Source organism: Labrenzia sp. OB1 (assembly GCF_001624695.1).
Lineage (GTDB): Bacteria > Pseudomonadota > Alphaproteobacteria > Rhizobiales > Stappiaceae > Roseibium.
The window spans coordinates 57,672-170,836 of the sequence record NZ_JSEP01000003.1; the positions used below are offsets into that span (position 1 = coordinate 57,672).

General features: G+C 60.4%; 108 protein-coding genes and 2 tRNA genes (1 of these 110 only partly in view). 64 read left to right on the plus strand and 46 right to left on the minus strand.

Going from position 1 to position 113,165, the window contains the following annotated elements:
• Nucleotides 1-132 precede the first annotated feature (132 nt).
• The 10 genes from OA90_RS04730 (at nt 133) to OA90_RS04775 (ending at nt 7,863) form a co-directional block, all read left to right on the plus strand.
• Nucleotides 133-909: a hypothetical protein gene (locus OA90_RS04730; protein ID WP_068408698.1), complete on the plus strand. Its 777-nt coding sequence runs from the start codon at nt 133-135 to the stop codon at nt 907-909.
• Between the two features lie 192 nt (nt 910-1,101).
• Nucleotides 1,102-1,764, plus strand: coding sequence for a heme ABC exporter ATP-binding protein CcmA (gene ccmA, locus OA90_RS04735; RefSeq protein WP_068408043.1), 663 nt, complete (start codon nt 1,102-1,104; stop codon nt 1,762-1,764).
• On the plus strand, nt 1,761-2,432 hold the full coding sequence (ccmB, locus tag OA90_RS04740) for a heme exporter protein CcmB (protein ID WP_068408045.1): 672 nt from the start codon (nt 1,761-1,763) through the stop codon (nt 2,430-2,432). Before ccmA ends, ccmB begins: the two co-directional genes overlap by 4 nt.
• Before the next feature lie 93 nt (nt 2,433-2,525).
• Nucleotides 2,526-3,293 carry a heme ABC transporter permease gene (locus tag OA90_RS04745; RefSeq protein WP_068408047.1) on the plus strand — a complete coding sequence of 256 codons (768 nt, stop codon included), beginning with the start codon at nt 2,526-2,528 and terminating at the stop codon, nt 3,291-3,293.
• A 4-nt stretch (nt 3,294-3,297) separates the two neighbouring features.
• Nucleotides 3,298-3,471, plus strand: coding sequence for a heme exporter protein CcmD (gene ccmD, locus OA90_RS04750; protein WP_068408049.1), 174 nt, complete (start codon nt 3,298-3,300; stop codon nt 3,469-3,471).
• Nucleotides 3,472-3,476: 5 nt separating this feature from the next.
• Nucleotides 3,477-4,100 carry a DsbE family thiol:disulfide interchange protein gene (locus OA90_RS04755; protein ID WP_082836848.1) on the plus strand — a complete coding sequence of 208 codons (624 nt, stop codon included), beginning with the start codon at nt 3,477-3,479 and terminating at the stop codon, nt 4,098-4,100.
• Between the two features lie 132 nt (nt 4,101-4,232).
• Nucleotides 4,233-5,000, plus strand: a complete 768-nt coding sequence (locus OA90_RS04760; RefSeq protein WP_068408052.1) for a DUF1223 domain-containing protein — start codon at nt 4,233-4,235, stop codon at nt 4,998-5,000.
• Nucleotides 5,001-5,351: 351 nt separating this feature from the next.
• A complete protein-coding gene (locus tag OA90_RS04765) occupies nt 5,352-6,245 on the plus strand; it encodes a cation diffusion facilitator family transporter (RefSeq protein ID WP_068408054.1) in 894 nt (297 codons plus the stop codon).
• An 80-nt stretch (nt 6,246-6,325) separates the two neighbouring features.
• A complete protein-coding gene (locus OA90_RS04770) occupies nt 6,326-7,153 on the plus strand; it encodes an ABC transporter permease subunit (protein ID WP_068408702.1) in 828 nt (275 codons plus the stop codon).
• A gap of 26 nt (nt 7,154-7,179) precedes the next feature.
• Complete coding sequence (locus OA90_RS04775) at nt 7,180-7,863, plus strand: HAD family hydrolase (RefSeq protein ID WP_068408056.1); 684 nt, start codon at nt 7,180-7,182, stop codon at nt 7,861-7,863.
• Between the two features lie 145 nt (nt 7,864-8,008).
• Here OA90_RS04775 and OA90_RS04780 read toward each other — a convergent pair whose 3' ends face one another.
• From OA90_RS04780 to OA90_RS04800, 5 genes are all read right to left on the minus strand, one after another.
• Nucleotides 8,009-9,229, minus strand: a complete 1,221-nt coding sequence (locus tag OA90_RS04780) for an ammonium transporter (RefSeq protein WP_068408058.1) — start codon at nt 9,227-9,229, stop codon at nt 8,009-8,011.
• Nucleotides 9,230-9,637: 408 nt separating this feature from the next.
• Complete coding sequence (locus OA90_RS04785) at nt 9,638-10,966, minus strand: ammonium transporter (RefSeq protein ID WP_068408060.1); 1,329 nt, start codon at nt 10,964-10,966, stop codon at nt 9,638-9,640.
• A gap of 21 nt (nt 10,967-10,987) precedes the next feature.
• Nucleotides 10,988-11,326, minus strand: a complete 339-nt coding sequence (locus tag OA90_RS04790) for a P-II family nitrogen regulator (RefSeq protein WP_082836849.1) — start codon at nt 11,324-11,326, stop codon at nt 10,988-10,990.
• A 425-nt stretch (nt 11,327-11,751) separates the two neighbouring features.
• Nucleotides 11,752-12,303, minus strand: coding sequence for a DUF924 family protein (locus OA90_RS04795; protein ID WP_068408064.1), 552 nt, complete (start codon nt 12,301-12,303; stop codon nt 11,752-11,754).
• A 72-nt stretch (nt 12,304-12,375) separates the two neighbouring features.
• Entirely contained in the window at nt 12,376-13,119 is a 744-nt protein-coding gene (locus OA90_RS04800; RefSeq protein ID WP_199823615.1) for an ABC transporter substrate-binding protein, read from the minus strand.
• A gap of 312 nt (nt 13,120-13,431) precedes the next feature.
• On the opposite strand from OA90_RS04800, the gene OA90_RS04805 reads away from it, so the two are divergent.
• Entirely contained in the window at nt 13,432-13,659 is a 228-nt protein-coding gene (locus tag OA90_RS04805) for a sulfurtransferase TusA family protein (RefSeq protein WP_068408068.1), read from the plus strand.
• A gap of 80 nt (nt 13,660-13,739) precedes the next feature.
• On the opposite strand, the gene OA90_RS04810 is transcribed toward OA90_RS04805, so the two are convergent.
• On the minus strand, nt 13,740-14,036 hold the full coding sequence (locus tag OA90_RS04810) for a 4a-hydroxytetrahydrobiopterin dehydratase (protein WP_068408070.1): 297 nt from the start codon (nt 14,034-14,036) through the stop codon (nt 13,740-13,742).
• Between the two features lie 165 nt (nt 14,037-14,201).
• On the opposite strand from OA90_RS04810, the gene OA90_RS04815 reads away from it, so the two are divergent.
• Nucleotides 14,202-14,666, plus strand: coding sequence for a low molecular weight protein-tyrosine-phosphatase (locus OA90_RS04815; protein ID WP_068408704.1), 465 nt, complete (start codon nt 14,202-14,204; stop codon nt 14,664-14,666).
• Between the two features lie 95 nt (nt 14,667-14,761).
• A complete protein-coding gene (locus tag OA90_RS04820; protein ID WP_068408706.1) occupies nt 14,762-15,022 on the plus strand; it encodes a hypothetical protein in 261 nt (86 codons plus the stop codon).
• Between the two features lie 6 nt (nt 15,023-15,028).
• Here the strand turns inward: OA90_RS04820 and OA90_RS04825 are convergent, their stop codons facing one another.
• Nucleotides 15,029-15,856, minus strand: a complete 828-nt coding sequence (locus OA90_RS04825) for a phosphatase PAP2 family protein (RefSeq protein ID WP_156510393.1) — start codon at nt 15,854-15,856, stop codon at nt 15,029-15,031.
• Nucleotides 15,857-15,999: 143 nt separating this feature from the next.
• A complete protein-coding gene (locus OA90_RS04830) occupies nt 16,000-17,169 on the minus strand; it encodes an ATP-binding protein (RefSeq protein ID WP_068408072.1) in 1,170 nt (389 codons plus the stop codon).
• 359 nt (nt 17,170-17,528) lie between these two features.
• Here OA90_RS04830 and OA90_RS04835 point away from each other — a divergent pair, with 359 nt between their 5' ends.
• Nucleotides 17,529-18,503 (plus strand): AEC family transporter, encoded by a 975-nt coding sequence (locus tag OA90_RS04835; RefSeq protein ID WP_068408088.1) that lies wholly within the window; start codon nt 17,529-17,531, stop codon nt 18,501-18,503.
• Between the two features lie 9 nt (nt 18,504-18,512).
• On the opposite strand, the gene gluQRS is transcribed toward OA90_RS04835, so the two are convergent.
• Complete coding sequence (gene gluQRS, locus OA90_RS04840) at nt 18,513-19,397, minus strand: tRNA glutamyl-Q(34) synthetase GluQRS (protein ID WP_068408090.1); 885 nt, start codon at nt 19,395-19,397, stop codon at nt 18,513-18,515.
• A gap of 106 nt (nt 19,398-19,503) precedes the next feature.
• Between gluQRS and OA90_RS04845 the strand changes: the two genes are divergently transcribed.
• Nucleotides 19,504-20,145, plus strand: coding sequence for a DNA-3-methyladenine glycosylase (locus OA90_RS04845; protein ID WP_068408092.1), 642 nt, complete (start codon nt 19,504-19,506; stop codon nt 20,143-20,145).
• On the opposite strand, the gene OA90_RS04850 is transcribed toward OA90_RS04845, so the two are convergent.
• Nucleotides 20,142-20,921, minus strand: coding sequence for an alpha/beta hydrolase (locus tag OA90_RS04850; protein ID WP_068408094.1), 780 nt, complete (start codon nt 20,919-20,921; stop codon nt 20,142-20,144). The two genes, OA90_RS04845 and OA90_RS04850, sit on opposite strands and share 4 nt — an antisense overlap.
• An 85-nt stretch (nt 20,922-21,006) precedes the next feature.
• Here OA90_RS04850 and OA90_RS04855 point away from each other — a divergent pair, with 85 nt between their 5' ends.
• On the plus strand, nt 21,007-22,179 hold the full coding sequence (locus OA90_RS04855) for a glycosyltransferase family 4 protein (RefSeq protein ID WP_244274540.1): 1,173 nt from the start codon (nt 21,007-21,009) through the stop codon (nt 22,177-22,179).
• Here OA90_RS04855 and thpR read toward each other — a convergent pair.
• From thpR to OA90_RS04870, 3 genes are all read right to left on the minus strand, one after another.
• The gene (gene thpR / locus OA90_RS04860; RefSeq protein WP_082836852.1) at nt 22,176-22,712 is read right to left on the minus strand and encodes an RNA 2',3'-cyclic phosphodiesterase; all 537 of its coding nucleotides are present in this window, start codon (nt 22,710-22,712) and stop codon (nt 22,176-22,178) included. The two genes, OA90_RS04855 and thpR, sit on opposite strands and share 4 nt — an antisense overlap.
• Before the next feature lie 203 nt (nt 22,713-22,915).
• Complete coding sequence (locus OA90_RS04865) at nt 22,916-23,968, minus strand: NADP(H)-dependent aldo-keto reductase (protein WP_068408098.1); 1,053 nt, start codon at nt 23,966-23,968, stop codon at nt 22,916-22,918.
• Between the two features lie 68 nt (nt 23,969-24,036).
• Entirely contained in the window at nt 24,037-24,666 is a 630-nt protein-coding gene (locus OA90_RS04870) for an arylesterase (RefSeq protein ID WP_068408100.1), read from the minus strand.
• 123 nt (nt 24,667-24,789) lie between these two features.
• Between OA90_RS04870 and OA90_RS04875 the strand changes: the two genes are divergently transcribed.
• The 4 genes from OA90_RS04875 (at nt 24,790) to OA90_RS04890 (ending at nt 29,917) form a co-directional block, all read left to right on the plus strand.
• Nucleotides 24,790-25,506, plus strand: a complete 717-nt coding sequence (locus OA90_RS04875) for an ABC transporter ATP-binding protein (RefSeq protein WP_068408712.1) — start codon at nt 24,790-24,792, stop codon at nt 25,504-25,506.
• Nucleotides 25,503-28,085, plus strand: coding sequence for an ABC transporter permease (locus OA90_RS04880; protein ID WP_068408105.1), 2,583 nt, complete (start codon nt 25,503-25,505; stop codon nt 28,083-28,085). Before OA90_RS04875 ends, OA90_RS04880 begins: the two co-directional genes overlap by 4 nt.
• A 174-nt stretch (nt 28,086-28,259) precedes the next feature.
• A complete protein-coding gene (locus OA90_RS04885; RefSeq protein ID WP_068408107.1) occupies nt 28,260-29,042 on the plus strand; it encodes a Bax inhibitor-1/YccA family protein in 783 nt (260 codons plus the stop codon).
• Between the two features lie 218 nt (nt 29,043-29,260).
• Nucleotides 29,261-29,917 carry an NB-ARC domain-containing protein gene (locus tag OA90_RS04890; protein WP_068408109.1) on the plus strand — a complete coding sequence of 219 codons (657 nt, stop codon included), beginning with the start codon at nt 29,261-29,263 and terminating at the stop codon, nt 29,915-29,917.
• Nucleotides 29,918-29,927: 10 nt separating this feature from the next.
• Here the strand turns inward: OA90_RS04890 and OA90_RS04895 are convergent, their stop codons facing one another.
• Nucleotides 29,928-30,317, minus strand: a complete 390-nt coding sequence (locus tag OA90_RS04895; protein WP_068408111.1) for a DUF2794 domain-containing protein — start codon at nt 30,315-30,317, stop codon at nt 29,928-29,930.
• Between the two features lie 500 nt (nt 30,318-30,817).
• Nucleotides 30,818-32,230 carry a PLP-dependent aminotransferase family protein gene (locus tag OA90_RS04900; RefSeq protein ID WP_068408113.1) on the minus strand — a complete coding sequence of 471 codons (1,413 nt, stop codon included), beginning with the start codon at nt 32,228-32,230 and terminating at the stop codon, nt 30,818-30,820.
• A gap of 133 nt (nt 32,231-32,363) precedes the next feature.
• Between OA90_RS04900 and dctP the strand changes: the two genes are divergently transcribed.
• From dctP to OA90_RS04925, 5 genes are all read left to right on the plus strand, one after another.
• A complete protein-coding gene (dctP, locus tag OA90_RS04905) occupies nt 32,364-33,404 on the plus strand; it encodes a TRAP transporter substrate-binding protein DctP (protein WP_068408115.1) in 1,041 nt (346 codons plus the stop codon).
• An 80-nt stretch (nt 33,405-33,484) separates the two neighbouring features.
• On the plus strand, nt 33,485-33,991 hold the full coding sequence (locus tag OA90_RS04910) for a TRAP transporter small permease subunit (protein ID WP_068408120.1): 507 nt from the start codon (nt 33,485-33,487) through the stop codon (nt 33,989-33,991).
• Entirely contained in the window at nt 33,988-35,301 is a 1,314-nt protein-coding gene (locus tag OA90_RS04915; protein WP_068408122.1) for a TRAP transporter large permease subunit, read from the plus strand. The genes OA90_RS04910 and OA90_RS04915 overlap by 4 nt, the downstream gene beginning before the upstream one ends.
• A 15-nt stretch (nt 35,302-35,316) precedes the next feature.
• Entirely contained in the window at nt 35,317-36,594 is a 1,278-nt protein-coding gene (locus OA90_RS04920; RefSeq protein WP_068408124.1) for a hydroxymethylglutaryl-CoA reductase, degradative, read from the plus strand.
• A 152-nt stretch (nt 36,595-36,746) separates the two neighbouring features.
• Nucleotides 36,747-37,265 carry a GNAT family N-acetyltransferase gene (locus tag OA90_RS04925; RefSeq protein WP_068408126.1) on the plus strand — a complete coding sequence of 173 codons (519 nt, stop codon included), beginning with the start codon at nt 36,747-36,749 and terminating at the stop codon, nt 37,263-37,265.
• A gap of 52 nt (nt 37,266-37,317) precedes the next feature.
• Here the strand turns inward: OA90_RS04925 and OA90_RS04930 are convergent, their stop codons facing one another.
• Complete coding sequence (locus OA90_RS04930; RefSeq protein WP_082836853.1) at nt 37,318-37,902, minus strand: hypothetical protein; 585 nt, start codon at nt 37,900-37,902, stop codon at nt 37,318-37,320.
• A 131-nt stretch (nt 37,903-38,033) separates the two neighbouring features.
• On the opposite strand from OA90_RS04930, the gene ppa reads away from it, so the two are divergent.
• Nucleotides 38,034-38,573: an inorganic diphosphatase gene (gene ppa / locus OA90_RS04935; protein ID WP_068408128.1), complete on the plus strand. Its 540-nt coding sequence runs from the start codon at nt 38,034-38,036 to the stop codon at nt 38,571-38,573.
• Between the two features lie 19 nt (nt 38,574-38,592).
• On the opposite strand, the gene OA90_RS04940 is transcribed toward ppa, so the two are convergent.
• From OA90_RS04940 to OA90_RS04980, 9 genes are all read right to left on the minus strand, one after another.
• The gene (locus OA90_RS04940; protein ID WP_068408129.1) at nt 38,593-39,036 is read right to left on the minus strand and encodes a metallopeptidase family protein; all 444 of its coding nucleotides are present in this window, start codon (nt 39,034-39,036) and stop codon (nt 38,593-38,595) included.
• Between the two features lie 30 nt (nt 39,037-39,066).
• Nucleotides 39,067-39,375 carry a hypothetical protein gene (locus OA90_RS04945; protein ID WP_244274542.1) on the minus strand — a complete coding sequence of 103 codons (309 nt, stop codon included), beginning with the start codon at nt 39,373-39,375 and terminating at the stop codon, nt 39,067-39,069.
• Nucleotides 39,372-39,896, minus strand: a complete 525-nt coding sequence (locus OA90_RS04950) for a disulfide bond formation protein B (protein ID WP_068408130.1) — start codon at nt 39,894-39,896, stop codon at nt 39,372-39,374. Before OA90_RS04950 ends, OA90_RS04945 begins: the two co-directional genes overlap by 4 nt.
• Nucleotides 39,897-39,911: 15 nt before the next feature.
• Nucleotides 39,912-40,490, minus strand: a complete 579-nt coding sequence (locus tag OA90_RS04955; RefSeq protein ID WP_068408718.1) for a YqaA family protein — start codon at nt 40,488-40,490, stop codon at nt 39,912-39,914.
• A 250-nt stretch (nt 40,491-40,740) separates the two neighbouring features.
• Nucleotides 40,741-41,640, minus strand: coding sequence for a LysR family transcriptional regulator (locus tag OA90_RS04960; protein WP_068408134.1), 900 nt, complete (start codon nt 41,638-41,640; stop codon nt 40,741-40,743).
• Between the two features lie 89 nt (nt 41,641-41,729).
• Entirely contained in the window at nt 41,730-43,451 is a 1,722-nt protein-coding gene (locus OA90_RS04965) for an OFA family MFS transporter (protein ID WP_068408136.1), read from the minus strand.
• A 208-nt stretch (nt 43,452-43,659) separates the two neighbouring features.
• A complete protein-coding gene (locus tag OA90_RS04970) occupies nt 43,660-45,642 on the minus strand; it encodes a cache domain-containing protein (protein ID WP_068408138.1) in 1,983 nt (660 codons plus the stop codon).
• A 3-nt stretch (nt 45,643-45,645) separates the two neighbouring features.
• Nucleotides 45,646-46,998, minus strand: a complete 1,353-nt coding sequence (locus tag OA90_RS04975; protein ID WP_068408141.1) for a sigma-54 dependent transcriptional regulator — start codon at nt 46,996-46,998, stop codon at nt 45,646-45,648.
• A 126-nt stretch (nt 46,999-47,124) separates the two neighbouring features.
• Nucleotides 47,125-47,209, minus strand: a tRNA-Leu gene (locus OA90_RS04980).
• A gap of 291 nt (nt 47,210-47,500) precedes the next feature.
• On the opposite strand from OA90_RS04980, the gene OA90_RS04985 reads away from it, so the two are divergent.
• Both OA90_RS04985 and OA90_RS04990 read left to right on the plus strand, forming a co-directional pair.
• Nucleotides 47,501-47,995: a cupin domain-containing protein gene (locus OA90_RS04985; RefSeq protein ID WP_068408143.1), complete on the plus strand. Its 495-nt coding sequence runs from the start codon at nt 47,501-47,503 to the stop codon at nt 47,993-47,995.
• Between the two features lie 122 nt (nt 47,996-48,117).
• The gene (locus OA90_RS04990) at nt 48,118-49,683 is read left to right on the plus strand and encodes a CYTH and CHAD domain-containing protein (protein ID WP_068408145.1); all 1,566 of its coding nucleotides are present in this window, start codon (nt 48,118-48,120) and stop codon (nt 49,681-49,683) included.
• A 120-nt stretch (nt 49,684-49,803) separates the two neighbouring features.
• On the opposite strand, the gene OA90_RS04995 is transcribed toward OA90_RS04990, so the two are convergent.
• The 3 genes from OA90_RS04995 to phnF all read right to left on the minus strand — a co-directional run bounded on the left by OA90_RS04995 (nt 49,804) and on the right by phnF (nt 54,988).
• The gene (locus OA90_RS04995) at nt 49,804-51,582 is read right to left on the minus strand and encodes a hypothetical protein (RefSeq protein ID WP_068408147.1); all 1,779 of its coding nucleotides are present in this window, start codon (nt 51,580-51,582) and stop codon (nt 49,804-49,806) included.
• Between the two features lie 15 nt (nt 51,583-51,597).
• Nucleotides 51,598-53,466: a hypothetical protein gene (locus OA90_RS05000; protein WP_068408149.1), complete on the minus strand. Its 1,869-nt coding sequence runs from the start codon at nt 53,464-53,466 to the stop codon at nt 51,598-51,600.
• 781 nt (nt 53,467-54,247) lie between these two features.
• Nucleotides 54,248-54,988, minus strand: a complete 741-nt coding sequence (gene phnF, locus OA90_RS05005) for a phosphonate metabolism transcriptional regulator PhnF (RefSeq protein WP_068408151.1) — start codon at nt 54,986-54,988, stop codon at nt 54,248-54,250.
• 165 nt (nt 54,989-55,153) lie between these two features.
• On the opposite strand from phnF, the gene phnG reads away from it, so the two are divergent.
• From phnG to OA90_RS05055, 10 genes are all read left to right on the plus strand, one after another.
• Nucleotides 55,154-55,651, plus strand: a complete 498-nt coding sequence (gene phnG, locus OA90_RS05010) for a phosphonate C-P lyase system protein PhnG (protein ID WP_082836880.1) — start codon at nt 55,154-55,156, stop codon at nt 55,649-55,651.
• Entirely contained in the window at nt 55,651-56,301 is a 651-nt protein-coding gene (gene phnH, locus OA90_RS05015; protein ID WP_068408153.1) for a phosphonate C-P lyase system protein PhnH, read from the plus strand. Before phnG ends, phnH begins: the two co-directional genes overlap by 1 nt.
• 4 nt (nt 56,302-56,305) lie before the next feature.
• The gene (locus tag OA90_RS05020) at nt 56,306-57,427 is read left to right on the plus strand and encodes a carbon-phosphorus lyase complex subunit PhnI (protein ID WP_068408155.1); all 1,122 of its coding nucleotides are present in this window, start codon (nt 56,306-56,308) and stop codon (nt 57,425-57,427) included.
• Nucleotides 57,424-58,365, plus strand: a complete 942-nt coding sequence (locus tag OA90_RS05025) for an alpha-D-ribose 1-methylphosphonate 5-phosphate C-P-lyase PhnJ (RefSeq protein WP_068408157.1) — start codon at nt 57,424-57,426, stop codon at nt 58,363-58,365. The genes OA90_RS05020 and OA90_RS05025 overlap by 4 nt, the downstream gene beginning before the upstream one ends.
• A complete protein-coding gene (phnK, locus tag OA90_RS05030; protein WP_068408159.1) occupies nt 58,362-59,150 on the plus strand; it encodes a phosphonate C-P lyase system protein PhnK in 789 nt (262 codons plus the stop codon). Before OA90_RS05025 ends, phnK begins: the two co-directional genes overlap by 4 nt.
• A 12-nt stretch (nt 59,151-59,162) precedes the next feature.
• The gene (gene phnL / locus OA90_RS05035) at nt 59,163-59,867 is read left to right on the plus strand and encodes a phosphonate C-P lyase system protein PhnL (protein ID WP_068408160.1); all 705 of its coding nucleotides are present in this window, start codon (nt 59,163-59,165) and stop codon (nt 59,865-59,867) included.
• Nucleotides 59,868-59,994: 127 nt separating this feature from the next.
• On the plus strand, nt 59,995-60,744 hold the full coding sequence (locus tag OA90_RS05040; RefSeq protein WP_068408722.1) for a DUF1045 domain-containing protein: 750 nt from the start codon (nt 59,995-59,997) through the stop codon (nt 60,742-60,744).
• Nucleotides 60,741-61,886, plus strand: a complete 1,146-nt coding sequence (locus tag OA90_RS05045) for an alpha-D-ribose 1-methylphosphonate 5-triphosphate diphosphatase (protein WP_068408162.1) — start codon at nt 60,741-60,743, stop codon at nt 61,884-61,886. Before OA90_RS05040 ends, OA90_RS05045 begins: the two co-directional genes overlap by 4 nt.
• Nucleotides 61,879-62,457: a phosphonate metabolism protein/1,5-bisphosphokinase (PRPP-forming) PhnN gene (phnN, locus tag OA90_RS05050; protein ID WP_244274544.1), complete on the plus strand. Its 579-nt coding sequence runs from the start codon at nt 61,879-61,881 to the stop codon at nt 62,455-62,457. Before OA90_RS05045 ends, phnN begins: the two co-directional genes overlap by 8 nt.
• Before the next feature lie 257 nt (nt 62,458-62,714).
• A complete protein-coding gene (locus tag OA90_RS05055; RefSeq protein ID WP_199823617.1) occupies nt 62,715-63,542 on the plus strand; it encodes a PIG-L family deacetylase in 828 nt (275 codons plus the stop codon).
• Between the two features lie 115 nt (nt 63,543-63,657).
• On the opposite strand, the gene OA90_RS05060 is transcribed toward OA90_RS05055, so the two are convergent.
• The 5 genes from OA90_RS05060 to OA90_RS05080 form a co-directional block, all read right to left on the minus strand.
• A complete protein-coding gene (locus OA90_RS05060) occupies nt 63,658-66,546 on the minus strand; it encodes an AsmA family protein (RefSeq protein WP_068408168.1) in 2,889 nt (962 codons plus the stop codon).
• A 111-nt stretch (nt 66,547-66,657) separates the two neighbouring features.
• Nucleotides 66,658-67,809 carry a DUF1513 domain-containing protein gene (locus OA90_RS05065; protein WP_068408170.1) on the minus strand — a complete coding sequence of 384 codons (1,152 nt, stop codon included), beginning with the start codon at nt 67,807-67,809 and terminating at the stop codon, nt 66,658-66,660.
• Nucleotides 67,810-67,824: 15 nt separating this feature from the next.
• Nucleotides 67,825-68,898 (minus strand): imelysin family protein, encoded by a 1,074-nt coding sequence (locus tag OA90_RS05070; protein ID WP_068408723.1) that lies wholly within the window; start codon nt 68,896-68,898, stop codon nt 67,825-67,827.
• Nucleotides 68,898-70,421, minus strand: a complete 1,524-nt coding sequence (locus OA90_RS05075; protein ID WP_068408172.1) for a di-heme oxidoredictase family protein — start codon at nt 70,419-70,421, stop codon at nt 68,898-68,900. Before OA90_RS05075 ends, OA90_RS05070 begins: the two co-directional genes overlap by 1 nt.
• A gap of 87 nt (nt 70,422-70,508) precedes the next feature.
• A complete protein-coding gene (locus OA90_RS05080; RefSeq protein ID WP_068408174.1) occupies nt 70,509-71,771 on the minus strand; it encodes an imelysin family protein in 1,263 nt (420 codons plus the stop codon).
• 410 nt (nt 71,772-72,181) lie between these two features.
• Between OA90_RS05080 and OA90_RS05085 the strand changes: the two genes are divergently transcribed.
• Nucleotides 72,182-72,658: a TerB family tellurite resistance protein gene (locus OA90_RS05085; RefSeq protein ID WP_068408725.1), complete on the plus strand. Its 477-nt coding sequence runs from the start codon at nt 72,182-72,184 to the stop codon at nt 72,656-72,658.
• 94 nt (nt 72,659-72,752) lie between these two features.
• A complete protein-coding gene (locus OA90_RS05090) occupies nt 72,753-73,508 on the plus strand; it encodes a glutamine amidotransferase (protein WP_068408176.1) in 756 nt (251 codons plus the stop codon).
• 460 nt (nt 73,509-73,968) lie between these two features.
• Here OA90_RS05090 and pyc read toward each other — a convergent pair whose 3' ends face one another.
• Nucleotides 73,969-77,412, minus strand: coding sequence for a pyruvate carboxylase (pyc, locus tag OA90_RS05095; RefSeq protein WP_068408178.1), 3,444 nt, complete (start codon nt 77,410-77,412; stop codon nt 73,969-73,971).
• 811 nt (nt 77,413-78,223) lie between these two features.
• Here pyc and OA90_RS05100 point away from each other — a divergent pair.
• The 5 genes from OA90_RS05100 (at nt 78,224) to OA90_RS05120 (ending at nt 84,551) form a co-directional block, all read left to right on the plus strand.
• A complete protein-coding gene (locus OA90_RS05100) occupies nt 78,224-81,478 on the plus strand; it encodes a helicase-related protein (protein WP_068408180.1) in 3,255 nt (1,084 codons plus the stop codon).
• Nucleotides 81,478-81,879, plus strand: coding sequence for an RNA-binding S4 domain-containing protein (locus OA90_RS05105; protein ID WP_068408183.1), 402 nt, complete (start codon nt 81,478-81,480; stop codon nt 81,877-81,879). Before OA90_RS05100 ends, OA90_RS05105 begins: the two co-directional genes overlap by 1 nt.
• Nucleotides 81,880-82,097: 218 nt before the next feature.
• Nucleotides 82,098-82,430 carry a ferredoxin FdxA gene (fdxA, locus tag OA90_RS05110; protein ID WP_068408184.1) on the plus strand — a complete coding sequence of 111 codons (333 nt, stop codon included), beginning with the start codon at nt 82,098-82,100 and terminating at the stop codon, nt 82,428-82,430.
• Between the two features lie 457 nt (nt 82,431-82,887).
• Nucleotides 82,888-83,487, plus strand: a complete 600-nt coding sequence (locus tag OA90_RS05115; RefSeq protein ID WP_068408186.1) for a CarD family transcriptional regulator — start codon at nt 82,888-82,890, stop codon at nt 83,485-83,487.
• A gap of 200 nt (nt 83,488-83,687) precedes the next feature.
• The gene (locus OA90_RS05120) at nt 83,688-84,551 is read left to right on the plus strand and encodes an RNA polymerase factor sigma-32 (protein ID WP_068408201.1); all 864 of its coding nucleotides are present in this window, start codon (nt 83,688-83,690) and stop codon (nt 84,549-84,551) included.
• Between the two features lie 30 nt (nt 84,552-84,581).
• Here OA90_RS05120 and OA90_RS05125 read toward each other — a convergent pair whose 3' ends face one another.
• Genes OA90_RS05125 through OA90_RS05140 form a run of 4 tightly spaced genes read right to left on the minus strand, consistent with a single transcriptional unit; the run spans nt 84,582 to nt 88,545 of the window.
• The gene (locus tag OA90_RS05125) at nt 84,582-85,715 is read right to left on the minus strand and encodes an ROK family protein (protein ID WP_068408203.1); all 1,134 of its coding nucleotides are present in this window, start codon (nt 85,713-85,715) and stop codon (nt 84,582-84,584) included.
• A gap of 36 nt (nt 85,716-85,751) precedes the next feature.
• The gene (locus OA90_RS05130; RefSeq protein WP_068408205.1) at nt 85,752-87,044 is read right to left on the minus strand and encodes a TRAP transporter large permease; all 1,293 of its coding nucleotides are present in this window, start codon (nt 87,042-87,044) and stop codon (nt 85,752-85,754) included.
• Nucleotides 87,034-87,552, minus strand: a complete 519-nt coding sequence (locus OA90_RS05135) for a TRAP transporter small permease (protein WP_068408207.1) — start codon at nt 87,550-87,552, stop codon at nt 87,034-87,036. Before OA90_RS05135 ends, OA90_RS05130 begins: the two co-directional genes overlap by 11 nt.
• An 18-nt stretch (nt 87,553-87,570) precedes the next feature.
• Nucleotides 87,571-88,545, minus strand: a complete 975-nt coding sequence (locus OA90_RS05140; protein ID WP_068408209.1) for a TRAP transporter substrate-binding protein — start codon at nt 88,543-88,545, stop codon at nt 87,571-87,573.
• A 171-nt stretch (nt 88,546-88,716) separates the two neighbouring features.
• Here OA90_RS05140 and OA90_RS05145 point away from each other — a divergent pair, with 171 nt between their 5' ends.
• Together OA90_RS05145 and OA90_RS05150 are read left to right on the plus strand one after the other, a co-directional pair.
• Entirely contained in the window at nt 88,717-89,457 is a 741-nt protein-coding gene (locus tag OA90_RS05145; protein WP_068408211.1) for a glucosamine-6-phosphate deaminase, read from the plus strand.
• A gap of 13 nt (nt 89,458-89,470) precedes the next feature.
• Entirely contained in the window at nt 89,471-90,487 is a 1,017-nt protein-coding gene (locus OA90_RS05150; RefSeq protein WP_082836856.1) for an N-acetylglucosamine-6-phosphate deacetylase, read from the plus strand.
• 290 nt (nt 90,488-90,777) lie between these two features.
• Here OA90_RS05150 and OA90_RS05155 read toward each other — a convergent pair whose 3' ends face one another.
• Together OA90_RS05155 and OA90_RS05160 are read right to left on the minus strand one after the other, a co-directional pair.
• On the minus strand, nt 90,778-92,199 hold the full coding sequence (locus OA90_RS05155; protein ID WP_068408730.1) for a M48 family metalloprotease: 1,422 nt from the start codon (nt 92,197-92,199) through the stop codon (nt 90,778-90,780).
• A gap of 200 nt (nt 92,200-92,399) precedes the next feature.
• A complete protein-coding gene (locus OA90_RS05160) occupies nt 92,400-93,320 on the minus strand; it encodes a hypothetical protein (RefSeq protein ID WP_156510394.1) in 921 nt (306 codons plus the stop codon).
• 314 nt (nt 93,321-93,634) lie between these two features.
• On the opposite strand from OA90_RS05160, the gene OA90_RS05165 reads away from it, so the two are divergent.
• The 4 genes from OA90_RS05165 (at nt 93,635) to OA90_RS05180 (ending at nt 97,493) form a co-directional block, all read left to right on the plus strand.
• Nucleotides 93,635-93,711, plus strand: a tRNA-Arg gene (locus OA90_RS05165).
• 416 nt (nt 93,712-94,127) lie between these two features.
• On the plus strand, nt 94,128-95,777 hold the full coding sequence (locus tag OA90_RS05170; RefSeq protein ID WP_208985973.1) for an alpha/beta-hydrolase family protein: 1,650 nt from the start codon (nt 94,128-94,130) through the stop codon (nt 95,775-95,777).
• Between the two features lie 12 nt (nt 95,778-95,789).
• On the plus strand, nt 95,790-96,650 hold the full coding sequence (locus tag OA90_RS05175; RefSeq protein ID WP_068408217.1) for a dienelactone hydrolase family protein: 861 nt from the start codon (nt 95,790-95,792) through the stop codon (nt 96,648-96,650).
• A gap of 309 nt (nt 96,651-96,959) precedes the next feature.
• Nucleotides 96,960-97,493, plus strand: coding sequence for a 2,4'-dihydroxyacetophenone dioxygenase family protein (locus OA90_RS05180; protein WP_068408219.1), 534 nt, complete (start codon nt 96,960-96,962; stop codon nt 97,491-97,493).
• Nucleotides 97,494-97,631: 138 nt separating this feature from the next.
• Here OA90_RS05180 and OA90_RS28475 read toward each other — a convergent pair whose 3' ends face one another.
• Nucleotides 97,632-97,778, minus strand: coding sequence for a hypothetical protein (locus OA90_RS28475; RefSeq protein ID WP_156510395.1), 147 nt, complete (start codon nt 97,776-97,778; stop codon nt 97,632-97,634).
• Nucleotides 97,779-98,045: 267 nt separating this feature from the next.
• A complete protein-coding gene (locus OA90_RS05185) occupies nt 98,046-98,804 on the minus strand; it encodes an SDR family oxidoreductase (RefSeq protein WP_068408221.1) in 759 nt (252 codons plus the stop codon).
• 100 nt (nt 98,805-98,904) lie between these two features.
• On the opposite strand from OA90_RS05185, the gene OA90_RS05190 reads away from it, so the two are divergent.
• Nucleotides 98,905-99,801, plus strand: a complete 897-nt coding sequence (locus tag OA90_RS05190) for a LysR family transcriptional regulator (RefSeq protein ID WP_068408223.1) — start codon at nt 98,905-98,907, stop codon at nt 99,799-99,801.
• A 70-nt stretch (nt 99,802-99,871) separates the two neighbouring features.
• Here OA90_RS05190 and OA90_RS05195 read toward each other — a convergent pair whose 3' ends face one another.
• Together OA90_RS05195 and OA90_RS05200 are read right to left on the minus strand one after the other, a co-directional pair.
• On the minus strand, nt 99,872-100,411 hold the full coding sequence (locus tag OA90_RS05195; protein ID WP_068408225.1) for a hypothetical protein: 540 nt from the start codon (nt 100,409-100,411) through the stop codon (nt 99,872-99,874).
• Between the two features lie 159 nt (nt 100,412-100,570).
• Nucleotides 100,571-101,302, minus strand: a complete 732-nt coding sequence (locus tag OA90_RS05200; RefSeq protein ID WP_082836857.1) for a GntR family transcriptional regulator — start codon at nt 101,300-101,302, stop codon at nt 100,571-100,573.
• 301 nt (nt 101,303-101,603) lie between these two features.
• Between OA90_RS05200 and OA90_RS05205 the strand changes: the two genes are divergently transcribed.
• From OA90_RS05205 to OA90_RS05225, 5 genes are read left to right on the plus strand one after another with little or no spacing between them, the layout of a single operon-like run.
• Nucleotides 101,604-102,392: a DUF2182 domain-containing protein gene (locus OA90_RS05205; RefSeq protein ID WP_068408734.1), complete on the plus strand. Its 789-nt coding sequence runs from the start codon at nt 101,604-101,606 to the stop codon at nt 102,390-102,392.
• 16 nt (nt 102,393-102,408) lie between these two features.
• Nucleotides 102,409-103,035: a DUF1326 domain-containing protein gene (locus OA90_RS05210; RefSeq protein WP_068408227.1), complete on the plus strand. Its 627-nt coding sequence runs from the start codon at nt 102,409-102,411 to the stop codon at nt 103,033-103,035.
• Between the two features lie 12 nt (nt 103,036-103,047).
• The gene (locus tag OA90_RS05215) at nt 103,048-104,169 is read left to right on the plus strand and encodes a dimethylsulfoniopropionate demethylase (protein ID WP_068408229.1); all 1,122 of its coding nucleotides are present in this window, start codon (nt 103,048-103,050) and stop codon (nt 104,167-104,169) included.
• Between the two features lie 2 nt (nt 104,170-104,171).
• The gene (locus OA90_RS05220; protein WP_068408231.1) at nt 104,172-105,824 is read left to right on the plus strand and encodes an AMP-binding protein; all 1,653 of its coding nucleotides are present in this window, start codon (nt 104,172-104,174) and stop codon (nt 105,822-105,824) included.
• The gene (locus OA90_RS05225; protein WP_068408233.1) at nt 105,821-106,813 is read left to right on the plus strand and encodes an MDR family oxidoreductase; all 993 of its coding nucleotides are present in this window, start codon (nt 105,821-105,823) and stop codon (nt 106,811-106,813) included. Before OA90_RS05220 ends, OA90_RS05225 begins: the two co-directional genes overlap by 4 nt.
• A gap of 14 nt (nt 106,814-106,827) precedes the next feature.
• On the opposite strand, the gene OA90_RS05230 is transcribed toward OA90_RS05225, so the two are convergent.
• Nucleotides 106,828-107,712, minus strand: a complete 885-nt coding sequence (locus OA90_RS05230) for a LysR family transcriptional regulator (protein WP_208985974.1) — start codon at nt 107,710-107,712, stop codon at nt 106,828-106,830.
• A 351-nt stretch (nt 107,713-108,063) separates the two neighbouring features.
• Here OA90_RS05230 and rpmI point away from each other — a divergent pair, with 351 nt between their 5' ends.
• The 7 genes from rpmI (at nt 108,064) to OA90_RS05265 (ending at nt 112,833) form a co-directional block, all read left to right on the plus strand.
• A complete protein-coding gene (gene rpmI, locus OA90_RS05235; protein ID WP_068408237.1) occupies nt 108,064-108,261 on the plus strand; it encodes a 50S ribosomal protein L35 in 198 nt (65 codons plus the stop codon).
• A 24-nt stretch (nt 108,262-108,285) separates the two neighbouring features.
• Nucleotides 108,286-108,645, plus strand: a complete 360-nt coding sequence (rplT, locus tag OA90_RS05240) for a 50S ribosomal protein L20 (protein WP_068408239.1) — start codon at nt 108,286-108,288, stop codon at nt 108,643-108,645.
• A 349-nt stretch (nt 108,646-108,994) separates the two neighbouring features.
• On the plus strand, nt 108,995-110,425 hold the full coding sequence (locus tag OA90_RS05245; protein WP_068408736.1) for an alanine/glycine:cation symporter family protein: 1,431 nt from the start codon (nt 108,995-108,997) through the stop codon (nt 110,423-110,425).
• Between the two features lie 89 nt (nt 110,426-110,514).
• Nucleotides 110,515-111,069 carry an MAPEG family protein gene (locus OA90_RS05250; protein WP_208985975.1) on the plus strand — a complete coding sequence of 185 codons (555 nt, stop codon included), beginning with the start codon at nt 110,515-110,517 and terminating at the stop codon, nt 111,067-111,069.
• Between the two features lie 5 nt (nt 111,070-111,074).
• Nucleotides 111,075-111,731 (plus strand): 3'-5' exonuclease, encoded by a 657-nt coding sequence (locus OA90_RS05255; RefSeq protein WP_068408738.1) that lies wholly within the window; start codon nt 111,075-111,077, stop codon nt 111,729-111,731.
• A gap of 247 nt (nt 111,732-111,978) precedes the next feature.
• Nucleotides 111,979-112,314: a hypothetical protein gene (locus OA90_RS05260; protein WP_208985976.1), complete on the plus strand. Its 336-nt coding sequence runs from the start codon at nt 111,979-111,981 to the stop codon at nt 112,312-112,314.
• A 207-nt stretch (nt 112,315-112,521) separates the two neighbouring features.
• On the plus strand, nt 112,522-112,833 hold the full coding sequence (locus OA90_RS05265) for a hypothetical protein (RefSeq protein ID WP_068408243.1): 312 nt from the start codon (nt 112,522-112,524) through the stop codon (nt 112,831-112,833).
• A gap of 37 nt (nt 112,834-112,870) precedes the next feature.
• On the opposite strand, the gene OA90_RS05270 is transcribed toward OA90_RS05265, so the two are convergent.
• Nucleotides 112,871-113,165 carry the 3' end of a multicopper oxidase family protein gene (locus OA90_RS05270; protein ID WP_068408245.1) on the minus strand. It continues 1,091 nt past the right edge of the window, so only the last 295 of its 1,386 coding nucleotides appear in the window; its start codon lies beyond the right edge, outside the window; the stop codon is at nt 112,871-112,873.

Sequence of the window (113,165 nt, forward strand, 5' to 3'; positions counted from 1 at the left end):
CTGGCGTCAACGCCTTGCTTGTTGCCATTCGCCAATGGTGAGAGGATAAATACGTAGTGTCTTTGTGTACTGCTGAAAAAAGGCATTCAGACATCCTTTTTGAGATTTATTTAAAACGATATGGAGCATTTCATGACTGACACCCCCCTCGATCAGCCCAAGGTTCCGCTCGGCGTCGGCGCCCTGATTGGCGAGAGCTTCTCGATCCTTTTCGGAAATTTTCTCAAGGTGATCCTCGTCGCCTTCGTGCCCGTCCTGGTGGGTCTCGTGTTGTCGGGCGGACTGATTGGCTTCGATGTCGCGCTCGGCGTGGAAGATCCCACATTCAATGACGCCGGCGGCACCGCCGCGTTCGGTTTGGCATTCGTTGTGGAAATGGTGATCTACTCCCTGACCACAGCTCTTCTGGTGCAGCTTGCCTATGATGCAAAGCTGAAGCGGCCGGTGCAGCCCGGACGCTATATCGGACCGGCGCTGAGCGCCTTGCTTCCCGTTGCGATCCTGAGCCTGGTCGCCGGCCTGCTGGCCGGCTTCGCAACTCTTCTGTTTATCATCCCGGGACTTTGGGTCTATGCGGTGTTCTCGGTAATGGTCCCGGCAATCGTCATCGAACGTGTCGGATTTGGCGGTCTCGGCCGCAGTGCCCGGCTCACCAAACAATATCGCTGGCCGATCGCCGGCGCGCTTGTCCTCGGCCTGATCCTCATCGTGGTCATTAACTTCGTGGTTGGCCTGGTCATCGGACTTGTGGCGTACATCGGCGGCACCATCCTTGCCACCATCCTGTTCTCGGCACTTTCCGCCATCGGAGTGGGTTACATCAGTATCCTGGTGGCACTGATCTACGCCCGGCTGCGCGAGATCAAGGAAGGCATCAGCGTCGACCAGATCGCGTCCGTATTCGACTGATACGATCCGGCTGACATGAGGGGCTGCGGTGGTCACAACCGCGGTCCCGGACGGCACAAAGGCTTCACCGGCGGGATCAGCGGCTGCACCTGGTCGCCTATCCCCCGGGCCCTGGGCGTATTTGCCCACTTGCCACTGCCCCATGCGGCCCTCTAACAAGGGAGACTCAATAAATCCGCGCCGGAGTCGACCCTGAAACTCATCGCCGAAAACCTGACCATCGACCGCGGCGGACGCCGGGTGTTCGAGGATCTGTCGTTCTCGCTGGAAGGCGGGAGCGCCCTGGTGGTGACCGGGGCCAACGGTATCGGCAAGTCGTCGCTACTGCGCACGCTGGCGGGGCTGGTTCCGCTCGCACAGGGATCGATCCGGCTGGAGGGCGGCGCACCGGACACACCGCCGCAAGAGCACATCCACTATTTCGGCCATCAGGACGCTGTCAAGCCGGCCCTTTCGGCACTTGAAAATCTGCAATTCTGGCGGAATTTTTGCGCCGCCGCTCACGGTTCAGGCTTTTCCGGCGATCCGATGGAGCCTCTCAAAGCGTTTGATATTCTCGGCATCGAACATACCGCACAACTGCCTGCGGCATTCCTGTCAGCCGGTCAAAAACGCAGATTGTCGCTTTGCCGGCTTCTTGTGACGCCAAGACCGGTCTGGCTGATGGACGAACCGACCGCAGCGCTCGACAGGGTGTCGGAATCGCAGCTCCTGGACCTGATGAACGCGCATCTCGCGGCCGGCGGCCTGATCGTGACGGCGACGCATTCGGATCTCGCGCTTGAAAAAACGCTGAACCTGCACTTGCAGACCGGCGATGCGGCCGATCTGCCGCTTGAGGACGCCCCGCAATGAGCACCTGGGCCATCGTTCTTTTCCAGCGTGACCTGCGGCTGTCCGTCCGGGTGGGTGGAAGCGCGCTGGTGGGGGTACTGTTTTTCCTGGCCGTCGTGACCGTCATTCCCTTCGGCGTCGGCCCGGATCTCAACCTGCTGTCGCGCATCGGGCCGGCGATCCTTTGGATCGGTGCCCTGCTCGCCACGCTGCTGGGGCTTGACCGGCTGTTCCAGGCCGACCGGGACGACGGAACGATCGACCTGATGCTGATGGCCGGCCGGCCGCTGGAACTGGTGGTCCTGATCAAGTGTCTGGCTCACTGGGTGGCGACCGGCCTGCCCCTCGTCGTCGCCGCACCCCTCCTGGGGGTTTTCCTCAATCTCGAACCGGCCGCGATGGCCGCCGTCACACTGACTCTGCTGGTCGGAACACCGGCCCTCACGCTGATCGGAGCAATCGGTGCAGCGCTGACCGTGACCCTGCGCCGGGGTGGACTTCTGTTGGCCGTTCTTGTGGTTCCGCTGGCAATACCGGTGCTGATTTTCGGCGTCAGCTCCGCAGATGCCGCCATTCACGATCCTGTGCCGTTTCTGACGCCGTTCCTGATCCTGTGCGCCCTCTCGCTGATCGCCGCGGTCATCGGTCCGATCGCCTCGGCCGCCGCCCTGCGCTTCGCAGCCGACTAGGGGCCGGCCCATGAAATGGTTTGAGCGAACGCAATGCGCCTCTGCGACCGTTCGATACATTGATGGCAACGAAAGACTGCAGTAAAAGCAAGCATGGCATTTTGGGATTACGCAAATCCGACGCGGTTTTTGAAGCTGGTCCAGGTGGTTCTCCCCTGGCTGACCGGCCTCTGCGTGGTGGCCTTCGCGGCCGGTCTCTACATGAGTTTCTTCGTCGCCCCGGAAGACTACCAGCAGGGTCAGACGGTCCGCATCATGTATATCCATGTGCCCGCCGCCTGGCTGTCGATGATGTGCTATTCGATCATGGCCGTCTCGTCGCTCGGCACGCTGGTCTGGAAACATCCGCTCGCAGATGTGTCCGCCAAGACCGCCGCGCCGATCGGCGCGGCCTTTACCTTCATGGCGCTGGTTACCGGCTCGCTCTGGGGCAAGCCCATGTGGGGCACTTATTGGGTCTGGGATGCAAGGCTGACGTCCGTACTCGTGCTGCTGATCATGTATCTCGGACTGATGACCCTGTGGCGCACGATGGACGATCCGATCAAGGCCGGCAAGGCGGCTGCCGTTCTCACGCTCGCCGGCGCTCTCAATCTGCCGGTCATCAAATTTTCGGTCGACTGGTGGAACACGCTGCATCAGCCCGCAAGTGTCATGCGCTTGGACGGCCCGACCATTCACCCGGATATCCTCTGGCCCTTGCTTGTCATGGCGGTTGCCTTCACGCTGCTGTTTTTCGTGCTGCACCTGATGGCGATGCGCAACGAGATCCTGCGCCGCCGCGTCCGCACCCTGCGCCTGCGGGCCGCCAGTGCCGCCCACCCCCGTTCCGCGGTCGCAACCGCACAGCCTGCGGAGTAAGATCATGGACCTTGGGCCCCACGCCGGCTTTATCCTTGCCTCCTACGGCCTTTGTCTCCTCACCGTGCTCGTTCTGATCGCCTGGATAAGGATCGACAAGGCCGGCCAGGAAAAGGCGCTGAGGGAGCTTGCGGAGCAGGGCGTCTCCCGCCGGCGGCCTGAAGACGGCGGTCGTTAACCCGGATGAATGCCCAGGACACAAATGCGGGTTCCGGCAAGGATCCCGGCTCCAAAACACCTAAACGCGGCTTCCCCGTGCTCGTTCTGCTGCCCCTGGTGGTGTTCGCCGCGCTCGCCGGGTTGTTCCTGTTCCAGCTTACGCTTGGCAACGATCCGCAGAAGATCCCCTCCGCGCTGCTGAACAAACCGGCGCCCGACTTCACTCTTGCGACCGTACCCGGCTTGCTCAAGGACGCCGCACCCGTACCCGGTTTCTCCCGGGCCGACCTTCTGGGCAAAGTGTCCGTCGTCAACATCTTTGCCTCCTGGTGTGTGCCCTGCCGTCAGGAACACCCTCTCCTTGAGGAACTGTCAACGGTGGAGGGCATCCAGCTTCTGGGCATCAACTACAAGGACAAACCGGAAAACGCGCGCCGTTTTCTCGGAAGTCTCGGCAATCCCTATTCGCGTATCGGGGCGGATGATGCCGGTCGGGCAGCCATTGAATGGGGCGTCTACGGCGTACCGGAAACTTTCATCGTCGATGCCCGCGGCATGATCCGGTACAAATTCATCGGTCCGCTCAGCCCTCAGTCCTACCGGGACGTTTTCCTGCCGGAACTTCGCAAAATCCAGCAAGGCGGCTGACACGCCCGGTTTTGGCAACCGTCGTCACATTTGCGCGATATCCGGGAAAACCCGCCATGGTCACCGCCTCGTGACTCGCGCTTGACAGCGCGATTGCCTAATTTAAAGCCATCCAGAAGAGGAATTGACCAGATGGTGGGTGCACAGCGCCGGAGAGCCGTGAGAGCTTTCCGGAAGGTTTTTATCGTCCTTGCCGGAATAGTCGCGCTGACGGCTGCCGTGGATCGCGTCGAGGCTGAGCCTCAAAAGGTCGTTGAACTGTTCACAAGCCAGGGCTGCTCGTCCTGTCCTCCGGCCGACCATCTCGCGGAACGGCTGGTCGAAGAGGAAAGCGATCTGCTGACACTCGTCATGCCGGTGGATTACTGGGACTATCTTGGCTGGAAGGACACGCTCGCAAGCCCGGTCCATTCCCAGCGCCAGCGTGCTTATTCGGCCCGTCGTGGTGACCGTTCGGTCTATACTCCGCAGATGGTCATCAATGGCAACGAACACGTTGTCGGCAGCCGCGAAAGGGATGTCCGCGCCGCCCTTTCCCGCACCGACCCGTTCACCGCGACCGTCGATCTGAAAATCTCCAACATGGTCGTCAAGGCCACGGTGGACGGAACACTGCCCGGGAACGCGTCGATGGCGACGGTCTATTTCGTTCAGATCGAGGGTGAGGCGGAGGTTGATATCGGCCGCGGCGAAAACGCCGGCCGCAAGATCCGGTATGTCAACGTCGTCCGCAATCTCCAACCCATCGGCATGTGGTCGGGTGGCGCGGAAACCTTCCGCATGCCGAAGTCCAAGCTTATGCTGAAAGGCGACGCCCGCTGCGCGATCTTGATCCAGGTGGAAGACCAGGATGGACCGGGAGCCATAATCGGCGCCACGGTTATGGACTGGAAAGGCTGATCTTCACGCGTGTTGCACCTGAAGATCGCCAGCACGCTTTCAAATGCCATTCCCCTGCCCAGCGAATGCCGCGCATTTTCCAGGCATTCAGCTGATTTCGCGGGAATAATGGCGCCATGTGCCTTGTAACCCGCCCAAAAACTGCTACCCCTTGCCCCGGTTTGATCGTCTCATCAGATCGTCAGACCCTTGGCCGGAACCGGCTGAAGGTCTGAAAAGTTGATTTGTTGAAAGTGTTGAGGCTTCTGTCGGCGTTGCATTGAACGCAGGACATGATGGAGCAGCTGGAGTTCGATCGGCATATCCGCTCTCACGCGTGTTGTTCGGAGCGGATTGACCCGGGGGTATGACATGGACCTGAAGCGCAGGCTACGGATTGCCTTTTCAAGCATAGTGATCGGCATCGTCGTGCTCGGCCTCAAATTCGCCGCCTATTGGCTGACCGGATCTGTCGCCCTGTTTTCCGACGCCCTGGAAACCACCGTCAATATCGCGGCCTCGATCGCAACCCTGGCAGCCGTCTGGTTCGCGGCCAAACCCGCCGACAGCAATCATCCCTACGGTCATGACAAGGCCGAATACTTCGCGGCCGTTCTGGTCGGGGTGATGATCGTCCTGGCAGCGATTTCCATTTTCTATGCGTCCTGGATCGGCTTCACCAGAGGCCACAGTCCGCATTATTCCCCGTTGGGGATCGCCATGAACCTGAGCGCCGCGATCATCAATGCGCTCTGGGCGCGCTATCTGATCCACTACGGCAGCAAGACACGGTCACCGGCGCTGCTGGCGGACGGCAGACATCTGATGGCGGACGTCATAACGTCGGCCGGTGTGCTGACCGGCGTCGTTCTTGTGCTGATCACGGGCTGGAGGATCCTCGATCCTGCCCTCGCAGCTCTCGTCGGCTTCGCCGTGCTCTGGTCCGGCTGGGGACTGGTCAAGGAGTCTGTCGGAGGCCTCATGGACGAAGCCGCCTCAGCCGACGTCCTCGACAAGATCCGCCTGCAGATTTCCGAACATGGCGAGGGCGCCCTGGAAGCCCATGACCTTCGGTCCCGAATTGCCGGCAAGTCGACCTTCGTCGATTTTCACCTGGTCGTTCCCGGAGAAATGTCGGTTGAAGCCGCTCACGATATCTGCGACAGGATCGAGGTCGCCATCGCGGAAGACGTTCCGGGCGCCCGTGTCACCATTCATGTGGAGCCCGAACACAAGGCGAAACATTCCGGTATTGTGGTTCTCTAGGCGTGGTTTCCAATGAGGCTGTTCATTGGAAACCACATTTGGCCCGCAAGACCGAATTCTTGAAACAGGACGATCCCAAGATGCCTTCCTGGCGGCGGTTTCACGCCCAGCTTGCCGATCACATCATTCTGATCGTCGGATCGCTCTTCATGGCGATGCCGGTCTATTCCCTGTTCGCCGCGACAACCCACGGGGCCGGTGTCCCCATGATGCCGAGGCTGGACATGGGAGGAAACGCGCTCGAAAACTACGGCCGTTTTCTGACCTCGGACTATGGCTTCTCCGGCGAGGTGACGGCGCTCACCATGCTGTGGAATTCCTTCCTGCTCGGCGCGGGATTCGCCTCGCTGAAACTGGTCCTCTCGCTCATCACCGCCTATGCGCTGATCTACTTCCGCGTCAGATTCGCAAGTCTTGTCTTCGCCATTCTTCTGCTCACGCTCCTGCTGCCGCTGGAGTCCCGCTTTCTGCCCACATATGAAGTGGTTGCGGGCCTTGGCATGGTGAATACGCGCGCCGGGCTCATATTTCCGCTTGTCGCCTCCGGGCTTGGAACGCTGTTCTTTCGCCAATTCCTGCTGACAGTGCCGGACACACTGATGGAATCCGCACGCCTCGACGGGGCCGGCCCCTTCAGGTTCTTCAGGGACATTCTGCTGCCGATTTCCCTGCCGACTGCCGGAGCGCTGTTCCTGGTATTGTTCGTCACCGGCTGGAACCAGTATCTGTGGCCCGTCATCGTGACATCCGAGGAGAGTGCCTACACGCTGGTCCGAGGCATGCAGTTCTTCGGCCGCGCCAGCCCGCACGGATTGATGCTCGCGGTTCTGGCGGTGCTCCCGCCGGCCCTGCTTGTCATCTTGTTTCAAAGACAGGTTGTTAAAGGTCTGTTCGACGGCTCACACTAGGTACCGACCCATACAATGAGGATGACATGGCATTTGAGGCGATCCTTTTCGATTGCGACGGCGTTCTGGTCGATTCCGAAAAGATCTATGTGGAAGTGGAACGCGAGCATCTGGCCAGGATCGGTCTTCATTACGACCTGAATGTCTATATGGACCGCTTCCAGGGCCTCGGTGGCGCGGACTTCTGGGCCGCTTTGCAAAGCGATCATCAGGCACTCGGCAAGGGTCCCCTGCCGGAGACCTTTGGTCCGGATCTTGACGCAGCCACCTTGGCGCGGATCGACGCCGAACTCACCGACATAGCCGGCATCAAGGAACTGCTGGAGGCACACAGGGGAGCACGTGCGGTCGCGTCCTCGTCCCGCCTGCAGCGGCTGCACCACAAGCTGCGCCACACCGGTCTTCACGCCTATTTCGAGCCGCACATCTATTCAGGCGAACAGGTTGAGAACGGCAAACCGGCGCCGGATCTCTTTCTCTTCGCTGCCGGCAAGCTGGGTGTGCAGCCGGCGTCGACGCTTGTCATCGAAGACAGCGCCAACGGGGTCAAGGCCGGGCTGGCTGCCGGCATGACCGTCTGGGGGTTTGTCGGCGGCGGTCACAGCCATGACGGCCATGCAGGACAGCTTTCGGCCGCAGGGGCTCACAGGGTTGTCGACAGCCATGACGATCTGGCGGCCATGCTGTCGGACGCAGGACCGGTGGCTTGAAGCAGACGGCAGTCTGCCAATCCCCTCCGTCCCTGCCTTGAGCCGGGGCCTTCAGAGACGGTGGCAGGTCCCGGCCCAAGGCCGGGACAGCGCCGCGTGAGTTTGACGCTGCATCAACCGCAAACCGGACCCTGCCTCCGGGCTTTTACCTGCCCAGATCGCTTTCGGGATTTGCGCTGATCTTGTGAATGGAGAGATCGGCACCAAGATGCTCTTCTTCCGCCGTCAGCCGCAGACCCGTTACAACTTTCAGAACACCATAGACGGCAAAGCCGGCGCCAAGCGCATAAACCGCACCGATGAGTGTGCCCGCGATCTGCGCCAGCGGCGACACGCCACCGAGGCCGCCCAACGCCTCCAGCCCGAAGAAACCGGCGGCAATTCCGCCCCAGGCACCGCAGATGCCGTGCAGCGGCCAGACACCGAGCACATCATCGACTTTCAGCTTGTTCTGGCAGATCTCGAAGCCGATCACGAAGATACCGCCTGCGATACCGCCAACAATCAGACAGCCCGCGGGATGCATGATGTCTGACCCGGCGCAGACCGCGACGAGGCCGGCCAGCGCACCGTTATGGACAAACCCCGGATCGTTCTTCCCGACCACGAGCGCGGCCAGGATGCCGCCTGCCATGGCCATCAGCGAGTTGATCGCGACGAGGCCGGAAGCTCCCTCCAGCGACCCGGCCGTCATTACGTTGAAGCCGAACCAGCCCACACACAGCATCCAGGATCCCATGGCGAGCCAGGGCAGCGACGACGGCGGAATGCCGACCGGTCGACCGTTGCGGTCGTAGCGGCCGATACGCGGGCCGAGAAGCAGCACGGCCGCCAACGCGATCCAGCCTCCGACGGCATGGACCACCACAGACCCCGCGAAATCGTGGAAGGGCGCGCCGAAGGAGGCTTCGATCCAGGCCTGGATGCCGAAATTGCCGTTCCAGACAACGCCTTCGAAAAGCGGATAGACAATGCCGACAAGCACGACGGTCGCAAGACATTGCGGCCAGAATTTCATTCGCTCGGCGATACCGCCTGAGATGATCGCCGGAATGGCGGCTGCGAAAGTGGTCAGAAAGAAGAACTTGACCAGCGTCAGGCCCTGCAGCTCGAACCCCTCTCCGCCGCCGGACAAGGCCGCGGCATTCACCAGGAAGGTCGTGCCATAGGCAACCGCATAGCCGACGAAGAAATAGGTGACGGTCGACAATGCGAAGTCAACGAGAATTTTAACCAGAGCGTTGACTTGGTTCTTTTGCCGCACGGTCCCCACTTCGAGAAACGCGAACCCTCCATGCATGGCAAAAACGAGGATTGCCCCGACCAGAACAAAAAAGACGTCCCCACCAACCCCTGCTGCACTCATTTCCGACCCCCGATTAGGCAAATTGCCGCTTGTTTATGCTTTTGGAGCCACAAGCTATACAAACCGCATGCCAATCGGGCAGAAGACTAGAAAATACGCAGTAATCAGCCGATCTATTGAGCATGTTCGAAAAGATGCTGCGTTTCGGCATGCCTAATTCTGCTTATTCGATAATCAATTGCCTAATTTTTAGGTCCATCTAATCACCTTGAGCGAAATCGATTGAATGTCGCTGGATCTTTTCGGAGCTGTCCGAAGATCCAGGGTATCCGTCCAGATGCAGAACGTCCGGGACGCTCCATCCGAAGAGAGCGTCAGGCAAAAAAAAGCCCGGAGCGAACTCCGGGCTTCCAAGTTTGCGGTCTGAGCCAAAAGACCGCCTGGGAGATATTAGGTCAGCGCATCTTGTTAGAGGCGCTGGGACCCCATGCCGAATTCCGGATAGGCTTCCACGCCGACTTCGACCTTGTCGAGCCCGAGCGCTTCTTCTTCTTCCGAGACCCGGATACCCATGGTGGCTTTCAGGATGAACCAGACGATTGCCGAAGCGACCAGCGTGAACACGCCGTAGGCAACGATACCGGTGATCTGAACGCCCCAGGAGGCATCGGCGTTGGAGAGCGGCACGATCAGCGTGCCCCAGATACCTGCGAGCAGGTGAACCGGGATGGCGCCGACCACGTCGTCGATCTTCAGCTTGTCGAGCATCGGCACGGCGAAGACGACGATCGCACCACCGACAGCACCGATGAACACGGTCTGCCAGACACTCGGAGCCAGAGGCTCGGCGGTGATGGAAACAAGACCGGCAAGAGCGCCGTTCAGAGCCATCGTCACGTCAACCTTCTTGTAAAGGATCTGGGTGAGGATGACCGCCGCGACCACACCGGCGGCAGCCGCCATGTTGGTGTTGGCGAAGATGCGGGAGACGTCGGAGACATCGCTGATGGTGCCCATCGCGAGCTGCGACGCGCCGTTAAAGCCGAACCATCCGAGCCACAGGATGAAGGTACCCAAGGTCGCAAGCGGCATGGAGGAACCCGGGAACGGGTGAACCGATCCATCGGCTCCGTATTTGCCTTTACGGGCACCCAGGATGATCGCACCGGCAAGAGCGGCCCAGCCACCGACGGAGTGAACCAGCGTAGAACCGGCGAAGTCGGAGAAGCCCATTTCATAGAGCCAGCCCGTGCCCCACTGCCAGGAACCGGCGATCGGGTAGATGAAACCGGTCAGAACGACCGTGAACACCAGGAACGGCCAAAGCTTGATACGCTCGGCCAGGGTGCCGGAGACGATCGACGCGGTCGTGGCGCAGAACACCATCTGGAAGAACCAGTCGGACGCCGTGGAATAACCGGTGTCGAGTGCATCGCCACCGACAGCGTCGAAGGCATAAGGACCGAAGGAGCCCATGAACCCGCCGTCAACACCAGTGTACATGAGGTTGTACCCGGTAATCCAGTACATCAGGCCTGCAATGGAGTAGAGCGTGATGTTCTTCAGGCACTGCATCGAGACGTTCTTGGAGCGGACCAGACCGGCTTCCAGCATCGCAAAGCCGGCAGCCATCCACATCACGAGGAAACCACCGATCAGGAACAGCAGCGTGTTCAGGATATAAGCGACCTCAGGGGACACGGCCGGAATGGCAGCAGCGTCCTGGGCGAGGGCCGGCACTGCCGAGAGACTCAGCAAGGCCAGCGACGTCGCGCCCTTAGCGACAAGTTTTTTCATGATACGTTTCCTTACCTAAAATCAAAGAGCTTCGGCGTCGGTTTCGCCGGTACGAATGCGGACAACCTGGTCGATGGAGTGGACGAAGATTTTTCCGTCGCCGATCTGACCGGTTTTCGCAGCACCTGAAATCACCTCGACAACCTTGTCGACAGACGCGCTGTCGACAGCGACCTCGATCTTCAGCTTCGGCAGGAAGCTGACGGCGTATTCGGTGCCGCGGTAAATTTCGGTGTGACCTTTCTGGCGGCCATAGCCTTTGACTTCAGTCACCGTCAGCCCCTGGATGCCGATGCTCGTCAGGGCATCACGCACTTCGTCGAGCTTGAACGGCTTGATGATGGCCATCACTATTTTCATTGCTCGTTCCATTCCCCTTGCTTAGCGCCCCTTCCCATCGAAGAAGCTCCGCCGACCGGTCCGGAAATCGCGCCTGTTTCACATCCCCTCTGGAAGGATCTTCTCAGGTCTTTGCGTGCGCCACGTTGCGTGGCCCGGACCAGTGTCGGCCATTGCTAATCAAGGACCGTGCCAACTTGCGAATTACGGGGATTTTTCCGCAGAATTCCGCGCGTTAACAGCTGTTAAGGAATGGAGGAAGGAAAGGGCAGAAACTCAAATGGCCACTTTTAAGGCAGAATTTTTGCCTAAGTAATAATCAGACAAAGTGCTTCAGGTTAAAAATTGAGCAGAAGAATCACATTCGGCCTACCGCATAAAAATGCGGCAGACCGAACGTGCAAATCATCGAACCAACTAGGGTACGGACCCGTAAAATGGTACTTTCAGGCGGAAAACCCGCCGTCTTCCATATAGGCCTGCTCTTTCGACGTTGTGTCCCGCCCGAGTGAACTGTTGCGGTGGGGAAAGCGGCCGAACCGCCGGATGACATCCATGTGGAGAAGCGCGTAGTAATACAGGTCCTTGTCACCAAGCACCCGAAACAGATCCACGGACCGTTCCTGATGCGCAATGTCCTCCGAATGTTCGAAAGGCAGATAGAAAAATCCGCGAACAGTTTTCGGAAAGGCACGATCGAACCCGCTCGCAAGCGCTTGCTCGGCGACGCTCAGGGCCTTCGCATCCGCCTTGAAGGCGTCTGCCGTTCCCCGGAACACGTTTCTGGGCATCTGGTCCAGCAACAGAAGAAGCGCGAGCGATCCGTCCGCAGTCTCCATCCACGGATCCAGACCGCCTGAAAGCGCTCCTTCGATTGCCGGCAGGAACCCCTCCCGGCACTCACGGTCGAACTCTTTGTCGCTTGCGAACCATTTTCCGGGGCCGGCCTGCCACCAGAAATCGAGCACATCCAGCGGCGTAATCTGCTGATCGGTCATGAGAAGTCTTTCGCGGTTGCGTTGAAACCAGCCGCCCAAAGCGGCAATCCATCGGTCGGTTATAGCAAACCGCTATTGGTCACAGGCAAGTTTCTGCCAGCTTTCGACGTGCTCGGCATAGTGTTTTTCAAAAAAACCGTTTTCCCTCAAGTCGGCCATTTCCTCCCGGAAGGCTTCGACCAGTTCGGGGTCGCTGCCCTTGCTGAAGACGGCCCACAGCGGCTGCGCCAGCGCCTCTATGAAGACCACCGGTTTCAGAAGCGACCCGTCATAGCCCTCCCGGCAGACGGAGGCTTCGGCCAGAAACCCCGTCAGCGGAAGAAGATCGAGCCGGTCGAGATAGAGCATCTCGATACCCTGGCGGTAATCGGTTATCGGCACCAGGTTACGGCCTTCGTCAAACCCCAACTGTTTCAGATAACTATGCAGATTGCCGCCATTCTGAACACCGATCCGCAAATTGAGCGACATGAGGTCTTCAATCCGGTCAACTGCGATCTCCGGCCGGGTATCGAGCTGATAGAAATACTGACCATAGGGAGACACTTCGCCAAGCCACTCGAACCAGCCTTCACGCTCTTGCGTCCGCGAGAGCGAAAAGAACAGGACGTTCGGTTCCTGGCGCGCCGTCAGAATTGCCCTTTTCCAGGGCAGAAAGTCGAATGACCCGACCGAGACCGGCAGCCGCTCGCTGACCCGGTCAATCACGGCAAGCATGAAATCGGCGACGTAGCCGTCGGGCTCTCCGTCATTATCCCATTGCAGCGGCGCGAAATACTGCGTCACGATGCGGATCTGTCCGGACGCGGCCTTCACCAGCTGGCTGTGCCACAAGCAAGCTGAAATCAAAACGCCCACAAAGATATAAAATGCGGATTTCAAGTGCTTAACACCAATGCACGTTGATCATGATCCTCATGACCAATCCTCCTGGCGGAAACAGCAAAACCTGCGAGATTTTTAGAGACCTTTGCCGCAAGTCGCACATCTTGACGTTTCCCGGAACATCCCGATCATATATTCAGTCTAAATTCGAACTGCTAATCGCATGTAAAGACATGTAGATTCTTACAATACAAAAACAATCCGCGCTATTTTTAAATAGCGTAGCGTCAGGAACTGCAACCATTGAGTGAAATCACACTGGACTTGAAAGGCTTGAAATGCCCGCTGCCGGTTCTCAAGACGCGCAAGGCCTTGACCCGACTTGCCACGGGTGACCGAATGACGGTGCTGACCACGGACCCGATGGCTGAAATCGACATCCCGCATCTTTGCAGCCAGGACGGTCATACCTTGCTGTCAGCGGAAAAAACCGCAACTGGACACAGTTTCCTGCTCTCCAAGGGCGATTAAAGCATCCGCATTCGGTCAACCTGGACGAGTTCCTCAGCAATTTCGAATTCGATTTGAGGTGTATCTATCCGGCCGCCTCGTCAGGAGCGGTTCGCGATCCTGTCAATCTCGGCCGCCAGTTCCAGATCCAGCGCGCTCAACCCGCCGACATCATGGGTCGCCAGCGTGATATCGACACTGCGGTAGACATTGAACCACTCCGGATGGTGATCCATCTTTTCCGCCACCAGCGCCACTTCCGTCATGAACCCGAAGGCATGCCGGAAATTCTTGAACCTGAAGGATTTGGAAATGGCTTCTCGCTCTTCGCAAAGGTGCCAGTCCGCCAGTGCCTTCAGTCCCGCCGCACGGTCTTCCGGTTTCAGCCGTTCTGCCATTTGATCCTCCTTCAGGTCGGGGCCACCCGATCATGAGCCCATACCCTAGCCTAACCCGATGACAAGGCGAAGGCGATGAGGCATACCGTGATAACAAAGCTTCGCGTTGCCTTGCCGGAGGCACAGGTTTGCCTCGTGATCGTGGCCGCTGCATCGGAGACTGCCGTGCCTCACTCTGTCCTGTTCGTATGCCTTGGCAACATCTGCCGGTCCCCGCTCGCCGAAGGCATCTTCCGAACCCTCGTCGACGAAAGCGGACAGGGCGACCTGTTCACAATCGACTCTGCCGGAACCGGCGCCTGGCACATAGGCAATCCGCCGGACCCGCGCTCGATCGATATCGCCGCGAAACACGGGATCGACCTGTCCGCGCAGCGCGCCCGGCAGGTCGTCTCCGCGGACTTCACACGTTTCGATACGATCCTTGCCATGGATGCCGCCAACCTCGCGGCGCTCGGCTCGGAAGAAAGCTCCCGCACGGCCCACATTCGTCTGTTACTCAACGATCCGCCCAAGGATGTTCCCGATCCCTATTTCGGCGGGCCGGACGGATTCGAACATGTCTACCGCCTCGTGCGCTCAGGCTGCGAGAAATTTCTCGATACGCTAGATCGGCCCGAACACGTCTGAACCCGGTTCAGGCACTCTCTGCGGACAGGGTTCACAAATACGTCTTGCGGGCCGTTGTATGGATTTCACTCCCAGAGATGGTCCCGGGCTCGAACATGAAACTTCTGTGGTGGTGTATTGCTGCGGTCCTCATTCTGCTCGGACTGGCAACCGTGTGGATGCCGGTTCCAACCGGAATTCCGCTGCTTGCCCTTGGCCTGATCTTGATTATCGCAACAAGCAGAAGCGCGGCGCGGCAGTTGCGCAGCCACCGGCGCACGACCCCGCACCTCAATCATGCACTCACATGGGTTGAGGACAGATCTCCCTTGCGCTTTGCCCGGATACTCAAACGCACCCGGCCGCGCAAGAAGTAGGTCCGGTCAGCTTTCCGAAATTTTGCCGAGCGCGTTCTGAAGGGCTCTTCTGGCCGTTACCAGGAATCTCCCCCCTGTCCGCTGCAAACTGCGGCCGGTCACCGTGAACCATTCATCCAGCCGGGTGTCGCTCACAAGCGGCGGCTGTTTGACATAGAGCAGCCGGTGGATGAGCAGAATGACCAGCAGGGTCACCCCCCAGGAAATCAGCGTGTCGGACAGGAAATGCCCTCCGAACGCGACCCTGTTGACGGAGAGGATGAGACAGAGCGGCAGGATGAACGCCAGGGCCGGCTTGCGCCAGCTGGCGGGGACCAGGAACACAATCGAGACCAGCCACATGCCCGCTGACGCCTCTCCCGAAACGAAAGAACAATTTCTGTCGCAACTGTCGGTGATTTTCCAGACCGGCTGAAACGGCAGATCGCCTCCGAACTCCTCGACCGACCGCGGACGCGGGCGTCCCCAATTGTTCTTCAGGATCAGGTTCACCAGAACACCAGGCCCCATGATCAGCGTGCTGAGAAGAAAAACCGGCATGCGCAGCGGCAGCAGAGGTGGCCGTCCCGGCGCCAGCAGCTTGATAAGAAGCACCGCCAGGCAGACAATTGCAATCAGACGGACGAGAAACGGGCCCAGGTGCCTTACATCCCGCAGGAACGGATCATTCTGGGCGGAAAACCCGGAAGTCGCGGAATAGAACAGACCGCTGGCCAGAAAATCGACCCCGGGGAAAATCAGGAAGAACAGCGAGACGATAACCACATAAAGGCTCACCGCGGCCATCGGATGCCGAAAGCACCACGCGGACGCATTGCGCGGGAATGACGTCATTTTGTTTTTGCTGGAACCGACATGCTTCATGGTGCCATCATCTAGATCACCCCGCCCTCATATGGAACCATGTGAAAGCAAAAAGTTGATCGCCCTGCGGATCGAGGCGCCCTGAGGACTTCGGGATCCAACCGGGACCCCGTTCACTTTTCCTGTGGGCCTGGCTTGCTCCCCAGCGCACGCACCATGGCCTCATACAGCGCAAGGGGAGACAGGGGCTTGGTAAGCGTTTCCTGAAAACCTGCCTGCTGCAGCCGGTCGTCATCGGCCGATTCCAGCGCCGCGGTGACCGCGATCAGCGGCAGCTCGAACTCCGGCCGCAGATGTCTCAGCTCCTCGGCGGTTTCCACGCCGCTCATTCCCGGCATGTGCAGGTCCAGAAGCACGGCATCGAAGGTGCTCTTGCCAACCAGGCCGATGGCCTGCTCGCCCGACCTGGCGATTTCCGAGGAGATGCCGAAGGATTCCAGCAAGGCCTCCAGCAACCGGCAATTCGTATCGTTGTCGTCGACAATAAGCACATGAGCGGAAAGCCCGCTCGCGGTTGGAGCTTGTCCGCGCACAGTCGCCGAAGAAGAGGAAATGTCCACCTTCCCGTCCCTGTCTCCGGCCCCTGCCGTCCCCCCTTCCGCAGGGATGCGCACTTCGAATCGGCTACCGCCGGCCTCCCCGCGGGTTAACTGCAATTGGCCACCCAAGCCCTGCAGCAACTGTTGCGTTCCCCATAAACCCAGCCCCGTCCCAGGCCCTGTCTCGCGACCATGACGGCCTCGAACAAACGGCCGGAAAAGCCGTGCCTGTTCCTCCGAGTCGATACCCGGACCGCTGTCTTCAACGCACAGAGACAGCATTTCATGCTCTGCGGTCCCTTCCGCAGGCAAAAGATGCACCCTCACCGCGATACCCCCCTTGGGCGTATATTTGACCGCATTGTCGAGGAGCGTCGTCAACACCCGGCGCAGTGCACCGCTATGCCGGGTGACGATCTGTTTCACCGGTTCCTCGAGTGAAAGCTGGAAGGACAGGCCCTTTTGCTCAGCGGCGATCCGGAAGAGTTCTGCGACATCGGAAACGACATCGGCTACCCGTATCGAGGCGCTGCCGGTTCCAGAACCGGTGGAGGGAATGAGATCGCCGGTAAGCTGTGTCAGCGCATCGATGGACCGGATGAGAATGGACAGGTGCTCTGTTTGAGTGTCGTCAAGCGGACGATTGCCCATGAGTTCGGCGGTCAGCCGCATCGCCGCCAGCGGCGTTCTCAGATCGTGGGCAAGCAACGCAATCTTGATGCTGTCGTCGTCCTGACCTGCCATTCGGCCCAGGCTCCTTCGCGTGGGTGGACGTCAACGGGGCTTGCCAGACGGATGTCAAAAAGCCAAGTTAACCAATACCGTGCTTACCCTGATGACCGGCCTCTGTCCATCCGGTCGCTTTCCGGTTGCCAGAACCACCAGTCCCATGTCCCGAACCTGCCTGCCGTCTGATTTCAACATGTGCGTCTCCATGCGGCAGCTCCGGCTGCAAAATATTGAAATCTCTAAAACCACTCGATAAATATCTGTTTCCAATCGGTCTTTTGAATTTGGCATTTGAACGCGAACCGGCCGCACACGGCTATCCAGCATAAAATGCCATCCATCATATCCGAATCAGCCAGAGGCCGACGCTTCCTATGCTTGGACAAACCCTTACCATCGTCGCCCCGGTCTTCATTTTGATCGGCATCGGCTATGCGCTGGCAAAGTTTCAGGTGCTCAGGCAGAGCGCCAGTGAAGCCCTCGGACAATTCGTCTTCGTCGTTGCCATTCCCGTCCTGCTGTTCCGCACCCTGATCGGAGCAGATCTCAGTTCCGGCGTGCCATTTTCCCTGTGGGCGAGTTATTTCCTCGGGGTCGGCGTCGCCTGGACACTCGGGGCGCTGGTCATCCGTAAGGGCTTCGCACGCGATGCCCGCGCCGGAGCCATCGGCGGCATCTCTGCGGCGTTCGCCAACACCATCATGGTCGGTTTGCCCCTGGTCTTCGCCGTCTACGGCGAAGACGGCCTGGTTCCCCTGCTCCTGATAATCTCCATACATCTGGCTGTGATGACAATCCTGATGGCGGTCGCCATGGAACGCGCAGCCGCGCTCGACAGCGGCACAGCCTCGCCGCCACTTGCAGATCTTCTCAAGGGCGCCGCCAGGAACCTGGTCAGGAACCCTCTCATCCTTGCCATCGTCATCGCCTTTGCCTGGCGCCAGACCGGCCTCGAAATTCCCGAGATCGGTATGGACGTCTTGAACCGCATCGCCGCGACGGCCCTGCCCCTGGCGCTGTTGTCACTCGGCATGAGCCTGGTGCAATATGGAATACGCGGCAACGTGCTGCCGGGTTTCCTGCTCGCTGCGGTCAAAATCCTGATCATGCCCGTCGTGGTCTTCGTCGCCGGGGCCTTCGTCTTTCAACTTCCGCCGCTCTGGACCTCCGTCGCAACCCTGACGGCCAGCTGCCCGACCGGAGCCAACGCCTATATCTTCGCCAATCGCTACGGCACCGGCCACGCCATGTCCGCCAATGCGATCACCGTGACGACCTTGAGCGCCATCGTCACCACAAGCCTGTGGATCTGGTTTCTGGACATGTGGTTCGGGGCGGGTCTGCGCTGAGCGAAAGCCTCAAAGACCGATCCGCTTGCGCAACTGCGCATGGGTCATGCCAGCCTCGCGCAAAGATCTGAGGCTGGTGTCACTGTTGGATTTCGACAATTTGCGGCCGTCTTCACCCAGAACCAGCCGGTGATGCCGGTAAACCGGTTGCGGCAGTCCGAGCAGTTCCTGAAGCACCCGATGAACACTGGTGGCGTGATGGAGATCCTGCCCGCGCAGCACATCGGTGACACCCTGACGCGCGTCATCGACCACCACAGACAGGTGATAGCTGGTCGGCGTGTCCTTGCGCGCAAGCACCACGTCCCCCCAGGCCGCCGCATCGGCCGCGACAGTGACCGCCGGATCGAACAGACAAGCGCCCTCGGCTCCGGCCTCCTGCCAGCCCGGCGAGGCTCCGATCCGTTGAAGAGCCCCTTTCATGTCGAGACGCAGGGCAAAGGGAGCGTCGCTGGCGGCTCGCTGACGCAGTTCTGCTTCGGACAACACCTCTCCGTCGCCGGGATAGAGCGGTGCCCCGTCCGGATCGCGCGGCCACGTGTGACCGCTCGCGTCCCGCTGATTGACGAATGTCTTGATCTCCGCCCGTGTCAGATAGGACGGATAGACCAGTCCCGTATCCTGCAACCGTTCCAGAGCTTCCCGGTAGAACGCAAAGCAGTCCGACTGACAGACGACCGGCTGTTCCCACTGAAGCCCCAGCCAGGACAGGTCCTCGAACATGTCCCGTTCCAGTTCCGGCGTACAGCGGGTCTGGTCGATATCCTCCACCCGCACCAGAAGACGGCCGCGAAGCGCAACGGCCGCGCGGGCGTTGAGCAGCGCCGACAGCGCATGACCGAGATGCAGATGCCCGTTGGGAGAGGGCGCGAAACGGAAGACGGGTTCGGTCATCGGAACCAGGGCAACAGGGTTGACGGGACGGTGGGCCTGAACTCAAGTCCAGGGTACGGACCCATAACACCCCCAATGCCGGGTGCAAACAACGAGATCGCTTCGCATGAAACCGATAAACACGGAAGCCGATATTCACGCCGGGCTTTCAGAATTGATCAGATCGGATCCGCGTCTTGCCCCCATCGCCCGGATTGCCGGACCCATACCCCTGCGGCGCAGGGCAGCGGACTTCGAGGGACTTGCCCAGATCGTCACCGGTCAGCAGGTGTCTGTGGCCAGTGCCTCCGCGATTTTTCAACGGCTTCAGACGCTGGTAACGCCTCTCACCGCCGACCGGCTTGAAGACTTCACCGACGACGATCTCGCCGGTGCGGGTCTCTCCCGCCCCAAGATCCGGACATTGCGCGCAATCGCAACCGCCTGCCGTGAAGGCCTCGATCTGGCGCATCTGGCCGAAGCACCGCCACAAGAGGCCCATGCGCGCCTGTGCGCCATCAAGGGTATCGGCCGCTGGACGGCGGATATCTTCCTGTTGTTTTGCGCGGGCCATCCCGACGTCTTTCCGAGCGGCGATCTCGCCCTGCAGATCGCCGTCCGCGACGCGCTGCAGCTGAGCGAAAAACCGGCCCCGGCGACCCTGGATGACATCGCGGCCTCCTGGTCACCGCACCGGGCCGTCGCCGCGCGTCTCTTCTGGTCCTGGTACCGGGAGCAGAAACAGGGGCGCGACACGATGCCTGTCTAGGCGTGCTTTCCAACGAGGTTGTTCACCGCCCGCAGAAGCAGCTCGATGTCCTGCGGCCGCGACAGGCGATGATCGCCATCCGGCACGAGAGAGAACGTGACATCGTCGAGCGGCAGGGCCTCGACCAGACGCCGGGCGTGGCTCGCAGGCACATCCGGATCCTGCGCCCCTTGCAGGATCGTGACCGGCGCACCGACATGCAGCGGATCGTCCAGCAACAGATGCCTGCGGCCGTCCTCGATCAGCTTGCGCGTGATCACATAAGGCTCATCGCCATAGGCCGAAGGCTGCGCCCAGCGCCCTTCGGAAAGAATCGTCTGGCGGATTTCCTCCGTGAAGCGCTGCGTCCACATCAGTTCCTCGGTGAAGTCCACCGCCGGAGCGATCAGCACAAGCCCCTTTATCTTGCCGGTCGCCCTGCGGCTCAACGCCAGCAGCAACGCAATCCACCCTCCCATGGAGGACCCGACCAGGATGGTTTCACCCGGACAGAACCTGTCGACCACGGCTTCCGCCTCCTCCAGCCAGTCGGAAACGCAGCCGTCCTCGAAATCGCCGCCAGATTGGCCGTGGCCGGAGTAATCGAACCGGACAACCGCCTGCCCGCGCGCCGCGCCATATTCGGCAAGCGCTACGGCCTTGGTGCCGGACATGTCCGACTTGAAGCCCGACAGCCACAGAAGAGCCGGCGCCTTGCCGGGTGTTTCCAGGACAGCTATCCGACGCTCCCGGGCGTTTTTTCCGGCCTTGATGAATTGCGGTTCGCACGCACCCATATTATGGCTCTCGTTCTGCTATCTTCATCTTTGCATATTCAGCTGATACCGGCCTTGCATCCAAAAGGCTACCCGGAGGGAAGACTTGGACCGATTGCCCCCTGCCACGACAGTTCTTCAAGTCATCCCGGACCTGAATTCCGGCGGCGCGGAACAGACGACGCTGGATGTGGCGCGGGCCATCGTGAAGGCTGGTGGAACCGCACTGGTGGTCAGCCAGGGCGGTCAGATGGAAAGCGGTCTCACGGAGGCGGGCGCGGAACATATCCTCATGCCGGTCAAATCCAAGAACCCGCTGACGCTCCGGAAAAACGCCGGGCGGCTCGCCGCCCTGATTGCCGAGCGCAATGTCAGCATCGTGCATGCCCGAAGCCGTGCTCCGGCGTGGTCGGCCCTGTGGGCTGCCCGCCGCGCGAAGATCCCCTTCGTGACGACCTACCACGGCACCTATAATCAGTCGAACGCGCTGAAAGCATTCTACAACTCCGTCATGGCACGCGGCGATACGGTCATCGCCAACTCCCACTTCATTGCCCGGCTGATTGCCGAAAGACATCCGTTTGCCGAGGACCGGATCACCGTAATCCAGCGTGGTTCGGACCTGAACGGTCTGGACCCGGCCAATGTCAGCGCACTTCGACAGCAGGCGCTGAAAGACCAATGGGGAATTCCGGCGGGACATCCCATTATTGTGAACATTGCCCGGCTGACCGCCTGGAAGGGCCAGAAGATCGTCATTGAGGCGATGGCACGGCTGAAGGACACCAACGGCGGCGATCCAATTGCGATATTGGCCGGCGATCACCAGGGTCGCGAGAGCTATGTCGCCGAATTGAAGAAACTGATTGCCGACAACGATCTGCATGACCGCGTGCGGCTGGTCGGGCACTGCGCGGATGTGCCCGCGGCCATGGCGCTGGCGGACCTGGCGATCGTCGCCTCGACAGAACCGGAAGCCTTCGGCCGGGCTGCGGTCGAAGCTCAGGCCGCATCGGTTCCCGTCATCGTCTCGGACCTTGGAGCGGTTCCGGAAACCGTACTGGCCCCGCCCGAGGTTGCCGAAAATCAGCGGACCGGCTGGCGTGTCCCACCGGCCGACCCGGTCGCGCTGGCCGATGCGATCCAGATGGCGTTGCGTCAGGGTCCGGAAAACCGCGAGCAACTGACGGAACGGGCGCTGACCCATGTCCGGCAGAACTTTTCCGTCGAGACAATGTGCGCGAAAACGCTGGCCGTTTATGCCGGGCTCATGCCCTAGGCGGCCAGCGGATAGGCCTCTTCGACAAGATAGGGCCCGCCGCCGACGCTGGCTTTGGCGGAGAACAGCACGAAGCGGCCGGCAACGAACGGCGGCGCCTGAAAATTCCCCCGTTCGCTCAGCCATTTCGCCACATCCTCGTTGGTTGAGGTTTTGCAGCGCGCCACGGTTACATGCGGGATGTATTTGCGCCGTTCCGGCGGCAGATGAATCCGCTGAAGGATACGCTCCTGCTCAGCCTGCAGCTCGGCCAGCTGCGCGGTCGGCTCGACGCGGGCCCACACCGCATGCGGCCTGCCATTTCCGAAAGAGCCCAGCCCGTTCAGCCGAATCTCGATGGGGTCCCGGCGGATCCGGTCAAGCGCCGCCACGACCTCATCGGCCGTGCGATCGTCTATGTCGCCAATGAAACGCAAGGTGAGGTGATAGTTTTCCGGGTCGATCCAGCGGGCGCCCCGAAGGCCCCCCCGGAGCATCGAAAGCATGAGTGCCGTCTGGGACGGAATCTCAAGGCCTGTAAAAAGGCGCGGCATGGGTTTTCCCTCCGCTGTCGCTGATGAAACCCATGAGGAATCAACTTCATGAAATTCGCAAGACAAAATTGCAAGTTTCTGAATTCGCGCCCAATTTCCGTTTGCAGAGACAAAAATACCGGATCGGCGAAAAGCCGATCCGGTATTTTTGTGCAAATTGATTCTCGTCTGAACCGGTTTTCCTTCAGCTCCGGATTGGAGCTTTATGGAGCCGGATTGCCAAACTCCTGATGCAGTGCATCGATTTTTTCCAGGACATCTTCGCTCAGCTTCAGTTCGGCTGCCGCGATATCCGTCTCGAGCTGATCCATGCGGGTGGCCCCGAGGATCACCGAGGTCATGAAGCTGCGCGACATCGCGAAGGCGAGCGCCATCTGCGAAGGGTCCAGCCCTGCTTCCTTCGCAAGGTTCACATAGGCATCGAACGCCTGGATCGCGCGCGGGTCTTCGTAGCGCTGAAGTCGGTTGAAAAGGGCTTTCCTGGACCCGGCCGGCAGCGCTCCGTCACGATATTTGCCGGTGAGATATCCCTGCGCCAGCGCCGAATAGGCCAGAAGGCCGACATCCTCCCTGCGCGCGACTTCGGCCAGGTTGGTCTCGAAGGTCCGGTTGACCAGCGAATAGGCGTTCTGAATCGAGACGATGCGCGGCAAACCGTAACGCTCCGCGGCAGCAACATACTGCATGGTGCCCCAGGAACTTTCGTTGGAAATGCCGATGTGCCGGATCTTGCCCGCCTTCACCAGGTCGGCCAGAACTTCCAGCGTGGAATCGATGCTGTTTTCATCTTCCGCCGGCTCCACGTCACTCCAGCGTGTCGGGTTAGATCCGAACCCTGAGGTGCGCCGGTCCGGCCAGTGGATCTGGTAGAGGTCGATATGGTCGGTCTGGAGATTTTTCAGGCTCCGGTCGACCGCGAATTCGATCTGCGGCCGGGTGAGCCGGCCGTGCTCTCCGTTTTCCCGAAACCAGTCCATGTCGGTGCGGCCGACAATCTTGGTCGCGACAACCACCTTGTCGCGGTTGCCGGTTTTCGCGAGCCAGGTCCCGATGATGCGCTCCGTGCGCCCCTGGGTCTCCCTGTTCGGCGGGATCGGATAGAGTTCGGCGGCGTCGAAAAAGTTGATGCCCTTGTCCAGGGCGTAATCCATCTGCGCGTGACCTTCGGCTTCCGAGTTCTGTTCTCCGAAGGTCATGGTTCCAAGGCACAGGGCGCTTACCTGCACATCCGTGCGGCCGAGACGGCGTTGTTCCATCATGATTTCCTTTGCATTGAAAAGGGCGGTGCGGAAGCGGAAAGGCCGTTGGCCTCAGCTTTCCCCCCTCAAGACGACTTGGCTTTGGCCAAAAGTTCTTCCACTTTCAGCAAAATGTTTTCGACGATGACGGCCACCCCCTCCGCATTGGGGTGCATACCGTCGGAAAGATTGAGATCCGGATCGAGAGCCACCCCGTCCAGAAAGAAGGGATAAAGCAGAGTATGCTGTGCAGACGCAATATCCGCATAGATCGGATCGAAGGCATCCGCGTATTCCGGCCCCAGATTGCGGGGCGCCAGCATGCCTGCAAGCAACACTTCTATACCCCGCTCTTTCAGGCGTCGGGTGATTTCTTCAAGATTTTTTTTGGTAATTTCAGGCGAAATACCCCTGAGCGCATCATTCGCTCCCAGTTCAACGATCACGGCGTCCGTATCGGGACCGACCGACCAGTCGAGTCGCGAAAGACCGCCGGACGTCGTATCTCCGGACACGCCCGCATTGACGACCTCCACCGAATGACCGCGCGCATCCAGTACTTTCTGAAGCTGTTCGGGAAACCCTTCTTCGGGTGCGAGCTGGTATCCGGCTGACAGGCTGTCGCCCAGAACCACCAGTTTCAGATCCGCTGAATGAGCCGCAACGGGGACCAGAAAAAAAGCCACCGCACATAGAAGGGGAATTAACCGGTTCACACTAACCCTCTTTCAGGACTGGAAGACGCGTCACATCAGGCCCATATGGTCGCAAAGCTTCCCATTGTCGAGGGCACGCATCTGTCAGGAAGACGATCGCACGCCTGTTGTAAAGGTCAGATGATGACAAATTCGCCCGCGATCGCCTTGAAAAACGTCCACCTGACCCTCGGAGACGGAGCCGGTCGGGTACATATCCTCAAGGGGATCGACCTGCGGATCGAAAAGGGATCGTCCGTTGGCCTCGTCGGTCCCTCCGGCTCGGGCAAGTCGACTCTCCTGATGGTAATGGCCGGTCTGGAGCGGGCCGATGAAGGCACCGTTCAGGTCGCCGGCTCCGAACTCGGACCGCTTTCCGAAGACAGGCTGGCGCAGTTCAGGGGCCGCAATGTCGGCATTATATTTCAGTCCTTCCATCTTGTTCCCAACATGACCGCCCTGGAAAACGTTGCCGTGCCGCTGGAGCTCGCCGGAGATCCGCAGGCCTTCGACAAGGCCAAATCCGAACTCGACGCGGTCGGGCTCGGTCACCGGATGCATCATTATCCCGCGCAGATGTCAGGTGGCGAGCAGCAGCGTGTCGCGGTTGCCCGTGCCCTGGTGGTGGAACCGGAAATCCTCATCGCCGACGAGCCGACGGGCAATCTGGACGACTCGACGGGCAGTCAGATCGTGGACCTCATGTTCACGGCCCAGCGCGAACGCAAGACAACGCTCGTTCTGGTGACCCATGACCCGGCCCTGGCAACGAGATGCGACCGCGTGATCCGCGTCCGCTCCGGCGAAATCGACGAGGCCGGGACCACCGGGGCCGACGCGCAGCAAGAGGTTTCCGCATGAGCGGCTTCGTTCCAGGGCATGCCCGTACCGGCAACCAGACCTTCGCCCTGGAGACCCGCTTCGCCCTTCGCGAACTGCGCGGCGGCCTCAAGGGATTCTACATATTCATCGCCTGCATCGCCCTCGGTGTAGCCGCCATCGCCGGGGTTACCTCGGTGTCCCGCGCCCTCACCGAAGGAATATCAAGGGAAGGCCAGTCAATTCTGGGCGGCGACCTCTCTTTCTCCCTGATACACCGCGAAGCCGAACCGGAGCAGGTCGATTTTCTGAAAACCCTGGGAACCGTATCGCGCGCAGCCACCTTGCGGGCGATGTCGCGCAAGACCGACAGCAGCGATCAGGCGCTGGTGGAACTGAAAGCCGTCGACGGCGTTTATCCGCTCTACGGCTCTCTCGACCTCGCCTCCGGCCAGCCGCTGGCGGCAGCGCTGTCCAAGCAGGACGGCGTCTGGGGCGCCGCCGCGGATCTGGCGCTGCTTGCACGCCTCGATGTCGCCGTCGGCGACACCCTGGCCCTCGGCCGGACAACGGTGCGTATCACTGACGTTATCGAAGCCGAACCCGACAAGCTGTCAGGCGGGCTGGAATTCGGTCCGCGTCTGATGATTTCCGACGCGGCAATTGCCGACACCGGGCTCATCCAGCCCGGCAGCCTGGTGCGCTGGCATTATCGTGTCCGCATGAACCCGGCTCCGGATATTCAGGACCTCGACGCGATCGTGGAAGACTCCGAGCGCGCACATCCTGACGCGGGCTGGCGGGTGCGCTCGCGCGCCAACGCCTCGCCCGGTCTGCAGCGCAGCATCGGACGTTTCGCGCAGTTCCTGACCCTCGTCGGCCTCACAGCGCTGGTCGTTGGCGGCCTCGGCGTTGCCAATGCCATCCGCGCCTATCTGGAAACCAAACGCGAGGTCATCGCCAGTTTCAAATGTCTCGGCGCCACCGGCGGCTTCGTCTTCCAGATTTACCTGGTGCAGATGCTGATCCTGGCCCTGATCGGCATAGGCATCGGTCTTGTCGTTGGCGCAATTCTTCCATTCGCGGCGGCGGCCGCCTTGTCCGGTGTCCTGCCGATACAGCTTGCGGCGAACATTTATCCGGCGGAATTGGGTCTTGGCCTTGCCTATGGTCTGTTGACGGCGCTCGCCTTCGCGCTCTGGCCCCTTGGCCGGGCACATGACGTCCCGCCAACTGCATTGTTCCGCGATATCGTTTCCGGTGGACCGAAGTTTCCACGCAAGCGCTACCTCGCCGCGACCCTGGTCACCGTCCTCGTCCTTGCGGCTATTGCCATCGGGCTGTCTCACGACCAGCGCATGGCGGGCATCTATATCGCCGCCACGGGCGGGGCCTTCGTCCTCCTGGTCGTTGTTGCCCGCATGATCATGTCCACCGCCCGGCGGCTGCCAACCGTCCGCTCGACGGAACTGCGGCTGGCCATCGCCAACATCCACCGGCCCGGGGCGCTGACGCCTTCGGTGGTACTGTCCCTCGGCCTCGGCCTGTCTCTGCTGGTGGCCCTTGCGCTGATCGACGGCAACCTGCGCCGCGAACTGACCGCGACCATTGCCGACGAGGCCCCAAGCTTCTTCTTCGTCGATATTCAAAGTCACGAGCGCGATGCCTTCGAGGCGCTCCTGAGGCAGGACGCCCCGGATGCTGCCTTGCAGAGCGTTCCCATGCTGCGCGGACGGATCGTCAACCTGAACGGCGTTCCCTCTGACGAGTTCACCCCTGCAAGGGACGGTTCCGGCTGGGTCTTGCGCGGAGATCGCGGCATCACCTATCAGGCGGAAATACCGGAGAATTCAAAACTGGCGGAAGGGTCCTGGTGGCCGCAGGATTATGCCGGGCCTCCGCTGTTGTCCTTCGACGCGGAAGCCGCCGCAGATCTCGGCATCGGCATCGGCGACAAGATCACGGTCAATGTGCTCGGGCGCGAACTGACCGCCGAGATCGCCAATCTCCGGGACGTGGAATGGCAGTCGCTGGCGATCAATTTCGTCATGGTGTTCTCGCCCAACACCTTCGCAGGCGCTCCGCATGCCCATCTGATGACCCTCGGCTGGGACGACGACGTTCCACAGGAGACGGAACTGGACCTGCTGAAGGCCGTGTCCAGCGTTTTCCCGACGGTCACCGCCATTCGCGTCAAGGATGCGATTTCCCAGGTGAACGATCTGGTGGCTCAACTGGCCTGGGCCATTCGCGGCGCAAGCTCGATCACCCTGATCGCAAGCGTGCTGGTGCTGGCTGGAGCGCTTGCCGCCGGCCATCGCAGCCGCATCTACGACGCGGTTATCCTGAAAACCCTCGGGGCGACCAGAACCCGGCTGATCGTTGCCTATGGTCTGGAATACGCTATCTTGGGGCTGGTGACCGCAGTGTTCGCGCTGGTCGCGGGCGGCATCGCCGCCTGGTATGTGATCACGCAGATCATGGGCGGATCCTTTGTGCTGATGCCGGTGACAGCCGCGGGCGCGGCCCTGATTGCACTGATCCTGACGGTCGGTTTCGGCCTTGTCGGGACCTGGCGGATACTCGGCGAAAAACCGGCTCCGGTCCTCCGGAATCTGTGAAATTGGAGCGAGAATCTTAAGTATATTGGTAATTCTTGCGGTAAGCGGGCCAGAATAACGAAAATTTCAGAATTCCCGGCTTGTGCTCGGCTCCGCAATTTCCCATATGTTGAGAGAGTTGTGTTGCCTGCGATGTCGCATGCAATGTCTATCTAAGAGGGGATCTTAACGACCATGTCGACCTTTGACCGTCAACCTCAAGGCGCCTACCAGGTCGCCGGCACACGCGCAGAGGCCGGCATCGACCAGGGCCTGCGGACCTATATGCTGGGCGTCTACAACTACATGACCATCGGCCTCGCGCTGACCGGCTTCCTGGCGTTGCTGACCGCAACGATGGCCACGACCACCGATCAGAGCGCAGCCGTCGCCAGCCTCGGCAACGGACGCATGCTGACGCAGCTTGGTGTCGCCATCTATGGCAGCCCGCTGAAATGGCTCGTGATGCTGGCACCGCTTGGTATGGTGATGTGGTTGTCTTTCCGGATTCAGTCCATGAGCGCCTCTGCCGCACGGACCATGTTCCTGGTCTATTCCGCAGTGATGGGTATTTCCCTGTCCTCGATTTTCCTGGTCTACACGCCGGGCTCGATCGCACAGGTATTCTTCATCACCGCCGCATCTTTCGGCGCGCTGAGCCTTTATGGCTACACCACGAAGAAGGACCTGTCCGCCATGGGCAAGTTCCTTTTCATGGGCCTGATCGGCATTCTCATCGCAATGGTCGTCAACTGGTTCATGGCGTCCGCCGCCCTCCAGTTCGCGATCTCGGTGATCGGCGTTCTGGTTTTCGCCGGCCTGACTGCCTATGACACGCAGCAGATCAAGGAAATGTACTACGAAGGTGACAGCAGCGAAGTTGCCACCAAGAAGTCCGTGATGGGCGCCCTGCGTCTCTACCTCGACTTCATCAACATGTTCCTGTTCATGCTGCAGCTGTTCGGAAACCGGAACTGATCCGGCAGACGCATCACTCAAGATATCGTGGAAAGGCCCGGCATTTGCCGGGCCTTTTTCGTTCCATGCAAAAGCTGCTTTGACTAAAAGAACACTGTCTGGCCAGCATTTTCTGCTAGTCTTTGATCCTGCCAGTTTGTTCGCGACAGCAGCCGGTTGGGTGTCGCCGCTCCGGAGCAGCTCCCGTCCTCTTTTCCGCAAGCGACAATCAGAGCCTGATGCACGATACCCGGAAGCAGACTACAGACCTCGACACATTGACGGCGCGGCTGCGCGAAAAGATGCGGCACAACGGCATCACGATAGCAGCTGTCAGCGGCTTTGCCGGGGCTGGAAAAACCACGCTGTGCCGGTCAATCCTGAAAGCGCTTCCCGACACGGCATATCACTTCGAATGCGACCGGTTTTCCCGCTACAGCTTCAAGGAACGTGAAAAACGCATCGCGGAGCAAATGGCCGGCAGCGACAAGTCCGCCGCCGATGAGCAAAACCCTCTGCACTGGTACGACTGGAGCGAAATCGAAAAGGCACTCAGCGCTCTGCGCAAGGGACGGCGTTTCGATTTCAGCCGTGCCTGGAATCCGGCATCCGGGGAGTTGGATGCACATTACGCATTGCATCTCGGGGAGGATGAACCGGTCCTTGTGCTGTGCGACGGCATCTTCCTGTTGCACGAGCCCGTCAGAGACTGGTTCGATGCAACCATATTCGTCGACTGTCCCGCGCCGCTTCGGAAGTTCCGTGGCCGGCGCCGGACAAAGGATCCGGAGCGGCATGCCTATATGATGCACCTGGAACGGACGTTTGGTGAGCCCTACTTCCGGGATTTCTCATCCTGCGCGGACAACCTCTACAGAGTTGACGCTTCACCTTGAGACGCGGCCATCAGGCCCGCACGACCCGCAAGTGTTTCTTTTTCTCCAGAACCCTGAGAACCTGCGCCAGGTCCTGGCCGCGCTTGAGGATCACGCCTCCCGTAGCGACAACAGAATAGGCCCCCTGACGCTTGGCCAGCTTCGGATCTTTTTCGATCCGGTAAAGCGGCATTTCCGAAGTCCGCCGGAACACCGAGAAAACAGCCTTGTCTTTCAGAAGGTCGATGGCATAGTCCCGCCACTCGCCATCCGCGACCATGCGGCCGTACAGCCTGAGGATCGTATCGAGTTCGCGCCGGTTGAAGGCGACGATGGGTTTTGGAGGGGGAGCCGGTTGGCTTTGCGGCAACGGGTTGACACCCGCACCGCGATGAAACGCGCTATCATCGGCTTCGCTCATTCCGCCTCCATTCCGTTTGCGGTTTCGCAATGATCAGGAACATCCCGCCAAAAGGATTTTCTGTCACCTGGCTGTTATGATGCGTCGGCTTTTGCCCCAATGGCAAGTCTGCAAATCCGAAACGACCCTTTCCGTCGCCGATATCGGTAAACTTGTCATGAATTTTCCTGCGGACAACGTCAAAAAGGACGTAACGGAACTTTGCCCAGAAAGAATGCCGATATTTCCTTGATTTTGCCGCAATCCAGCCCTTGGCGAGCCATTTTGACTTACCATATTAGCTTCATACCCTGATGGGTGTGGTCAGTGGAAGCTGCGGAATGCATTAGCCCCCCAGCCCCCCGTGGTTTCTTACCGGCCAGCCAGATTTTATGAGTCAAACATCAGGGCAACTGAAGGGCCGGCGCCATGCCGGCCCTTTTCATTTGTGCGGCTTGTTCCAACAGATATCGGCCATGCTATCCACGCCAACAATATAGCGGCCCGCACGCCCCCACGGTTTAAACGTTCTCGCATATCGGCCTGCCCAGAAATTCCTGCAGAAAATTTATGAACCTCGGATCCGTTCCATGGGCCACGTTAACGCGCATGGCTGCCCGCCCGCGGCTTTGGCGGTTCGGATAAAAGACGGATCCGGGGGCAATGAAAATGCTTTGCTTGCTTGCCTGCGCGCACAGCTCCTGCTCGTCGACGTCCTCGGGAAACTCGACCCACAGATAAAACCCGGGGATGGAGCTTTCCATGAGCGAAAGCCCGAGCCTTTCCATCTCTTCGAAAGTCGCCTTGCAGGCCTCCTCGACCCGTCCTCTCAATCGTCTGAGGTGACGCAGGTAATGTCCGGCCTGAATGAGATTGAAGACGAACCGTTCGACATGTTCGGAGGAATTGACCAGCGTGACCATCTTGATATCCGCCAGCCGGCGGACAATCTCGGGTGCCCCGGCGACATAGCCGCACCGAAGACTTGCCGAAAGCGTTTTGGAAAAGGAGCCGAGATAAAGCACACGGTTCAACTGGTCGAGCGCGGCAAGCCGTGGCAGCGTGGAGGGCAGGATATCGGCCAGCGCATCGTTTTCCACCAGAAGAAAGCCCCAGCGTTCAGCGAGCTGCATCAGCCCGAAGGACCGGGACGGTGACAGGGATCCGCCCGTCGGATTGTGTCCATGCGACTGGGTGACGAACATCTTCGGACGGTGCAGCGCGAGCTTTGCCGTCAGGTCTTCCAGGTCCGTCCCGTCCCGGTCCCGGCGAATGCCGACGATCTGGACCTTGGCGAATGTCAGTTTGGAGAACAGCGGGTAGTATCCGGGTTCGTCGACGAAGACTGTATCGCCCGGCTCGGTCAGATGCCGGATGATCAGGTCCAGCCCGTGATTGACCCCATGGGTCAGCAGCAGCCCGTCCGGCTGAACGGGAATGGAACGTTCGAGCAGTTGAATCCTCAGGCGCTCCCGCAGCGGACCATAGCCCCAGCAACTGCCGTAACCGAACTGAATGGATTCCGGATAGGGGGACTTGGCATTGGCGAAATGGCGCCTGAGTTCCGAGCCTTCCATCCACAACGGTGGCGGCCGCCCGTCTCCCGGCCGTACCTCGTAGTGTTTTTCCAGCTGTTCGCGCAGCAGCGATACGCCATCAACCGCGGCAGCGACATGCGGCGCCGGCGTCAAGGGCGGAGAGAGCCTCACCTGGGCCATGTAGTAACCCGACCCGGCACGGGCTTCGAGAAGCCCACGGGCCACAAGCCGGTCATAGGCTTCGGCCATTGTGTTCTTCGAAACACCGTTATCGCGCGCAGCCTGACGGATGGAGGGCAACCGCTCAAAGGTCTTGTAGGCGCCGGCCTCAACCATTAGAGCAACCTTTTCAACGATCTGGTCGACACGGGAAAGACGTCGGCTGCCATCGCTCATCGTGATTGTCCCTGTTTTCTGACTGGGACAGTGACCTCACTATTGCCGCTATCCGTCCCTTGATTGTCCCAAAATTTTTTATGACAGTCACGACCATTAAACCAGAAAGCGAGAGCTTCCTAGGGAGGAAAACATGACCAGATTGAATAGACGCGGACTTATTGCGGGCGCTGCCTTGGGTGCGGCTGCACTGGCCGCATTGGCAGGACAGGGAACAGCACAGGCTCAGGACGCCGTCGAATGGCGCATGCAGGCCCTTTGGGACGCAGGCACGACCCCGTACGAATATGAAAAGAAATTCGTTGAGCGCGTCAGCGAGCTGACCGACGGCAAATTCTCCATCAAGCTGTTCTCGGCCGGACAGCTCGTCCCGGCGAACCAGGCATTTGACGCCGTTCGCGCCGGCGCCTTCGAATTGATGAAAACCTATGACGGTTACGAAGCAGGCAAGATCCCGGCCTTCGCCTTCACATCGTCCATCCCCTTCGGCTTTCCGCAATCCGACCAGTACGAAGCCTGGTTCTATGAGCTGGGTGGGCTGGAACTTGCGCGCGAAGCCTACGACAGGGCGGGCCTGTTCTATATCGCCCCCACCGTCTACGGCGAAGAGCCGATCCATTCCACTGTTAGGATGGAAACCATTGCCGACATGGCTGACAAGAAAGGCCGGTTCGTCGGCCTTGCCTCGGCTGTGATGGGAGACATGGATGTCGCGGTCACGCCGATGGCGACGGGCGAGATCTATACGGCGCTCGAAAAAGGCCTCATCGACTTTGCCGACCGGGGCGACCTGACGGCCAACTACGAGGCAGGTCTGGCGGAAGTCGCCAAGTTCATCATCCTTCCGGGCGTACACCAGCCGACAACGGCCACGAGCTATGTCGCCAACAAGGCGGCCTATGAAGCCCTGCCCGACTCCTACAAGGCCGCTCTTGCGGTGGCTGCGCGTGAAATCTCCGGCTCCCTGCGCCAGCACATCATGACGCAGAACGCCGAGGTTCTCGAAAAGTACAAGGAAAAGGGCGTTGAGGTGATCTACCTGGACGAAGCCGACGTTGCCAGCCATCGCGCCAGTGCCGTCGAATCCTGGAAAAAAGCCACCAAGGATGACGATCTGGCCAACCGTGTCCTTGAAAGTCAGGTTAACTTCATGACTGCTCTGGGTCTGCTTTAAGACCTTCCTCCCGCAGAGCGGCGATCGGGGCTTCGGCACCGGTCGCCGTTCGGCAGCTTTTATCCTGGCTCCACAGCTTCATGAAACAGATCTGTTCACTCATCACCGGTATCAACCGGGTGCTTTTCCTCGCAGCAGCCGCGCTGATTTTCGCCGTGGTGCCCATGCTGCTTTTCGAGGTCGTCGCCCGCTACGCGTTCGATTCCCCCACGGTCTGGGCGATGGAGGCCAGCACGCTTGTCTTCGGTCCCCACTTCCTGTTTGCGGGCCCCTACCTGCTGCATCTCAAGGGCCATGTCGCCGTCGACATTTTCAGCGAGAAGCTGCACGGCAGGGCGAAAATCGCCTCGGAGGTGTTTTCCTATCTTGTCGTTGCCATCTTCGCAGGCGTCTTCGCCGTGGTGAGCTGGCCGCTGGCCATGAATTCCTTCGGCATGGCCGAAACGAGCTTTTCCGCCTGGAACCCGCCGATCTGGTGGCTGAAATTCGTCGTGCCGCTGTCTTTCGCCATGCTTTTCACCCAGGCGGTCGCAGAAATCCTCCAGGCAGTGTTTTTCTCCGAAAATGAGATCGGAGCGGACGCATGAGCTCCGAATTCGTCCTTGCCATCATGTTCGCAAGCCTCATCGGCCTGCTTCTGACCGGTGTGCCGCTGGCCTTCACGCTCGGCGCTCTGGCCCTGCTTTTCACTTTGCTCTTGTGGGGCTCCGCCGCCCTGTCGGTGACGATCCTCAATCTCTATTCCACCATGACGTCGGAAGCGCTGCTTGCCATTCCGCTCTATGTCATGATGGCCAGCACGCTGCAGCGCTCCGGCGTGATTGAAAGCCTTTACCGCGCAATGGAACTGTGGTCGCGCCGCCTTCCGGGCGGACTGGCGGTCGGCACCATTGTCATCTGCACCATCATCGCCGCCATGACCGGCATCGTGGGCGCCGCCGTTGCGGCGATGGGCATGCTTGCGCTGCCTTCCATGCTGAAGCGCAAATACAGTCCCGAACTGGCGATCGGCACGATCTGCGCCGGCGGAACCCTGGGCATTCTCATTCCCCCGTCGGTCATCACCATCGTTTATGCGGTCACAGCACAGGCTTCCATCGGCCAGATGTTCATCGCCGGCGTCGTTCCCGGCCTGCTGCTGGCTTCGCTCTATATCGGCTACATCGTCCTGCGCGCCACGTTCAATCCTTCCGTCGCGCCGCGTCCGGACGCCGACGAGCCCACCACTTGGGACGAACGGATTGCCTCGCTGAAATCCCTGGTTCTGCCGCTGCTGATCATCGTCGGCGTTCTCGGCACCATCTACATGGGCATCGCCACGCCGACGGAAGCCGCCGCTGTCGGCGTGTTTCTAGCCTTCATCTCTGCCCTGATCGAGCGGCGTCTCGGCTGGGAACTTGTCTACGGCGTCGCGCTCGACGTGGTGAAGGTCACGGCGATGATCCTCTGGATCACTATCGGTGCAAGGGCATTCGTGGCGATTTTCACCGGAACCGGTGGCGCCGACTTCCTGCTGGACTTCATTCAGAACCTGGACGCCAACCGCTGGGTCGTGCTGGCGGTAATGCTGGGAATTCTCTTCCTGCTCGGCATGTTCCTGGACGAAATCGGCATCATTCTTCTGTGCGTGCCGGTCTTTCTTCCGGTGATCGACTTCCTCGGTTTCGATCGGCTCTGGTTCGGCATCCTCTTCCTGGTCTCCGCCCAGATGGCCTATATCTCGCCACCCTTTGGCTACACGCTTTTCTACATGAAAGGCGTTCTCCCGGCCGGGATCGGCATGGGGACCGTCTACCGCGCCATCATTCCCTTCATTCTTCTCCAGGCCCTCGGTATCTTCATCTGCGCTCTCTTCCCGGAGCTGGTGCTGTGGCTTCCCAATTCAATGATCAACTAACATGCAGGACATCCGATGAGCGACGACACATCGTCCCGAATTGAAGGCTTTCACAAAATGGAGCCGGATGCCCGGCTCCAGGCCGTGGCGCGCCAGGCAAAGCTCGGCAACGAAGCCGTCGCCACTCTAGCGGATGCCGCCTCCGGCCAGATAGAGCTGGCCGACCGCCTTGTCGAAAATGCCATCACCAGCATGGCCATTCCGGTCGGGATCGCCACCAACGTCACCGTCGACGGACGGGACGTGCTGGTGCCGATGGCTACGGAGGAATCCTCCGTCATTGCCGCTGTCTGCAACTCCGCCAAGCGCTGCCGGTCCACCGGCGGTTTCAGGACCTCCACAAGCGGCCCGGTCATGGCTGCCCAGATTCAGCTTCTGGGCGCCAGCGATCCGGAAAACGTCCGCCTGAAGGTTCTGGAACGCATCGGCGAAATCAAGGCGATCTGCGACGAGACCGATCCGCTCCTGCTGAAATTCGGCGGCGGGTTCCAGGATCTCGACATTCGCGTGATCGACACGGCCGAAGGCCCGATGACCGTGGTGCACATCATTGTCGACACCCGCGACGCCATGGGCGCCAACGCCGTCAACAGCATGGCGGAGGCCCTGGCCCCGAAGCTGGAGGAATGGACCGGAGCCCGCAGCCTGCTGCGCATCCTGACCAATCTGGCCGACCGCCGTCTCGCCCGCGTGCGCGCTGTCTGGCCGGCCGAGGAGATCGGCGGCGAGCAGGTGCGTGATGACATGCTGTCGGCCTATCATTTCGCCGATGCCGACCCCTATCGGGCCGCCACCCACAACAAGGGCATCATGAACGGCATCAGCGCGGTGGTGCTGGCGACGGGCAACGACACCCGCGCCATCGAGGCCGGCGCCCACGCCTACGCGGCAAAGGACGGCTGGTACCGCTCCATGACCCGTTGGGAAAAGGACGGCGACGGCAATCTCGTCGGCATTCTTGAAATGCCGCTGGCGGTCGGGCTGATCGGCGGCGCCACGAAGATCCACCCGACGGCGCAGGCCAACCTGAAGATCCTTGGCGTCAAGACCGCCGACGAACTGGCACGCATCATCGTTTCCGTCGGCCTTGCCCAGAACTTCGGAGCCATGCGCGCGCTGGCGACCACCGGCATCCAGAAAGGCCACATGGCCCTGCATGCCCAGAACGTCGCCCTGATGGTCGGGGCCGTCGGCACGGAAATCGACAAGGTGGCGGAGGAACTTAAAACGCTCGGCAAGGTACGTCAGGACCTCGCTGAAGGCATCCTGGCGCGTCTGCGCGGCGAAGCCTGACGAAGAGGACAAACTCTTCCGTAAAATTGCCCAGCCTGCGACCCTAAGCGGGCATTTCAGAACTGTGCCCGACCCGGCAGCAGCCGATTTTCTCTGCTTTGGATGAGATTGCCTCTTTTCCAATCGATTGCTTGTTGTATCCTTTTTGCAGGATGACAACGGACCTGATCGATCTGCGCGCGGCCCGAACCGCGGATTGCGACGCGCTAGCCGGGATTCACAGCGAAGCCTGGCTCGGCGCCTACAGGGGCGTGCTGCACGGCGTCGACCTGCAGAAGATGGTCTCCCGGCGGGGCACTAGCTGGTGGCGGGGTGCCCTTGCGCGCGGTGTGGACATCAAGATCCTCAGCATTGCCGACGTCCCGGCCGGCTACGCGACTTACGGCCCTTGCCGCCTGCGCGATACCGGCATGGAGGGTGAGATATACGAACTCTATCTGAAGCCTGAATATCAGGGTCTGGGCTTCGGCCGAACCCTGTTCGGGAATGTCAGGGAAACGCTGTCTTCAAAGAACCTCTCGGGCCTTGCGGTTCAGGTGCTCAGCGACAACCGGCCCGCGCGTGCCTTCTACAATGCACTCGGCGGAAGACTGGCAGCGAAATCATGGTACCGCCTGGGCGGCAAACGCATGGAACTGTCCATCTACGCCTGGCCAGAGAAGAAAACCTGAAACCAACGGTTTCCGGAGCCACGCCTCGTTTCGGCATTGCTCCGCGCGGGCGTCAGTACAGAATCCCCGGGGCTCCGATGATAGCCGGCGGATTGGAACAATCGAAGGATCCGGCCATGCTGTCCGCCGCCTGACGGGCCAGGACATTGGCGTTCTTGTTGGCCTGCGCGTCGATCCGCGCGATCTGGCAGGTGCCTCCGCCGGGCAGAAGCTGGGTGACGATCAGCACGCTGCCGGTCTTGCCGCTGTCGTCCACACTTGGAAACCACCGCAGGATGGTCGCGAAAGGCACACCGTCGCGCAACCGCCACTCGAGCGTCTCGTTGACGGTGTTGAAATTCGGCAGTGTCTGTCCGGCCGCCGGCTCGTCCGCCGCGGCCGGCCCGAAGGAGACGAACATGCGCAGGTCGCCTTCTGCGACATAGACCGGCTGGCCCTTGTATCCGGGGCATTGCCAGGCGCCGCCGAAAGTGCCCTCTTCCGTATCGGCCGCGGCGATTTGCCTGCAGGCCTCAAGCCGGACCTTGGTATAGTCGCTGGCGACACTTTCCGCAGCGGCTTCAGGCACAAGGGGAAAGGCCATGGCAAGAACGACGAGAGCCAAAGCCCCCACCAGCTTAAAGGCGAACTGCAGCATCTGAACTCCTCCGGAGGAATTGACTAGCCGGAGAGAGCCAAGATCATCCTTTGGGTGCAATGCAAAATAAAGGACTTGAACTTCTCCTGCGGGATTGCGATAGACCCTGCAACGAAAAACAGGAGTGTGCAATGCGTATCGACGCCGTGCCGATTGGCAAGAACCCGCCGGAAGACGTCAACGTCATCATCGAGGTGTCCGTTGGTGGCGAACCGATCAAATACGAAATGGATAAGGAAGCCGGGGCGATGTATGTCGACCGCTTTCTCTATACCCCGATGCGCTATCCGGGCAATTACGGCTTCGTACCGCACACCCTTTGCGGCGATGGCGACCCGATCGACGTGATCGTCGTCAACCAGCGGCCTATCGTGCCGGGTGCGATCATGAACTGCCGCCCGATCGGTGTGCTTCTGATGGAAGACGAATCCGGCAAGGACGAGAAGATCATCGCCGTACCGACCCACAAGCTGAGCAAGCGCTACGACAACATCAACGACATTTCCGACCTGCCGGACATCACCATGGCCCAGGTCAGGCACTTCTTCGAGCACTACAAAGATCTCGAGCCCGGCAAATGGGTGAAGATCACCGGTGTCGAGGGAACCGAAGCGGCCAAGCGGATGATCAGCGAATCGATCGAACGCGCCCGCATGGAAGGCGCCGAATAAAGCGCTCTTTTTCGAGAGTTCAGTCGAGGCCGCAATCCGCAGCGGCCTCGATGCGTTCCATGTCCTGATCCGAAAGCCCGAAATGGTGACCGATCTCATGGATCAACACATGGGCGACGACATCTCCCAATGTCTCGTCCATGGCTGCCCAGTAGTCCAGGATGGGTCTTCTGAAAAGCCAGATCCGGTTGGGCAGTTGGCCGGTTCCGGCCGCGTCATCGCCGTCGATCAGGCCGTTTCCTTCAAACAGTCCCAGAAGCTCATGCGGATCCTCGATGGACAGCGCATCGAGAACGTCATCCGGCGCATATTCGGCCATGTTGATCTGGACATGCCCGCAGCGCAGCAAGAGGTCGTCCGGGAGGCCAGCAAGCGTTTCACTCGCCATGGCCTCGAAATCGCCAAGGTCGGGAGCCTTCAGCTCTGACCAGTCACTCCGGCTGACCGGACGGATCGACGCCATACTCATTCCTCTGGCCGCTCAAAATTGTCTTTATCGGCCTAATACGTAAGTAACAAAAAGATAAACGGCCAGTCCTATCGCAAAAACAAGTCCCAGGCCGCGCCCGACCCGCGTCGCCCAGACCTCGACCTGGTCGTCCGCGTCCTTGTCGGCGGCGCTCATGTGATTCCTGGCCCGGTCGGCCATGCGCACGAACGTCGACCCGCCGATGGTCTCGCTTTCCGCCTCGACCCGGTCGAGCACCCGCAGCGCTTCCTCGCGCTGTTTTTCTTTCGGGTGCTTTTCTTTCATATGCCCATCCTTCATGTGCACGCCGTTTTCATGCTCTGAACCGCTCATGCTCCTACACTTACCCTGTTCGGGCGCTGTTTCAACAGCACGGCCGAAATCAGCGCAAGCAGGGCGATGCCGGCGGAGGCGACGGCATTCCAGCCCGCGAAGGACAGACCGAACATCCGCCAACTGGCTTCCGTGCAACTGACCACCCGTGTGGACTGCAGCGCCTGCAGCATGTCGGCGGCCTTCGCCGGAGCCGCGCTGCCGCCGCCGCAATCGCTGGGCCCCGCCCAGAACTGCCACTCCGCCCCGGCCTGATAGACCCCGAGCCCAGCGCCATAGGCGAACACCGCCGTAGCCACCAGCAGGAGCAGCATCGCGAGCCCCCGCCTTTCCCGGCCCATCAGCATCAAAGCCACGGCCATAAGCGGCAGGCCGGCATAAAAGGGAAACCGCTGTTCCAGGCAGAGCTTGCAGGGCACATAGCCACCGATCAGCTGAAAGCCCCAGGCCGTCGAAATAACGGCCAGTCCGCCGATCAGCGCCAGTACCGTCAAGTTTCTCGCCAGTCGCTCTGCGGACATCGTGCCCTCCTGAATTCAGATATATCGAAGCAGTATGAACCCGCCGACCAGCAGCACCACAAACAAGGTGAACATGAGACCGAGGCGCTTTTCGATGAAGGTCTTGATGGGCGGTCCGAACAGATACAACAACCCGGCGACGGCGAAAAACCGCAATCCCCGCGAGACGATGCTGGCGAAGATGAACACCGGCAGGCTGAGCCCGGCGACCCCGGAGGCGATGGTAATCACCTTGTAGGGAAACGGTGTCAGCCCGGCGATGAACACGAACCACCAGCCATACTGGTTGAAGACATCCGTGAATTCCGTCAGCCAGCCCATCTTGCCGTAGAAAGTCAGCACCGGCACGGCGACCTGCTCGAACAGGAACATACCGATCAAATACCCCAGAATGCCGCCCAGAACCGACGTCAGGGTGCACAATGCGGCATACCACCAGGCCCGCTCCCGCCGCGCTATCACCATCGGGATCAGCAGGATATCCGGCGGGATCGGAAACACCGAGCTTTCGATAAAGGAAACCGACCCCAGCGCAACAGGCGCACGCGGTCCGGCGGCAAGGGACAGGGTCCAGTCATAAAGACGTCTGATCATGGCGCTTCCCATAGCGGGCGCGGCGGAAAAAGTCACCTGACGATTTTCTGAATGGAGCAAGTACCCGGAATTGAGACGGGTTTGATAGATCTCGCCCCCAAGAAAACTTCATTTGCTTCGATCCGTGACGAACTGGGTGGCCTTTTGACCATCTTTCTATCCTTCCGAAGCAAACGGTCTCTCTGCCAAGCCGCGGTGTCGGCAGTCATCTGAGGCGGGGCTGCAATCCTTATCTGCGCCTGTCGACGGATTATGAGTCCGTACCCCACGCAAGGCTGCCGCTGCGTGCCTCTTTCAGCAGCGCGGACAGAACGGGTGTGCGGGGGACACGATGCGGCATGATCAGACCAACCGTCTGCTGCTGCGCCGGGCTTTCAAGCGGAATCAGGGCGAGGTCTTTCCCGACGCAAAGAAACTTTGCGATATCTGCGGGCAGAACCGTAATGCAATGTCCCGAGGCCACGCTGGAGACAAGTGCGATGATCGAATTGGACTCGATACAGGTAGCGAGGGGCACCCCGAATTCTTCGAATAGCTGATTGATGATCCGGCGGTTCTGCATATCCGGCGTCAAGAGGGCTAGCGGCTGATCTTCCAGATCAGACCACGCAATGCTCGCCTTTTTCGCGAATGGAGAGGTGCCCGCACAGACAAGGAGATAGCTTTCCTCATAAAGCTCGGCCGTTTCGACACGACCCAACGGTTCGTTTGCGAGGTAGGAAATCCCCGCGTCGGCCTCGAAATCTTCGAGCATTTGCAGAATTTCGCGCGAGTTTCGCGACAGGATCGTAAAGCGGACGTTGGGGTGACGTTTCGCAAACACGGAGCAAAACCGGCCCGCCCATGTCTGCGCGGTGGGGATTACGGCCAGACGAACCTCTCCGGAAAGCCCCTGGTGGCTCGACCGCATTTCGTCCCGAAGTTGCCGCGCATCGCAGGTGATGCGCTTGGCCCAGACGAGCGTTGTCTGCCCCTCGGGCGTCAGCCCCCCGAACCGCGAGCCCCGATGCACGAGTTGAACACCAAGCTGTTCCTCAAGGTGTTTGATACCGGCGGACAAGGTAGGTTGTGCGATGTTCAAACGTTCGGCGGCGCGCCCGAAATGGCTCTCCTTGGCAAGCGCGATGAACATCTCCAGTTTGTCCAGCATGATCGAATTCCCCTGTCGTGAGAGCGGATTTAAGTCGACCAATCAGAAATGGGGTAAAGGGGCACCTGCGACGGCGCCCCTCCAAATCGTTACTCTACGGGAACGGCCCGCAGCTCCGCTTCATCGTGATGATGATGCTCCTTCACGGGGCTCATCATCAGGTTGGCGAAGAACGCGACCACCAGCAGCGCCGCCATGCAGTACATGGTGGTGTTGTAGAGGCTTGGCGTCGGGTCGATGGTACCCTCCGGTGCAATCTCCATCAGCTTGGCGATGGTCACCGTCTTCGCCGCCACCAGTTGTTGAAGCTGGGCGAGCGGCGCGCCGAACTTCTCTGCGAAGGCGGCCGGATCGACCCGGGCCGCCAGATCGCTGATCGCATTGTTCACCGAAAGCTGCCGGAGCGAGGTGATGGCCAGCGGCCCCAGCACCCCGGCGGTCGCCCAGGCGGTCAGCAGCCGGCCGTGGATACCACCCACGTGCATGGTGCCGAACATATCCGCCAGATAGGCCGGTATGGTCGCAAAGCCCCCGCCGTACATCGAGAAGATGATCATCGTCGCCGCATAAAAGCCGATCAGATAGATCAACGCAGGATTGGTTGCCACCGCCGACGCAAAATAGGGGATCGACAGGTACAGGGCCGTGCCCAGCACGAAGAAGCACATATAGGTGGCCTTGCGTCCGATATAGTCGGAGGTCGAGGCCCAGAAGAATCGGCCCACCATGTTGAAGACAGAGATCATCAGAACATAGGTCGAGGCGAAGCTTGCTGTGACCACCAGCGGCAGACCGGTGCCGAAGATCTCCGACATCATGGTCTTGGCAACACCGATCACACCGATCCCGGCGGTCACGTTGAAGCACAGCATGATCCAGAGCTGCCAGAATTGCGGCGTCTTCAACGCCTGATCGATATGCACGTTCTGCTGCGTGACAAGGCCCGAGGCCACCGGCTTCGGCTCCCAGCCCGCGGGTTTCCAGCCCACGGCCGGCACGCGATACAAAAAGGAAGCCAGGATCATCACCACAAAATAGACTATGCCCAGCGTCAGGAAGGTCTGCGCCGCGCCGGTATTGCCGGTGCCGACCACATAGACCCCGGCATCGCCGCCGAAGGGCGCTGCCTGCGCGGCAGTGGCGAGCACCACCTCGACCTTGCCGGCCGCGGTTTCGGCGAACACCCGGCCACCTTCAACCACGGTTGCGACAGCATCATGCGCACCGAGGTATTCCGGTGCCTTCTGGTAGAGGTTCAGCAGCCAGCCCTTGACCGGGGCCGCGATCATCGCGCCGCCGCCGAAACCCATGATTGCCATACCGGTCGCCATTCCCCGGCGGTCAGGGAACCATCGGATCAATGTCGAGACGGGGGAAACATAACCAAGCCCCAGTCCGCAGCCGCCGATCACCCCGTAGCCGAGATAGATCAGCCAGAGTTGATGCGTTGCAATGCCCAAGGAGCCGATCATGAAACCGCCGCCCCAGCAGCACGCAGCGACCACACCCACCATGCGCGGACCGACGTCTTCCAGCCATTTACCGGCGAAGGCGGCCGAAAGGCCAAGGAACACGATCGCCACCGAAAAGATCCAGACGACGGAACTGAGGCTCCAGTCGTCGGCGGCGGGCGCCACCACGCCAAGCTGGCGGGTCAGCGGCGGGTTGAACACCGACCAGGCATAGACCGAGCCGATGCACAGATGGATGGCGATGGATGCCGGCGGAACACGCCAACGGTTGAAACCGGGTTCGGCGACGATGTGGCTCTTGTACAAGAACCCCAGCGCACCGCTTGCAGCGTTGCTCATTGTTTCTCCTCCCTTAGATGCTCTCGGGAAAGCCCCCTCCATGGGCCTGACCCAAGCATGCAAAGCAAGAAAAGCCCGTGCAGACCTTGTGCTGTCAAGAAAAAATTATTATTTATATCAAATACTTAGAGGCAATCTTGTCTCGCTCGGCGCAGAATTTCCAGGCAGATTGCGCCATTCTATTCAGCAGCCGCACAATCGGCGCGCCTTATTGGGACAATTTGTCCAATTCGGGCTCTTGCGATTTTTTTACGGCGGGCAGCCCCACGCGGAAGCTGCTCCCCTTGCCGATGGTGGAGGTCGCGGAAATATGCCCTCCTACCCGACTCACGATCTGCTGACTGATCGAAAGGCCCAAACCCGTACCCTGCGCCTGCTTGGTCGTGAAGAAGGGATCGAAGATGCGCGACAGAATATCCGGGGCGATGCCAACCCCGGTGTCCTCGACAATCAGGACGACCTCTCCGGCATCGTCATGGGACTCGATCCGCAAGTCGCCACCTTCAGGCATGGCCTGAATCGCATTCAGGATGAGATTGACGAAAACCTGTTGCAACTCGGTTCGCGACATGTGGATTTTTGCCCGGCTGTTCAGGTTCACCTCGCAAGAGATCTCCGCAATCTCGATCTGGTGGTGGGTCAGAACAAGGCAGTCCCGCGCGACTTCGGTCGGGTCAATGTGGTTGTCGGCGCCCGAATATTCCTCGGGCCGGGCAAATTGCAGCAGTTTCGACACGATCACACTGATACGATAGACTTGATCGTCGATCAGGCGGAACTCCTCTTGCGCATGTTGCATCGCCTCTCCCAGATTGCTGCGCGCCAGATCCAGATTGCCCTGGATCACAGCCACAGGGTTGTTGATCTCATGCGCGACGGAGGCGGTGATTTCGCCCACCGCGGCCAGTTTTTCCGAGATGATCAGCCGCTCGGTGGTCTTTTCCAGGCGCTGTTTGGCGGCCTGCAATTCGCTGGTGCGCTCCTCGACCCGGTGCTCAAGCGCCTCGCCCCATTCCCGCAATTCCCGGTCGCGTTCCTCAAGGAGGCCAAGCAAGCTGTCGAAATGCCGCGCGACCTGTGTGATCTCACCGTCATCTTCGAACAGCATGTTGCGGGCGGTCATGTCGCCGCTTTCGACCCTTCGGATGGTGCGCATCATGCCTTCGAGCGGACGAAAGATATGCCCCGCCCACCGCAGAAAAACCGGAACCGAGGCCAGCGCTATCAACAGGAAGGCCACGGTGAGGGTTATGACGGAATTGCGCTTTGCTGCGCTGAAGGGCGTTTCAAGAAAGCCGACATAGAGCATTCCGACCGGCGCGCCAAAGCTGTCGATGATTGGCTCATACGCCGAGATATACCAATCATTCACGACAAAGGCGCGGTCCAGCCAGATCTCGCCTTCCTGCAACACCTGGGCGCGCACCTCTGCGGACACCCGCGTTCCAAGCGCCCGGACATTTTCGAACAGACGCACGTTGGTCGAGACACGCACATCTTCGAGAAACAGGGTCGCTGTGCCTTGGCTGCCCTCCGGCAGGCTCTGCTCGCGGTAGACCAGATCGTTGATCGTGTCGATGAAGTCGAGGTTCCGGTTCAGTAACACGCCCCCAACCAATGCCGCCCGCGTGCCGTCCGGCATGATCACGGAGGCTGCGGAATGGATCACCATACCCCGTGTCTCGACAGTGCGTTCCGTCGGCACGGCACCCTGCGTTGGAACGAGAGGGATTTCGGCCCGCGCGACAAGGTCGGGCGAGAGTGAGGCGAGGTCATCGCGCACAAAGATATCGATCGCACTTTGCCAGCGCCCAGCCAGGGCACTGCTGATGACCGGCCACTTTTCAGCCTCTGGCCCGTCGGACACGATACGAAGAAAATCCAACCCGAGCCGTTCTTCTTCTCCTGCAAGAAAATCAGCCCCGGCATCCACCTCAAGCGCCAGGCGTAACTCAAGAGAACGGGCGATCGCGTCAATCTGCTCACCGGAACTCTCGATCAACTTCGCCAAATACTGATCGGCGATAGTCAGGTCCCCGGTGACCTTGTTCACCAGCAGGGCATCAACCTTGCCCGACCAGCGCCAAATCGTGCCGCCCAGCAGAACCGGCAACAGGACCAGCATCGGCAGCAAGGCGATGACCAGCAGGCGCACTCGGACCGAGCGCATGATGGTTAGAAGACGCGACATGAGTTACAGACCCCAGACCGCGCATTTCCGATCAATAGTCTTGCGCGACAAGCCCAGACGCCTCGCGGCTTCCGAGCGATTTCCATCCAGCGCCTCGAGAGCAAGCAGGATCTCGCGTTTTTCCGTATCTTTCAGCGGCGCGATTTCGTCGGCCAATGCCACCTTGCCCAGGGTTTCCAGGGGAAAGCGTCCGAAGATCAACGCCCGCTCGACGAAATTGTGCAATTCCCGGATATTCCCCGGCCAGTCATAGCGCAGCATTGCAGACCTCGCGGCCGCGGACATCTCGACTTTCGGCAGGTTCAATGCCACCGAGATTTCGGTCTGGAACAGGTCCGCCAGCTCCAGAACATCGGTGCCGCGATCTTTCAAAGGCGGCATCTCGAGCTCGACAACGTTGGTCCGAAACAGCAGGTCTTCGCGGAACCGGCCCGCTTCGACCTCAACTTGCAACGGTTTCGTCGACGCAATGACGAACCGAAGGTCGAGCTGCACGTCACGCCCCGTCCCCATTGGCCGGATCACGCCGTCTTCCAGCACGCGTAGAAACGCTGTCTGCGCGCTTGCATTCAACTCACTCACATCATCGAGAAAGACGGTGCCGCCGGAAGCTTGAGTCAGCAGCCCTTCACGCCCTGACTGTGCCCCCGGAAAGGCGCCCGCGCCATGGCCGAACAACTCATACTGGATCATGTCCGCTTGAATCGCGCCGCATTGTATCGGCACGAAGGGAGCCTCGCCGCGCCCGGAATGACCGTGGATATGCCGTGCTGCCACTTCTTTTCCTGATCCGGACGGCCCGGTGATCAAGACAGGCGTGGTCAGCGGCGCGACTCGTTCCAGCAAATTCCGCACATCGGCAATTGCGCTGGACCTGCCGATCAGTTCCCGGCGGCGATTCCCGCTCGCCACAGTATCCAACTCACGCCTCAGAAGAGAATTCTCGCGTTTCAGCCGGGAAAGCTCGAGGCATTTTCGTATCGCGTTCAGAATCTGGTTGGACCGGAAAGGCTTGATCAGAAAATCAGACGCCCCGGCCCGCATTGCGTCTATAGCGGTCTGAAGATCGGCGTAGGCAGTAATCAGGATCGTGTCGGTGAACCCGCCATTCTCACGCTGATCCTGCAGCCATTCCAGGCCCTTCTGCCCAGGCATGATGTTGTCGAGTATCATCACGTCGTACTGGTGGGACGACAAGAGAGCTTCGGCGGAACGGGCGTCCTGCGCCTCGTCCACATGCCGGCATATCGGTTGCAGCGTCTTGACCAGGAAATGGCGCATGCCGGGTTCGTCATCAACGACAAGAATTCTCGCGCTGGCAAGCGGATTGCTTCGTTCGCTTGATCCAGCCTGCATCTGCCACCGCTTGTCCTATGACCCCACTATCGGGAAAGCCTAGCAAGAATATGCAAAAAGTTGCAAGGCTGGACTTGCAACGGAAAAATATACGCCTTTTGCAGGAAAACGGTGCAAGGTGAAAACTGGTGCCCCCCGCCGGAATCGAACCGGCACTTCCGAAGAAACGGGATTTTGAATCCCGCGCGTCTACCAATTCCGCCAGAGGGGCAACCGGCACCGGGAAGGGTGCCTATCATGGGCATTTGAGCGATGCAAGCGGTTCCATCGGAAACGGGACCCGGCAATACGGCAGAGCCGCTTTTCCGGTCGGTTCACAATCGGTAATTTCGACAATTTTAGTTTTCGAGAAAACCAAGTTTTTACCATGAATCAAGACAAATCGCAGTTTCCACCAATGGTCGAGGAGGATTCCGGATGGTTTAAGACTCCGTCAAAGGCCGTTTCATAGATTGATCGCTGATGGAGGAAGAGATGAACTATGGTATTCCGCGAGGATAGGATGACCGCCCAGACGGCCAACGCAGCGCGCATAACGGAGTTGAGAACGACGGGACAGCCGGTCCGCGCTGTTGCACCGGACAACTCCCTGTTCGCCTTTTCGTTTCTAAACAAGGACGCACTCAAACTGTCTCCGATCGAGCAGAGCTGGATTCTGGAAGGTAATCCCCAGGCACGTTGCGCCAACCTTTCCAGCTTCGGAGACGACTGGACTTTTGTTGATCACTGGTCCTGCACCTCGGGAAAGTTTCGCTGGCAGTATTTTTATGACGAAACCATTCTCATCATTGAAGGCGAGGCGTTCATCACGGACGACAACGGTGTGACTTATCACGTGGTGCCGGGCACAACGCTTTCATTCCCGGACGGCTCCGCCGCAATCTGGGAAGTCCCGTCCTATGTCCGCAAGGTCGCCTTCAACCAGAAGTCCGTGCCGTCTTATCTTCACAAGCTCTGCCGGTTGATCAACAAGATCCATCGCAACATCTTCACCTGAGTCTCCGGCCCCCCGTAAGCACGGAGGCGGAAGCTTCGGCCAGAAACGCTTAGGCGGCTCACAAAAGCGCAAATTGTGCGCTTTTTCTGGACAAGTTCATTTGGCTTGTCTAGAAATTTTGCATGAGCAAATCAGGACGTGAAATCGAGCTCAAGCTCGAACTGGATCCGACGGAGCAGGACGCGCTGAAAAGCGCCGGCACCATTGAAGGCTTCACCGCCGGACGCGCGGTCACCAGGACCTTGCAGTCGATCTATTTCGACACGCCGGACCAGGCGCTTCGCAAGGCGAAGATCTCCCTGCGGGTGCGCAAGACCGGCCGGAGCTGGGTGCAGACGGCCAAGATCGGCACCGGCGTCATGGCCGGATTGTCCACCGCGGTGGAAGCAGAACATCCCGTCAGCACCCGCGCGCTGGATTTTTCCGTCATCGAGGATGCGAACGTCCGGAAAATACTGGCGGAAACCATTGGCGACGCGCCTCTGGGCGAGTGTTTCGAGACGGTGATGAAGCGGACCACCCGTCAGCTCACCCGCGACATCGACGGCGCGCAGATCGAACTGGCGCTCGACACCGGTAACATCCTCGCCGGCAGCGGCAGCCAGCCGTTGACGGAACTGGAGATGGAGCTGAAATCGGGCCCGGGCCTTGCGGTCTTCGAGGCGGCCAAAGCGCTTCTCAAGGACACGCCTTTCCGGTTTTCCCCCTTCAGCAAGGCCGAACGAGGCTACCGCTTCGCCGAAGGCATCACCACAGCGGAGAGCGCACCCTATTTCGCCGGGCCGGTCGAATTCGCCTCCGGGATCAGCGCCGAGCTTGCCTTCCGGGACGTCTTGCGCTCCTGCCTCACCCAGATTGCCGAAAACCGGCTGGTGGTTCTGTCTTCCGATAACCCGGAGGGACCACACCAGCTTCGCGTCGGGCTGCGCCGGTTGCGCAGCGCCTTCCGGCTGTTCAGGCCGATCCTCAATCCGGTGACACTGATCCCTCTGGACGAAATGGCGCGTAAGATCGCCACCGAGGCGGGCGCCTTGCGGGATCTCGACGTGCTGATTGAAGAGATCGTCGCGCCGCTGGCCACCAGGGCGCCGGAAAGCCTGTCCTTCGATGCCCTGCTGGAGAATCTGAACGCCACACGGGGCCGTGACACCCGCCATACGCTGGAAGTGCACCTTGAGTCAGCCGAGGTGAACGGCTTCCTCCTCGACCTTGCCGCCTATACGGAAGGCCGGGGCTGGCTGGACCCCGAGAATTTCACACAGACCGAAAAACTGGCGCAGCCGGTTGAAGATTTCGCGGACAAGGCCCTCGCCAGGCAGTGGAAGAAAGTACTCACATACGGCAAGCGGCTGGAAGACCTCTCCATTCCCGAGCGCCATGAAATGCGCAAGGTCATGAAGAAGATGCGCTACGGCATCGAATTCTTCGGCTGCCTTTATCCCAAGGACAAGGTCAAGCCGTTCCTCAAGCGCATGAAGAAGCTGCAGGATATTTTCGGGTATCTGAATGATGTCGCCATGGCCGAAAGGCTGCCGCAGGCTTACACCGCCTCCGGTCCGCAGGCCGAGGCGGCACGGCAGGCTATCGGCTTCGTGATCGGCTGGCACGAGTGCCGCTGCCAGACCATGTGGCAGCACGCCAGGGGCTATTGGAACGCCACGAGAGAAACCCCTAAATTCTGGACCTGAAACTCGGCAGCTTGCCTCATCAGGGTCGGTCGATTCTCCGGCATTCATGTGAACGCCGGAGAATCCATGCGAGAATCGGTTGCGTCCCGGTCGAACGGTTCAAACCAAGCGCAAGGCGCGTCAGATCACGTCGAAGACATGGTCCAGCAACATGATGCCCAGACATCCTGACGGACTGAGCGTATGGGCGCTCAGGAGGTGTCCACCGATCGTCGCTGCGGCCACTTCCGGTTTTGTGCCTTCCGGAACGTTGTTGATGTTTTGAACCGTCAGATAAACATCCCACTTGCCGGGTTTCGACGTTGCGGGAATACGCACCGAGCCTCTGAAGCAGCATTGCCGGGCCTTTGCGGCATTCACCTTTATCCGCGCTTCCTGCGCATCCTTGAGGATCGCCTCAAGCTGCTCCTTGGGAAGATCGATCCGGAACTCACCTTCCCGGTCCAGGCCCTCCACGCAATATTCGAGAAGAACCGCCTCCCCGCCGCCACCGAGGACTTGCGTTGAGGAAATGCCATTGCCCTTGACGGTCAGCGTGTGAACGACTCCTTGCGTTCCGTCCGTCGCATCCTCGCCCACAAGAACGCCGCCGGCGAAGGCCCGCAGCCTGACCGGTTGACTGGTGTACTGAACGACTTTGATCCGCACCTCGGAGACAGGCTGGTGGCTGAACTGGATGCCGCGGGACGGCAGCAGCAAACCCTTTGCGGGTTCGCCCCAGGACACGATCGACATGTTCTGCTGCTGGGGCTGCAGATATCCGAGCCAATCGAAACTTCCCTTGTAGACGACTTCCTGGTTTTCCATCTCGAAGAAGCGGATGCAGTCCAGTTCGCCGTCCCCGCCACCGCCGAAAGGGTCCTCATCGCAAGGTACTGGCTGCAGGATCGAGCGCACGGCCGTGGACGGCTTGTCATGGGGGATCATGTGCGCAACGACATGATAGTCGTTGCAACTACGCGCCAGCTGATAATCCCAGATCGAGGCGAAGATTTCCGCCCGCTCACCCGGATCGTAGCTCGCCTTGTTGGTGACCACCTGCTTGCCGAGCAGGAACTGGGCATTCGCGACCTTCTCGCGTTCCTCATGAACCATAATCCGCTGATCGGTCTCCCGTTCGTAGCGCCAGATCGTCTCGGCACGGAACGGATACCCGGGCAGCGGCAGGTCGTAGTAGAGGATCTCGTTCGAAACACGTTCCCGTAACGTCTTCTCCCCGGCCGGGGGAACCGTTTCATCCTGGCCGCGGCGGGTCTGGTCCTTGTAGTCGGAGCAGGCTGCCGCAATCGCCGCCGCCGCCGCGCCGCCATAAAGGATGGCCGCGATGGGATCCGGGCTTTCCCATTCGATCAGCGACGTAATCAGCGGCCCGCAAGCCAGCACCTTCCCGATCGCCTCGACATGATCGCCGCCGGTCGGATGCCCGGGCTGGATGATCTGATCCCCAGCCGAACCACCATCGGCCCATACGTGCCAGTTCGACAGCCCGACAGGTGCACCTGTCGCATTGTCGGTCCCCAGAATACCGAGCGTGCCGTTGCCGTTGAACCACAGGACATGCTGCTCCGAATTCGAAGACGCCGGTCCACCGAGAAGCGGATCATACTTGCGCTCGTCACGCTGGCCGACCGAGTCCTTCACGTATTTCTCGTCACGCACATCGGTCGGAAAACCGTCGATCTCCTTCGGGATCGGTCTTGAGCCCTTTGCCTCGATGACCCGCTCCGAAGGCAGTTTTTCGTGAACGTGAAACAGGATCGCCAGTCCGTCCCTGGGCTTGCCGCCGCGGACGGGAGATCCGAAGCCGATGGCGATCACATTGGAATCGTCGGCATATTCTGCTCGCAACCGGCGCACACTCGCCTGAATACGGGCAACGGTTTCATTGACTTCAACCATCTCTCATGCCCTCCGTCAGATTGTGATGTTAAGGATACGCTGCACGTCTTCGAGCAGCGAAGCAGTGGCGTTGTCGCCCGATCCGTCGGCGGAACCGGAATGGTTCAGCCCGACCGGACGCAAAGTGTCGGTGTGTATCCAGACCGATCCTGAATCGCCCGGCTGGCTTGTCGGCTCGTCGAACGCCGGATCCCGCGTGATCTGCAACTGGTCGATGCTCCAGGCGGCTTCAGAATGCCCGGTCGGAGACAATCCGGTCACGATCCCGTGGGTAAACCCGGAGGTCGCGCCGGACTTGAAGACCTTGCGCTGCGGGTCATCGAACGGCAGGACCAGCAGGTTGCTGACCTCGGCGTGCGTCATCACATTTCCTGTGGCGGCGGTCACCATACCGTTCAGGACCGTCAGCGGGTTCAGGAAATCCTCGTCGCCCTGCGCGTCGAGAACGGTGTTCATCGCCAGTGCCCGATCCGTGTCGATCACACACAGCGCCGCATCGATATCATCCTGCTGGAATGCCCCCAGGGTGCCGATGACATTGTCCTCGTCCTGATAGGCAATGTCGGCGGCCTCGGCGATCATTCCCGCGACCAGGAGGATAACGGCAATGATGATCAGCAGCACCTTCCACCAGGGATCGTCATAAGGCAGGGGCCCGTACTGGCCTTCGAAAGGTTCTGAAGGCGTCACCGTGTAGTCGAACCTGGTGGGAAAGGCGAGGAAGGGCGGATACTGCCATTTCCCGTCTCCGGGAAACCTCGGATCGCGGCCGCCGCCCCACGGATCGGTGGGGTCGTATCCACCACCGCCGCCACCAGGAAAGCCCGGCAGATCCTTGCAATTGCAGTAGCAGGCAAGCAGTTTCTGGATCAGGCAGGGATCGATGTCCTTGCCTTTCAGGAGCGCTTCGAGCGCACGGCGCAGTTCCCTGGCGCCGGGATTGCGCCGCCGGCCTCCGCCCCGCGGTTTCTCCCCGCCGCCCTTTCCGTCCGAGCCGTCCAGACGCCGGCGCTTTTTCTTGGCGGTGACGCGGTCGATGGCGACTTCGCGCAGCTGGACGCGAATTTCACCTTCCTGCACCTCCGAAACGATCTGGCCCGTTGTCTCGTCAATATAGGAAGAAGACACGAATATCTGTTTGGTCTTGAACCGGCGGGGATCGCCGGGATCGGCCATGCCGGCTCGGTTGGTCACCGAAAAGGTGATCTCGTGCTTGCGGGGCGACGCTTCACGCACATCGATCTTGAAATAGAAGACCCGGGAGCGGCCCGGCTCCAGCCCCTCCAGGCTGATACCGGTTCCCGACAGCTTTTGGCCCAGCATGTCGAGTTCGCTTTGCGTGAAGCTGTCGATCACATCGATGCCGCGCGCGGTAAGCTGTGCACGGCTTTGCGGAGTGATATCGATCGCGTGATCGGGTCCGAAGGCGAGCCCCCAGTGATTTTCCACCCGCACGCCCATGTAATAGACACCAATCGCCGTCTCGAAAATGCCGTCGGGCATTTGCCCGAGATCGAGAATACGCACCGCAAACGGCCTGACCGGGATATCGAAGAGTGTGTCCCCCTGCCAGCGCGCGTCCCATTCGATGTCCTCGAAGTCGAGTTGCGGCAGCGGATCTTCCGCTCCGATGGTTGCCCTGATGTCGATACGGTCCGGCGCCGCATCGATCATCATGTCCGATTCCAACCATGGCTCGCCGGCATTCTCGCGGTATTCCGCCCGCAATTGCCAGTTTACCCCGTCAACGACCTTGGCCGGACCGACAACGCCGTCAAACGTGCCGCCGCCCGAGGACGCCCCTTCGATCACATACCGGTTTTCCCAGTTGTGTATCGCCTTGACGACCTCAAGCCGCCATTTTCCGTATAAATTGATTGCCATTGAAAACCTCCAAACTGCAGTCAAATTCCTGCTTCAGGCCAGGCGCGGGCCTCGTCGGAACATCTTGCGAAACGTTCCTTTGCGGCCGGGTCGCGACTGGTCTTCCCGGAGTGATCCCGTATTGTCTTTAACCGGCCCCCATGCGGTTGATCGCGCATGGCCGTGTCATAAAAATCGACTGCGGGACCTGGTTGGTCTCACCCTTTGCGGTCTGGCAAGATCGGCGGACATCCGGGCGCAATAGACCGGCCGCCTGAAAAGTTGATCGGCTTTAAAGTGTCAGAACATCTTGTATGTGTGCAATTGAACGCAGGATGCCCCGATCAACGGACGCCAACCGAAACCGATTGAGCGACCGCAAGTTGATCGATCTTTAAAGTGCCAGACCACAATCTATTTCTGTCTTTCTGAAAATGTTTCCCGGCTCTGCTTCGACCCGGTTTTTCGTTTCGGCGGTCCACAACCGCCATTCAATTAAAGAGTGTTAAAAATAAACAATACACGCACACCATGCCGCTTCATTCGGCTTTTGTAAAGCCTCCGCATAAACGTCCAATGTCCAGCCAGACGATCGCAAGCCAGACCGGCACGCTGCCCTCACCTCTTCATCGGACGGATTTCAAGGCAAAAACCCGCGCAGGATTCGGACTAAGGTATTGAAAGATAAATTAAACAAAGCGCGCGCCAGCAAACGCATCAGATATTCAAAATTGACGAAAGATCACGTTGAGTTGGTCATCAGGCGACTGGAACTTTCCTGAAAAGGCGCCGGACCGGCCACTCACTCCGCCTCATTCACCACAAGCTGCACCCGGTCCGCAGCCACCCGTGCCCGCGTGTACTGGATCGGACGGCCTTCCATGTCGAGGTTGACGCTTTCCATGATCATGACGGGCTGGCCCAGCACCATGCCGAGTTGGCGGGCATCGGCGGGGTCGACAAGGTCGGCGGTGATGCGGGTTTCCTGGCGTCGATAATCGGTGATCCCGGCTCGGGCCAGGGCCTTGGTGATGGAGCCGCTGTCAGCATAGTCGGCGACGAAATTCGGCACCCGCGCCTGTTCGAACCAGCTTGTGGCGATGATCATCGGCACTCCATCGGCAACCCGCAAGGCTTCCACCCGGGTCAGCACCGTGCCGAGCGGCACGTCGAGCCGGTTGGCCAGCAGCGCATCGGCTTCCTCGGTTGCCGAGCCGATGATGCGGCCGTCCGGTGCCCGATCCTGGCCGGAGACGATTTCCGAATACCGCGTCCGCGGCCCGATCGGATAGGTGAGTGGCGTCGAGGCGACGAAGGTGCCCCGGCCCTGGTCGGCGCGCAGAATGCCTTCGCCCGTCAGCGCGGCGATGGCGCGGCGCACCGTGTGGCGGTTGACGCCGAACCGGCTTGCCAGCTCGGATTCCGGCGGCAGCCGGCTGCCTCTTTCAAACACACCGCTGACGATCTCGGCCTTGAGCGTTTCCATGATCTGCCGCCAGACGGCGATGCCCGCGCCGCGGTCGAGTGTGCTGTTGGTCGTCATGTATCCGTCATCAAAGTTCGCTACCAAAGAGTCAATCGGATTATTTATATAGACAAATAGACGAATCAAGACTAGAGATTTCAGAAAGCATCACGCCCCCTTCAGGCGGTTGCCCCCGGAACCTCAGTGTTCCGGACAACCGCCAAGCTTCAGAAGGCACGCTTCATGAGCGAAACCACAGTCGAAGACCGGACCGGAAAGATCCCTGACGTATCCCCGAAGAACTCCTCCGGCGACCGTAAGAAGATCATGGCCACACTGGCCGCCGCCACGCCGGAAGCCGTTTCCGGAAAATATGAAAACCTCGCCCTGCCTTCCTTCGATCTCGTACGCCAGCCGGAAACCGGGCTGGTGATGGTGCGCGGCCGCATGGGCGGCACCGGCAGCCCGTTCAATCTGGGTGAGGTCACCGTGACACGCTGCGTCGTGCGTCTGGAAACGGGCGAGACCGGCAGCGCCTACAGCCTGGGCCGCAGCAAGAAGAAGGCGCTGCATTCGGCGGTGATCGACGCCCTCTGGCAGCGCCCGGAAACGCGCGCGCTGATCGAAAAGGACATCATCGCCCCGCTTGCCGCCGCGCAGCAAACCGCCAAAGAGACGGTCCGGCAGGAAACAGCAGCAACGAAGGTGGACTTCTTCACCATGGTGCGGGGAGACAACTGATGACCGCAACACAGGAAACGCAAACCTCGCAGGCGATGACGCCGCTTGCCGCCGGGTTTCATGACCCGGTCCACGATGCCCAGGCCTGTTTCCGGGCCGTGATGAACGCCATGGCCCGTCCGGGCACCCGGCAGTCGCTGGACATTGCCGGCCTCACCCCTCCCGCACCACTGACGTCCGTCGCGGCAGCACTTGCACTGACACTCCTCGACTACGACACGCCCGTCTGGCTCGACAAGCCGCTGATGGCATCCGAGGCGGTCAAGGCCTTCCTGCGTTTTCATACCGGAGCGCCGATCGTCAACGAACCCGTGGAGGCCGCCTTCGCGCTGGTCGCCAATCCGGGACAGATGATCCCCCTGGCGAGTTTCAACCAGGGCTCGGCCGAATATCCAGACCGCTCGGCAACTGTCATCCTGCTGGGTCAGGGTTTTGGCGCAGCGCGGACGGCAACGCCTGCGGTGACGCTCACTGGGCCCGGCATTCAGGACAGCACGGCGTTTCCGGTCGGCCCGGTTCCACCGGTGTTCTGGGAGCAGGTTGCTGCCAACAGCCGGCAGTTCCCGCGTGGCATCGACCTGATATTTGCCGGCGCCGCGGAGATTGCCGCGCTCCCCCGGTCCACCCGCATCCTGCCGACGGAGGTCTGACGCCATGTATGTTGCCGTCAAGGGTGGAGAAAAGGCCATCCGCAACGCCCACAAGCTTACGGCGAAGCGCCGCAGGGGCGATACCTCCGTTCCCGCGCTGACGCTGGAACAGATCGCGCAGCAGCTGGCGCATTCGGTCGCACGGGTGATGGGCGAAGGCTCGCTCTACGACGAAACGCTGGCCGCGCTGGCGATCAAGCAGGCGCGCGGCGACCTTATCGAGGCCGCCTTCTTGATGCGCGCCTACCGCACCACCCTGCCGCGCTTCGGCTACAGCACGCCGGTCGACACCGGCACCATGCTGGTCGAGCGCCGGATCTCCGCCACCTACAAGGATCTGCCCGGTGGTCAGGTTCTGGGCCCGACTTTCGACTACAGCCACCGTCTGCTGGACTTTGCCCTTGCGGCGGAAGATGACGGCGCGGAGCAGCCTGTCGAGATGACGGATAACGACGATCAGGCCATGCCGCGCGTCACCGACTTGCTGGGCGACGAAGGTCTGATGGAACCGGATCCCGTTTCCGACGGCGGCACGCCTGTCGGCGACCTGACCCGCGAGCCGCTGTCCTTTCCTGCCGACCGGGACCTGAGGCTCCAGAACCTTGCCCGTGGCGACGAGGGCTTCCTGCTGGCGCTCGCCTATTCCACCCAGCGCGGTTATGGCCGCACGCATCCCTTTGCCGGTGAGATCCGTTATGGCGAAGTCGAGGTTGAATTCTTCGCCGAGGAACTCGGGTTCGCCGTCACACTTGGCGCCATCAAAGTCACCGAGTGCCAAATGGTCAACCAGTTCGCTGGCTCCGCCCAGGCCGCGCCGACTTTCACACGTGGATACGGGCTTGTCTTCGGTCAGGCGGAGCGCAAGGCAATGTCGATGTCAATGGTCGACCGGTCGATGCGCTGGCAGGAGTTGGGCGAGGAGCCGGTCGCCCCGGCACAGGACGTCGAATTTGTTCTGTCCCACTCCGACAACATCCAGGCGACCGGCTTCGTCGAACACCTGAAACTGCCCCACTACGTTGATTTTCAGGCCGAACTCGACCTCGTGCACCGCATGCGTACCGAATGGTTCGAAAAGCGCGAGCAGCAGGAACAGGGCGGAGCCGCCCAGGAGGCCGCACAATGACCGATACGGCACGAATTCCCGAAAGCCTCCACGAGCAGGGCGAATACAATTTCGCCTATCTGGACGAACAGACCAAGCGCATGATCCGCCGCGCGATCCTGAAAGGCATTGCCATTCCCGGCTATCAGGTACCCTTCGCCTCCCGCGAGATGCCGATGCCCTATGGCTGGGGCACCGGCGGTGTACAGGTGACGGCGGCCATCCTTGGCAGAAGCGACTGCCTGAAGATGATTGACCAGGGGTCGGACGACACCACCAACGCTGTCTCCCTGCGCGGCTTTTTCGAAAAAACCGCCGGGGTCAGAACGACTTGCGAGACTGCGGAAGCGAGCATCATCCAGACCCGCCACCGCATTCCCGAAAAAGACCTGCGCGAGGACCAGATCCTTGTATTCCAGGTACCGATCCCCGAACCTCTGCGCTTTCTGGAACCGCGCGAGACCGAGACCCGCAAGATGCATGCGCTGGAGGACTACGGCCTCATGCATGTGAAGCTCTACGAGGACATCGCCAAAAACGGCCATATCGCCACGACCTACGCCTATCCGGTCAAGGTCAACGACCGCTATGTGATGGACCCTTCGCCAACGCCGAAATTCGACAACCCGAAGATCGACCGCATGGCCGCGCTGCAACTCTATGGCGCGGGCCGGGAAAAACGCATCTACGCCATCCCGCCCTATACAAAGGTCAAGAGCCTCGATTTCGAGGATTATCCCTTCGAGATCCAGAAATTCGACAAGCCCTGCGGCCTGTGCGGCGCGGAAAACGTCTATCTCGACGAGGTCATCCTCGATGACAAGGGCGGGCGCATGTTCGTCTGCTCGGACAGCGACTACTGCGAGGAACGCCGCGCGGACGGTCATCTCGGTCCGATGGCGGCGGATCCGGCAGCCGCCCGGGTTGGCAACACAAGAACCGGGGAGACAATCCGATGAACCTGTTCCATGCAGAAGACCCGCTGCTGCAGGTCCACAACGTCACCCGTTACTACGGCGATCGCATCGGCTGTTCGGAGGTCTCCTTTGACCTCTGGCCGGGCGAGGTTCTGGCGATTGTCGGGGAAAGCGGCTCCGGCAAGACAACTTTGCTCAACTGTCTCTCCACCCGTCTCGCACCGACGGCCGGCGCTATCGAATACCGCATGCGCGATGGCGCCATGCGCAATCTTTATCAGCTCACCGAAGCAGAGCGCCGCCTGCTGATGCGCACGGACTGGGGCTTCGTGCACCAGAATGCCGCCGACGGCCTGCGCATGAGTGTCTCCGCCGGAGCAAATGTCGGCGAGCGTCTGATGGCGGTCGGCGCCCGCCACTACGGCAACATCCGGTCCACCGCAGACGATTGGCTGGGCCGGGTCGAAATCGACAGCGAGCGGATCGACGACGATCCGCGCTCCTTTTCCGGCGGCATGCGCCAGCGGTTGCAGATCGCCCGCAACCTCGTCACGCAACCAAGGCTGGTCTTCATGGACGAACCCACCGGCGGGCTCGATGTTTCCGTGCAGGCGCGCCTGCTGGATCTGCTGCGCCGCCTGGTAGCCGACCTCGGTCTCTCCGTGGTGATCGTCACCCACGATCTTGCCGTCGCCCGGCTGCTGTCGCACCGGATCATGGTGATGCGCCACGGCAATGTCATCGAAACCGGGCTGACCGATCAGGTGCTGGACGATCCGCGCGAGCCCTACACCCAGCTTCTCGTCTCTTCCATTCTCCAGGTGTAAAGGAGGCTCCAGATGCCAGTCCGTCTCTACCTCAACAATGTCGGCAAGGCCTTCACCATGCATCTGCAGGGCGGCACCGTCATTCCCGTGGTCGAAAACGTGGAATTTTCCGTCAACGCCGGCGAATGCGTCGTGCTTGGCGGCCCCTCCGGTGCGGGCAAGAGCTCGATCCTGAAGATGATCTACGGCAATTATCGCTGCGACGACGGCCAGATCCTTGTCACCGTCGGCGACGAGATCATCAACGTGGCAGGCGCCGAACCGCGCAAAATTCTCGGCCTGCGTGACAGCACCATTGGCTATGTCAGCCAGTTCCTGCGCACCATCCCGCGCGTTTCCGCCGAGGACGTGGTCGCCGAGCCATTGATCGCGCAGGGTGCCGGGGAGGCGGAAGGCCGGGACACCGCCCGCGCCCTGCTTTCACGGCTCAACGTTCCGGAACGCCTGTGGACCCTGCCGCCCGCGACCTTTTCCGGCGGCGAACAGCAGCGGGTCAACATCGCCCGCGGCTTCATCGCCCATTATCCGATCCTGCTTCTGGACGAGCCGACCGCTTCGCTTGACGCCGCCAACCGGGCAGTGGTCGTCCGGCTGGTAGAGGAAAAGAAGGTCAAAGGCGTCGCCATGGTCGGCATCCTGCACGATCAGGATGTGCGCGACCAGATTGCCGACCGGATCGTGGACGTCGCCAGATTCGGCTCCGAGGCTGCCGCCTGAGAAAATCAGGCACGTGGATGAAAGGGAATACCAGGAAAGCCTTGCGGGCAGATCAAAACTGTCACAGAAAAGTCACCGCCCCTCTTTAGGTCTTGACCTTCTCCAACATGAGTTCGTGATTCCGGACATGCGCTACGCAATCTATTTCGCCGCGGAGGCAGACGACCGCCTGATGCAGCTCGGCAATACCTGGCTCGGCCGCGATCCGTTTACAGGTGGAGGTCTCTCTCAGCCGGAGATCGCCGGCCTGGCGGCTGACAAGCTTCGCGAACTCACCGCCAGCCCGCGCCGTTACGGCTTCCACGGTACGCTGAAGGCGCCGTTCTTTCTCCGCGAGGGGAAAAACGAAGCGGCTCTGCTGGAAACTTGCGCCGAGTTTGCGAACCGGATCGCGCCGTTCGAAATCAAGGGGCTCGACGTCAACCGGCTTGGCAAGTTCCTGGCCCTGACGCCGAATGACACCGAACCGGGCCTGCGGGCCTTTGCCGCCCAGTGCCTGCGCGCCTTCGAACCGTTCCGTGCTCCGTTGAGCCCCGCCGATCTGGAGCGGCGGCGCAAGAGTGATCTTACCCGAAGGCAGGACGCCTATCTGACCGACTGGGGCTATCCCTATATTTTCGACGAATTCCGCTTTCACATGACGCTTTCCAACAAGCTCGAAAACGAAGCGGAAGCGGACACACTGGCACAGGCGGCGCAATCCTATTTTGCCGAGGTTACCGGCCGGCCGCGCACCTGCCGGACGTTCGCGCTTTATATGGAGCGGGAAGCCGGTGGCCCGTTTCAGGTGCTGAACGTCTTTACGCTGACCGGCAACATCACGCCCCAGGCGGCGGAAGACCAGACAGGCGAACCGACCCGCAAGGAGAACGTATGAGCACACATCCGAAAGTCTTCAGGAACGCCAGGCTGATTCTGGCGGATGAGGTCATCGACGGGTCTCTCTCGCTCGACGGCAATGGATTGATCGAAGCGATAGGGGCTCCGACGGCGGCAGACGGGCACGATTGTGACGGCGATTACCTGCTGCCGGGGCTGGTTGAACTGCACACCGATCACCTGGAATCTCACTACGCGCCGCGTCCCAAGGTTCGCTGGAACGCTATTTCCGCCGTACAGGCCCATGACGCGCAGATCGCCTGCGCAGGCATCACGACGGTATTCGACGCCCTCAGGGTCGGCATGGATGAGGATGCGGACCTGCGCTATCCGGACATGCGCATTCTCGCAGATGCCATCGAGACCGGCCAGCAGGAACACCGCCTCAGGGCCTATCACTTCATTCATCTGCGCTGCGAGGTTTCCGCGCCCGACGTTCTGGAAGCCTTCGAGGTTTTCAAGGACGATAACAGCATCCGGCTGATTTCGCTGATGGATCACACCCCCGGACAACGGCAATTCGTTTCGCTGGACGCCTACAAGATCTACTATCAGGGCAAGAAAGGCTTTTCCGACGCAGAAATGGAAGAGTTCATCCGCCTCCGCAAGGAACGCGCCAGCGGACTGGCGCCGGAGAACCGCAAACAGCTGTCCGCGATCGCGCGTGAGCGCGGCATCACCATCGCCAGCCACGACGACGCCACCTGCGACCATGTCGACGAGGCGATCGGTCTGAACACAAGAATTGCTGAATTCCCGACAACAGTAGAGGCCGCCAGGGCCTCGCACAAAGCCGGCATGGCCGTGCTGATGGGAGCCCCGAACGTGGTACGTGGCGGCTCCCACTCCGGCAATGTTTCCGCCAAGGAACTGGCGGAAGCCGGCTGCCTCGACGTTCTGTCTTCCGATTATGTCCCGGTGTCGCTGGTGCAGGCGGCTTTCCAACTCGCCGATGAAGTCGAGGCGATTTCCCTTCCGAAGGCTGTCGCGATGGTCACCTCGACCCCGGCAAAGGCCATTGGCCTGAACGACCGCGGCGTGCTGCAGCCCGGGCTGAGGGCGGATCTCATTCAGGTGAAGCTGGCCGGTGACGTCCCCATCGTGCGCGGCGTCTGGCGCGAGGGACGGCGCGTTGCCTGACGCCGCCGTCAAACTCGGACCAGGCCGCATGGTCCTGGTCGTCGGCCCGAGTGGAGCTGGCAAGGATACGCTGATGGCAGCGCTGAAGGACCGGCTTCGTGGCCGCAGTGACGTGCAATTCGCCCGCAGGGCGATCACCCGGCAGGCGGATACCGATGCCGAGGACCACGACACGCTGGATCGGGACGGTTTCGAGCATCTGGTCGCAGCCGGCGAGATGGCGCTCGCCTGGGAAGCCCATGGTCTCGGTTACGTCATTCCGAAGGCCTGTGACGAGATCGTCCGTTCGGGTGGCACCGTCATTGCCAATGGCTCGCGCCAGGTCCTGAAGCAGGCCGAACAGAAATACGAAAACGCCGTCGTGCTTCTGATCACCGCGCCGGTCGAAATCCTCGCCGACCGCCTCGCCGCCCGCGGCCGCGAAACCAGGGCGGAGATCCGCGCGCGGCTGGAACGAGCGGACCTGGAACCGGAAAACGTCGCCAATCTCATCCGTATCGAGAACACCGGCACAATCGAAGACGCCGTGGAGAAGATGATGGCTGCATTGGAAGTCCCTACGTCCCACTGAACGCTGCCCGAAGGCTCCGCCGCCTTGGAACACTTCCGCCTGATTTCGACCGGAACTTTACCGTTCCGCCATATTGGAACCTGACCGCAACCCGGGGCAAGCTCCGGAACGACTTGCGATCAATATCGTTAAAAGTGACGATGTTTTCCGCAGACTGAACCAACAATTAAGAAAATTGGGTTTCATTTCGTCCAGCCGCACTGAAAACGAGCAACTAGACACGTTCAAAATTCACTATGGAGGAGCTCATTTTGGGGATGAAGCTGGAAAGTTTCAAATCAGCCGTCATCGTCATGGCCCATCCCGACGACGAAGTCCTGTGGGCGAGCTCCATCTTGTCTACTGCCCGAAAAGTCATTCTATGTTATGGTGAAGCTCCCAATGATGCCCGGACCACCGAAGGGCGACGAACCGTCTTTGACGAGTTCCCGTTGAGCACTGCCTTCAATCTGAACATAGCCGAATCCCATTGTTACGACTCCACTCACTGGCGCGAGCCGGTGGAGACCAGCTACGGCGTGCGTTGTGGCCGCAACAAGAACAGTTACAAGAAGAACTTCCACCTGCTTGTCAAAGCTCTCGAAGCCCATATCAAGGACGGAGACCTGGTCGTCACCCACAATCCCTGGGGCGAATATGGGCACGAGGAACATATTCAAGTTTTCCGGGCAGTCGCGCATATCGGCGAGCGACGCAACATAAGGATATTCGTATCCAGTTATGTCAGCGATCGTGTGCTCTATTTCATGGAAAGAAACACGCCACGGCTCGCCGCCGCGTCCGACTTGCTGCCGACAGACAAGGCACTCGGCGAAAAGCTGATGCGCCATTACCAAGCTCACAACTGCTGGACCTGGGAAGACGGATACAAGTGGCCGGATTACGAATGCTTCTACGAGATCGTGAACCCGTGGGCAGCCCTGCGATCCGACAAACTGACCATGTCTTCCATGCCGGTCAACGTGATCTGGCTGGATGAACAGACACCGACATATACCAATGCCCTCCGCTCTACAAAAAAACGGCTCATCTCCGGAGTCCGAAGCCTGCTACAACGGACCGGAAGCAAGAGCTTTCCACCTTAAATTGAAGCCTCCTTCTTGATGGAGGCCTCTCCCAGCCTGCAAGATCACGGACTCTCTTGCACCGGGTTGTGACTGACATGGCAGGGAGTTGACGTGGCCGTGCCTTGCAAGAGTGTCAATTCTTCGTTTTCTTGTTCCCGAACACATTGCCGAGCAGACCGGCAGGCAGACCGAAGCCTTCCTCCACGGCCTTGAGAACTTCCTCGTCGTTGACGTCGCCTTCGATAACCTTCTGGACATCGATCTGGGTGCGCCCGCCGGTTGCTTTCTGGATCGCCTTGTTGGCCGTATCGACCAGCGCCTCGGAGGGAGCTTTCTTGCCCTGAAGGATCGAAATCAGTTCGCCGCCGGATTTCTGCAACTGTTTGTAGGCCGCTTCGGGATCTTCCAGAATGCCATTGATATCCGGATAGATGCGCGGATCGTTCCAGGATCCCTCGATCACGATCGGCACACCCAGTCCGGCAAGCTTCTTGTCCTCACCCTTGCGACGCGGCTGCGGCGCCTGGCCCTCGAGTGTCGGTACGATTTTCGGCTCTACCCGCCAGGCAAGCGTCTGCTTCGGCATGTCGGTCGTGCCCTTGCCGCTCATGCGCACCAGCGGGCCGACCAGCGAAAGATCGTTTGTCGTGGCGATACCGTTCTTGATCTGGAACGTCGCTCCAAGAGAGCTGAAATCGGTTTTCGCGGACGAAGCCTCCTGCCAGCCGAGCAGCGTGTCGAGGGAGAGACCCCTCACCATTTGCGGAATGTTGATACCGCGGATCGCACCGTCGGCGAACTGGTAGCTTGCCGTGCCGTTCAACCCCTGGACAAGCGCCTGTTCGCTTCCCCCTCTGGAGGTCACGTCCAGGCTGATCGCCGCCTTGCCCTCGATCCAGTCAAAATCAACCGCGTCGCGCAGCAGGGGATAGGCATTCAGCTTGGCGAGCGAAACCTTGGCGGCTATTTGCGGCGTTTCCGATGCGCCGTTCAGCGTTACCGTTCCGCTTCCCGAGCCGCCATAAAGCGAGAGATTTTCCAGATTGGCGGTCAGGACCCCGTTCTTGATCGTGGTCGTCAGCGCGCTCTCGTCAATCTTGATCTTGTTCCAGCGGATTTCGCGGGTCGTAAGCTTGAAATCGGCATCCACCGCCTGCAGGCCGGAAAAATCGATCTGCGCTGAACTCCAGCCGGACGCGCCTGCCTTTTTGCCGCCGTTGCCACTGCTCTTGCCGTTGCCGGACGATCCGGATGCACTGCCCCCCGATCCGGACGGTCCGCTCAGATAAGGGTCGAGCACCAGTTCGCGCAGCGCGAGGCGCGCCGAAACGCTCGGCTTGCCGCCCAGCCGGACCTCGCCGTTTGCCTCGCCGGAGGTCGCGTCCAGGGTAAACCGGGTTTCCTCGAATGTCAGCGTGTCTCCCTGCATGCCGAAAATGCCGGAAGCCTTGAAGGTTTTCAGTCCGTTCCCCGCCCCGATAGGCTGACCCATCCAGGCCATCAGCCCGCGCAGATCCGCGGTTTCCAGGTTCACGGCGCCGTCAAGCGCACCCGACGTCGTGGCATTGCCATCAAATCCGGCACTCACCCGGTTCCCCTTCACGGTCACCGACACCGGCGCGGCATTTCCGGCAAGCAACCTGGCCGTATCCGCCCGTCCGGTCAGGCTGAACGCTTCACCGCGCCAGGACAGGGCACCACTGAGGGCAATCGGCTTTTCAAGCCCCTGAAGTTCCACATCCATGGCGAGATTTGTCAGTCTGTCCGCTTCGGGGTCGCCGCCCATGGCGGACGCCAGCCCGAGACCGCCGATCTCGCCCTCGGCGATCGAGACAGAGCCATTGAGGTCAAGACCCGCAATCAGTTCCTCACCGGTCATGCCGACCGTTTCAAACACCAGGTCCGCGCTCAACTTTCCGCTGGCAGGCCTATCCTGTCCCGCGAGCAGCATAAGGTCCGAAATGGACCCGTCTTTCAGGACAAGCCTGCCGGAGACTTCCGGTACCAGGCCGGAAAGATCCGCATCCGCGGCGCCGCCCAGGGACAGCTGTCCCAGCACCAGATGCAGGTCGGCGACCGAAACAGCCGCTTCACTGCCGTTTATCTTCGCGTCCAGTTGATAGGCGCCCGGATCGGTGGCGATCTCCTGGCCCGCCAATGCGGCAAGCGCCTTCAGCGAAGGTCCGCCGCCTTCAAGCGCAAGCTCCGCCCGCAGCGGATCCAGACCGGCCTCGCCCGCAACCTTCACCGTGTTCTCTCCGGAGGAGACAGTCAGGGAAACCGGCCTTTGTTCACCCGCACTCAAACCGAGTGGATCGGTCAAGGTGCCGGTGACGTCAAGCGGCATGTCCTTGAATGTGAAAACTGCGGCAAGTTCCACGTCACCACCAAGGTCCGGAGCCTGCAACTCCAGATCCAGATTGCTTATCCTGAGCGGCTGTGCGCTGGATTGATCCTTGTAGGTCAGCGTTCCACCGGTAATTGTCAGGCTGTCGATGCCAATGCTCTTCAGATAGCCTGCCGGTGAGGTTTCGGACGGGCCGTCTTCGGCAGCAGGCGTATTCTGTGCGGCGTTCTCCACGACACGAGGCGCGGCGGTGTCCTCGCCGGACGCGGCCGTTGAACTTTCCAGATTCCGGCGCGGCTCCCAGCTCGTGGCGCCGTCCGGACCGATTTCCAGATAGATGTCGGGCTTGTCCAGCGCGATACCTGTCACCTGAACATTGCCCGAGATCAACCCGGCCCAGGCCAATCCAAATGCGACACGTTCGGCCTTCGCGAATTCAATCCCGTCCGCTCCTGCTTCGCCGGAAAGGCCTATATTTTCCGCAGAGAGCGTAAATCCCGGGAACAGGGACAGGGAGACAGGCCCGTCGAGACGGACACGCCACCCGAGACGTTTGTCGACTTCCTCGACAACCTGACGCTTGATTTCGTCCTTGGGCAGGAACAGTGGAACCACCAGAATGATGGTCACAAGCATGAACACCAGACTGCCCAGTCCGATCAAAAGCCGCCGCATTTCAACGTCTCCCATTCGCGAATCGGCCCCAATGTAGACCAATCGGACCATAAAGATGCCCGTTGAATTTGACAAAAGCAGGAAAAGTGCGGGTTTGAGGCCGCATAAATGTTACGCAGCGTCGATTTTTGCCAGATTAAACAGATGATTGTCCCAGGAGATCCCCGGCGGCCGGGCAAGGACTTCCGCCGGATCGGCCGGATCTGTCACCAGGGAAAGCGCGCCGTTACCGTCCGAAACCAGAAAGCTGCCCCGATCGATCCGGGCAATGCCGCAACCGTCCGGAATCGAACGGGTGCCGAGATACGCGCCGGAGGAAGCACTCCAGAACAGCGTCTGCCCGCCACGTGGTGCCGAGGTCGCGATTACCTCACCGCCGGCATTGGCCGCAACAGAGCCGATATAGTTCTGCAGTCCGGAAGCGACAGGGTCCGGAATGACTGTAAGGTCCGGCGCAGCATCCTGCGAAAAAATCCCGATCAGCGGTGGTACGTCGTCAGGCGACCCTTCGAACTGGCCGCCAACCCAGACTCGGCCTTCGGCATCCAGCGCCATGTGGCGAAGCGAAAGCTGGTGCAGGTCCTTTTCCAGCCCATGCTGGGCGAGAATATCCCCGGTGTGGCTGTCCATGAACACGACGGACGGCGCCATCGTTTCCAGATTGAGTTTTTCGCGGCCCTTGTCCGGATGGGTTTCAATTCCGCCGTTGGCAACGATCAGCGTTCGGCTATCCGGTCCGAGAAGAATGTCATGCGGCCCGATACCGTTGGTTTCGAACTCGCCGATGCGCCGGGTCGCGCCGCCGCTCATATCATAGATGCCGACGACACCGCGTGCGGCGGCAAAATCATTCTCCACCGCATAAAGCAACCGGCCGTCCGCCGAAAAACATCCATGACCATAAAAGTGCCGGCCGGGATCGGAGGTGATCAGCTCCGGCTGGGCATCCTCGAAAGGCCTTACGACGACAGCGAAGGTTCCCGGCCGTCTTGCGAAGGCAACGAAGCGGGAGCCATCCCGCGCGACCGCGATGCCGTGCCCCCTGCCCGGCAGGGAAATCTGTGCGAGCATCTGGCCAAGCTCGTCCACGATGCCGACGCCATATTCACCGCCGGCTTTCCGGTAGGCGCTGGCGAACAGCGGCGCGCCGTCAGCGGACGCCCGGTTCAGCGGGCTTGCCGCAAGCGTGGACCCGGAAAAGACCGGCGCCGCCGCCAGGCTGCCCAGGGCGGCAAGAAACCCTCTCCTGGAAACGATTTTCATCTTTGAGCCCGCACGCTAGTCACCGTCCAGGGAGTTGAAACCGCCGGCCAATTCCAGGGCGCCGGCAAGTTCCAGCGCCATGGTGTCGCGAAGGGATTTCACCGTGATGGCCAGCACCGATACCCGCGAATAACTGTCATCACCCGTGAAGGTCTGCCGCAACGGCGGGTTCAGTTCGCTCAACAGCTTCTGAGCGTTGTCGAATTCGAATCCAAGTGCATTGAAGATCCATTGAAAATCCGACGGTGTCAGTTCTTCCAGACCGAGGCTGGCAACAGCTTCCTGAATACCCAGCAATTCACCTGAAAGATAAACAACAGAATTGCCGGAACGGGAAAACGGCAGGCGGTTCGCTTTGGCCTTGGCTGCGGAGGTCCCAAGCGCCGGAAGAAGATCCTGGTCGCGGACAATGATCAGACCGGTGACCAGCGCATTGAAAACATCTTCCATCGCTTCCTTTGGCGTCCTGAAACGGTCGTTCTCAGGTCCACCCGACAACAACAGTGCCCGGTATCCGTCAGGGTCCGACCAGGTCATCTCAAGATCGGCCGCAATCGCCACGAGGTTCCGGGCAATCGCCAACGCATAACCGCACGTGTAATCCTTTTCGGCACCGGGCCTGCCGAGAACCACTTCACTGTCCCTGTCGAATGCGATCAGCTGCAGTGCGGGAAGTCCCTGAACCGCGACGCTCTTGTCCTTCAGGCTTTCCGCAGACCCGACGCCCGGATCTTCTTGTGCATAGATCTTGCGGATCTGACGCTGAACGATGCCGCGCGGGTCGGGAAGAAAGGCCAGCCGGCTGAGCCGGTCTTCTTCGAGAAGCGGACCGAACCTCAGAAACTGAATTCTGGCGAAGGCCTGAAGGCTACCAGCATAAGCTGACCGGAACGCCTCCGTCGCCTCGGGGCCGTTGTCCGCGCAAATGTCTCTCACCGCATCGGGCAGTGTCTCCACCGATGCCGCGAATTCCGCCATCGCCGGCTGGATGTAGTTCGAAACCAGCCGTTCAAGCGGCGGGTTGAAATCCGCGGCCGGAGCCGGTGTGGCGGAAAACACGGCAACAGCCAGAAAAACCCAAAGACGCATCACAAGGACTCCAGAAAACTGATCAGAGACTGACGATCTCCGGGACTTAAAGCAATGACGCTGTCGCGTGCCTGCGTCGCTTCGCCGCCATGCCACAAGACCGCTTCAAGAAGATTGCGCGCGCGCCCGTCATGCAGAAACCGCGTGTGATCATTGACGGTCCGGGTCAGGCCGATCCCCCACAGCGGCGGTGTGCGCCATTCCCGGCCGTCCGCATCGCCCACGGGCCGCCCGTCGGCCAGACCCTCGCCCATGTCATGCAGCAACAGGTCGGTATAGGGCCAGATCAGTTGAAACCTGTGAGCCGGGTTTTCCGCATCGCGGCTGGTCACATATTTCGGTTGATGGCAGGAAGCACAGCCCGCCTCATGAAAGATCTGCTTCCCCCTGAGAACATCCGGATCATCGACGTCCCGCCGCATGGGCACTGCCAGGTTTTCGGAATAGAACGTCACCAGATCCATCACCGGATCAGGGGATTCCGTCGCACCGAGCCGGGCCTGTTCGCCATGCGGAAGTGCGCGGCAGGCTGTCTGCGCCGCTGTGCAGTCGCCGTAGTTGTCTGGAAATTCCGGCGTACTCAGGCCTATGTCACCTGAAAAGGCCGCGGCGGATTGCGCACGGATCGTCGGCTTGGAGGCTTTCCAGCCGAAGCGGCCCAGAGTGAGTTCACCGGTTTCCGGGTCGAGCACATGGCTTATCCTGCCTGAGATCCCGTTCCCGTCGAGATCCTGCGGATCGGCAAGCTCTTCCAGATCGCCCGGATGGATCGCCTGCAGCAGACCGAGACCGATCATCGGTGGCGCGACGCGCGGCGAAATCATCGTGTCCGGATGCATCTCACCGTAGCCGAGATCCCGGATCCTGTAGACCGGCTTTTGAAGAATGGCGGTATCGCCGCCATTCATCGGCACCTCGATATGCTCATGCTCGATATCGAACCGCCCTTCCGCCTGAAGTCCGGGGACCGCGAACGTCTGGAACTGGCCGCCATAGGTGGGTTCGGGAACCTTCAGGATCTCTCCGGCAGCGAGCATCCGGCGTTGCTCTTCCGTCTGCGGCGGAACCGAAAGGCGCAGGAAAAGCGAAACGGCTTCATCTCCGGGCCGCGGTGGACGGCCGCGCCCGTCCTTCAGATGGCATCCCTGGCAGGACCGGGCATTGAACAGCGGCCCGAGACCGTCGGAAGCCTGCGTCGAGGAAGGCGACGATGCCCAGAATTTCTTGAAAAGACCGTTTCCGACCTTGAACGTCTGTTCTTCTTCGAAGGTGAGATTGGCGTTTGACTGGGAATAGGCGTCCCGCCCGGGCCGCCGGGTAGAGGTTCCGGCCCCGCCCTGCATGGGTTCGAACCGTTCCGGCCGGTCGAATTCAGTTGGCGGCCGAAGCACTTCAACCACCTTGGCGCGGTCCGCCGCCGTCAGGTCTGTTCGATGCACCAGGGGCTCTTCCGCCGACAGGGGTCCTGCCGAAAAACAAACAAGCACCGCAGCAGCGGCACCCAGTATCGGGAGTAATCCCATTTTTGCATCCTGATTTTCTTCCGCGGCTCCCTTACCCGCGAAAGTGTCGGGTCAGGCGGTTACTTTCACCGCCCGACCCTTGATTTCCTACTGGAACACGGCAGTCGGGTTGTCCAGGCTGTCGGAGCCTTCGAAGGCAATTTCATCCAGCTCGAGCACTTTTACCACACGCTCGATAGACGCCGTCTGATCGACCAGGGCATCGACGGCTGCCTGAACGACGGCGTTGCCCTCGTCATTGCCTTCGCCGATCATCTGGTCATAGGCTTCACCGGCTTCGGCGCGGGCCTTCATGACTTCGAATGCGGCCAGCGTGGCATCCAGCTTTGCCTGCATTTCTTCCGCGAGGGCCGGATCCTTCTCGGCCACCAGATCCGCCAGCGAAGCGCCGGAGACATCATTGCCGAGCGGGCTCTTGTATTCGCCGAAATAGACGTTCCGGATGCCGACCACATCATTGTAGTGCGACATATGCGTGTTGTCGGAGAAGCAATCATGCTCTTCTTCCGGGTCGTGCAGCATCAGGCCGAGCTTGATACGCTCACCGGCCAGTTCTCCGTAGGAAAGGGAGCCCATGCCGGTCAGGATCGTTGCCAGACCGCCGTCTTCACCCTTGCCTGCGAGGTCCTCACGGGCAGCACCATCAGGAGCCCAGGCAGAAACCATTTCTTCCAGATCGGAAATCAGCAGGTCGGTCGCGGCCTGAAGATACTGGACGCGGCGCTCGCAGTTTCCGCCGGTGCAGTTGGCCGGATCGAAATCTGTTGCCGGACGGCTGCCCGCACCCGCATCGGTGCCGTTAAGGTCCTGGCCCCACAGCAGGAACTCGATGGCGTGGTAGCCGGTCGCGACATTCGATTCCACTTCGCCGGCTTCCTGGAGGCTTTCGGCGAGCAGATCCGGCGTGATGACGGCGGCATCGATCGTCTCACCGCCCACTTTCAGGCTCGGATTGGCAATGACATTCGCCGTGTAAAACACGTTCTCCTCGGAATCTTCGCCATAGGAGGTATCGACATAATCGATCAGGCCTTCGTCCAGCGGCCAGGCATTCACCTTTCCTTCCCAGTCATCCACGATTGCGTTGCCGAAGCGGTAGGCTTCGGTCTGCTGGTAGGGATTGCGGGCTTCGATCCAGGCAGCGCGGGCGGCCGTCAGATTGGCTTCGGTCGGCTCGGCAACCAGAGTATCGATCGCGGCTTTGAGCGTTTTGGCGCTTTCCAGGGAATCTTCGTATTTCGCCTGCGCAATGTCGCCGTAGGTCGACAGCACCTCCGCCGGGCCTGCGGCCAATACCGGGGTGACGAAGAGAGAGGTGGCAGCCAGAAGGCCAAGTTTGAAAGAATTCATTTTTCCATCCTGATTTAAATGCCGCCTGCGACAGTAAATGCCAGTCCACAGCCGAAAACTGAATGATTTCGATGCGTCATTCGCACCTTACAGGGATCGGTGAAAACACTTTATGAGGTTTGAAGTCAAGTTAAAAATCTTCAAAAAATCAATAGTTTAGAACGATTCAAAAAAGCTGAATTTGAATTACCGAATTCAATTCCCATGTCATTCATATAAAGTCATCATCAACTCTTTGATGCTAAAGAAACTTTGTTATGGCTATCTGTCTCAGCCAGCTTTGTTATGGAACTTGAGCAGAGCGGAAGAGTTGATTGAACCTGGAAGGGCGGGAGCATCTTCGCTGGGTTTGAATGAAAGCGGGATACTTCAGGTTGCCGGGCGCGCAGCCGGGAAAAAGGGACAAAAAAATGCTGGATTCGCTGAAAAGCTTTGTTCGCGAACTGACTTTTGGCGACAGTGGGGAAAAGACCTTCGCCGAGGATGACAAACGTCTGGCGGCGGCTGCCTTGTTGTTTCACCTGGTCGATATCGACGGCGTGATCGAAGAGAGCGAGAGCCAGAAGCTCCGTCAGATCCTGCAGCAGCATTATGAGCTGACGGACAAGGAAACCACTGAGCTCATCGACATCGCCAGACAGCGCGACGAGGAAGCCGTGGACCTCTACGGCTTCACGTCCATCCTGAAGCGGACCACGGACGAAGCCGAGCGCCTCGCCATTGTCGAGATGATGTGGGAAATCGTCTACGCGGACGGTCAGGTTCATGAATTCGAGGACAACACCATCTGGCGGGTGGCCGAACTGCTCGGCGTCTCAACGCGGGACCGGATGAACCTTCGTCACAAGGTTGCCAAGACAGCTCCGGAACTGAACGAGCTCGACTGACGCCGGAACCGTAAAACGTCCGTGGCGATCCTTTGCACAGTTTGCACAGACAACGGGACTCGATTTTCCCGCGCGCCTGCAGCATATTAGAGCGATGCATTTCCAGACTGATCACACGGGGGCACGGCCCAGGATACTGGTTGTTCTCCACCAGGAACATTCCTCACCGGGCCGCGTCGGCCGCGAACTCCTGAATCGCGGCTTTTCCCTCGACATCCGCAAACCGCGCTTCGGCGACGTGCTTCCGGACACCATGGACGGACACGCGGGTGCCGTCATTTTCGGCGGCCCGATGAGCGCCAACGATCCCGATGCCTTCGTTCAAAAGGAAATCGACTGGATCAGGATTCCGCTCAAGGAGCAAAAACCGTTTCTCGGCATATGTCTGGGAGCGCAAATGATGGTCAGGCATCTTGGTGGCGCGGTTGCCGGGCATGACGATGCCCTGGTTGAAATCGGCTATTATCCGCTGCAGCCGACCACGGCAGGCAAGGCGCTTATGGACTGGCCCAAGAAGGTCTATCAGTGGCACCGGGAGGGCTTCGACCTGCCCCGGGGCGCGGACCTGCTTGCCGGAGGTCCAACCTATCCCAATCAGGCGATCCGCGTCGGCCCCTGCGCCTACGGTATCCAGTTCCATCCGGAACTGACCCATCAGATGATGGTCCGCTGGACGACCAAGGGTGCGCCGCGCATGGAACTTCCCGGTGCCCAGAAACGCCGCGATCATTTCGCCGGCCGCTTTGTCTATGACCCCGCCGTCCGCCAATGGCTCGACCGGTTTCTGGATCTGTGGATCGGCACCGCGGAAGCCCCCGCGCAGCACGGCCTGCTGAAAGCAGCGGAATAGGCGCAAGCAGGATCGCGCAGTATAATGCCACGCTTGAGTGGCCTCACTCTGCTGACCAACTCCGGCGTTATCAACTCTGTTGAGTGAACCAGGAAGCCAAGTCCCCCTCGGCGGTCACCCCGGCCAAGCGCAGCGCTGAGCCGGAGCCCACTCGTTCGCAGGGGCTTTGTTGTGTATCTCCAAGGCCGCTTCACACACAGTCCCCGGGACAAACAATACGGCGCGCAGGCCCGAAGCAGGTAGCGGCCACCGATGAACAATCGCCATTGCTTCAGCAAGCAGCACCGCGAGTGGGCCCCGGGTCTCCGCTTCGCTGCGCCCGGGGTGCCCCCCCGCTGCAAGGGAGCGTAACCCAATCGCCAGCGAACAATCCCGGATCTGGCCATGCAGCTATCGCTGCAGGCCGTCCGGAATAACGGCGCTGAGAGTTTTTCGACGGTCATAGTCCGGCCTGTTGGCGTCAGGCCTCGAAGACCACCAGAAGATCCTTGGCGTCGATCTGGGAGCCCGGCGAGACCAGAACCTCCTTGACCTTGCCGTCGCGTTCCGCGTGCAGCGCGGTTTCCATCTTCATGGCTTCGATGGAGACCAGTACGTCACCGGCCTTCACGTCCTGCCCTGCGGCAATCGCAACGGTGGAAATCACGCCCGGCATCGGCGCGCCGACATGGGCGGCATTGCCGTCTTCCGCCTTGGGCATGGCTGCCGCGCCGGTCGCGCCATGTACCCGGTCCGGCACCTTGACACTGCGCGGCTGGCCGTTGAGTTCGAAAAAGACCTTCTTCTCACCCTTTTCGTCCGTTTCGCCGATGGCCTGGCAGCGCAAAACCAGGGTCTTGCCGGGTTCCAGATCGACAAATATCTCCTGGCCCTGCTCAAGGCCGTAGAAATAGACCGGCGTCGGCAGAACAGACGTCGGGCCGTATTGCTGCTGCGCCTTGTCGAAATCCGTGAACACCTTCGGATACATCAGATAGGACGCCAGTTCCGTGTCGCTGATCTCGCGCCCGGTCTTTTCCGCCGCCTCCTTGCGTTCCGCGTCCAGATCGGCCTCCTTCAGCAGCGAACCGGGCCGCACCGTGATCGGCTTTTCGCCTTTCAGGACCTTCTTCTGCAGGTCCTGCGGCCAGCCGCCGGGAGATTGCCCGAGATCGCCATGCAGCATCTGGACGACACTGTCGGGAAAGGCGACATCCTTGGACGGATCCTCGACCTCGGCCACGCTCAAACCCTGGCTGACCATCATCAGTGCCATGTCGCCGACCACCTTGGACGAAGGCGTCACCTTGACGATATCCCCGAACATCATGTTGACGTCCGCATAGGCCTGAGCAACCTCATGCCAGCGGGTTTCCAGACCAAGCGAGCGCGCCTGTTCCTTGAGATTGGTGAACTGGCCACCTGGCATTTCGTGCAGATAGACTTCGGAGGCGCCGAAACGCAGATCGCTCTCGAAAGCCCTGTACTGGGTGCGCACGGCCTCCCAGTAAAAGGAAATCTGGCGGATCGCCCTGGCATCGAGGCCGGTGTCCCGCTCGCCGCCGCGCAAGGCTTCGACGATGGAGCCGAGACAAGGCTGGGATGTGAGACCGGAGAGCGCGTCCATCGCCGCATCGACCGCATCCGCCCCCGCGTCGACGGCCGCCAGCACGGTTGCCGCGGCGATGCCGGAGGTATCGTGGGTGTGGAAGTGGATCGGCAGATCGACTTCTTCCTTCAGCGTCCGGATCAGGATCTTCGCCGCTTCCGGCTTCATGAGGCCGGCCATGTCCTTCAGTCCGAGAATATGGGCGCCGGCGGCTTCCAGTTCCTTTGCGAGCCCGACATAGTATTTCAGGTCGTATTTCGGCCGGGCACTGTCCATGAGGTCGCCGGTGTAGCACAGCACGCCTTCGCACAGTTTGCCTGCTTCCTGGACCGCATCCATAGACACGCGCATGTTCTCCACCCAGTTCAGGCAGTCGAAGACACGGAAGAGATCGATGCCGTTTTCAGCCACCTGGGCAACGAAGAACCGGACCACATTGTCCGGATAATTGGTATACCCGACCCCGTTGGAGCCGCGCAGCAACATCTGAAGCAGGATGTTCGGAGCTTTCTCACGAATCTTGTGCAGGCGCTCCCACGGACTTTCTGTCAGGAAGCGCATGGCCACGTCGAAGGTCGCGCCGCCCCAGCATTCCAGTGAGAACAGCGTCGGCAGACCCGCGGAATAAGCTTGCGCGACATTGACGATGTCATGGCTGCGCATGCGTGTGGCGAGCAACGACTGATGCGCGTCGCGCATGGTCGTATCGGTGATCAAGGCCCTGCTTTGACCCTTCATCCAATCGCCAAAGCCTTTCGGCCCCAGCTCATCGAGCAGTTGCCGCGTGCCTGACGGTCTGGCATCGCCGAAATCGGGCACCACCGGAGCCGCAACATCCTGCGGTGGCCGGGCCCGGTTCTTGGTTTCCGGATGACCGTTGACCGAGACGTCGGCGATATAGGTCAGCAGCTTGGTGGCCCGGTCCTGGCGCCTGGTCTGCTGAAACAGCGCCGGCGTGTCATCGATGAAACGGGTCGTATAATTGTTGGCCTTGAAATCCGGGTGGCCGATGATGTTTTCCAGAAACACCAGGTTGGTCGCCACACCGCGAATACGGAACTCGCGCAGCGCGCGGTCCATGCGCTTGCGGGCGTCCTCCGCGGTCGGCGCCCAGGCGGTGATCTTTTCCAGGAGCGGGTCGTAAAAACGCGTGATCACCGCGCCGGAATAGGCAGTGCCCCCGTCCAGACGGATGCCGAAGCCGGTCGCACCGCGATAGGCGGTGATGCGGCCATAGTCGGGAATGAAATTCTGGTCCGGATCCTCGGTGGTGATACGGCACTGCAGGGCATTTCCGTTAAGGTGGATATTCTCCTGCTCCGGCACACCGCTTTCCGGCGTGCCGATTCTCGATCCTTCGGCGATCTTGATCTGCGCCTGGACGATGTCGATACCCGTGACTTCCTCGGTCACCGTATGCTCCACCTGAACGCGCGGATTGACTTCAATGAAATAGACCGAGCCGGTATCGGCATCCATCAGGAACTCGACCGTTCCCGCGCCGCGATAATTCACGGCCCGGCCGATCTTCAGACCGTATGCGCACAGTTCTGCGCGTTTTTCCGCGTCGAGATATGGCGCGGGCGCACGTTCGACCACTTTCTGGTGGCGGCGTTGAATGGAACAATCCCGCTCGAACAGGTGGACAAGCCCGCCCTGGCCGTCCCCCAGGATCTGCACTTCCACATGCCGCGCGCGTTGCACCAGTTTTTCCAGGTAGATCTCGTCCTTGCCGAAAGCCGCCATGGCTTCGCGCTTGGCCGCCAGAACTTCCTTTTCCAGCGTCGCTTCGTCCGGGATCACGCGCATGCCGCGTCCGCCACCGCCCCAGGACGCCTTCAGCATCACCGGATAGCCGACCCCTGCGGCAAGCCGCTTGATCTCGTTCATGTCGTCAGGCAGCGGATCGGTCGCCGGCATCACCGGCACTCCGGCCTCGATCGCCAGATTGCGCGCCGCAACCTTGTTGCCGAGCCGGCGCATGGTTTCGGACCTCGGCCCGATGAAGATAATGCCGGCCTCTTCGCAGGCATCGACGAATTCCGGGCTTTCCGACAGGAGACCATATCCCGGGTGGATCGCATCGGCGCCGGAAAGCTTGGCCACACGGATGATCTCGTCGATGGACAGATAGGCTTCGATCGGACCGAGACCCTTGCCGACCTGATAGGCTTCGTCCGACTTGAACCGGTGAAGCGCCAGTTTGTCCTGTTCGGCGTAGATCGCCACGGTCTTCAGACCGAGCTCGTTGGCGGCCCTGAAAACCCGGATCGCGATTTCGGACCTGTTTGCAACGAGAATTTTAGCTATCGCCAAACGCCCTCTCCCTGAATTTATCTAAAAACAATGCCTGTATCGGCAAGATTACTACTTTGGACGGATGCAATTGAAAAGAGGCGCGCAACATGACGCGACCTGAACCGCCCGATCCGGCCCACACCCTGTTTTTGCACCTGCTCCGCCAACTCCCGGAAAGCGTTAGACTATTTTGCCGAAGTTCCCGCAGCAACTGAGCTTTCGATAAATTTGCGGTGCAACATAAAAAGACATGCAGATGCCGGCACTTCCTCCGAAAGGCCGGCCGCATCTGGAGAACGGTTCATTTCAGCACAGATATCTGACCCCGCCCGCTCGGGAGACCGTCACGCAAGGCCGGCGGGAGTGATCCCCTGCGCATGGAGGGCCGGCACCCTACCAGATATTGTGAGAACAGAACCAAAACACCCTTGAATCAGCGATTCGTCCGGCTTTCGTTCCCCCTGTGTCCGGATGTTAACGCCGAAGCCAACCTCACCGGTCGGCCGGTTATCATGAAATTAAGACTTGACAGGGCTCTGGAGCAAATCACCGCAAAGCCGCGACCCAGCCTCAAATCCTTGACCTGATTCACGATTTCGTGGCGTATTACGCTTCACAGACCACATCTCGTAGGGAACAAATCCTGAATCTCGCGGAGTCGCCGATTCGGTTACGGTTTGTTCCAGAGTCGTTCTCCACAGATTATTCCACCCCGGAGAATCCCCTCCCGTCTCCGAAAAGAAAGGGGACACGTCCCTCCTGCCTGTGGTAGACACCCTGCACCAGATATAGGCGACGCGCCCCAAGAAAGCCGGTCACGACTATTTCCATGCTCCGTCCTCAAACCTTGCCGCTGCCGCCGTCAGCACGGTCCCGCACCGTTACGGCGGTCCTGGGACCCACCAATACCGGAAAAACCCACCTCGCGATCGAGCGCATGCTTGCGCAATCGTCCGGGCTGATCGGGCTTCCGCTGCGCCTTCTGGCGCGCGAGGTCTATGGCCGGGTTGCCGACCGGGCCGGTACGGATGCAGTGGCACTGATCACCGGCGAAGAGAAAATCATTCCGAAAAACCCTCGTTTCTGGGTGTCCACGGTCGAGGCTATGCCGCTTGACCTGAATACGGAATTCGTCGCGATCGACGAGGTGCAGCTTGCCGGAAACCTGGATCGCGGCCATGTCTTCACCGACCGGATCCTGAACCTGCGCGGCAGATCGGAAACCCTGCTGCTCGGCGCGGCGACCATCCGTCCGCTTCTGGAAAGACTCGTGCCGGGCCTCAATGTCGTCACGAGACCGCGCATGTCCGTTCTGGAATATGCGGGCTCGAAAAAGGTATCGCGGCTGCCGGCCCGCTCCGCCGTGGTCGCCTTTTCCTCGGACGAGGTCTATTCCATCGCCGAACTGCTCCGCCGACAGCGGGGTGGGGCGGCTGTCGTTCTGGGCTCCCTGAGCCCGCGTACCCGGAATGCCCAGGTGGAACTCTTTCAGAACGGTGATGTCGACCATCTCGTCGCCACCGACGCCATCGGCATGGGTCTGAACCTCGACCTCCATCACATCGCCTTCGCGGGCAACCGCAAATATGACGGATATCAGTACCGCCAGCTCACGCCCTCGGAGATGGGACAGATCGCCGGACGCGCCGGACGGCACACGCGGGACGGTACCTTCGGAGTGACCGGCCGTGTCGATCCACTGAGCGACGACCTGGTCGAACAGATCGAAAGTCACCACTTCGACAGCCTGAAAGTGCTGCAATGGCGCAACAGTGCGCTGGATTTTTCATCCGCAGCGACGCTGCGGCGAAGCCTCGATACGGTCCCCACGGAAGACGGTCTGGCGAGAACGCCCACAGGGGACGATATCACCGCTCTTGAACATTTATTGCGCGATTCAGCAATATCCGACATGGTCAGAGGGGCAAAAGCGGTCGAATTGTTATGGGACGTGTGTCAGGTCCCGGACTATCGCAAGATCGCACCGGCGAACCATGCAGACCTGCTGAACACGATTTACACGCATTTGATGCAGGACAACGCAATTGCCGACGACTGGTTTAAACGTCAATTGGCCTTCGCAGACCGCACAGATGGTGATATCGACACTCTCGCGAACCGGATTGCTCACATCCGGACGTGGACTTATGTCGCCAATCGCCCTGACTGGCTGGCCGATCCGGCCCACTGGCAAGGCGAGACAAGCGCCATTGAAGACAAACTATCTGACGCCCTTCATGAACGGCTGACCCAGCGGTTCGTGGATCGGCGGACAAGTGTATTGATGCGACGTCTGAGAGAGAATGCAATGCTGGAAGCGGAAATTACCTCGAGCGGTGATGTGCTCGTCGAAGGTCAGCACATCGGAAATCTGCTTGGCTTCCGGTTTGCCCCCGACTCGGCGGCCGAAGGCCCCGACGGCAAGACGGTTCGTGCTGCCGCGCAAAAGGCCCTGACCACCGAGATCGAATCCCGCGCCGAAAAGCTGGGCAAGTCGGAAAACAGCGACTTCGTGCTGACCTCGGAAGGCGCGGTTCGCTGGCGCGGTGAACCGGTCGCCAAACTGGTCGCCGGCGAGGACGTGTTGTCTCCGACGGTTCTGCTGCTTGCCGATGAACACCTGACGGGCCCTGCCCGCGACGCGGTGCAGGCGCGCATCGATCTGTGGATCAAGGCACAGGTCGATACGCTGCTGAAACCGCTGGCCGATCTGAAGACCGGCGAAGGCCTTGAAGGCCTGGCCCGTGGCATTGCCTTCAGGATCGTCGAGGGTTTGGGCATTCTGGAGCGTCAGGACGCCTCCGACGAAATTCGCCAGCTCGACCAGGACATGCGCGCGTCCCTGCGCAAGTTCGGCGTACGTTTCGGCGCCTATACGATCTTCGTGCCTGCCTTGCTGAAACCCGCGCCGAGCCAGCTTCTTGCCCAGCTCTGGGCTCTCAAGCACGGCTCTCTCGACATGAACGGCATGGCCGAGCTGCCGCAGCTTTCCGCTTCCGGCCGCACGTCCATCCCGGTCGACGAAACCATCGACAAGGCGCTTTACAAGGTCGTCGGCTTCCGCGTCTGCGGCCCGAGGGCGGTGCGTGTCGACATTCTGGAACGCCTCGCGGACCTCATCCGGCCCCTGATCGCCTGGAAGCCGCTGGACGCGGACGTCAGCCCTCCAGACGGAGCAATCGCCCAGGGCGGCGGGTTCACGGTGACCGTTGCCATGACGTCCCTGCTCGGCTGCGCCGGCGAGGATTTCACCGCCGTTCTCAAATCCCTCGGCTACCGGGTGGAAACAAAAGAAGTGCAGCGTCCGGTGGCCGCGAAACCGGCGGCGGAGCAGGACAAGGCACCGGCTGCGGAAGCATCAGCGGAAACGGCGCCGGAAAGCGTTGCCGAACCTGCTGCGGAAGCGCAGGCCGCATCTCCTGCCGAAAGCACGGCCGAAAGCACGGCCGAGACCGACGTGACCGAGACGCCTGCCGCAGCACCGGAAACCACGGAACCTGCGTCAACCGCGACGGACACACCGGAATCCAGGGCTGCAGAACCACAGGCGAATGAACCGGCTGCCGAAGCAGCGGTTGACGTGGAGGAAGAGCCCGCTGCAGCCGAAGCTCCCGGAGAAACGGTTCCTTCGGAAGACGTGACCGAAACGCCAAGTGAAGTATCTGCCGAGGCACCTGCCGAAACACAGGATGAAGCAGCGGACACCGAGGCCTCTTCAGAGACTGCTGCGGCTGACGTCGCTATGGAAACCGTCACCATTGAAGTCTGGCGGCCCGGCCGTCATGACCGGCGGCCGCGCGGCCGCCAGGACAAGCGCCGTGGCGGGGACCGCAAGGCACAGGACTACAAGGCGGGTGCGGGTGAAAAGCGCCACGGCAAGGGCGGCCCCAACCGCAACCGCGGGGGCGGCCAGGCCGAGGGCAGGCACGGGGGCAAACATGGCGGTCAGCATGGCGGCCAAAGAGGCTCCGATAGCGGCAACCGGCGAGACAAGGCCCCCAGGGAAAAGCCGATTGATCCCAATTCACCCTTCGCGGCACTGCTGGCGCTGAAGGCGAACATGGACAACAAGGACAAGAAGTAATTCCTGCGCCCGACCCACAAGCCGCCGGTGGCGGACTGCGCATTGACAAGTGGCTCTGGTACGCCAGGGTCACCAAATCCCGCTCTCTTGCGCAGAAGCTGATCTCCTCGAGACACGTGAGGGTCAACAGCGACAAGGTCGTTACCCCCAGTAAGGCCGTGAAGGTAGGCGACGTGCTGACAGTCGCCCTGGACAGGCGGGTTCTCGTTCTGAAGGTCGCCGCGCTCGGCACCCGCCGTGGACCTTTCGAGGAAGCCCGCAAGCTCTATGAGGACATGTCTCCGCCGCCACCCAGGCAGGAACAGCCTTCCCATCCGGCGCTGCGTGAAGCCGGTGCGGGCCGCCCGACCAAGCGCGACAGACGCAAGATCGACGCCTGGCGCGGCGACAATGAGGGCTAAATCTCGTAATGCGCGTCAAAACAGAATAACTTTCTCATATCATCGCGGATTGCGTCATCCTGTGCGCTTGCACGCGCTTGCCAAAAACGATACCCAACATCGACAAGAGATTTAACGTTGCGGCTCCAATTTCGAGCAGGCCGCGCCAGGAACTGCCGGACCGGAGCTGAAAGGCCGAACCTGTCCCCCCCCGGGACCGGCACCGAGTGAGGATACCGATGACCTACGTCGTCACAGACAACTGCATCAAGTGCAAATACACCGACTGTGTTGAAGTCTGTCCCGTGGATTGCTTCTATGAAGGCGAGAATATGCTCGTCATCAATCCGGACGAATGCATCGATTGCGGTGTCTGTGAGCCGGAATGTCCGGCCGAGGCCATTCTGCCCGACACCGAACCCGGCCTGGAAAAGTGGATCGAGCTGAACGCCGAATACTCGGAAAAGTGGCCGAACATTACCGAAAAGAAAGATGCACTTCCCGAAGCGGAAGAGTTTGACGGCAAGGAAAATAAACTCGCGCAGTATTTCTCGCCGGAACTTCCGAAGTGATTCGCGCGATGCTTGCCGATACAAAGTGACACAAGCCTGACGAAATCGCGGGAACGCAGCGATTCCGCCAGATGTTTCAGGTACCTGGAAGATCGCCTCGCGATGGCGATCTGTGCCGTTTGCGCACCACAAAAGCGCAACACTTTAATTTTCCACAAAAGTATGTTATAAACAGCAATAGTCGCCAACCACGAGAATAACCCCATAAAACGGAGTCTTCTAAACGCGTCCCGGCCGCAAAGTTACCGGACAGCGTGAGGTCCCGGCAGCTCTGATGAGTGAACAAGGTTTTAAGGTGGAAATTGACGACTGACCAGCCCTGACACGCCGCACATCCACAGGCGTTCCACTTCGGATCGCCTCGACGGGATGCGTGTCACAAAAGAACAGGGGACCGCACCGCGGTCCGTCCCCGGTCCTGACCGGACCGATCAACTGCGCAGGAGAGAATATAAATATGGCAACGAATCCCAAAAAGACCGCGCAGCGTCAAGGTTTCAAAACCGGCGAGTACATCGTTTATCCGTCCCACGGAGTCGGCCAGATTACCGCCATTGAAGAACAGAACGTTGCCGGTCACTCTTTGGAGTTGCTCGTCATCGTTTTCGAACAGGACAAGATGACCCTGCGTGTCCCGGTCGCCAAGATCGTGTCCGTCGGCATGCGCAAGCTCGGCGACCCCGCAGCGGTCAAGAAGGCATTCGAAACCGTCCGTGGCCGGCCGCGCGTCAAGCGGACCATGTGGAGCCGCCGTGCGCAGGAATATGAAGCGAAGATCAATTCGGGCGATCTGAACTCGATCTCCGAAGTTGTCCGCGATCTCTTCCGGTCCGACACCCAGCCGGAGCAGTCCTATTCCGAACGCCAGCTCTATGAAGCTGCCCTCGACCGCATGGCTCGCGAGATCGCGGCCGTGAACAAGTGCTCGGAAACCGAGGCGGTCAAGCAGATCGAACAGAACCTGGCCAAGTCTCCGAGCCGCCTGAAGGCGGCGGCAGCAGCTGAAGCGGAAGCCGCCGAAGCCGAGGAAGATGACGGCAAGGAAGAAGCTGCCTGACCGATTGGCGGCTCTTGCCTTGAGCAATTGAAGAAGGGTCCGGATCTCTCCGGACCCTTCTTTCTTTTCAGCACATTACACCTGTCCAGGTCGCGCTCCTATCACGCAGAAGTGCACACTTACGGTCCCAAAGGAGGGTCGAAGTGATCTAACCTGACCATCGCTACGTAATCCCCCGATAACATATCGGAGTGTTGGTCATGTCCTTTAGCGAAAAACGGCAGCTTGTGCGGGCAGCGATGAAGGCCCCTTACCTCAGCCGCGAAGAGGAGCTGCAACTTGCCTACCGATGGCGGGACGATCGGGACGAGAAGGCACTTGAAAAGCTTTCCCTGTCCCATATGCGTCTGGTGATCGCGGTTGCCGCGCGCTTCCGGAACTTCGGTCTGCCGCTGGGCGACCTGATCCAGGAGGGGCATGTCGGACTGCTGGAAGCCGCCGCACGTTTCGAGCCGGAAAGGGAAGTGCGTTTCTCAACCTACGCGACATGGTGGATCCGGGCCTCGATACAGGATTACATCCTTCGCAACTGGTCCATCGTGCGCGGTGGAACGTCTTCCACCCAGAAGTCGCTGTTCTTCAACCTGCGTCGTCTGCGGGCGAAACTCTCCAACAGCCAGACACCGCTTACGGACAGCGAATTGCACCGCAAGATCGCCGATGCGATAGGCGTCAAACAGTCCGATGTTGCGCTGATGAACGCCCGGTTGTCCGGACCGGACACCTCGCTGAACGCGCCCATCACCGACAGCGAGGGCTCCAGTGCCGACAGGCAGGACTTTCTCGTTTCGGACGACCCGTTGCCGGACGAGATCGTCACCGGGCAAATAGACACCGAACGCCGCAACCGCTGGCTTTCCTCAGCACTGGAGGTCCTCAGCGAGCGGGAGTTGAAGATCGTCCGCGAACGGCGGCTTTCGGAAGAAGGTGCCACATTGGAGGCGCTTGGGGTGAAACTCGGTATTTCCAAGGAACGTGTGCGCCAGATCGAGAGCCGGGCGATGGAAAAGCTCAAGTCCGCCCTGCTCGCTGCCCAGCCGGATCAGGCCGTCTACAGCACCTGAATCGCCTTGCAATCCGGAAACCGTTCCGCATCAGTCACGGTTTCCGGCAAGGAAGTTCCTGAGGAGATCATCGAAGGGGGCATTCAGGGCGCCCAGTGCTTCCCGTCCGCGATCAATTTCACCAACAGACACCCGAATCCGGTCGACCGATTTGATCAGCGGCGAGCCCCCGATAGCGTCGACGAATTCTCGGAAGATCTCCGGATTCTGCACGAAGGGTCCCGTCAGGATGATCCGGTCGGGAAACAGGATCCGGCACAGGTTCGCCGTCAGCCGCAGCACCTGGGTCAATCCGGCACGGATCAGGGAATGGTCCTGCAGGTCGAGATGCCGGATTTCCGCTGCCAGACCGAGTTCGTCGAGCGGCAGGTCCGGATAATCCGCCTTCAGGGCGGGACGCAACGCCCACAGTGCCGCCACCGTTTCCAGACAATCCGTATTGCCGCAGGTGCAGGGGCGCCCCTTTGCATCCCCGAGTCCCCAATGGCCGATTTCGCAGAACCGTCCCCGATCCCGGTTGATGACCGATCCACCGCTGCAGAACGCGGCACCAATGCCGTAACCCCAATGGAGCAAAAGAGTGTTTTCGCTTTCGTCCAACCGTTCCTTGAGCCGGATTCCGGCCAGTTCGGCGTCGAGATTGCGGATCAGCACGATGTCCCACGGAAGATGCCCAAGGGCATCGGAGATCTGAAGGTTCTGGAGATTGGGCCAGCGTGAGGAGAAACACCACATCCGGCGCGGAACGTCCAGGACACCGGAGAGAGACAGCACCACCACCCCGAGCTCGACGCCCGCCGGCAGGGCTTCCGCGATTCCTGCAATGAGATCCTGAAAACACGCAGCCATTTCCGCGTTTCCAGCATCGCGCAGCGGTTCCACGGACTTTTCCAGCAGCACGCCGTAATCCATGTCGACGGCTCTGGCGACGAGCTTTCGGTCGATCACGCTGATGAGGACCGCGCAAAACCGGCGCGCGTTGAAATGCAGCGCCACGGCGGGACGGCCGCGCCCTTTGAGCTTGATCACAGCCTCGTGCAGGATGGCCTTGTCGACCAGCTCGCCGACCAGATCGGACACGCTGGTCGGCCGCATGGACAACTGATCGGCAACATCGCTGCGCGTGCGAGCGCGGCCGTCGCGAACCAGACGGGCAATGGTCATCAAATCCGATAGGCGTGTTGAATCCATGGGCCGGGTTTATCGCATAAGGTTCGGCAATGTCATAGAAATTGCGGGAATATAAGTGGTCAAAAACAGCACAACAAGCATTGCAAGATAAAACGGCAACATGCTTCTGGCGGCTTTTTCCAGCTTGATCCGTCCGATACTCGACCCAACCAGCAGGGAAACCCCGACCGGAGGCGTGCACAGGCCGATGCCCAGGTTCAGGATCATGATGATGCCGAACTGGATCGGGTCCACACCGACCTTGGTGACGATCGGCAGCAGGATGGGCGTCAGCAGCAGGATCAGCACCCCCATGTCCATGAGCATGCCCAGGACGAGCAGCAGCACGTTCACCGCCAGCAGAATGAAGACCGGCTCGCTGGACACCGAGAAGATCGCATTCGCGAGCACCGCAGGCACCCGCAAGTAGGACAACAGAAAGCCGAACACCGCCGAGGTCATGATAATGGCGGTCACCACCGCCAGCGTCGACAGCGAACCGGAAAGGATCCGCAAGACCGCTGGCATGCTGAGGCTGCGGTACCAGAAGACCGTGACACCAAGCGCATAAACCACCGCGACGGCAGCGGACTCCGTTGCGGTGAACACGCCGGTAAGGATGCCGCCGATGATGATGACGATGGTAAACAGCCCGATGACCGCATCCCCGAGGATGCGCAGGCCTTCGCCAAGATTGTAGGCGCCGCTGCGGGGATGCCCGTCGCGCCGGGCGATCGCGTAGCAGATGATCATCAGCGAAAGGCCGAGCAGCAGGCCTGGAATGTAACCGGCAAGGAAGAGCGTGGAGATGGGAAGGCCGCCTGCCGCCAGCGCGTAATAGATCATGTTCTGGCTGGGTGGAATGAGAACCCCCTGCACGGACGATGTCACGGTAACGGCAACCGAATAACCGGGGGGATAGCCGTTCCGCTTCATCGCGGGGATGAGAAACGATCCGATGGAGGCAACATCCGCGACCGAGGAACCGGAAATTCCTCCGAACAGCGTGCTGGCGACAACATTGCCCTGCGCGAGACCGCCGCGAACTCTTCCGACCAACACGTCGGAAACGCGCACGAGCTTGTCCGAGATTCCCCCCTCGGTCATGATATTGCCGACCAGAATAAAAAAAGGAACAGCCAGAAATGTGAACGAATTCAATCCGTTCACCATACGCTGCGCGATAACGAGGGGCGGCAGTCCCAGGTAGACGATGGTGACGAGCGAAGAAAGGCCCAAGGAAAAGGCGATCGGAATACGCAAGATCATCAGTCCGAGGAACCCGCCGAGCAGCAGCGAGATTCCGATCCAGTCAATCGACATGTACGACCTCCGGAATTTCGGTCTCCGCCCTATGGACATCCCGCAGCAGGATGTTGACGGCGGCATTGACGACACCGAGCCCGCCTCCGACCAGCGCGGGCAGATATAGAAGATATTTTGGCAGCAAGGACGCAGGCAGGACCTGGGCACCCGCGAGGGCGATCAGATCCCCGCCGTAGAGCATGACGACAAACATGAAAAGCCCCATGGCGAGCTGTGCGAAATAGTCGAGCGTCACGGCCGCAGGTTCGGGCAACCGGTCCCGAAGAAAGGTGATAGCCACATGCTCATGGCGGCGGATGCCGATGGCGACCGCCAGCATGCCGAACCAGACAAGGCAGAGAAGCGCGACTTCCTCCGACCAGCTGGTCGGACTGTTCACCGCGAAGCGCAGGAAGACCTGCATCACGGTCACAATCGTGATCACGCCCAGGAGCGCATGGCAGGCGAATGAAAAAAGCCGGTTCGTTGCGTCGATGACCGTCTTGAGTGCCCTTCGCCATGCCATGGAATGCCCTCCGGTTGCCTATTTCGCCTGATTGATCTTGTCGATCAGCGGTTTCAGTTCGGAAAACTCGTCATAAATGGGCATGACCGCTTCCTGGAAAGGGGCATTGTCGATCTCCACGACGGTTGCGCCACCTTCTTCGACGGTCTTGCGCGCCTTCTCGTTGGCTTCGCGCATGATTTCGCGCTCGTAAAGAACCGCTTCGCCCGCCGCCTTTTTCAAGGCAGCCTGCTGATCGGCTGGCAGGGACTCGAATTTGGCCTTGTTCATCAAAAGCAACGCCGGCGGGCTTAGATGGGCATCTTCGACATAATTCGGCGCAACTTCGTAGTGGGCCGAGGTGTGATAGCTTACATAATCGTTTTCGGCGCCGTCGATAACTCCCGTCTGCAGCGCGGAGTATACCTCGCCGTAGTTCATGGGGGTCGGAACCGCTCCGAGAAGCTCGACCATCCGGATGGATATCGGCGCCGGCTGGACGCGGATCTTCAGACCTTCCAGATCCTCCAGCTTGGTGACCGGCTTGCCTTCGACCGTATAGAACGAGCGCGATCCGGCATCCATGTAGCCAAGGCCGATCAGGCCGACATCGTTCAGATCCTCGAGGACTTCCAGGCCGACTTCCCCGTCGAGAACCTTATACTTGTGGTCCCAGTCGGCAAAAATATAGGGCAGGGCGAAAACGCCCATGCTCGGACTGACATTGGCCAGCACAACGGAATTGACGCGGGTCATATCTATGACCCCGGCCTGCGCCTGCTCGATCGTTTCCGGTTCCTGCCCGAGCTGGCCGCCATAGATGACGTCGACGGTGATTTCGCCATTTGAGTATTCCTTCGCCAGGTCGGCGAATTTCAGCATCGCGATCGTAACCGGATTGGTAGCGGGCTGGTTTTCCGCCAGCCGCAGAATCGTTTCGGCCGAAAGGGCCGATCCGCTGAGAGCTATTACGGCAACAGCCCCAGCGAGTGTCTTGAGTATTTTCTTGTTCATACCGTGTCTCCTCAGGAAGGTGCCCGGTCAAGCTTTCACGTCGATACGCATGAGTCAATATTAATATCATTTTTGATAAAAAATAAAATAAAGCAAATTATTGAAAGTTGACATATGAAATCAGAAATTACATTAATTACGAACGAGCTTGATATTAAATGTGAGGCAGACATGCACATCGAGATCCACGAAGATGGAGAGACATTGGGACTGGCGGCAGCAGCGGAGGGCGCCCGGATCCTTGAAGCGGCATTGGCAACGAAAGACCGGGCGGCGATTGTCGTCGCGACCGGAGCCAGCCAATTCGCAACTCTGCAGGCACTTGTCGCCAAGGACCTGGACTGGTCGCGGGTGACAGCATTCCATCTCGACGAATATGTCGGCATCGACACCGGGCATCCCGCCAGCTTCCGCCGTTATCTGCGCGAAAGGTTCACCGGTCCGCTCGGCAACCTGGGAGAATTCGTGGAGGTCAACGGCGATTCCGACGACCTGGAGGCGGAAATCGCCCGTCTGAATGCCCGCATCGCCGGAGAAACCATCGATGTCTGCTTTGCGGGCATCGGCGAGAACTGCCACCTGGCCTTCAACGATCCACCCGCCGATTTCGAGACGGAGGCGCCTTACATTACCGTTAATCTTGACGAGGCGTGCCGGCGCCAGCAGTTCGGCGAAGGCTGGTTTCCAACTTTGGAAGATGTTCCAGCCAGGGCAATCTCCATGTCGATCCGCCAGATCACTGCGTCACGCAAGGTCATCCTGTCCGTTCCCGACGAGCGCAAGGCGCAGGCGGTCGCCAATGCGGTTGAGGCGGAGGTGACCAGCATGCATCCTGCGTCCATTCTGCAGCGCCATGCGGATTGCAGCCTTCATCTCGACAAGGCTTCATCCAGCCTGCTCTCCACAGCATGAAAAAGCGGATATCATGATTACCGACGGTTTGTTCGATCTGCAGGTGAACGGCTTCGCGGGGGTCGATTTCAACGATCCCGGCATTACCGCATCCACCCTGGATCTGGCATTGGAAGCAATGCTCGTCTGCGGGGTTACCGGCTGCCTGCCCACGCTTATCACGGCGAGCCCGGAAACGCTTGCCGAGCGCATCCGCGCGCTCGACACGGCAGTGGCAGGCAGCCGGTTGGGCCCGACCATGGTGCCGGGATATCATCTGGAAGGCCCTTTTCTCAACGCGGCGACAGGCTATAGCGGTTGCCATCCCACCCAGGCCATGTCGGATCCGAACGCCAACCTCGTCGCAACCCTTGAGGCCGGCCTTACCAGATCGATCCTTTTGGTCACGCTTGCGCCGGAACGGAGCGGCGGCCCGCAGACCATCAGAGAGCTCCGAGCCGCCGGCAAGGTGGTTTCCATCGGCCATAGCGCAGCCGGCTTTCCCACTATCAAGGCCGCAGCCAACGCAGGCGCCACACTCTCCACCCATCTGGGCAACGGCCTTCCCGCCGAATTGCCGAAGCTGGACAACACGCTGCTTGCCCAGCTTGCCGAGCCGCGGCTGAAAGCGTGTCTCATCGCGGACGGCATACATATTCCAAGGGACGCGCTCGCCGCTCTGGTACATCTCAAGGGCATTGGCAACACCATACTCGTTTCCGATGCCGTCATGGCCGCGGCCGCCCCTGCCGGGCGCTACAGGTTCGCCGGAATGGACATCCTTGCCGACGAAAACGGCAAGGTGACGCGGCCGGACGGAGCTGGCCTGGCCGGCTCGGCGCTCCAACTCGACCAGGCGGTCCGCAATGTGACTGCATGGAACGTGGCAAATCCGGACTCTGCCGTTCGGATGGCAAGCCAGCATCCCAGAGCAGTGCTTGCCGCCGCCCCCGGCTTTTCCGGGTCGACCTTCGACCCTGGTCAGATTCGATGGAATTCCGCTATGGAACCCACCGTACTGCGCAAGGGCCCGGGTGCCGGAAGGAATTGACAACAGACATTTACAGGAAGAAGGCCCCACATTTGAGGCACTTTTGGTGAAACCCGGCATTTCCAAGGAACATGTGCGCCAGATCGAGAGCCGGACGATCTCATGAATTCAATTTAGCGCGGGAAGCTCTACAGGTCCCGGGCTTCTGGCAGCTTGGCGTCGCATGCATTGCTTGCGACCGGCATCAGCCCCCTCGTGGGGGAAGCGGGAGCAGGCGAAGATGCAATTTGGTGTGAAATTTATCCGGGCAGCTGTGTGTCAGCTTGAGTTGCCGACGAACTGAAGGTCGCTTAGTCAACAACCAGCTTCACCGCGGTCCCCGCCGGAATCGGGTCGTTCGCCGGCAGGTCGTTCAGGATCGAGAAAAACTCCAGACGCCGCGAGGGTTCGACACCGCTCATGCCGATTGCAAGTTTGCGCGGCGCATCTCCGGATCTGGTCTTGATCACCTTGATCCGCAAGGACCGCAGCCGCGCCCGTTCGGTCGGCGTCAACTGCGAGAAACTCTCGATCGTTTCGCGGAAATCCCTGTCGAACCTGTCGTTCGGCGAGCGGCTGGCGAAAATGAAGCGATAACCTGTCCGGCCGATGCGCAGAACCGCGATGCGGAAAGACCAGCCCTGTGTGATTGCCGCGCCCGTGACCCCCGGCAACCCGTTGATGGTGGTCTGACGAACGCTTTCCGGCAGCAGCCCGTTGATCCAGCCTGAATTCATGTATTGGACGAGATCGGAATATCCGCTGACATCCGCGCCGTCGAAGCGGATCGCGGTTCCGTCGCCGTTGCTGGCAAGCACGGCTTCCGGCGAATTCTCAAGAATGTATCCAGATGGCACGGTAAACCCGATGCCCAGCGCCTTGTGCAGGAACGACCGGCCACGGACAAACCCTTCCAGCGGATCGTCCCCGAACAGCATCCCGTCGATCTGGCCGAGATAGCGGTCCCTGTCGCGCTCGCCGATTCCCGGCGCGCCGATCTGACGGGCGGAACGGACGGCGATCTTCAGGCGTTCCGGCGTCGAGGGGTGCGAGGACAGGAAGTCCGGCGCGGAGGAACTAGACTTGTCCGCCGACTGGTAGCGCGCGAAAGCGGCCATGGAGCGCAGGAACCGGGCGGCGGCATAGGGATCGAAGCCGGCCTTGGCCAGCGTCTTGACGCCGATCGCATCCGCTTCCAGCTCCTGTACCTGGCTGAACCGGGCGAAGGACAGCTGCGAGGAAATGATCGCCTTGCGGGCTTCCTCTGAATCCTGAACCACATCGGTGAGGATCTTGTTCGCGAGTTGTTTGGCCTCCGCCCTCTCCTGGCGCTTGATGGCGTGATTGGCGGTCACATGCGCCATCTCATGGGAAAGTACCGCGGCGACTTCCGACGTGTCATTCGCCAGTGCCAGCAGGCCGCGCGTCACATAGAGATAGCCGCCCGGAAGCGCGAATGCGTTGATCGCCGGGGAATTCAGGATGGTGATCTTGTAGCTTTGCGACGGGTCTTCCGACGCGGCCACAAGACGGCCGACCACACTGGCGACGGCACGTTCTGCACCCGGATCGTTATAGACGCCGCCATAAGTGGCTACGACACGCGGATGTTCCCGCTCGCCGATATCATTGGCAAGGTTGGGGCGCAGGGTGCCCGGCGACACCGAACCCACGCTCGTGCCGTCCCCCAGAAGCTGGCAGGAGACGACCACCAGCGCCAGACTGCAGGCCATGGCGGTTCGCAGCCAGCGGCGCGCAGCCGTGCGGCCTGCCGTTTTCCGCGTCTCGACGAGAGACAACTGACGATAATCAGTGACTGTCCTGGCCGCCACGTCCTGCCCTTTTGCCTTCAGGATCACCCTGCTTTCTTCATGTCGTGCATGAAAGCAGAAAAGTTGATCGATTTCAAAATCTTAAGAAGCACTGTCCGCAATCAGTCGAACGCGGGATGCTCCAGCACCACCAGTTGCTCCGGATGATGGAGCGCCATGTGCGGACCGTCCCGCACCTGCACGAAGCCGCGCAGCTCGACGAATTTTCCCGCCAGTTCCTCCACCTGCCAGCCCGAACGGCCGAGCGCCGCATCGAAGATCGCCTCGTCGGAGGCCTTCAACGTGACGGTGAAGTCTGTTTTCCAGTATTTTCCGAAATTCAGATAGCGGGTACTTTCAGTTTTTCCAAGGGAAACAACGCGTCCTTTCACTATCACGTAGTCTCCGGTCTTCTCTTCAAGCAGACCCGGCCTTGCCGCAGAATAGACGGGCGCCGCCATCTTGTCTCCCCACAGGCCGCGCTGCTCACGGCGCGCCGCCGTTTCCGCCAGCCGCAGAAGCCCCGCGCAGACGCTGTCTTCCCGATCGGGCGCAAACACCGCCGCCCCCGACATAAGCCGGACGGCCTGCAGAAGCTCTCTGGTTTCTCCATCCTTCAGAACGATCCAGGCCGGCGTCAGGCCCCAGCGGTTTTCCGGTCCGGTCGCCACAGCTTCAAGCCCGGGCGCCGCGCCCACCACCAAACCCGCTGCGGAGAGTGCCCCTTTGGGCCGGGGGGCCGGAACATGCAGTTCGCTGGCGAGATACCGCTGTCCCGACGGAGCAACAAACACACCGTCTTCCTCCGACTTTTCAACAGCGATCGAAGCAGCGTCCGCAGGCACACAGGCGTCATAGGCGGCCCGGGCAAGCGGTTGATCCCGGTCATCCGCCTGGGCATGCCCAGTGGCAAGCAGCAGCACGGCAAGGCCAAACGCCCACAACGGATTTTTCCGCTCGCGGCCGCCGTGTTTCGTCCTGCTTCTGCCGCTCAAGCGTCCGCTCGACACCCTCTGCCCTCTCAACCGGTCCTTCGGGTCCATCTGCCTTGCTCCACGCGCAACACGGCAGAAACGATCCCATGGCCTTTTCCCGAAATCCGTCCGGCAGACTTGCAGGCCGGAACAAAAAGTCCGCCGCGCTCGTATCGGTCCGCACGCGGCGGGAAAAAGGCAGCTTCAGGAAAGACTTGCTAAGCAGCGATTAAGGCAAGCCGAAGACACGGCGAAAAAAAGCCCGGACGAAGGCACCGGACCGGGACGAAGTTCTCCGCCGGGCACCGCGAAACACCTTTCCGGGCCTGCCTTTGCCGGAGGGCTCGCAAAGACCGGAAAATCATGCTAAGCGACCGCTTCGGGGCCCCGTAGCTCAGCAGGATAGAGCATCAGATTCCTAATCTGAGGGTCGCGCGTTCGAATCGCGCCGGGGTCACCAATTTCTCGAAAACGAGCTGTTGCTTGTCGAAACCCGGCTTCGCCTGCTGGGAGCTGTTGGCGAGCTGAGGTGCATCCAGGTCCGGATTGTACTCGGAAAGGCGCAAGGCACGGCGCCAATGCTGCTGTCAGTTTACCAGAGGACGAACTCCGGGTGCCGGAACGCAGTCCTTCCTGACGCCGTAAACAGTTAGCCGTATCGCGGCAGATCGTGTCGGCAGCCCCTAAGAAAACAGACGCTGTTCCCGACGAGCGGCAAGCTGACCGGTGGCAGGTATCCTGCGTTTCCGGGCAAAATAGGCGTTTGGTCTGCTCCCTTGCTTGGTTTACGCTTGCCTCATCACGGGCAGGTGACACGGGTAAGGATACGTCACCTACGCCGCAGTTTGCAGGAACTGGAAATTGGGAGATGCCGCTGTGGTTGGTCTGAAGAGGATTTCGATCGCCGGACTGCTGCTCGGTCTTCTCTTTTTCGCCGCCTCACTGACCCCCTCTCTCATTCCGCGTGGTCCCCTTGTACAGGGTGTCCTGGGCGGGCTGGTCATGGCACTGGGGTATCTTACCTGGTGGATCCTGCTGCTGCTATGGCGTGTAGCGGCCATGCCGGAATTTCACGGCGTAGCGAAGCGCTGGCTGCTCTCGCTTCTTGCAATCGGAACGCTGTCGTTCTTCGGCTGGACACTGGTTTCAAGCCTCGCCTGGCAGAACGACCTGCGTGTAAAGATGGACATGCCGTTCGTCGACAATCCCGACCTGATCTTTTTGACATTCGTCGCACTCCTGACCTTTGCGGTCTGTTTTGCGTTGGGTGCCCTGTTGGGCTGGCTGGTGCGCCTTGTCCGGTCCCGCCTCCTGCGGGTCATGCCGGAACGCCGCGCCAATGTACTGGCCCTCGTTGTCGTCGGCCTCGCCCTCTTTGTCGTCACCCGGGACGGACTCTATGACCAGATGGTGACGGGCCTCGATTCAAGCTACGAAGCAGCCCAGAAACTTTTCGACACTGCATCGCCGCCGCCTGAAAACCCGGAACTCACCGGCGGTGCCAATTCGCTGATCGACTGGGGCGCGCTTGGCACGCCCGGGCGAGACTTCGTCCTCGGTGGACCGGACGCCGAAGACATCGCGGCATTCACTGGCAAGCCGGCACTCGATCCCATCCGTATCTATGTGGGACGCGCCAACGCAAAAACAGCTCAGGAACGTGCCGACCTTGCCCTGGCCGAGCTGATCCGGACAGGCGCCTTTGAGCGCGAGGTGCTGGTGGTCGCAAGCCCCACGGGGACCGGTTGGCTCGACCCCGGCAGTCACGATCCGCTGGAATACATGCATCACGGGAACATCGCGACGGTCGCCGCGCAATATTCCTATCTGCAATCGCCGCTGGCCCTGATCCTGGAAACCGACACCGGGCTCGATCAGGCGACAGCGCTTCTGGAGACCGTCCACCGCTATTGGCAGACGCTGCCGGTGGATGCGCGGCCGCGCCTCTATGTCCATGGCCTGAGCCTCGGGGCATGGTCTTCGATGTATGCCACAAACCTCTTTCGCCTGGTCAACGATCCCATCGACGGCGCCTTCTGGGCCGGACCGCCGTTTCCTTCCGGTTTCTGGAGATACGTCCAGAACGCCCGGGAAGACGGCAGCCTATGGATAATGCCGCAGATCGGCGACGGGTCTTTCATCCGTCACGCCGGCCACTTCGACGATGCTTCGGAAGGCGCCCCCTGGGGCGACATGCGCATCGTCTTCCTGCAATATTCCAGTGATCCGATCGTGTTTTACGAGCCGCTCTCGGTCTGGCGTGCGCCTCCCTGGATGAGAGACCCGCCGGCGCCGGACGCCTCGACGCATATGACCTTCATGCCCATCGTAACTCAATTTCAGCTGGCTCTCGATATGGCGCTTTCCTTCGGCGCTCCACCGGGACACGGCCACGCCTACTACGCCCAGGATTACATCGTCCCATGGGTTCAGGTAAGTGCCCCGGAAGACTGGAGCGAAGACGACACCGCCCGACTCAAGGCCCATTGTGACAATGGTTTCCAGAACGGCTGCAGCAATGACTGACGGCGTCGTGTCATGAGACGTTGGCTCCTCTGGATCGGCATTGCCGCGGTGATGTTGGCGACACTTTTCGCGGTCAACGGTCTGCGCGGTCGCCTCGGCTGGTCGGCCAACCCGCAATCGCCGGAAATGACCGCATCCCTGATCGAGCCCGCACTCCGCTGGACACTGCCAGAAATGGAGGGCCCGCACCCGGTCGCTCTGCTTTTGTCGGGGTGTGATGGCCCGAAATCGAATCTTGATCGGCTGGCGGGCGACCTTGCCGCAGCGGGCTGGGCCTCGGTCATCATAGACAGTCACGGGCCCCGCGGGCTCGATGAGGTGGAACTCTGGCGGTTGGTCTGTGCGGGACAGATTCTGAACGGAGCCGAGCGCGCAGCCGACATCGCGGTCACCCTCGCCGAGTTGCGCAGCCATCCGCAGATCGACAGCACACGCGTGGCGCTGATCGGCCTGTCGCATGGTGGCTGGGCGAGTCTCGACTATCTCGCCATGGCCCTGGCCGGAACAGTGCCGCCCCTGCTGACATACTGGCCTGAGGCCATCGCCGCAGATCCCCTTGCCGGAATTGAGAAAGCCGTCTTTTTCTATCCCTATTGCGGCCCTGCAAGCGTGGGGTCCGCCAATGAACTGCCGTCCGATCCATCCTACCTTTTTCTTCTTGTCGACGGTGACACGATCGTAAATGAGCGCCACTGCCTCGAGGTTGCGGGCCGCTTGCTTTCTGTCAACGCCAATGTGGAGGTCTCCATTTACCAGGGTGTCACGCATAGCTTCGACGCAGAAGAAAAGTCCGTCTTGAGCTCTCTTGAGTTCGACGCCGAAACCTCGGATGCCGCGACCGCGGCAACCATCGAGTTCCTGGGCACCCCGTAAGGCCCGTCCTGGAGAGTGCCTGACAACGACGAGAATGGGCACTGTGGATCCTGGCCTTTGCGCCTGGCCTTTGCGCCTGACCGCTGCACCAGGGCCCACACTTGCGGGCACAGCCAGATACGAATTGTCAGGCGGACAGGGTCCTTGAAAGCCGGAAAAGACCATCGCGACAACGGCAAAGCTCCAAGAAAAAAAGCGCGCAAATTTGCCTGGTCGCATCGAATCGGAATGGTTTGGTGTGACTAGGTATTGCTCTAGTCTAAGCTCCTGGAAATACAACACAGAATCAAACGGCCTGGAGGGGGAGACATGTCGAACGAAAATACGAAGGAATTCTGGCGGGACATCAAACCGATAGACAAGGTGTTTCAACCCGATGCCCTGCCCGAGGTCTATATGGCCAATGCGGCGACGGAAGATGAAAGATACTATGTGCCTTTCACCGAAACGGTCTCTTCGCGCCCCCTGTGGATTTCTCCGTCACAGAACAAGTGGTGCGACATCCTCCTGGCGAAAGGTCCCGGGCTGGTGAACCGGCACTATCACCCGCACGAGGTGTTCGCCTACACGATTTCCGGCAAATGGGGCTATCTGGAGCATGACTGGATCGCCACCGCAGGCGACTTCGTCTACGAGACACCGGGTGAAGGGCACACGCTTGTCGCCTATGAGCACGAAGACCCGATGAAGGTATTCTTTCAGGTCCACGGCCCCTTGATCTGGCTCGATGAAACGGGTGAGCCGGATGGTTATTTCGATGTCCACATGTACATCGACATGTGCAGAAAGCACTATGAGAGCGTCGGTCTGGGGGCGGACGCTATCGACAAGCTCTTCCGCTGACGCACGTCCCGGCATCCATGTGGCTCAAGGGAGCTTTTCTGCGGACCAGCCGAGAGCGCAACTGGCCTGCCCGCAAGCTTCAGCATACCAGGCAAGCGTCCACGATCCCGGCCTGATTCCGGTGTTAACGACCGTGCCTTACGGCGTGACAGGCGTGTGCAACGTCGTGACAGGGACACCGGAATTGGTGGTCTCACCGGTCAGTTGACTGTTCGGATTGGTGTGCCTGACTGCGGCGACACCTACAATCATCAGCGCAACAATGGCGAGGCTCCAGTACTTCATCTTCATCGCTCCTTCGAAGCAGCGGCACTGCGGCGCCGTTTTCTCCAAGCCGATTCGATATTCGACTTTCGTCTATATTATACTTTAGGCGAAGGAAACGCAACGACAGGGTACGTCAAGAACACAACTCACACGCAAAGCGTGTAAGAATTGACACCTGTCTGTGGTGGCTCGCGATTATCGGGGCTCAGGTCATTTGGCTTACGGCAGCGACGCCGAGGAGTTGGTCCACCGGATGGGCGGCAAGTTGAAGCCCATTTGTCATTGTCATCTCAACGCTCCGCCCAGAGTAAAGCCGCCATCCACGACGACATCCTGACCCGTCACGAATTCTGAATCGCCCGACAGGAGCCACGTAACTGTGCCAGTGACATCTTCCGGGCGACCGTTCCGGCGAAGTGGCGTGTGACCCGACAAGCGGCTGGAAATCTCCGGGTCCAGCACTTCATCCGCCATTGGGGTCAGAATGATCCCCGGGCTGATAGCATTGACACGATTGCCACGCGGTCCTTCCTCAACCGCCCAGACCCGCATCATCGCAAGCAATGCAGCTTTGGTTGCCGCATACGCGCCTGAACCAGGCATGACCGCACCGGCCGTCCAGGAAGCATTTATCAGCACCGCGCCATTCTCCATATGCGGCAAACACTGCGCAACAGTTTGCTGAGTGCCAATCAGGTTGGTTTGGATAAGGTCCGCGAAATCAGCTGCTTGTGTATCGCGCAACGGCTTGAACTCACCAAGAAGTCCTGCATTGGCAAAGACCGCATCGAGCGTCCCGAACTGCGCCATGGAGGCCCTCAGGTTTGTTGCGATCTCCTCCGGGTTGGAAATGTCGCAAACTTGGACCAGTGCGGAACCGCCAGCATCACGGATCTCCTTCGCAACAGCTTCAAGATGCGGTGCCCGCCGCCCCCAGAGCGTTACAGATGCACCCTCGCTTGCAAGCCGAAGTGCGGCAGCGCGACCCATGCCGGTTCCAGCACCAGTCACCAGCACTGCGCGCTTTTCAAATCGTTTTTTCATGTTTGTCTCTCTCTTCGGTTGGTCGAAGAGAAATGTAGATTGTCAGGAAATATGTGATAATTGATCAATTTCTTTCCTGATAGAAAAGGTTTTCTTTCTAATGGACCTGTTCACCGCCATGCGCACCTTTGTCGAAGTGGTTCATGCTGGCTCAATGAATGCCGCCGCTCTCAGGCTGAATGTGAGCAGTGCCCTGGTCGGCCAAAGGATCGCGGGCCTGGAGGATCACCTTCAGGCGCGGCTGCTCAATCGCACGACGCGCCAGCACAGCCTCACAGCTTTTGGCGAAAGCTATCTTGAGCAATGCCGAGACATTCTGGAACTGGTCGATCTCTCCGAAGGCAAGGCAAGCGATCAGCAGCGGCAGCCACAAGGGCGCCTGCGCATTGCGGCGCCTGTCAGTTTCGGTACAGCAGCTCTGATGCCTGCCCTGAAGGGTTTCACCGACATGGCACCGGATGTCGAGATTGACCTGATCCTGTCCGACAGTAACGAAGATCTGATTGCGGACGGGTTTGACGCCGCATTTCGTATCGGGCGGCTGGAAGACAGCACCCTCCTGCAACTCCAACTCGCGCCCTACAGAATGATGGTCTGCGCATCGCCCGCGTATTTGACTGAGCATGGCGAACCACAGATACCCTCCGACCTGGACCGCTTTCGAGCAGTCCTCTTTTCCAGAACCGGACGCAGGCCATGGCGGTTCAGGAAAGGAGCTGAGGAGCGAAGCTGGGCACCAAAGGCAACAATTTCGGTGAACTCCGGCCCAGCCGTGCGGAATGCCGCAATGGCGGGCATGGGGGTCGCCTTGTTACCCGAAGCTCTTGTCCAGGGCGACATGGCTGCAGGCACACTCTCGCAGATATTGCCCGACTGGGCCCTGCCGGAGCAGCCAATGGCGCTGATCTATCACAGGGACCGTTACCGGCCACAAAGGCTGACGAAATTCATCGAATTCGCCCGGTCAACCTTTAAACACCCTGCTATGTACTCTTAAAATTGCGCTTTCAGGCTCGGACCCCTACCGGCATTCGAGGGCTTGTTCGAAGCGAAGACCGCGGTAGCCATCAACTGTCCGGACTGTCAGCGAAGTAATATTCGCGGGTTGTCCGATGCGGGCCGTGTTTTGTAATGGTCCGGCTCCTGAGATCCCGGATGAGGCTGACGCTTTCCTGATATGATACAGGCTCCAGACTGGCGCGCGAGCGGTGCGACCATTCCGTGGTCACCTCCAGCAGCACCAGACCGTCGCGGTTCTGTCCCAAAAGCGGTGGCCCAACGTCGCAGGCGCGCCCAGAATCATCGGTATAGGTCGTAATCAGGCTGCGGTAATAGGCCAGCCCGAATGCCCGCCTGTCACTGTTGCCGGGCTCGCCGGCAAGTGCCTTCCGCATCTTGTCGAGGGCAGCGGCATCGACATTGCCGAAAAACAGATGCCGGCCGGGCGGCGGGTGGTAACCGATATTGTCTTGCTTGCGGTGCGACTGGGTGAAATGGGAACCGGTGGCGAAATAGATCGTCGGCCGCATCTTGTTCGCACCGCGAGTGACTCCGATGACATGAACGGCGGTGTAATTGCTTGGCAGGTCCAGGCGTGCAGCAGGCATGGCGTATCCTCCCCCTGAAATAAGGAGGGCATTGTGCCGTTTCCATCCTGAAATTGCACTTGGACATTTTTCAACCGGAAAAAGCGCAGGTACCTTCCGGCAAGGCTGGAGTGGACGCCGCGCTTTTCAGAAGAGCCGCAGGTGCGGCACGCAGACCTTTCAGCCAGTCTTGGGCTTGCGGCGCTGGGCCGCCAGTTCCCGTGTATAGGCGGACAGCGCGTCGAGGCTTGCGGACGCATTTGCGCTGTCTTTCGCCTCCAGGGCCGATGACAGCGCGTCGTGAAAGTCGGCGATCCGCTCCCGGTCACGAAGACGATAGACCAGCATGTTCATCAGGGGCTGCATGGCTTCAAAGGCGGCGGAAAGCTGAAACGCCAGCAGCGGATTGGCTGTCGCACCGGCGATCACGGAATGAAAGGTGACATCCGAGGCGCAAAACGCCTCGTCACTTGTCAACGGATCGCGCTGGCGGTGGATCTCCTGCCTGAGTTCGCCAAGTTGGGCCTCTGTGCGATGCGTTGCGGCCAGCGGCAGGGCGGCGGCCTCAAGCGCGAATCGCGCCTCGATCGCATCCTCCAGCGGAATATCGTTCATGCCGATGAGAAGCCGGGTGGTGGTGACCAGATTGTCCGTCGCCTCGGACCAGGTAATGCGGTTGACGAAGGCGCCCCCCGCCGAGCCGCGTTCGCTGCGGATCAGGTTCTGCGCCGCGAGCCGCTTGAGCGCTTCTCGGACCGTCGATCTGGAAACGCCAAAACGTTCCGCCAGTTCCGCCTCACTCGGCAAGCGTTCCTCGCCTGTGAGCCGTCCGTCCAGGATGGCATCGCGGATGGCGTTGGCGATCTGAACCGACAGACCTTCTTTCTGTATCGTGTTGAATTCGATCGCCACATTTCACTCCAGTTTCCGCCCGGCCAGCCGTCGTTCAGCCTGCTGTCGTCCAGCCCGTTGCCGCACAGTTCTTCCGGCGGACGGTCCGTGAACTCCACAAAATTAGCTATCGGCCGTAAAAGGGTCAATCGGAAAGGTTTAATTGTCCGACAATTAAATGTTTGACTTTTAACATTGGCAGGAACAACTTTACGGGCAAGAAGCCGAGCCCCTGAACGCGCAAAGCCGCAGGAAAAATCGGCAGATACCGGCCGTCATATCCGCACGTGCGCGAATGAAAGGCGGATCCGGGGAGGACGAGATGAGGACACTTGCACGGTTGCTGCCGGGTCATGGCATTCTGGCGCTGCTGTTTTTTGCTGCCATTCTGATGGCCTGGAGCATCCTTTTCGCCATGCAGGCCTTTCCCGGAGGAGCCCCTCTCGCGGGACAGTCCGGCATCGGCGCCCTTCTGTGGCTGTGCTCGAACACCGTTGCCGTGACCGGCTATGGCACCAGCTTCCTCATGTGGGTCCTGATGACACTGGCGATGATGGCGCCCACGGCCTTCCCTGCTTTCCGCACCTATGCGGACCTGACACATACGGCGGCCGCGAACAGCCTCTCCCTTGCCGTTCTGATCGCGGGATATCTTTCCGTCTGGTTGGGATTTTCCGTTGCCGCGGCGTTTGTTCAGGTCAGACTTGCCTCCCTTGGCCTGATCGATCCTCTTGGCCGGTCGACCTCTCATGTCCTCAGCGGCGCGCTGCTTGTCACCGCCGGGCTCTACCAGTTCAGCGCCCTGAAGGCCGCCTGCCTGAAAGCCTGCCAGAGCCCCATGGCTTTCTTCCTCACCCACTGGCGGCCAGGCAGCCGTGGCGCACTCAGGCTCGGCCTGCGGCTCGGCGCCGTATGTCTCGGTTGTTGCTGGGCCCTGATGTTGCTGGCTTTCGTCGCCGGCACCATGAATCTGGCGATCATGGCACTCGCCATGGTGCTGATGACCCTTGAAAAACTGCCGGAGATCGGAGCGAAAATAAACGCACCGCTCGGCGTCTTCCTCATCCTTGCAGGCACAACCGTGATTGTCCTGCCTTTCCTGCCAAACTGACGCTAAGGAGATTCACATGTCCGGCTGGGCCATTCGCGGCGAATTGATCCTCAACTGCAACTGCACGGTTTTCTGTCCCTGTGTGGTCTCCCTCGGCCAGCATCCGCCCACGGAGGGCTATTGCCAGGCCTGGGCGGGAATTCGCATCGACGAGGGCCACTACGAGGACACGGATCTTTCCGGGCTCAACGTCGGCCTGGTTCTGGAGATTCCCGGCCTGATGGCACGCGGCAACTGGAAGGCCGCCGCCTATATCGACGACCGGGCCAGCGACGCGGCTTATGACAGTCTGATCAAGATCTTCTCCGGCCAGGCCAAGGGCACGACCGGCCTTTTCCGGGTTCTGATCAGCGAGTTCCTGGGAGCGGAACGGGCGCCGGTCTCCTACACCAACGAAGGCAAGAAACGCCGCCTGATCGTCGGCAAGGCCATCAAGGGCGAGGTGGAACCCGTGAAGGGCGGAAATCCCGACGAGGACATCGTCGTCACCAACACCGCCTACTGGATGGGACCGGACATAACCGTCGCCACGGCCACACAAGGCAGGGTGCGCGCCTACGGCCGCGTATGGGATTTCGACGGACGCAGTGCCGAGATCTGTCAGATCGACTGGTCCGGCCCACCGGCTGAAGCCGCCGCCTAGGGAGGGCAAGCCATGCAGGTCCCCGCCATTTCCATCTCGCGCCGCACGCGCAAGACCCCGTTTTCCAGACGTGTCCAGGCCGCGGGCGTCAAAGGCTACACGGTCTACAATCACATGCTTCTGCCCACTGTCTTCGACAGCGTCGAGGCGGACTACCGGCATCTGAAAACCAGTGTGCAGGTCTGGGACGTCTCCTGCGAGAGGCAGGTGGAACTCTGGGGACCGGACGCTGCCCGTCTGGCCCAGATGCTGACGCCGCGCGACCTGTCCGGAATGACCGAGGGCCGATGCTACTACACCCCCATGGTCGACGAGACCGGCGGCATGCTGAATGACCCGGTCACGACAAAAATCGCCGACGACAAATTCTGGGTCTCCGTGGCCGACAGCGACCTGCTGTTCTGGATCAAGGGCCTTGCCCATGCCTTCCGGCTCGAGGTCGATATCGACGAGCCGGACGTTTCGCCTCTAGCGATCCAGGGACCCAAGGCGGAAGACCTTGTCGCCCGGGTGTTCGGCGAACGAATCCGCACGATCCGCTTCTTTCACTACGACTACGTTGAATTCCAGGGACAGAAACTGATCCTCGCCCGCTCTGGCTATTCCAAGCAGGACGGCTTCGAACTATATGTCGAAGGCGCACAACTGGGTGAACCGGTCTGGGACGCCCTCATGTCCGCGGGGGAGGATCTGAATGTTCGCGCCGGATGCCCGAACCTGATCGAGCGCATCGAAGGACAACTGCTGTCTTACGGCAATGACATGACCCGCAACAACACGCCGCACGAATGCGGCCTCGGCAGGTTTTGTCAGACCAGGGAAGCCATCGGCTGCGTCGGCCGGGACGCTCTTCTCAGAGTCGCAGTCGAAGGCCCCGTGCGCCAGATCCGGAGCGTCGCCATCGACGGTGACCCGGTGCCGCCCTGCGACGAGCTGTGGCCGGTCATCGCGGGGGGACGGCAAGTCGGCACCGTGAGTTCCGCTGCCTTCTCGCCGGATTACCGCACCAATGTCGCCATCGGCATGGTACGCATGACCCATTGGGACAACGGCACCAGGGTTCAGGTCGACACGCCGCACGGGATCCGCTCGGCAACTGTCTGGGAAAAGCCATTCACAGATCAGGAGGCGTGATCATGAAGGAATTCTACGACGCTTTCTCTCCGCACCCGGCAAACCATGTTCCACTCTCGCCGCTGTCGTTTCTCGAACGCACGGCCGATGTTTTTCCGCACCGGACCGCACTGATCTACAATGACCGCCGGTATTCCTGGTCGCAGGTTAGGGAGCGGGTCGCGAGAGTGGCGTCCAGCCTTGTGGAACTGGGCATTGGCCCCGGTGACACGGTCTCGGTCCTGGCGGCCAACACACCGGAGCTCTTCGAACTGCACTACGCCGTGCCCCTGACCGGCGCCGTCCTGAACACCATCAACACCCGGCTGGAACCGGAAACCGTCGCCTATATTCTCGATCACGGGGACGCCAGGCTTGTTGTTGCCGACACGGCTTTTGCTGACACCCTCACAAGCGCCTTTGCCCTCAACGGCAAGGCCTTGCCCGTGATCAGCATTGCCGATCCCGACGGGCCTGGCGGTGAGATGATCGGATCGCACACCTACGACGGGCTTGTTGAGGCAGGAGACCCGGACTTCGCCTGGCACGGCCCCCGGGATGAATGGGCGGCGCTGGCGCTGAACTATACTTCCGGAACCTCCGGCCGGCCGAAAGGTGTGGTGTATCACCACCGGGGCGCCTACCTGATGAGCATGGCAACTCCGATAGCCTGGGACCTGCCACGTCACCCCGTTTACCTTTATTCGGTGCCGATGTTTCACTGCAACGGCTGGTGTCACGCTTGGACCATGACGCTGGTTGCCGGAACGATTGTCTGCATTCGCCAGATAACCGGCGAAGCCGTCTTCCGGCTGATTGCCGACCATGGCGTAACTCATCTTGGTGGCGCTCCGATCGTGCTTTCCATGCTGATCAACACACCCAGGGAGAAACAAACGGCGGTCACTCCGCCGGTCCGGATCCTGACGGCCGGCGCACCGCCGCCCGCCGCCGTGCTGGCAGGTGTCAGAAAGCTCGGCTTCGAAGTCATGCAGGTTTATGGCCTGACCGAAACTTTCGGCCATGTCGCCCAGTGTCTCTGGCGGGAGGAATGGGATGAGCTTTCGGAAGAGGAACAGGCCGAGTGCCAGGCCTGGCAGGGGGTCGGGTTCCCCATGACGGAGACGATCGATGTAGTCGACCGGACCAGCGGCAACCCGGTTCCCAGGGACGGCAGCACACAGGGCGAAATCGTCATTCGCGGCAACACGGTCATGAAGGGTTACTACAAGAACCCGGAAGCGACCGAGGAAGCCTTTTCCGGCGGCTTTTTCAACTCCGGCGATGCCGCGGTCCGTCATCCGAACGGCTACATCCAGATCCGGGACCGGCTGAAGGACGTGATCATATCCGGCGGTGAAAACATATCGTCCGTCGAGGTTGAAGGCATGCTCTACAGGCACCCCGACGTCGCGCTAGCCGCGGTGGTTGCCTTGCCGGACGAAAAATGGGGTGAAGTCCCCTGCGCCTTCGTTGAACTGAAAGAGGGCGCCGCCGCAACCGAGGACAGCCTCATTGCGTTCTGCAAGGAACACATGGCCGGATTCAAGCGGCCGAAGAAGATCGTCTTCACGGAGTTGCCGAAAACCTCGACCGGCAAGATCCAGAAATATGTTCTGCGCCAGCAGGCCAGAGCCATTCCGAGCAAAACCAACCAGCAGGACCCAGTCGAATGACCTTCAAAGCGCTTATAGTCGACAAGGACGAAGACGGTAACACCAGCGCCTCGATTCAGCAGATCGAAGAAACACGTCTGCCGGAAGGCGACGTGACCGTTGCTGTCGAATACTCGACGCTGAACTACAAGGACGGCCTGTGTCTCGGTCCGGGTGGTGGTCTCGTCAGAAACTATCCGCACGTGCCGGGCATCGACTTTGCCGGCACGGTCGAGGAGTCCTCGGACGACTGGTACCAGCCCGGCGACAAGGTGGTCCTCACCGGCTGGCGGGTCGGCGAGGCCTGGTGGGGCGGCTACGCCCAGAAAGCCCGCGTCAAGGGCGAGTGGCTCGTTCCCCTGCCCCAGGGACTGACCACACGGGACGCGATGGCCGTAGGGACGGCGGGTTTTACCGCGATGCTAGCCATCATGGCGCTTGAGGACCATGGCCTGAAGCCGGAAAACGGCCCGGTTCTGGTCACCGGCGCGGCGGGTGGTGTCGGCTCGGTCGCCACCGCGATCCTCTCCAATCTCGGCTATGAGGTCGCTGCCGTGACCGGGCGCGAAAGCACCTGGGAGTACCTGAAAGCCCTCGGCGCCAGCCGGATCGTGCCGCGCGGCGAGGTCAGCGAAACAGTAAAGCGGCCCCTGGAAAGCGAAACCTGGGCCGGCTGCATCGACGCGGTCGGCGGATCCATGCTGGCGCGCATTCTCGGCCAGATGAAATACGGCGCCTCGGTCGCTGCGGTTGGCCTGGCCGGCGGCGCGGCTCTGCCGGCAACCGTCGTCCCCTTCCTGCTGCGTGGGGTCAACCTGCTCGGCATCGACAGCGTCATGAAACCCTATGACGCCCGCCTGAAGGCCTGGGAACGGCTGGCGAAAGACCTGCCGATGGACAAGCTCGAAACCGTCATCCAGGCCGCAACGCTGGAAGACCTGCCGCAGCTTGGCGCCGATATCCTGAAAGGACAGGTGAAAGGCCGCGTCGTCGTCGATTTGAACGCCTAACGGATCGGGGTGGGTTACATAGTCGCCCGCCCCAGCTCCGCCTTCAGAAAATCGATCATGACCCGTACCTTGCGCGGCAGGTAGATCCGGCTCGGATAAAGAATCCAGGCGCCGGTATCGAAGTCGCCAGCTGCGCAGTCATGCTCCGGAAAAAGATCGACGAGAACACCGTCGGCCAGATCCTTGCCGATCAACCAGTCCGCCAACAGGGCCGGCCCCATCCCCAGCCTGGCCGCCTCCCGCAGCGCGAGTGCATTGGAAATCACCGTCCGGCCGGAGACTTCAACCGCGAAAGGTGTTTCGCCCGGCCTGCGGAACCGCCAGACACACTTGAACTCCGGCAGGTCGAAACGCAGACAACCGCGCCCAGTGAGATCTTCCGGGCGGGACGGCGCTCCGAAGGTGTCCAGATATCCCGGTGCGGCAACGACCCGGTACCGGGTTCGCAGAAGCCGCGTGGAGATCATGTCACCCTTCGGAGCCGCGGCGAGACGTACCGCCAGATCCAGCCCCTCAGCCAGAAGGTCGAGATTGCTATCGGAGGGAAACAGCTCGACCGAGATCTCCGGATAGCGCTCCAGAAAGCCGGGCAGAAGCGGCATCAGGGCTTCCAGGGTGAAGGCAACAGACGCTGTCAGGCGCAAGGTTCCGCGCACAAGAGTTCCCTGTTCGGAGATCTCCTCACGTGCCGCCTCCATCTCCTCCAGCAGCGGTGCGATGCGGCGCAGATAACGGTCTCCCTCGTCGGTAAGGGCAAGCTTGCGGGTGCTGCGCTGGAACAGCCTTGCGCCGAGCTTCCGCTCGACGGCAGCCACGGTCCGGGAAACATTCGAAGCGTCGACATCAAGCGCGCGCGCCGCACCGGCGATACTGCCGAGGTCCCGCACGAGCAGGAGCATTTTGAGTCCTTGCGTATCCATTCATGCATATTGCACAGGAATAGCTCTTTGATGAAAATATTCCTGCCTTCAATCGCAGCAATTAAATGAAACAGTCGGCTTTTCCCGCTCCGACGGTTTCGGCGCCTGAAGCTATGAAAGGCAGCCGGATGGCGCGGAATCCGGTTGCATTCGGCGGGAAGCTCCCATATAAGCGCCCGGTCCAGAGTCGTCCGGCTCGTCGTGGGCCGGTTTCCTGCATCCCGATGCAGGCCGTTTCCCGCGACAAACCAAGGGCATGCCGTGTCGGCTCTGAATGCACCAACAAAGAGTGGCCGTTCTAACGCGGTCGCACAAACGAAAGGATGCAAAATGCCCAAGCTGAAGACCAAGTCAGGCGCAAAGAAGCGCTTCAAGTTGACTGCGACCGGTAAAGTGAAATCCGGCCAGGCAGGCAAGCGTCATGGCATGATCAAGCGCACGACCAAGTTCATCCGCAACGCCCGTGGCACAACCACGTTGAGCGACCAGGATGCAAAGATCGTGAAGCAGTTCCTGCCCTACGCATAACGCCAGCCCCAAGGAGATTACCAGATGTCACGCGTCAAACGGGGCGTAACCGCCCACGCTCGCCACAAGAAAGTTCTGAAGGCTGCAAAAGGCTATTATGGCCGCCGCAAGAACACCATCCGCATTGCCAAGCAGGCCGTCGAGAAGGCAGGACAATACGCCTACCGCGACCGCAAGGCCAAGAAGCGCACGTTCCGTTCGCTCTGGATCCAGCGCATCAACGCGGCAACCCGCCAGCACGGCATGACCTACGGCCGCTTCATCAACGGCCTGAGCAAGGCCGGTATCGAAGTCGACCGCAAGGTTCTGTCCGACCTCGCCATCAATCAGCCGGACGCCTTCAAGGTTCTGGTCGATCAGGCAGAAAGCGCCCTTGCCGCCTGACTTTTCCGGCCAGTCCGGTCAGGTTCTGATAGTGAAGACGCGGTCCCACGGGGGCCGCGTTTTTTCGTTCAGGACACCCCGGGTGCCATTGAACGCAGCCAGGAGCCTTCAACACCTTGAAATCCTTGAATTCTCGAACCGTTGATCGATCCAGACCGGTTGCCTGCCGATAGACCGCCGAGGCCTGGTCCGGGCAGCCTGAACGGAGTCCCGGGAGGATTTTAGGCTGTGCATTCAGTTGTTTCCCTTTTCTATTGCCTTCGCTCTGATTTGAAGCCTACCTTGTAACTTCGACCAAGTTCCCGCTCCGCGTCGGACCCTGGAAGAAACTCTAATGGAGGCTGGTGCCATGCAGTTTGTTGAGTCGTTTTTCGCACTGATCGGCGATTTCACCTGGGGATGGGCCCTCATCCCGTTTCTTGTCGTCATCGGCATCTTTTTCACGGTCGTCACAGGCTTTGTACAGTTCCGGTTTTTCCTGCGCATGTTCCGGGTTCTGTCCTCGAAGAACCAGTCCGGCGATCCAAATGCGATTTCGGCGCGTGAAGCCCTGCTTCTGTCCGTCGGCGGCCGTGTCGGCGGTGGCAATATCGCTGGTGTCGCTGTCGCGATCACCCTCGGCGGCCCGGGTGCGGTCTTCTGGATGTGGGCGATCGCTCTTGTCGGCATGGCGACCAGCCTGATCGAATGTTCTCTCGCCCAGCTTTACAAGCGCTCCGCCGGAGACGGCACCTACCATGGCGGCCCCGCCCGCTCGATTCTTTACGGGCTGGGCAAGCAATACCAGTGGCTGGCAATTCTCTATGCGGTCTGCCTGATCGCCTCCTTCGCGCTCGGCTTCAACGCCTTCCAGGGCAACACTGTCGCGGGCGCTGTCGAGGAAAGCCTGGGCATCGGGCGTATCTGGACGGGAATCGCGCTCACCGTCGTCACCGGTGTCATCATTTTCGGCGGCATCCACCGCATCGCCAAGGTTGCCGATGTGATCGTCCCCATCATGGCGATCGGCTATATCGCCATGGCACTGATCATCATCCTCCTGAACTTCACCGAAATCCCGGCGGTGCTCTACACGATCGTTGCGAATGCCTTCGGTTTCGAGGAAGCTGTTGGTGGCGGCATGGGAGCCGCGATCGCACAGGGATTGCGCCGCGGGCTGTTCTCCAACGAGGCCGGCCTCGGCTCCGCGCCGAACGTAGCGGCAACCGCGGAAGTGCGTCACCCGATCAGCCAGGGAATCACCCAGTCCTTCTCCGTCTTCATCGACACGATGATCATCTGCACCTGTACTGCGATGGTCATTCTGATGGGTGACGTCTATTCACCGGGCGCCGAAGGCGTGGACGGCATCGTACTGACCCAGCAGTCGCTCGTTTCCCATCTTGGAGAATGGACCAGCTACTTCCTCGCGCTCGCGATCCTGCTCTTCGCCTTCAGCTCCATCATCTACAACTACTATCTCGGCGAAAACGCCCTGAGTTCGATGACCGGAAACGCCGCTGCACCCCAGATCCTGCGTGTGGTGGTCATGGGGGTCGTCTTTCTCGGAGCAACGGCGCCCAACGCCACGTCCGTCTTCTTCTTCTCCGATCCGCTTATGGGAGTCCTGGCTCTGGTGAACCTTCTGGCCCTGATGATGCTGTTCCCGACCGCAAAGCGGATCCTGGACGACTTCAAGGATCAGCTCCGGGCTGGTATTGCCCGTCCGGTTCTGGATCCCGACAAGTTCGCTGATCTGGATCTCGATCGCACGGCCTGGACCGGCAAGGCCCCCGACTGATCCGAGTGGAAGCCAATTGAAAACGCAAAAGCGCGGCCCCTCGCTGCGCTTTTCTTTTGTGGCGACATGTGTTTCCTTTAGGACATGGATTGAATGCAACCCGTCGGTGTCCGCCCATTTCACTTTCCCAAAAGCAGATCCCAGTCCTCAAGGGCATGATCACGGCCATCGTCATGTGTGGACTGGCGCTGAGCGCCGGAGCGGTGCTGCCGCCGGTAAACTGGCTTCCGGATGACACGAGCGGCGAACGGCTGGGCTTCGCGGCCAGATGCATTCTGGTGATCAGCGTCTGGCTGCTCTTATGTATCGGCGCACTCGCCCGGCATCGCTTCTTTACCCCGGCGGACATCGACGGCAGCGGACTCACCGCAGGCACGGCCAAGGCCAAAATACTTCAGGCAGTGCTGCAGAACACTCTTGAACAGACCGTTCTGGCCGCTCTTGTCTATGGCAGCTTCGCAGTTCTCGCACCACCGCAGTGGCTTGGCGCTCTGCCGGTGGCAGCGCTGCTGTTCTTTTGCGGACGCGCCCTATTCTGGCACGGCTATGTCCAAGGGGCCGGTTCGCGTGCCTTCGGTTTCGCACTGACGTTCTACTCCACCGTGCTGCTGTTCCTGGCCAGCATATTTCTCGCATTGGTGTGACCGGCATGCCCAACGCTGTCATCTTCGATTGCGAATATCTCACGGCTCCAGGTGCCATGAGGCGTATGTGGGGCGGCCCGCTCGATCCGGACCCTTCCGTGGCCCAGATCGGTGCGGTCAAACTCTCGCTCGATCCCGGTCACGAGATCCTGGAGACGTTTCAGGTTCTCATCAGCCCAAAGGACAGATATGGCCGGAAAACCACACCGGACCCCTTTTTCACAGAGCTGACAGGGATAGACCAGGCTTCTTTCGACCGGGCCGGCGTCGGTCTGGCCGAGGCCCTCGACGGCTTTGAGACCTTCTGCGGAGAAGCAACACTGTGGTCCTGGGGCAAGGACGAACTGAACCTCTTTGCCATCAGTTGTTATGTCGAGGGCAGCGCTCCGAAAATGCCGATACATCGGTTCGGCAATGCCGCTGGACTCGTCTTTCTGGCCGGCATGCCCTATGAGGACCTGGTCAAAACGACCAGCGGCCAGCTGGCGACTTATTTTCAGCTCGACCGCCAGGAACGGCGCGAGCATGACGCCCTCGACGATGCCATGTCGATCGCCCTCAGCCTGCAGCACCTGCTCCGGACAGGGAAGCTCGCGCCGTCCGATTTCCGCCTCCCGCTGGATGAAGCGGACTTGCGCCGAAGGCTGCCTCCTGCTCCTTAGCGCCCGGGCGATAGTCCGTTCGGGCGAGTCGGCACCCGCCCGCAATCACCCACCGGAAGTTCTCACCGCTATCCCCGAAATGCGTTAACTTTTGTGCCGTTTCGCGGCGCCTTGTTAACTTTCTGGAAAAAGATCGGCAGATTTCCGGGACAAAAGGTTAACGCTTCCCTATATTGGCATGGTGATTGCGACGTTTCAGGCGAGGTCGCGGAATGCGTCCCATTCTGAAACAACGAGGCGTTTAAACGTGCGAGTGAACCCGGTAACTGCGGCAGATCGTGCCAATGTGAGGCGCAAGCGTCCCCCAACGGGAGAGGCCGGCGGCGACGAACAGCATCCGGATTTTGCCTCCAATCTTCCGGTCCCCGTGCAGCCGGTTCTGGAGCAGGAACAAGCGGCTTTCGCAACCAGCTACTACCCGAACTCGGTTTTTCTCGCGCATCTGATCGCCGCAAGGGACAACGACCCGCAGACACGTACCTTCAGACGGACAGAACCCCTGCGCGGCGTCGACAGCTACCGCGCCACCGCTGCCCTGCCGCGCCAGCGCGCCGCCGGTCATCTTCTCAAGACCGAACGGTGACCCGGCAGCAGAGCCGGCAGATTTCCGCCTGATCCGCATATCCGGACAGGTCACTTCACGGGATGCTCCGAGATCCTCGTGAAATCTGCCGATTTGTGACAGGCAGCACAGTTTTCCCTCGCCGCCACACCTAAGCTCCTCCTCAGATCCGGGATACTTCCGGACTCCGAAAGATTGGCCACGGACTGGCCCGCAACGGAGCTTTGAATGCAAGTGAACCCTGTTTCCGCGATCCGTCCCCTGCGCATCCGGCAAAAGCCGGTCGCCACCTCAAGCCAGGACAGTACATCTGCCGCGAGCATCTGGCCCGGTGAGATCGCAACACTCCCCGCCCACATCGCCTCAGCCGCCCTGAACCGCACCGCCCATCACGACGCCCACTCGCAATACGCCACGCAGCTTCTGGCAAGCCGCTCTGCCGCCGATGAAACCCGTCTGGAACGGCAGCAACATCTGGCGCAATATGAATCGGTGGCAGACAACGAGCGGAATTTCCATTCCTGGTCCGTATCGGTGTGACGTCCCTGCCGTTACGATACGGGCAGCACTCGAAGCCCTAATCCTCGATCCTCAGGAAACCGGCCAGCCCGGTTTTCTGGTGTTCGATCACATGACAATGGAACGCCCAGTCACCGGGATTGTCCGCGACAAGCGCGACTTCCATCGTTTCCTGCGAGCGGAGCAACGCCGTGTCCGTCACAAGCGGTGGCAGCTTTCGCTTGTTGGACCGCAGCAGTTTGAACGAAACCCCGTGCAGATGGATCGGATGATCGTTCGGCGTCTCGTTGCGCAGCCGGAGAATATAGGATTTGCCCAGTTTCAGCCGCGCCAGTGGATCGAAGGGACCGGGA

What these genes read in the sequence shown, in the direction of transcription:
- OA90_RS04730 (WP_068408698.1), top strand. Translation starts at nt 133, where the DNA reads ATGACTGACACCCCCCTCGATCAGCCCAAGGTTCCGCTCGGCGTCGGC.
- ccmB (WP_068408045.1), top strand. Translation starts at nt 1,761, where the DNA reads ATGAGCACCTGGGCCATCGTTCTTTTCCAGCGTGACCTGCGGCTGTCC.
- OA90_RS04745 (WP_068408047.1), top strand. Translation starts at nt 2,526, where the DNA reads ATGGCATTTTGGGATTACGCAAATCCGACGCGGTTTTTGAAGCTGGTC.
- ccmD (WP_068408049.1), top strand. Translation starts at nt 3,298, where the DNA reads ATGGACCTTGGGCCCCACGCCGGCTTTATCCTTGCCTCCTACGGCCTT.
- OA90_RS04755 (WP_082836848.1), top strand. Translation starts at nt 3,477, where the DNA reads ATGAATGCCCAGGACACAAATGCGGGTTCCGGCAAGGATCCCGGCTCC.
- OA90_RS04760 (WP_068408052.1), top strand. Translation starts at nt 4,233, where the DNA reads ATGGTGGGTGCACAGCGCCGGAGAGCCGTGAGAGCTTTCCGGAAGGTT.
- OA90_RS04765 (WP_068408054.1), top strand. Translation starts at nt 5,352, where the DNA reads ATGGACCTGAAGCGCAGGCTACGGATTGCCTTTTCAAGCATAGTGATC.
- OA90_RS04770 (WP_068408702.1), top strand. Translation starts at nt 6,326, where the DNA reads ATGCCTTCCTGGCGGCGGTTTCACGCCCAGCTTGCCGATCACATCATT.
- OA90_RS04775 (WP_068408056.1), top strand. Translation starts at nt 7,180, where the DNA reads ATGGCATTTGAGGCGATCCTTTTCGATTGCGACGGCGTTCTGGTCGAT.
- OA90_RS04780 (WP_068408058.1), bottom strand. Translation starts at nt 9,229, where the DNA reads ATGAGTGCAGCAGGGGTTGGTGGGGACGTCTTTTTTGTTCTGGTCGGG.
- OA90_RS04785 (WP_068408060.1), bottom strand. Translation starts at nt 10,966, where the DNA reads ATGAAAAAACTTGTCGCTAAGGGCGCGACGTCGCTGGCCTTGCTGAGT.
- OA90_RS04790 (WP_082836849.1), bottom strand. Translation starts at nt 11,326, where the DNA reads ATGAAAATAGTGATGGCCATCATCAAGCCGTTCAAGCTCGACGAAGTG.
- OA90_RS04795 (WP_068408064.1), bottom strand. Translation starts at nt 12,303, where the DNA reads ATGACCGATCAGCAGATTACGCCGCTGGATGTGCTCGATTTCTGGTGG.
- OA90_RS04810 (WP_068408070.1), bottom strand. Translation starts at nt 14,036, where the DNA reads ATGGCAGAACGGCTGAAACCGGAAGACCGTGCGGCGGGACTGAAGGCA.
- OA90_RS04820 (WP_068408706.1), top strand. Translation starts at nt 14,762, where the DNA reads ATGAAACTTCTGTGGTGGTGTATTGCTGCGGTCCTCATTCTGCTCGGA.
- OA90_RS04825 (WP_156510393.1), bottom strand. Translation starts at nt 15,856, where the DNA reads ATGACGTCATTCCCGCGCAATGCGTCCGCGTGGTGCTTTCGGCATCCG.
- OA90_RS04830 (WP_068408072.1), bottom strand. Translation starts at nt 17,169, where the DNA reads ATGGCAGGTCAGGACGACGACAGCATCAAGATTGCGTTGCTTGCCCAC.
- OA90_RS04835 (WP_068408088.1), top strand. Translation starts at nt 17,529, where the DNA reads ATGCTTGGACAAACCCTTACCATCGTCGCCCCGGTCTTCATTTTGATC.
- gluQRS (WP_068408090.1), bottom strand. Translation starts at nt 19,397, where the DNA reads ATGACCGAACCCGTCTTCCGTTTCGCGCCCTCTCCCAACGGGCATCTG.
- OA90_RS04845 (WP_068408092.1), top strand. Translation starts at nt 19,504, where the DNA reads ATGAAACCGATAAACACGGAAGCCGATATTCACGCCGGGCTTTCAGAA.
- OA90_RS04850 (WP_068408094.1), bottom strand. Translation starts at nt 20,921, where the DNA reads ATGGGTGCGTGCGAACCGCAATTCATCAAGGCCGGAAAAAACGCCCGG.
- thpR (WP_082836852.1), bottom strand. Translation starts at nt 22,712, where the DNA reads ATGCCGCGCCTTTTTACAGGCCTTGAGATTCCGTCCCAGACGGCACTC.
- OA90_RS04865 (WP_068408098.1), bottom strand. Translation starts at nt 23,968, where the DNA reads ATGGAACAACGCCGTCTCGGCCGCACGGATGTGCAGGTAAGCGCCCTG.
- OA90_RS04875 (WP_068408712.1), top strand. Translation starts at nt 24,790, where the DNA reads ATGACAAATTCGCCCGCGATCGCCTTGAAAAACGTCCACCTGACCCTC.
- OA90_RS04880 (WP_068408105.1), top strand. Translation starts at nt 25,503, where the DNA reads ATGAGCGGCTTCGTTCCAGGGCATGCCCGTACCGGCAACCAGACCTTC.
- OA90_RS04885 (WP_068408107.1), top strand. Translation starts at nt 28,260, where the DNA reads ATGTCGACCTTTGACCGTCAACCTCAAGGCGCCTACCAGGTCGCCGGC.
- OA90_RS04890 (WP_068408109.1), top strand. Translation starts at nt 29,261, where the DNA reads ATGCACGATACCCGGAAGCAGACTACAGACCTCGACACATTGACGGCG.
- OA90_RS04895 (WP_068408111.1), bottom strand. Translation starts at nt 30,317, where the DNA reads ATGAGCGAAGCCGATGATAGCGCGTTTCATCGCGGTGCGGGTGTCAAC.
- OA90_RS04900 (WP_068408113.1), bottom strand. Translation starts at nt 32,230, where the DNA reads ATGAGCGATGGCAGCCGACGTCTTTCCCGTGTCGACCAGATCGTTGAA.
- dctP (WP_068408115.1), top strand. Translation starts at nt 32,364, where the DNA reads ATGACCAGATTGAATAGACGCGGACTTATTGCGGGCGCTGCCTTGGGT.
- OA90_RS04910 (WP_068408120.1), top strand. Translation starts at nt 33,485, where the DNA reads ATGAAACAGATCTGTTCACTCATCACCGGTATCAACCGGGTGCTTTTC.
- OA90_RS04915 (WP_068408122.1), top strand. Translation starts at nt 33,988, where the DNA reads ATGAGCTCCGAATTCGTCCTTGCCATCATGTTCGCAAGCCTCATCGGC.
- OA90_RS04920 (WP_068408124.1), top strand. Translation starts at nt 35,317, where the DNA reads ATGAGCGACGACACATCGTCCCGAATTGAAGGCTTTCACAAAATGGAG.
- OA90_RS04925 (WP_068408126.1), top strand. Translation starts at nt 36,747, where the DNA reads ATGACAACGGACCTGATCGATCTGCGCGCGGCCCGAACCGCGGATTGC.
- OA90_RS04930 (WP_082836853.1), bottom strand. Translation starts at nt 37,902, where the DNA reads ATGCTGCAGTTCGCCTTTAAGCTGGTGGGGGCTTTGGCTCTCGTCGTT.
- ppa (WP_068408128.1), top strand. Translation starts at nt 38,034, where the DNA reads ATGCGTATCGACGCCGTGCCGATTGGCAAGAACCCGCCGGAAGACGTC.
- OA90_RS04940 (WP_068408129.1), bottom strand. Translation starts at nt 39,036, where the DNA reads ATGGCGTCGATCCGTCCGGTCAGCCGGAGTGACTGGTCAGAGCTGAAG.
- OA90_RS04945 (WP_244274542.1), bottom strand. Translation starts at nt 39,375, where the DNA reads ATGAGCGGTTCAGAGCATGAAAACGGCGTGCACATGAAGGATGGGCAT.
- OA90_RS04950 (WP_068408130.1), bottom strand. Translation starts at nt 39,896, where the DNA reads ATGTCCGCAGAGCGACTGGCGAGAAACTTGACGGTACTGGCGCTGATC.
- OA90_RS04955 (WP_068408718.1), bottom strand. Translation starts at nt 40,490, where the DNA reads ATGATCAGACGTCTTTATGACTGGACCCTGTCCCTTGCCGCCGGACCG.
- OA90_RS04960 (WP_068408134.1), bottom strand. Translation starts at nt 41,640, where the DNA reads ATGCTGGACAAACTGGAGATGTTCATCGCGCTTGCCAAGGAGAGCCAT.
- OA90_RS04965 (WP_068408136.1), bottom strand. Translation starts at nt 43,451, where the DNA reads ATGAGCAACGCTGCAAGCGGTGCGCTGGGGTTCTTGTACAAGAGCCAC.
- OA90_RS04970 (WP_068408138.1), bottom strand. Translation starts at nt 45,642, where the DNA reads ATGTCGCGTCTTCTAACCATCATGCGCTCGGTCCGAGTGCGCCTGCTG.
- OA90_RS04975 (WP_068408141.1), bottom strand. Translation starts at nt 46,998, where the DNA reads ATGCAGGCTGGATCAAGCGAACGAAGCAATCCGCTTGCCAGCGCGAGA.
- OA90_RS04985 (WP_068408143.1), top strand. Translation starts at nt 47,501, where the DNA reads ATGACCGCCCAGACGGCCAACGCAGCGCGCATAACGGAGTTGAGAACG.
- OA90_RS04990 (WP_068408145.1), top strand. Translation starts at nt 48,118, where the DNA reads ATGAGCAAATCAGGACGTGAAATCGAGCTCAAGCTCGAACTGGATCCG.
- OA90_RS04995 (WP_068408147.1), bottom strand. Translation starts at nt 51,582, where the DNA reads ATGGTTGAAGTCAATGAAACCGTTGCCCGTATTCAGGCGAGTGTGCGC.
- OA90_RS05000 (WP_068408149.1), bottom strand. Translation starts at nt 53,466, where the DNA reads ATGGCAATCAATTTATACGGAAAATGGCGGCTTGAGGTCGTCAAGGCG.
- phnF (WP_068408151.1), bottom strand. Translation starts at nt 54,988, where the DNA reads ATGACGACCAACAGCACACTCGACCGCGGCGCGGGCATCGCCGTCTGG.
- phnG (WP_082836880.1), top strand. Translation starts at nt 55,154, where the DNA reads ATGAGCGAAACCACAGTCGAAGACCGGACCGGAAAGATCCCTGACGTA.
- phnH (WP_068408153.1), top strand. Translation starts at nt 55,651, where the DNA reads ATGACCGCAACACAGGAAACGCAAACCTCGCAGGCGATGACGCCGCTT.
- OA90_RS05020 (WP_068408155.1), top strand. Translation starts at nt 56,306, where the DNA reads ATGTATGTTGCCGTCAAGGGTGGAGAAAAGGCCATCCGCAACGCCCAC.
- OA90_RS05025 (WP_068408157.1), top strand. Translation starts at nt 57,424, where the DNA reads ATGACCGATACGGCACGAATTCCCGAAAGCCTCCACGAGCAGGGCGAA.
- phnK (WP_068408159.1), top strand. Translation starts at nt 58,362, where the DNA reads ATGAACCTGTTCCATGCAGAAGACCCGCTGCTGCAGGTCCACAACGTC.
- phnL (WP_068408160.1), top strand. Translation starts at nt 59,163, where the DNA reads ATGCCAGTCCGTCTCTACCTCAACAATGTCGGCAAGGCCTTCACCATG.
- OA90_RS05040 (WP_068408722.1), top strand. Translation starts at nt 59,995, where the DNA reads ATGCGCTACGCAATCTATTTCGCCGCGGAGGCAGACGACCGCCTGATG.
- OA90_RS05045 (WP_068408162.1), top strand. Translation starts at nt 60,741, where the DNA reads ATGAGCACACATCCGAAAGTCTTCAGGAACGCCAGGCTGATTCTGGCG.
- OA90_RS05055 (WP_199823617.1), top strand. Translation starts at nt 62,715, where the DNA reads ATGAAGCTGGAAAGTTTCAAATCAGCCGTCATCGTCATGGCCCATCCC.
- OA90_RS05060 (WP_068408168.1), bottom strand. Translation starts at nt 66,546, where the DNA reads ATGCGGCGGCTTTTGATCGGACTGGGCAGTCTGGTGTTCATGCTTGTG.
- OA90_RS05065 (WP_068408170.1), bottom strand. Translation starts at nt 67,809, where the DNA reads ATGAAAATCGTTTCCAGGAGAGGGTTTCTTGCCGCCCTGGGCAGCCTG.
- OA90_RS05070 (WP_068408723.1), bottom strand. Translation starts at nt 68,898, where the DNA reads ATGCGTCTTTGGGTTTTTCTGGCTGTTGCCGTGTTTTCCGCCACACCG.
- OA90_RS05075 (WP_068408172.1), bottom strand. Translation starts at nt 70,421, where the DNA reads ATGGGATTACTCCCGATACTGGGTGCCGCTGCTGCGGTGCTTGTTTGT.
- OA90_RS05080 (WP_068408174.1), bottom strand. Translation starts at nt 71,771, where the DNA reads ATGAATTCTTTCAAACTTGGCCTTCTGGCTGCCACCTCTCTCTTCGTC.
- OA90_RS05085 (WP_068408725.1), top strand. Translation starts at nt 72,182, where the DNA reads ATGCTGGATTCGCTGAAAAGCTTTGTTCGCGAACTGACTTTTGGCGAC.
- OA90_RS05090 (WP_068408176.1), top strand. Translation starts at nt 72,753, where the DNA reads ATGCATTTCCAGACTGATCACACGGGGGCACGGCCCAGGATACTGGTT.
- OA90_RS05100 (WP_068408180.1), top strand. Translation starts at nt 78,224, where the DNA reads ATGCTCCGTCCTCAAACCTTGCCGCTGCCGCCGTCAGCACGGTCCCGC.
- fdxA (WP_068408184.1), top strand. Translation starts at nt 82,098, where the DNA reads ATGACCTACGTCGTCACAGACAACTGCATCAAGTGCAAATACACCGAC.
- OA90_RS05115 (WP_068408186.1), top strand. Translation starts at nt 82,888, where the DNA reads ATGGCAACGAATCCCAAAAAGACCGCGCAGCGTCAAGGTTTCAAAACC.
- OA90_RS05120 (WP_068408201.1), top strand. Translation starts at nt 83,688, where the DNA reads ATGTCCTTTAGCGAAAAACGGCAGCTTGTGCGGGCAGCGATGAAGGCC.
- OA90_RS05125 (WP_068408203.1), bottom strand. Translation starts at nt 85,715, where the DNA reads ATGACCATTGCCCGTCTGGTTCGCGACGGCCGCGCTCGCACGCGCAGC.
- OA90_RS05130 (WP_068408205.1), bottom strand. Translation starts at nt 87,044, where the DNA reads ATGTCGATTGACTGGATCGGAATCTCGCTGCTGCTCGGCGGGTTCCTC.
- OA90_RS05135 (WP_068408207.1), bottom strand. Translation starts at nt 87,552, where the DNA reads ATGGCATGGCGAAGGGCACTCAAGACGGTCATCGACGCAACGAACCGG.
- OA90_RS05140 (WP_068408209.1), bottom strand. Translation starts at nt 88,545, where the DNA reads ATGAACAAGAAAATACTCAAGACACTCGCTGGGGCTGTTGCCGTAATA.
- OA90_RS05145 (WP_068408211.1), top strand. Translation starts at nt 88,717, where the DNA reads ATGCACATCGAGATCCACGAAGATGGAGAGACATTGGGACTGGCGGCA.
- OA90_RS05150 (WP_082836856.1), top strand. Translation starts at nt 89,471, where the DNA reads ATGATTACCGACGGTTTGTTCGATCTGCAGGTGAACGGCTTCGCGGGG.
- OA90_RS05155 (WP_068408730.1), bottom strand. Translation starts at nt 92,199, where the DNA reads ATGGCCTGCAGTCTGGCGCTGGTGGTCGTCTCCTGCCAGCTTCTGGGG.
- OA90_RS05160 (WP_156510394.1), bottom strand. Translation starts at nt 93,320, where the DNA reads ATGGACCCGAAGGACCGGTTGAGAGGGCAGAGGGTGTCGAGCGGACGC.
- OA90_RS05175 (WP_068408217.1), top strand. Translation starts at nt 95,790, where the DNA reads ATGAGACGTTGGCTCCTCTGGATCGGCATTGCCGCGGTGATGTTGGCG.
- OA90_RS05180 (WP_068408219.1), top strand. Translation starts at nt 96,960, where the DNA reads ATGTCGAACGAAAATACGAAGGAATTCTGGCGGGACATCAAACCGATA.
- OA90_RS28475 (WP_156510395.1), bottom strand. Translation starts at nt 97,778, where the DNA reads ATGAAGTACTGGAGCCTCGCCATTGTTGCGCTGATGATTGTAGGTGTC.
- OA90_RS05185 (WP_068408221.1), bottom strand. Translation starts at nt 98,804, where the DNA reads ATGAAAAAACGATTTGAAAAGCGCGCAGTGCTGGTGACTGGTGCTGGA.
- OA90_RS05190 (WP_068408223.1), top strand. Translation starts at nt 98,905, where the DNA reads ATGGACCTGTTCACCGCCATGCGCACCTTTGTCGAAGTGGTTCATGCT.
- OA90_RS05195 (WP_068408225.1), bottom strand. Translation starts at nt 100,411, where the DNA reads ATGCCTGCTGCACGCCTGGACCTGCCAAGCAATTACACCGCCGTTCAT.
- OA90_RS05205 (WP_068408734.1), top strand. Translation starts at nt 101,604, where the DNA reads ATGAGGACACTTGCACGGTTGCTGCCGGGTCATGGCATTCTGGCGCTG.
- OA90_RS05210 (WP_068408227.1), top strand. Translation starts at nt 102,409, where the DNA reads ATGTCCGGCTGGGCCATTCGCGGCGAATTGATCCTCAACTGCAACTGC.
- OA90_RS05215 (WP_068408229.1), top strand. Translation starts at nt 103,048, where the DNA reads ATGCAGGTCCCCGCCATTTCCATCTCGCGCCGCACGCGCAAGACCCCG.
- OA90_RS05220 (WP_068408231.1), top strand. Translation starts at nt 104,172, where the DNA reads ATGAAGGAATTCTACGACGCTTTCTCTCCGCACCCGGCAAACCATGTT.
- OA90_RS05225 (WP_068408233.1), top strand. Translation starts at nt 105,821, where the DNA reads ATGACCTTCAAAGCGCTTATAGTCGACAAGGACGAAGACGGTAACACC.
- OA90_RS05230 (WP_208985974.1), bottom strand. Translation starts at nt 107,712, where the DNA reads ATGCTCCTGCTCGTGCGGGACCTCGGCAGTATCGCCGGTGCGGCGCGC.
- rpmI (WP_068408237.1), top strand. Translation starts at nt 108,064, where the DNA reads ATGCCCAAGCTGAAGACCAAGTCAGGCGCAAAGAAGCGCTTCAAGTTG.
- rplT (WP_068408239.1), top strand. Translation starts at nt 108,286, where the DNA reads ATGTCACGCGTCAAACGGGGCGTAACCGCCCACGCTCGCCACAAGAAA.
- OA90_RS05245 (WP_068408736.1), top strand. Translation starts at nt 108,995, where the DNA reads ATGCAGTTTGTTGAGTCGTTTTTCGCACTGATCGGCGATTTCACCTGG.
- OA90_RS05255 (WP_068408738.1), top strand. Translation starts at nt 111,075, where the DNA reads ATGCCCAACGCTGTCATCTTCGATTGCGAATATCTCACGGCTCCAGGT.
- OA90_RS05265 (WP_068408243.1), top strand. Translation starts at nt 112,522, where the DNA reads ATGCAAGTGAACCCTGTTTCCGCGATCCGTCCCCTGCGCATCCGGCAA.